Annotated in this window: 109 protein-coding genes and 1 riboswitch (1 of these 110 running past the window's edge); of the genes, 40 read left to right on the top strand and 69 right to left on the bottom strand. The window is 41.8% G+C overall.

Translation table 11 applies throughout. From position 1 onward, the window contains the following. The 6 genes from lepB to rpoE form a co-directional block, all read right to left on the bottom strand. Positions 1-548: the 5' portion of a signal peptidase I gene (lepB, locus tag AN213_RS05865; protein ID WP_054562250.1), read on the bottom strand. The gene continues 388 nt to the left of window position 1, outside the view; the window shows 548 of its 936 coding nt (coding positions 1-548); it begins with the start codon at positions 546-548; its stop codon lies beyond the left edge, outside the window. A 26-nt stretch (positions 549-574) separates the two neighbouring features. Continuing rightward, a complete protein-coding gene (gene lepA, locus AN213_RS05860; protein ID WP_054562251.1) occupies positions 575-2,362 on the bottom strand; it encodes a translation elongation factor 4 in 1,788 nt (595 codons plus the stop codon). A 70-nt stretch (positions 2,363-2,432) separates the two neighbouring features. Continuing rightward, positions 2,433-2,882 (bottom strand): SoxR reducing system RseC family protein, encoded by a 450-nt coding sequence (locus tag AN213_RS05855; protein ID WP_054562252.1) that lies wholly within the window; start codon positions 2,880-2,882, stop codon positions 2,433-2,435. 3 nt (positions 2,883-2,885) lie between these two features. Beyond that, complete coding sequence (locus AN213_RS05850) at positions 2,886-3,839, bottom strand: MucB/RseB C-terminal domain-containing protein (protein WP_054562253.1); 954 nt, start codon at positions 3,837-3,839, stop codon at positions 2,886-2,888. Between the two features lie 4 nt (positions 3,840-3,843). After that, positions 3,844-4,470, bottom strand: a complete 627-nt coding sequence (locus AN213_RS05845; RefSeq protein ID WP_054562254.1) for a sigma-E factor negative regulatory protein — start codon at positions 4,468-4,470, stop codon at positions 3,844-3,846. A 1-nt stretch (position 4,471) separates the two neighbouring features. Beyond that, positions 4,472-5,053 (bottom strand): RNA polymerase sigma factor RpoE, encoded by a 582-nt coding sequence (gene rpoE, locus AN213_RS05840; protein WP_036969086.1) that lies wholly within the window; start codon positions 5,051-5,053, stop codon positions 4,472-4,474. Between the two features lie 393 nt (positions 5,054-5,446). Between rpoE and nadB the strand changes: the two genes are divergently transcribed. After that, positions 5,447-7,069, top strand: a complete 1,623-nt coding sequence (gene nadB, locus AN213_RS05835; RefSeq protein ID WP_054562255.1) for an L-aspartate oxidase — start codon at positions 5,447-5,449, stop codon at positions 7,067-7,069. Here the strand turns inward: nadB and AN213_RS20555 are convergent. Together AN213_RS20555 and AN213_RS05825 are read right to left on the bottom strand one after the other, a co-directional pair. Then, complete coding sequence (locus AN213_RS20555) at positions 7,044-7,403, bottom strand: protein YgfX (RefSeq protein ID WP_408002927.1); 360 nt, start codon at positions 7,401-7,403, stop codon at positions 7,044-7,046. The two genes, nadB and AN213_RS20555, sit on opposite strands and share 26 nt — an antisense overlap. Positions 7,404-7,443: 40 nt before the next feature. Further along, positions 7,444-7,695, bottom strand: a complete 252-nt coding sequence (locus tag AN213_RS05825) for a succinate dehydrogenase assembly factor 2 (RefSeq protein WP_054562257.1) — start codon at positions 7,693-7,695, stop codon at positions 7,444-7,446. A 120-nt stretch (positions 7,696-7,815) separates the two neighbouring features. Between AN213_RS05825 and ygfZ the strand changes: the two genes are divergently transcribed. Both ygfZ and AN213_RS05815 read left to right on the top strand, forming a co-directional pair. Beyond that, on the top strand, positions 7,816-8,727 hold the full coding sequence (gene ygfZ / locus AN213_RS05820) for a tRNA-modifying protein YgfZ (protein WP_054562258.1): 912 nt from the start codon (positions 7,816-7,818) through the stop codon (positions 8,725-8,727). 12 nt (positions 8,728-8,739) lie between these two features. Then, entirely contained in the window at positions 8,740-9,225 is a 486-nt protein-coding gene (locus AN213_RS05815) for a peptidylprolyl isomerase (RefSeq protein ID WP_054554327.1), read from the top strand. A 53-nt stretch (positions 9,226-9,278) separates the two neighbouring features. Here AN213_RS05815 and AN213_RS05810 read toward each other — a convergent pair whose 3' ends face one another. The 5 genes from AN213_RS05810 to AN213_RS05790 form a co-directional block, all read right to left on the bottom strand. Next, entirely contained in the window at positions 9,279-9,749 is a 471-nt protein-coding gene (locus AN213_RS05810) for a hypothetical protein (protein WP_054562259.1), read from the bottom strand. 14 nt (positions 9,750-9,763) lie between these two features. Further along, entirely contained in the window at positions 9,764-10,558 is a 795-nt protein-coding gene (locus AN213_RS05805) for a YdiY family protein (RefSeq protein WP_370316364.1), read from the bottom strand. A gap of 59 nt (positions 10,559-10,617) precedes the next feature. Next, positions 10,618-10,938 (bottom strand): HI1450 family dsDNA-mimic protein, encoded by a 321-nt coding sequence (locus AN213_RS05800; RefSeq protein ID WP_054554325.1) that lies wholly within the window; start codon positions 10,936-10,938, stop codon positions 10,618-10,620. 118 nt (positions 10,939-11,056) lie between these two features. Continuing rightward, positions 11,057-14,170, bottom strand: a complete 3,114-nt coding sequence (locus tag AN213_RS05795) for an efflux RND transporter permease subunit (protein ID WP_055197904.1) — start codon at positions 14,168-14,170, stop codon at positions 11,057-11,059. A 9-nt stretch (positions 14,171-14,179) separates the two neighbouring features. After that, complete coding sequence (locus tag AN213_RS05790; protein WP_236702890.1) at positions 14,180-15,382, bottom strand: efflux RND transporter periplasmic adaptor subunit; 1,203 nt, start codon at positions 15,380-15,382, stop codon at positions 14,180-14,182. Positions 15,383-15,640: 258 nt separating this feature from the next. Here AN213_RS05790 and AN213_RS05785 point away from each other — a divergent pair, with 258 nt between their 5' ends. From AN213_RS05785 to AN213_RS20500, 7 genes are all read left to right on the top strand, one after another. Continuing rightward, the gene (locus tag AN213_RS05785; RefSeq protein WP_055020673.1) at positions 15,641-16,432 is read left to right on the top strand and encodes a crotonase/enoyl-CoA hydratase family protein; all 792 of its coding nucleotides are present in this window, start codon (positions 15,641-15,643) and stop codon (positions 16,430-16,432) included. Between the two features lie 69 nt (positions 16,433-16,501). Next, positions 16,502-16,855, top strand: coding sequence for a CidA/LrgA family protein (locus AN213_RS05780; protein ID WP_055020672.1), 354 nt, complete (start codon positions 16,502-16,504; stop codon positions 16,853-16,855). Beyond that, positions 16,845-17,555 (top strand): LrgB family protein, encoded by a 711-nt coding sequence (locus AN213_RS05775; RefSeq protein ID WP_054562264.1) that lies wholly within the window; start codon positions 16,845-16,847, stop codon positions 17,553-17,555. Before AN213_RS05780 ends, AN213_RS05775 begins: the two co-directional genes overlap by 11 nt. 33 nt (positions 17,556-17,588) lie before the next feature. Then, entirely contained in the window at positions 17,589-18,428 is an 840-nt protein-coding gene (locus tag AN213_RS05770; protein ID WP_054562265.1) for a mechanosensitive ion channel family protein, read from the top strand. Positions 18,429-18,528: 100 nt separating this feature from the next. Beyond that, positions 18,529-19,680: a PepSY domain-containing protein gene (locus tag AN213_RS05765; protein ID WP_095209713.1), complete on the top strand. Its 1,152-nt coding sequence runs from the start codon at positions 18,529-18,531 to the stop codon at positions 19,678-19,680. After that, a complete protein-coding gene (locus AN213_RS05760) occupies positions 19,680-20,150 on the top strand; it encodes a hypothetical protein (protein ID WP_054562267.1) in 471 nt (156 codons plus the stop codon). The genes AN213_RS05765 and AN213_RS05760 overlap by 1 nt, the downstream gene beginning before the upstream one ends. A gap of 255 nt (positions 20,151-20,405) precedes the next feature. After that, a complete protein-coding gene (locus tag AN213_RS20500; RefSeq protein WP_054562268.1) occupies positions 20,406-21,818 on the top strand; it encodes a family 43 glycosylhydrolase in 1,413 nt (470 codons plus the stop codon). A gap of 32 nt (positions 21,819-21,850) precedes the next feature. Here AN213_RS20500 and AN213_RS05750 read toward each other — a convergent pair whose 3' ends face one another. After that, positions 21,851-22,600 carry an RIO1 family regulatory kinase/ATPase gene (locus tag AN213_RS05750; RefSeq protein ID WP_055197901.1) on the bottom strand — a complete coding sequence of 250 codons (750 nt, stop codon included), beginning with the start codon at positions 22,598-22,600 and terminating at the stop codon, positions 21,851-21,853. Positions 22,601-22,686: 86 nt separating this feature from the next. Next, positions 22,687-23,151: a MarR family winged helix-turn-helix transcriptional regulator gene (locus AN213_RS05745; protein WP_054562270.1), complete on the bottom strand. Its 465-nt coding sequence runs from the start codon at positions 23,149-23,151 to the stop codon at positions 22,687-22,689. Positions 23,152-23,278: 127 nt separating this feature from the next. Between AN213_RS05745 and AN213_RS20350 the strand changes: the two genes are divergently transcribed. From AN213_RS20350 to AN213_RS05730, 4 genes are read left to right on the top strand one after another with little or no spacing between them, the layout of a single operon-like run. Next, positions 23,279-23,818 carry a hypothetical protein gene (locus AN213_RS20350; protein WP_236702889.1) on the top strand — a complete coding sequence of 180 codons (540 nt, stop codon included), beginning with the start codon at positions 23,279-23,281 and terminating at the stop codon, positions 23,816-23,818. Between the two features lie 3 nt (positions 23,819-23,821). Further along, positions 23,822-24,430 carry a hypothetical protein gene (locus AN213_RS20345; RefSeq protein ID WP_236702888.1) on the top strand — a complete coding sequence of 203 codons (609 nt, stop codon included), beginning with the start codon at positions 23,822-23,824 and terminating at the stop codon, positions 24,428-24,430. A 48-nt stretch (positions 24,431-24,478) separates the two neighbouring features. Further along, on the top strand, positions 24,479-25,369 hold the full coding sequence (locus tag AN213_RS05735; protein WP_054562272.1) for a dienelactone hydrolase family protein: 891 nt from the start codon (positions 24,479-24,481) through the stop codon (positions 25,367-25,369). Positions 25,370-25,416: 47 nt separating this feature from the next. After that, positions 25,417-25,632 (top strand): hypothetical protein, encoded by a 216-nt coding sequence (locus AN213_RS05730; RefSeq protein ID WP_054562273.1) that lies wholly within the window; start codon positions 25,417-25,419, stop codon positions 25,630-25,632. 77 nt (positions 25,633-25,709) lie between these two features. On the opposite strand, the gene AN213_RS05725 is transcribed toward AN213_RS05730, so the two are convergent. From AN213_RS05725 to AN213_RS05695, 7 genes are all read right to left on the bottom strand, one after another. Continuing rightward, positions 25,710-26,417 (bottom strand): TorF family putative porin, encoded by a 708-nt coding sequence (locus AN213_RS05725; protein ID WP_055197899.1) that lies wholly within the window; start codon positions 26,415-26,417, stop codon positions 25,710-25,712. Positions 26,418-26,428: 11 nt separating this feature from the next. Continuing rightward, on the bottom strand, positions 26,429-27,646 hold the full coding sequence (locus tag AN213_RS05720) for a choline transporter (protein ID WP_054562275.1): 1,218 nt from the start codon (positions 27,644-27,646) through the stop codon (positions 26,429-26,431). Positions 27,647-27,775: 129 nt separating this feature from the next. Continuing rightward, a complete protein-coding gene (betA, locus tag AN213_RS05715) occupies positions 27,776-29,446 on the bottom strand; it encodes a choline dehydrogenase (RefSeq protein WP_055197897.1) in 1,671 nt (556 codons plus the stop codon). Continuing rightward, positions 29,446-30,909, bottom strand: coding sequence for a betaine-aldehyde dehydrogenase (gene betB / locus AN213_RS05710; protein WP_055197895.1), 1,464 nt, complete (start codon positions 30,907-30,909; stop codon positions 29,446-29,448). Before betB ends, betA begins: the two co-directional genes overlap by 1 nt. Position 30,910: 1 nt before the next feature. Further along, positions 30,911-31,501, bottom strand: coding sequence for a transcriptional regulator BetI (gene betI, locus AN213_RS05705; RefSeq protein ID WP_055197893.1), 591 nt, complete (start codon positions 31,499-31,501; stop codon positions 30,911-30,913). 292 nt (positions 31,502-31,793) lie between these two features. After that, positions 31,794-32,261 carry a nuclear transport factor 2 family protein gene (locus tag AN213_RS05700; RefSeq protein WP_055197891.1) on the bottom strand — a complete coding sequence of 156 codons (468 nt, stop codon included), beginning with the start codon at positions 32,259-32,261 and terminating at the stop codon, positions 31,794-31,796. Positions 32,262-32,350: 89 nt separating this feature from the next. Then, positions 32,351-33,532 carry an MFS transporter gene (locus AN213_RS05695; protein WP_054562280.1) on the bottom strand — a complete coding sequence of 394 codons (1,182 nt, stop codon included), beginning with the start codon at positions 33,530-33,532 and terminating at the stop codon, positions 32,351-32,353. A gap of 110 nt (positions 33,533-33,642) precedes the next feature. On the opposite strand from AN213_RS05695, the gene AN213_RS05690 reads away from it, so the two are divergent. Further along, a complete protein-coding gene (locus AN213_RS05690) occupies positions 33,643-34,530 on the top strand; it encodes a LysR substrate-binding domain-containing protein (protein ID WP_055197889.1) in 888 nt (295 codons plus the stop codon). A 98-nt stretch (positions 34,531-34,628) separates the two neighbouring features. Continuing rightward, positions 34,629-35,720, top strand: a complete 1,092-nt coding sequence (locus AN213_RS05685) for an alkene reductase (protein ID WP_055197887.1) — start codon at positions 34,629-34,631, stop codon at positions 35,718-35,720. Between the two features lie 4 nt (positions 35,721-35,724). Here AN213_RS05685 and AN213_RS05680 read toward each other — a convergent pair whose 3' ends face one another. After that, positions 35,725-36,162: an MBOAT family O-acyltransferase gene (locus AN213_RS05680; protein ID WP_054562283.1), complete on the bottom strand. Its 438-nt coding sequence runs from the start codon at positions 36,160-36,162 to the stop codon at positions 35,725-35,727. Positions 36,163-36,313: 151 nt separating this feature from the next. Further along, a complete protein-coding gene (gene hrpB, locus AN213_RS05675; protein WP_055197886.1) occupies positions 36,314-38,734 on the bottom strand; it encodes an ATP-dependent helicase HrpB in 2,421 nt (806 codons plus the stop codon). A 169-nt stretch (positions 38,735-38,903) separates the two neighbouring features. Here hrpB and AN213_RS05670 point away from each other — a divergent pair, with 169 nt between their 5' ends. After that, a complete protein-coding gene (locus AN213_RS05670; protein ID WP_055197885.1) occupies positions 38,904-39,671 on the top strand; it encodes an ABC transporter substrate-binding protein in 768 nt (255 codons plus the stop codon). 196 nt (positions 39,672-39,867) lie between these two features. Further along, positions 39,868-40,065 (top strand): CsbD family protein, encoded by a 198-nt coding sequence (locus AN213_RS05665; RefSeq protein WP_054562286.1) that lies wholly within the window; start codon positions 39,868-39,870, stop codon positions 40,063-40,065. Between the two features lie 40 nt (positions 40,066-40,105). Here the strand turns inward: AN213_RS05665 and AN213_RS05660 are convergent, their stop codons facing one another. From AN213_RS05660 to metA, 4 genes are all read right to left on the bottom strand, one after another. After that, positions 40,106-41,146 carry a GGDEF domain-containing protein gene (locus AN213_RS05660; RefSeq protein WP_055020659.1) on the bottom strand — a complete coding sequence of 347 codons (1,041 nt, stop codon included), beginning with the start codon at positions 41,144-41,146 and terminating at the stop codon, positions 40,106-40,108. A gap of 337 nt (positions 41,147-41,483) precedes the next feature. After that, positions 41,484-44,114 carry a methionine synthase gene (metH, locus tag AN213_RS05655; protein WP_055197883.1) on the bottom strand — a complete coding sequence of 877 codons (2,631 nt, stop codon included), beginning with the start codon at positions 44,112-44,114 and terminating at the stop codon, positions 41,484-41,486. A 9-nt stretch (positions 44,115-44,123) separates the two neighbouring features. Further along, positions 44,124-45,191, bottom strand: a complete 1,068-nt coding sequence (locus tag AN213_RS05650; RefSeq protein WP_054562289.1) for a homocysteine S-methyltransferase family protein — start codon at positions 45,189-45,191, stop codon at positions 44,124-44,126. Next, positions 45,181-46,128, bottom strand: coding sequence for a homoserine O-succinyltransferase (metA, locus tag AN213_RS05645; protein WP_054562290.1), 948 nt, complete (start codon positions 46,126-46,128; stop codon positions 45,181-45,183). The genes AN213_RS05650 and metA overlap by 11 nt, the downstream gene beginning before the upstream one ends. A 246-nt stretch (positions 46,129-46,374) precedes the next feature. Between metA and ettA the strand changes: the two genes are divergently transcribed. Continuing rightward, positions 46,375-48,048 carry an energy-dependent translational throttle protein EttA gene (ettA, locus tag AN213_RS05640; protein ID WP_054562291.1) on the top strand — a complete coding sequence of 558 codons (1,674 nt, stop codon included), beginning with the start codon at positions 46,375-46,377 and terminating at the stop codon, positions 48,046-48,048. 26 nt (positions 48,049-48,074) lie between these two features. Here ettA and AN213_RS05635 read toward each other — a convergent pair whose 3' ends face one another. Then, the gene (locus AN213_RS05635) at positions 48,075-48,824 is read right to left on the bottom strand and encodes an EAL domain-containing protein (protein ID WP_055020657.1); all 750 of its coding nucleotides are present in this window, start codon (positions 48,822-48,824) and stop codon (positions 48,075-48,077) included. Between the two features lie 163 nt (positions 48,825-48,987). Between AN213_RS05635 and AN213_RS05630 the strand changes: the two genes are divergently transcribed. Together AN213_RS05630 and AN213_RS05625 are read left to right on the top strand one after the other, a co-directional pair. Beyond that, positions 48,988-49,353 (top strand): PilZ domain-containing protein, encoded by a 366-nt coding sequence (locus AN213_RS05630; protein ID WP_055020656.1) that lies wholly within the window; start codon positions 48,988-48,990, stop codon positions 49,351-49,353. A 53-nt stretch (positions 49,354-49,406) separates the two neighbouring features. Next, a complete protein-coding gene (locus AN213_RS05625; RefSeq protein WP_055197881.1) occupies positions 49,407-50,315 on the top strand; it encodes a histone deacetylase in 909 nt (302 codons plus the stop codon). Positions 50,316-50,397: 82 nt separating this feature from the next. Here the strand turns inward: AN213_RS05625 and cyoE are convergent, their stop codons facing one another. From cyoE to AN213_RS05595, 6 genes are all read right to left on the bottom strand, one after another. After that, positions 50,398-51,282, bottom strand: a complete 885-nt coding sequence (gene cyoE, locus AN213_RS05620; protein ID WP_054554292.1) for a heme o synthase — start codon at positions 51,280-51,282, stop codon at positions 50,398-50,400. A gap of 141 nt (positions 51,283-51,423) precedes the next feature. Further along, the gene (gene cyoD, locus AN213_RS05615; RefSeq protein ID WP_054562295.1) at positions 51,424-51,783 is read right to left on the bottom strand and encodes a cytochrome o ubiquinol oxidase subunit IV; all 360 of its coding nucleotides are present in this window, start codon (positions 51,781-51,783) and stop codon (positions 51,424-51,426) included. Continuing rightward, a complete protein-coding gene (gene cyoC, locus AN213_RS05610) occupies positions 51,783-52,418 on the bottom strand; it encodes a cytochrome o ubiquinol oxidase subunit III (protein WP_054562296.1) in 636 nt (211 codons plus the stop codon). The genes cyoD and cyoC overlap by 1 nt, the downstream gene beginning before the upstream one ends. After that, on the bottom strand, positions 52,415-54,403 hold the full coding sequence (gene cyoB, locus AN213_RS05605; RefSeq protein ID WP_055020653.1) for a cytochrome o ubiquinol oxidase subunit I: 1,989 nt from the start codon (positions 54,401-54,403) through the stop codon (positions 52,415-52,417). Before cyoB ends, cyoC begins: the two co-directional genes overlap by 4 nt. A 2-nt stretch (positions 54,404-54,405) precedes the next feature. Next, positions 54,406-55,320, bottom strand: a complete 915-nt coding sequence (gene cyoA / locus AN213_RS05600) for a ubiquinol oxidase subunit II (RefSeq protein ID WP_054562298.1) — start codon at positions 55,318-55,320, stop codon at positions 54,406-54,408. Positions 55,321-55,556: 236 nt separating this feature from the next. Next, positions 55,557-55,976: a hypothetical protein gene (locus AN213_RS05595; protein WP_055197879.1), complete on the bottom strand. Its 420-nt coding sequence runs from the start codon at positions 55,974-55,976 to the stop codon at positions 55,557-55,559. Between the two features lie 414 nt (positions 55,977-56,390). On the opposite strand from AN213_RS05595, the gene AN213_RS05590 reads away from it, so the two are divergent. Continuing rightward, entirely contained in the window at positions 56,391-57,746 is a 1,356-nt protein-coding gene (locus AN213_RS05590) for a M14 metallopeptidase family protein (RefSeq protein ID WP_055197877.1), read from the top strand. A gap of 213 nt (positions 57,747-57,959) precedes the next feature. Here the strand turns inward: AN213_RS05590 and AN213_RS05585 are convergent, their stop codons facing one another. The 12 genes from AN213_RS05585 to AN213_RS05530 form a co-directional block, all read right to left on the bottom strand. Beyond that, positions 57,960-58,937 carry a transposase gene (locus AN213_RS05585; RefSeq protein ID WP_055197875.1) on the bottom strand — a complete coding sequence of 326 codons (978 nt, stop codon included), beginning with the start codon at positions 58,935-58,937 and terminating at the stop codon, positions 57,960-57,962. Positions 58,938-59,114: 177 nt separating this feature from the next. Further along, positions 59,115-59,327, bottom strand: a complete 213-nt coding sequence (gene nqrM, locus AN213_RS05580) for a (Na+)-NQR maturation NqrM (RefSeq protein ID WP_036966498.1) — start codon at positions 59,325-59,327, stop codon at positions 59,115-59,117. Between the two features lie 286 nt (positions 59,328-59,613). Then, positions 59,614-60,645 (bottom strand): FAD:protein FMN transferase, encoded by a 1,032-nt coding sequence (locus AN213_RS05575; protein WP_055197874.1) that lies wholly within the window; start codon positions 60,643-60,645, stop codon positions 59,614-59,616. A gap of 112 nt (positions 60,646-60,757) precedes the next feature. Beyond that, positions 60,758-61,984, bottom strand: coding sequence for an NADH:ubiquinone reductase (Na(+)-transporting) subunit F (nqrF, locus tag AN213_RS05570; protein ID WP_054562303.1), 1,227 nt, complete (start codon positions 61,982-61,984; stop codon positions 60,758-60,760). 19 nt (positions 61,985-62,003) lie between these two features. Next, positions 62,004-62,612, bottom strand: coding sequence for an NADH:ubiquinone reductase (Na(+)-transporting) subunit E (gene nqrE / locus AN213_RS05565; protein WP_016708692.1), 609 nt, complete (start codon positions 62,610-62,612; stop codon positions 62,004-62,006). Positions 62,613-62,622: 10 nt separating this feature from the next. Continuing rightward, a complete protein-coding gene (locus tag AN213_RS05560) occupies positions 62,623-63,255 on the bottom strand; it encodes an NADH:ubiquinone reductase (Na(+)-transporting) subunit D (RefSeq protein WP_054554281.1) in 633 nt (210 codons plus the stop codon). Further along, the gene (locus AN213_RS05555; RefSeq protein ID WP_054562304.1) at positions 63,255-64,007 is read right to left on the bottom strand and encodes a Na(+)-translocating NADH-quinone reductase subunit C; all 753 of its coding nucleotides are present in this window, start codon (positions 64,005-64,007) and stop codon (positions 63,255-63,257) included. Before AN213_RS05555 ends, AN213_RS05560 begins: the two co-directional genes overlap by 1 nt. After that, positions 64,000-65,202 (bottom strand): NADH:ubiquinone reductase (Na(+)-transporting) subunit B, encoded by a 1,203-nt coding sequence (locus tag AN213_RS05550; protein ID WP_054554279.1) that lies wholly within the window; start codon positions 65,200-65,202, stop codon positions 64,000-64,002. The genes AN213_RS05555 and AN213_RS05550 overlap by 8 nt, the downstream gene beginning before the upstream one ends. A gap of 4 nt (positions 65,203-65,206) precedes the next feature. Next, complete coding sequence (locus AN213_RS05545) at positions 65,207-66,550, bottom strand: Na(+)-translocating NADH-quinone reductase subunit A (protein WP_054562348.1); 1,344 nt, start codon at positions 66,548-66,550, stop codon at positions 65,207-65,209. A 348-nt stretch (positions 66,551-66,898) separates the two neighbouring features. Continuing rightward, positions 66,899-68,092, bottom strand: a complete 1,194-nt coding sequence (gene fabV / locus AN213_RS05540) for an enoyl-ACP reductase FabV (protein WP_054562305.1) — start codon at positions 68,090-68,092, stop codon at positions 66,899-66,901. 221 nt (positions 68,093-68,313) lie between these two features. After that, positions 68,314-68,625, bottom strand: a complete 312-nt coding sequence (locus AN213_RS05535) for a BolA family transcriptional regulator (RefSeq protein WP_054554277.1) — start codon at positions 68,623-68,625, stop codon at positions 68,314-68,316. 73 nt (positions 68,626-68,698) lie between these two features. Then, positions 68,699-69,286, bottom strand: a complete 588-nt coding sequence (locus AN213_RS05530) for an alpha-ketoglutarate-dependent dioxygenase AlkB (protein WP_054562306.1) — start codon at positions 69,284-69,286, stop codon at positions 68,699-68,701. Positions 69,287-69,327: 41 nt separating this feature from the next. On the opposite strand from AN213_RS05530, the gene AN213_RS05525 reads away from it, so the two are divergent. From AN213_RS05525 to AN213_RS05510, 4 genes are read left to right on the top strand one after another with little or no spacing between them, the layout of a single operon-like run. Continuing rightward, positions 69,328-70,461: a methyltransferase gene (locus AN213_RS05525; protein ID WP_054562349.1), complete on the top strand. Its 1,134-nt coding sequence runs from the start codon at positions 69,328-69,330 to the stop codon at positions 70,459-70,461. 13 nt (positions 70,462-70,474) lie between these two features. Then, complete coding sequence (locus AN213_RS05520) at positions 70,475-71,026, top strand: YajG family lipoprotein (protein WP_054562307.1); 552 nt, start codon at positions 70,475-70,477, stop codon at positions 71,024-71,026. Positions 71,027-71,028: 2 nt separating this feature from the next. Continuing rightward, the gene (locus AN213_RS05515; protein ID WP_054562308.1) at positions 71,029-71,646 is read left to right on the top strand and encodes a peptidylprolyl isomerase; all 618 of its coding nucleotides are present in this window, start codon (positions 71,029-71,031) and stop codon (positions 71,644-71,646) included. A 36-nt stretch (positions 71,647-71,682) separates the two neighbouring features. Beyond that, positions 71,683-73,062, top strand: a complete 1,380-nt coding sequence (locus tag AN213_RS05510) for an AmpG family muropeptide MFS transporter (protein ID WP_054562309.1) — start codon at positions 71,683-71,685, stop codon at positions 73,060-73,062. A gap of 118 nt (positions 73,063-73,180) precedes the next feature. Here the strand turns inward: AN213_RS05510 and AN213_RS05505 are convergent, their stop codons facing one another. The 4 genes from AN213_RS05505 to erpA form a co-directional block, all read right to left on the bottom strand. Then, positions 73,181-73,420 carry a helix-turn-helix transcriptional regulator gene (locus tag AN213_RS05505; RefSeq protein ID WP_054562310.1) on the bottom strand — a complete coding sequence of 80 codons (240 nt, stop codon included), beginning with the start codon at positions 73,418-73,420 and terminating at the stop codon, positions 73,181-73,183. Between the two features lie 524 nt (positions 73,421-73,944). Then, positions 73,945-77,019, bottom strand: a complete 3,075-nt coding sequence (locus tag AN213_RS05500) for an efflux RND transporter permease subunit (protein WP_055197872.1) — start codon at positions 77,017-77,019, stop codon at positions 73,945-73,947. Between the two features lie 2 nt (positions 77,020-77,021). Then, a complete protein-coding gene (locus AN213_RS05495) occupies positions 77,022-78,113 on the bottom strand; it encodes an efflux RND transporter periplasmic adaptor subunit (protein ID WP_055197870.1) in 1,092 nt (363 codons plus the stop codon). Positions 78,114-78,217: 104 nt separating this feature from the next. Then, on the bottom strand, positions 78,218-78,556 hold the full coding sequence (gene erpA, locus AN213_RS05490) for an iron-sulfur cluster insertion protein ErpA (RefSeq protein WP_054562313.1): 339 nt from the start codon (positions 78,554-78,556) through the stop codon (positions 78,218-78,220). 180 nt (positions 78,557-78,736) lie between these two features. Here erpA and AN213_RS05485 point away from each other — a divergent pair, with 180 nt between their 5' ends. From AN213_RS05485 to AN213_RS05455, 7 genes are all read left to right on the top strand, one after another. Further along, positions 78,737-81,112 carry a diguanylate cyclase domain-containing protein gene (locus tag AN213_RS05485; protein WP_055197868.1) on the top strand — a complete coding sequence of 792 codons (2,376 nt, stop codon included), beginning with the start codon at positions 78,737-78,739 and terminating at the stop codon, positions 81,110-81,112. A 71-nt stretch (positions 81,113-81,183) separates the two neighbouring features. Beyond that, the gene (locus AN213_RS05480; RefSeq protein WP_055197866.1) at positions 81,184-82,515 is read left to right on the top strand and encodes a transporter substrate-binding domain-containing protein; all 1,332 of its coding nucleotides are present in this window, start codon (positions 81,184-81,186) and stop codon (positions 82,513-82,515) included. A 99-nt stretch (positions 82,516-82,614) separates the two neighbouring features. Further along, the gene (locus tag AN213_RS05475) at positions 82,615-84,297 is read left to right on the top strand and encodes a chloride channel protein (protein ID WP_054562317.1); all 1,683 of its coding nucleotides are present in this window, start codon (positions 82,615-82,617) and stop codon (positions 84,295-84,297) included. 20 nt (positions 84,298-84,317) lie between these two features. Further along, positions 84,318-84,752, top strand: coding sequence for a CopD family protein (locus tag AN213_RS05470; RefSeq protein ID WP_054562318.1), 435 nt, complete (start codon positions 84,318-84,320; stop codon positions 84,750-84,752). Positions 84,753-84,856: 104 nt separating this feature from the next. Beyond that, on the top strand, positions 84,857-85,873 hold the full coding sequence (locus AN213_RS05465) for an aspartate carbamoyltransferase (protein WP_055197864.1): 1,017 nt from the start codon (positions 84,857-84,859) through the stop codon (positions 85,871-85,873). A 72-nt stretch (positions 85,874-85,945) separates the two neighbouring features. Then, on the top strand, positions 85,946-87,226 hold the full coding sequence (gene hemL / locus AN213_RS05460) for a glutamate-1-semialdehyde 2,1-aminomutase (RefSeq protein ID WP_055197862.1): 1,281 nt from the start codon (positions 85,946-85,948) through the stop codon (positions 87,224-87,226). A gap of 489 nt (positions 87,227-87,715) precedes the next feature. Continuing rightward, positions 87,716-90,643: a TonB-dependent receptor gene (locus AN213_RS05455; RefSeq protein ID WP_055197860.1), complete on the top strand. Its 2,928-nt coding sequence runs from the start codon at positions 87,716-87,718 to the stop codon at positions 90,641-90,643. A gap of 404 nt (positions 90,644-91,047) precedes the next feature. Here AN213_RS05455 and mrcB read toward each other — a convergent pair whose 3' ends face one another. The 5 genes from mrcB to AN213_RS05435 all read right to left on the bottom strand — a co-directional run bounded on the left by mrcB (position 91,048) and on the right by AN213_RS05435 (position 96,775). Continuing rightward, positions 91,048-93,372 (bottom strand): penicillin-binding protein 1B, encoded by a 2,325-nt coding sequence (gene mrcB, locus AN213_RS05450; protein ID WP_055197858.1) that lies wholly within the window; start codon positions 93,370-93,372, stop codon positions 91,048-91,050. A gap of 91 nt (positions 93,373-93,463) precedes the next feature. Beyond that, positions 93,464-93,625, bottom strand: a complete 162-nt coding sequence (locus AN213_RS20025; RefSeq protein ID WP_082401591.1) for a YqaE/Pmp3 family membrane protein — start codon at positions 93,623-93,625, stop codon at positions 93,464-93,466. A gap of 161 nt (positions 93,626-93,786) precedes the next feature. Beyond that, positions 93,787-95,016, bottom strand: a complete 1,230-nt coding sequence (locus AN213_RS05445; protein ID WP_054562321.1) for an ammonium transporter — start codon at positions 95,014-95,016, stop codon at positions 93,787-93,789. A 9-nt stretch (positions 95,017-95,025) separates the two neighbouring features. Beyond that, on the bottom strand, positions 95,026-95,364 hold the full coding sequence (locus tag AN213_RS05440; protein WP_054554260.1) for a P-II family nitrogen regulator: 339 nt from the start codon (positions 95,362-95,364) through the stop codon (positions 95,026-95,028). 181 nt (positions 95,365-95,545) lie between these two features. Beyond that, positions 95,546-96,775 (bottom strand): diguanylate cyclase, encoded by a 1,230-nt coding sequence (locus tag AN213_RS05435; protein WP_054562322.1) that lies wholly within the window; start codon positions 96,773-96,775, stop codon positions 95,546-95,548. A 244-nt stretch (positions 96,776-97,019) separates the two neighbouring features. Here AN213_RS05435 and AN213_RS05430 point away from each other — a divergent pair, with 244 nt between their 5' ends. The 5 genes from AN213_RS05430 to serA all read left to right on the top strand — a co-directional run bounded on the left by AN213_RS05430 (position 97,020) and on the right by serA (position 101,784). After that, positions 97,020-98,537: a S10 family peptidase gene (locus AN213_RS05430; RefSeq protein WP_054562323.1), complete on the top strand. Its 1,518-nt coding sequence runs from the start codon at positions 97,020-97,022 to the stop codon at positions 98,535-98,537. A gap of 118 nt (positions 98,538-98,655) precedes the next feature. Further along, the gene (locus AN213_RS05425) at positions 98,656-99,222 is read left to right on the top strand and encodes a hypothetical protein (RefSeq protein ID WP_055197856.1); all 567 of its coding nucleotides are present in this window, start codon (positions 98,656-98,658) and stop codon (positions 99,220-99,222) included. A 13-nt stretch (positions 99,223-99,235) separates the two neighbouring features. Continuing rightward, the gene (locus AN213_RS05420) at positions 99,236-99,832 is read left to right on the top strand and encodes a 5-formyltetrahydrofolate cyclo-ligase (RefSeq protein WP_054562325.1); all 597 of its coding nucleotides are present in this window, start codon (positions 99,236-99,238) and stop codon (positions 99,830-99,832) included. A gap of 54 nt (positions 99,833-99,886) precedes the next feature. Beyond that, positions 99,887-100,540 carry a ribose-5-phosphate isomerase RpiA gene (rpiA, locus tag AN213_RS05415; RefSeq protein ID WP_054554255.1) on the top strand — a complete coding sequence of 218 codons (654 nt, stop codon included), beginning with the start codon at positions 99,887-99,889 and terminating at the stop codon, positions 100,538-100,540. A gap of 14 nt (positions 100,541-100,554) precedes the next feature. Further along, positions 100,555-101,784, top strand: coding sequence for a phosphoglycerate dehydrogenase (gene serA / locus AN213_RS05410; RefSeq protein WP_055020642.1), 1,230 nt, complete (start codon positions 100,555-100,557; stop codon positions 101,782-101,784). Between the two features lie 375 nt (positions 101,785-102,159). Here serA and AN213_RS05405 read toward each other — a convergent pair whose 3' ends face one another. Both AN213_RS05405 and yaaA read right to left on the bottom strand, forming a co-directional pair. Continuing rightward, positions 102,160-103,095 carry a mechanosensitive ion channel family protein gene (locus tag AN213_RS05405; protein WP_054562327.1) on the bottom strand — a complete coding sequence of 312 codons (936 nt, stop codon included), beginning with the start codon at positions 103,093-103,095 and terminating at the stop codon, positions 102,160-102,162. A 129-nt stretch (positions 103,096-103,224) separates the two neighbouring features. Then, complete coding sequence (yaaA, locus tag AN213_RS05400) at positions 103,225-104,004, bottom strand: peroxide stress protein YaaA (RefSeq protein WP_054562328.1); 780 nt, start codon at positions 104,002-104,004, stop codon at positions 103,225-103,227. A gap of 222 nt (positions 104,005-104,226) precedes the next feature. Here yaaA and tal point away from each other — a divergent pair, with 222 nt between their 5' ends. Next, positions 104,227-105,177, top strand: coding sequence for a transaldolase (gene tal / locus AN213_RS05395; protein ID WP_054562329.1), 951 nt, complete (start codon positions 104,227-104,229; stop codon positions 105,175-105,177). Between the two features lie 185 nt (positions 105,178-105,362). Further along, entirely contained in the window at positions 105,363-105,551 is a 189-nt protein-coding gene (locus AN213_RS05390; RefSeq protein WP_054562330.1) for a DUF3545 family protein, read from the top strand. Here the strand turns inward: AN213_RS05390 and ung are convergent, their stop codons facing one another. The 11 genes from ung to AN213_RS05335 form a co-directional block, all read right to left on the bottom strand. Then, positions 105,552-106,244 (bottom strand): uracil-DNA glycosylase, encoded by a 693-nt coding sequence (ung, locus tag AN213_RS05385; protein WP_055197854.1) that lies wholly within the window; start codon positions 106,242-106,244, stop codon positions 105,552-105,554. Beyond that, complete coding sequence (locus AN213_RS05380) at positions 106,241-107,098, bottom strand: cobalamin-binding protein (RefSeq protein ID WP_055197852.1); 858 nt, start codon at positions 107,096-107,098, stop codon at positions 106,241-106,243. Before AN213_RS05380 ends, ung begins: the two co-directional genes overlap by 4 nt. Before the next feature lies 1 nt (position 107,099). Beyond that, positions 107,100-107,699, bottom strand: a complete 600-nt coding sequence (cobO, locus tag AN213_RS05375; protein ID WP_054562333.1) for a cob(I)yrinic acid a,c-diamide adenosyltransferase — start codon at positions 107,697-107,699, stop codon at positions 107,100-107,102. A 9-nt stretch (positions 107,700-107,708) separates the two neighbouring features. After that, positions 107,709-109,193: a cobyric acid synthase gene (locus AN213_RS05370; protein ID WP_055197851.1), complete on the bottom strand. Its 1,485-nt coding sequence runs from the start codon at positions 109,191-109,193 to the stop codon at positions 107,709-107,711. Continuing rightward, positions 109,193-109,720 (bottom strand): bifunctional adenosylcobinamide kinase/adenosylcobinamide-phosphate guanylyltransferase, encoded by a 528-nt coding sequence (gene cobU, locus AN213_RS05365; protein WP_055198052.1) that lies wholly within the window; start codon positions 109,718-109,720, stop codon positions 109,193-109,195. Before cobU ends, AN213_RS05370 begins: the two co-directional genes overlap by 1 nt. Beyond that, positions 109,717-110,523, bottom strand: a complete 807-nt coding sequence (locus AN213_RS05360; RefSeq protein ID WP_055197849.1) for an adenosylcobinamide-GDP ribazoletransferase — start codon at positions 110,521-110,523, stop codon at positions 109,717-109,719. Before AN213_RS05360 ends, cobU begins: the two co-directional genes overlap by 4 nt. Position 110,524: 1 nt before the next feature. Then, positions 110,525-111,586: a nicotinate-nucleotide--dimethylbenzimidazole phosphoribosyltransferase gene (gene cobT, locus AN213_RS05355; RefSeq protein WP_054562336.1), complete on the bottom strand. Its 1,062-nt coding sequence runs from the start codon at positions 111,584-111,586 to the stop codon at positions 110,525-110,527. A 3-nt stretch (positions 111,587-111,589) separates the two neighbouring features. Then, a complete protein-coding gene (locus AN213_RS05350) occupies positions 111,590-112,579 on the bottom strand; it encodes an iron ABC transporter permease (RefSeq protein WP_055197847.1) in 990 nt (329 codons plus the stop codon). Continuing rightward, on the bottom strand, positions 112,572-113,402 hold the full coding sequence (locus AN213_RS05345) for an ABC transporter ATP-binding protein (RefSeq protein ID WP_095209711.1): 831 nt from the start codon (positions 113,400-113,402) through the stop codon (positions 112,572-112,574). The genes AN213_RS05350 and AN213_RS05345 overlap by 8 nt, the downstream gene beginning before the upstream one ends. Positions 113,403-113,482: 80 nt before the next feature. Next, a riboswitch (cobalamin riboswitch) is annotated at positions 113,483-113,621 on the bottom strand. Positions 113,622-113,633: 12 nt separating this feature from the next. After that, positions 113,634-114,251, bottom strand: coding sequence for a histidine phosphatase family protein (locus AN213_RS05340; RefSeq protein WP_055197846.1), 618 nt, complete (start codon positions 114,249-114,251; stop codon positions 113,634-113,636). A gap of 84 nt (positions 114,252-114,335) precedes the next feature. Beyond that, positions 114,336-114,764 carry an FKBP-type peptidyl-prolyl cis-trans isomerase gene (locus tag AN213_RS05335; protein WP_054562340.1) on the bottom strand — a complete coding sequence of 143 codons (429 nt, stop codon included), beginning with the start codon at positions 114,762-114,764 and terminating at the stop codon, positions 114,336-114,338. Between the last annotated feature and the right edge of the window lie 579 nt (positions 114,765-115,343).

Here is a 115,343-nt window from a genome sequence, read left to right as displayed (position 1 = left end):
TCATTACACAGCAAATCACCTTGCTGCGTTACACCTTCGGCACATTTTGGCTGAATATAAAGGTGCTTATTGCGATATACAATTTTATCGCCCGGTAAACCAATCGTACGTTTAATGTAATCTACGCGCTCGTCTAATGGGTATTTAAATACCACAATATCACCACGTTCAGGTTCATCAACATCAACTAACTGGCTACGCCAAATAGGATCTTTAACGCCATATGAGTACTTCTGCACTAAAATGAAGTCGCCCACTAATAGGGTTGGCATCATTGAACCAGATGGAATTTGAAACGGTTCAAAAATGAAAGAGCGAAAAATAGTGATCGCTGCAATCATCGGAAAAATTGACTTTGCCGTTTCAGTGATACTTGGCTCAGGCGCAATTAATGCAGCGGTTTCTTCGTCTAATTCGCCACCTGCTGCGTTTTGAGCAAGGGCAATGCGTTGCTGACGCTTTGGCGCAAACATAAAGTGGTCAATTAACCAAATTAATCCTGAGCCTAGCGTTAACAACACTAAGAAAATAGAAAAGTAACCCGCCATGCATTAATTCCTTTATTTACTTCTAATTATTTACCAACTTTAAGGATAGCTAAGAATGCATCTTGAGGTACTTCAACGTTACCTAGTTGCTTCATTCGCTTTTTACCTTCTTTTTGTTTTTGTAGTAGTTTCTTCTTACGGCTCACGTCACCACCGTAACATTTCGCGATTACGTTTTTACGTAATTGCTTAACTGTTGTACGGGCAATAACATGCTGACCAATCGCTGCTTGAATCGCAATATCAAACTGCTGACGTGGAATTAAGTCTTTCAGTGCTTCGGCTAACTGACGACCACGTGATTGTGCAATATCGCGGTGTACAATAATCGCTAACGCATCAACACGCTCACCATTAATTAATACGTCAACACGTACCATGTCTGAAGCTTGGAAATGCTTAAAGTTATAATCAAGCGATGCAAAACCACGGCTTGTTGATTTTAACTTATCAAAGAAGTCCATGACTACTTCAGCCATCGGTAATTCGTACGTCACCGCAACTTGCTTACCATGGTAGCTCATTTTAGTTTGCATACCACGCTTTTCAACACAAAGCGTAATGACGTTACCTAAAAACTCTTGCGGAACTAATATGTTAGCTTCAACAATTGGTTCACGGATTTCAAGAATATTATTCACCGGCGGTAAGTCAGACGGGTTATCTATCTGTTTAGTTCCGTCTTTAGTCTCTACTTCGTAGATTACTGTTGGCGCAGTGGTAATAAGGTCAATGTCGTATTCACGCTCAAGACGCTCTTGAATGATTTCCATGTGTAGCATACCTAAGAAGCCACAACGGAAACCAAAGCCTAGTGCTGTTGAGTTTTCTGGCTCGAAGAATAACGACGCATCGTTCAAGCTTAATTTATCAAGCGCATCACGGAATGACTCATAGTCATCTGATGAAATTGGGAACATACCAGCATAAACCTGCGGTTTAATGCGTTGGAAGCCTGGTAAACGCTCTGGAGCAGAATTACGTTGTAAAGTGATGGTATCACCTACAGGTGCACCATGGATTTCTTTAATACCCGCAATAACAAAGCCTACTTCACCGGTTTTTAAGATACCCGTGTTGGTTTGTTTTGGTGTGAAAATACCCACTTTATCTGCGATGTGAACTTGATCATTCGACATGATCTTAATTTTATCGCCCGCGCGCAATTCACCGTGCTTAATACGTACTAATGATACAACGCCTTGGTATGGGTCAAACCATGAGTCAATGATAAGCGCCTGTAGTGGCTCATCTTTGTCACCTTCTGGCGGCGGAATATCTTTAACAATGATTTCGAGTACTTCTTCAATACCAATACCGGTTTTAGCACTACATTGCACAGCATCAAGGGCATCGATACCAATGATGTCTTCAATTTCTTCTGCTACACGAAGTGGATCGGCTTGTGGTAAGTCGATTTTATTTAGAACTGGAATAACTTCTAAGTCCATTTCGATTGCTGTGTAGCAGTTAGCTAAAGTTTGAGCTTCAACACCTTGACCCGCATCAACAACTAAAAGTGCACCTTCACAGGCTGCAAGTGAACGTGATACTTCGTATGTGAAGTCAACGTGTCCTGGCGTGTCGATAAAGTTTAACTGATATGTTTCGCCGTCTTTAGCTTTATAATTTAGCGTTACACTTTGCGCTTTGATGGTAATACCACGCTCACGCTCAATGTCCATTGAGTCTAACACCTGCTGCTGCATTTCACGGTCTGTTAAACCACCACAAACTTGGATAAGACGGTCAGAGAGAGTCGATTTACCATGGTCAATATGGGCGATGATCGAAAAATTACGGATATGCTTCATAAACTGGATTCTAAACTTCTATATAAAATGGACTAAGTGTATAAAGCGACAATTTTACATTTAATTGGCTTTAATCACCATCTATTTGAGTGAAAGGAATAGTAATTGGGTGAATTTTTATTACTTTAATATCATGCTTAAGGCTCTTAACCCTTGATTTTGCTATCGCATAGCCCGTTATGCCACCAATCACGGCGGCTAAAATTTGCCAGCCTTCTGTAAGCGAAAAAGCCGAAAATGCGATCAAAGCAAACCCTAAACTAAACAAAAGGGGTAGCATGTAAACAGCCATAGCGTGTTTAACTAAGTGACTATCATCGAGTGCTAATGTTACTTTTTGCCCTACTTGAAGCTCTTTTTCGAAGGTATAAGGAAAGGTTTTTTTAGCTGTTCCAAACAGCTTTGCAAAAACTTGCGAACCACAACGACCATTACAGCCGGCACAGGCTTGCTTTTGCTCTGCTTCTAAATTCGCTGTCGTGCCTTTAACCGACACGACAGTGAGTGTTTGTTCAATCATGATTTAAAGAGGTCGCGCTACCGACTCAGCTATAGCTTTGGCTGTCATAGCAGGGATATTACCAACAACCGATACATCAAAGCTACCACCATTGTGCACATACACAGTCGTTGCGCCTGAGGTTAAAGCACCGCTTGCACGCTTACCCGGTAAAGGTCTTTGAATAAAAACAGACACTTCAACAAACCCATCTGAATATAAATAATAGTCAGCAAGTTCATTGTTTAAGTCAAGTTTATGACGATCTGACTTTAATAATTTAAAGCCATCTGGCAACCAACCAATTTTCCAATCATTCGCTGCGCTGTCTTCATTATTGGCTAAATCGTTAGTCGCCAACACCGCAGGAAAGTCACGATTTTGCATTTCAACTAACATAGGAGCAGGCTGCTCTGTTACGCTGATATGAGTTAACTGTAACTGCTCAAGCATCTCACCTTTATGATTCACATAGGCAGATTTAAGTAACAACGATGACTCAGTATCTAACCAAATCCAATAGTTATATTTGTATTCATCTTTTGATTCAATACGCACTAACTGTGCTGAGCGCCCTGCAATACGGCCTTTTCCGCCAAGCACAAAATCATAATGAGCGCTTAGTCGGTTAATATCTTTAAAAAGTACTTCAGGAATTGGCCCAGCGATAGAGTCTGTTTTAACTGAATAAGGCTCTGAATGAGGCTCAAAATAGGTAACTTGATCGTCAACGCGCACCATTTCTAGGCCAGCGCCGTTGAGTAAACTTAGATGCTCAAGTTCAATATCACCTTGTTTTGCATGTAACCAGCGATAGGGTTCCATAGCTTGGCCTTTTACAACCACAAATGATGCGTCAAAGTTGCGAGTATGAACGGCCGTAGCCATATCATTTAATAAAGTCTTGGCGGGATTTTCGTCGCTGGCAATGGCTGGAGCCGTTAATACCAGCGACAAAATAAAAGTAAAAACTTTCATTTAATTAGTTTTTTTCCTCGTCTGCATTTTCTGCAGTTTGCGATTTTTCTAGCGAATATGCAACACGTGCTTGACGTTGGTGCTCAAGAACTAATGCGCCAATACGCTGCTGTTGTAACTCACGTAAACCTTGCTCTGCATTTTCTAATGCAGGCTGCTCAGATGAGTAACTTACAGGAGAAGCCATACCCGTTAACGGTACTGTTTGTAATGTAGGAATGTCACTTTGCGGTGACTCGGTGTTTTGTGGCAATGTTTGTACGCCCACAATCGCAAACATAGCAACACTAGCAGCAATAGCCACTTGGGCAAATGGGCGACGCCAATTAAATGCTACCACGTTATCTGTGCCTGTTGCCGCCACGATTTCTTCGCTTTTTGGTGCCGTTGTTTTATTCGCGAAATCTGCGTAAACAGGTTCTTGCTCAAGTGATTCTGCCACTGCATCTGCAATGTCAAAATTAAAAGCGTTGTTATTTGCCTCAGCACGCATTACATCACCAATCATTGCGTAACGACCAAATGTAGATACATCGTCGTTTGTGATCGCTTGATCAGTTAACTGCTGCTCGCCGTCAAGTAACGCGGACAACTGCTCATTATCCAACTTGTTAACGTCTGCTTTTGTCATACTAAGACTCACCTATTAATGGATTCAATTTATTATCAATCGCCTCACGGGCACGGAAAATACGTGAACGCACCGTTCCCACTGGGCAATCCATAACCACGGCTATTTCTTCATAGCTCATACCTTCAATTTCACGAAGGGTAATCGCGGTTTTAAGATCTTCAGGCAAACTATCAATCGTATTAAAAATTACAGCACGTACTTCGTCACTTAATAACAGGTTTTCTGGCGATGCGTTTGAACGCATTGCATCTGCACTGTCATAAAATTCTGCTTCTTCGGCATCAACATCGTTAGCTGGGGGCTTACGGCCCTGCGCAACTAAGTAATTTTTAGCACAATTTACGGCGATACGGTACAACCAAGTATAAAAGGCGCTATCACCTCTAAAGTTAGGTAAAGCACGATAGGCTTTAATAAAAGCTTCTTGTGCGACATCAGCAACATCACCTTGGTTCGATACATAACGTGAAATCAAACCTGCAATTTTATTCTGATATTTTCTAACTAATAGGTTGAAGGCGTTTTTATCTCCTTGCTGGACCCTTTTAACTAGCGCTAAATCCAAATCCTGCTCGCTCATTCGAGCCGGTACTCCTCTGTTTGATTCTTGCTTGCTATTCATATACTCGCCATTGTTTACACAAACTCTGACTGCACCATGAATATAAAAGTTCAGTTTAAAATGATTTTTTTATAAAATAGCACGCAAATAAATTGAGTCATACCAATCTTATTACACGACAACCTCAATAACTGCTTAAAAATCAACGGTTATCTAAATTGAATTCACAATTAAAAACAGCTAACAATAAACTGTTTATGTGACGATAAAACTAATAAGATTGGTATAACGTATTAAAATGACTAATAGTGTTAAAGCAAATATGGTACATATACGTATACCACATAAAAATTTATTTGCTCAAACTTTTGGCACTACTAGCCGAGCATTGTAACCGCAAAGACCACAGACATGAACCAAAATAAACATCACATTACTGATGTCGCTATCATTGGCAGCGGCGCCGCTGGCCTTTCTCTTGCTTTATCGCTTGCTAATTACTGTAAGGTAACGGTACTTAGTAAAGGCGCATTAACTGAAGGTTCTACCTTATATGCTCAAGGTGGTATTGCAGCAGTATTTGATAAAAAGAATGACAGCATTGAATCTCATGTTGAAGATACACTCGATGCAGGTGGCGGATTATGTGACCGTGATGCGGTTCACTACACAGCGAGCAATGCTAAAAAATGTTTAAAGTGGCTTATTGAGCAAGGCGTACCTTTTGATATGGAATTCGATTCAAAAGGTAAAGAGCGTTTTCATTTAACTCGCGAAGGTGGTCATAGTCATCGTCGTATTTTACATGCTGCCGATGCAACTGGCCGAGCAGTGCAAACCACCTTAATTAGCCAAGTACAAGCACACCCTAACATCACCCTGTTAGAAAATTACAATGCCATCGATTTAATCACAGATAAAAGCTTAGCCAAAAAAGGCAAGCATGTTCACGGCTTGTATGTGTGGAACTGTGTTGATAAAAAAGTTGAAACTATAGCTGCTAAGTTCGTGTCACTGGCAACAGGTGGCGCAAGTAAAGTGTATTTATATACTTCTAACCCTGATGTATCGAGTGGTGATGGTATCGCAATGGCATGGCGTGCAGGGTGCCGTGTTGCCAATATGGAATTTAACCAATTCCACCCAACAAGTTTGTATCATCCAGAGCTGCAAAACTTTTTGATCACCGAAGCAATGCGCGGTGAAGGTGCGTATTTAAAACGCCCTGATGGCACTCGCTTTATGAAAGACTTTGATGAGCGCGAAGAACTTGCCCCTCGCGATATTGTTGCTCGTGCTATCGATTTTGAAATGAAACGCCTTGGTGCGAACTGTGTGTACCTTGATATTAGTCACAAAGACAAAGACTTTATCATTGAACACTTCCCAACTATCTACGCAAAATGCTTAAGTGTTGGCCTCGACATTACCAAAGAAGCCATTCCAGTGGTGCCTGCTGCACACTATACCTGCGGCGGTGTTATGACCGACTTTAATGGCCGTACAGATTTAGATAACTTATACGCGGTTGGCGAAGTGGCTTATACAGGTTTACATGGTGCTAATCGTATGGCGAGTAATTCGTTACTTGAATGTATCGTGTTTGCTCATGCTGCCGCGAAAGATATTCTGAGCAAAATCGATGCAAGCCCTGCCCTTGAAGCCTTACCACTTTGGGATGAAAGTCGCGTAACTAACTCAGACGAAGAAATCGTTATTACCCACAACTGGCATGAACTAAGGTTATTTATGTGGGATTACGTGGGTATTGTACGCTCAACAAAACGTTTAGAACGTGCGCTTCACCGCGTTGAATTACTGCAGCAAGAGATTCACGACTATTACGCGAACTTTAGAGTTACAAATAACTTATTAGAACTTCGAAACCTAGTACAGGTTGCAGAGCTTATTATTCGCAGCGCCCTTGAGCGTAAAGAAAGTCGTGGTCTTCATTACACGATTGATTACCCAGAGCAAAACGAAAATCCAACACCAACAATTTTAACGCCTAAGTCGGTTGCTGCACTGCAATAATCGCACGCTTTAAACGCGAGAAACTTTCTTCATCAACACTGGCTGAGCTTATAATCAGCCAGTGTGATTGATAAAACCCAGCCAACCTCAGCACTACAAAATTAGCAAACACATAACTTTTAGCTGTTATCTGGCCTTGAATTTTAAGTTTGTCGTTAACAAACCTGAGCTCTGCTTGCTCTAAAATTATAAAACCCTTTTCAGGCTGTGCTTGCTGGACTTTTTTAAAACTAAGAATGGCTAAGAAAAAGCACGCTAAACAAGCCAAAAGTTGAGCGAAAACATGCTGGTAAACAAAGCATAATATGATGGCTGTTAAGCAAAAAAAGACCACAAAGGGTTTGTGGTCTGGGGTGTTATTTGTAACGGTAAATCTATACACGAACTCGGTCTAAAATTAACGCGACCATACCGTTAAGCTCTGGGTCTTTACACTCTTCATGACCCATGAACCAGGCGAATAAATCAGGATCATCGCACTCAAGTAAGCGTTGAAAAACGGCTTGCTGTTCTTTTGATAGTGAGTCAAACGCTTCTTCAACGAATGGCATAAATAAAACATCTAGTTCTAACATACCGCGACGGCATGCCCAACGAATACGTTCTTTACTGTGAATTTCAGTCATTTTAAACCTCGTACTTATTTGTCTGCAGTTTACCAAATTGCTATCGAATAAACAGCTATTTAAATTGCTACCCTAACTAAGTTATCATTAGCGCTCATTCATATCGTAAAGAAGGTTTTTATGTCGACTGTTTACGCATGTCCTTTATCTTATTCACTTATCAGCCTAACTGGCAAAGATAAGTTGTCTTACCTTCACGGACAAATTACGCAAGATATCAACAAATTAACTGATGATAACTTCCTTTGGGCTGGCCACTGTAATGCAAAAGGCAAGCTTTGGGGTGTGTTTAGGTTGTTTTCACACCTTGATAGCTATTACCTTGCGGGCTCAAAACCTGAGGTAGAGCAATCGCTAGTCGAGTTAAAAAAATATGCGGTATTTTCGCAAGTAGAAATTCAGCAATCTGAAAAACCGCTAATTGGCTTACTAGGTGATGACCTAACAGCGACTCTAGAAACCTTAGCAATTAATTTTGACGACGAGCACAGCGCAGTCGACTTTGCTGGCGGTAAAGCGTTAAAGCTTGCAGATAACCGTGTCTTGCTTATGGTCAACGAAGAATTTAGCTTACCTGATAACGTCACAGCTCTTGATGATGACGCGTTATGGCAACAGGCAGCTATTGCCGCAGGCGAGCCGTCATTAAACAGCGACGCTATTGGCGAATACGTACCGCAAATGGTTAACTTGCAAGCGCTTGGTGGTATCAGTTTCAGAAAAGGCTGCTACACAGGGCAAGAAACCGTCGCTCGTATGAAATACCTAGGCAAAAATAAACGTGCTATGTATATAGTTTCGGGCAAAGCTGAAGGCTTACTTGACGAGCTTGAACTCGAAACACAAATGGGCGAAAACTGGCGCCGTGCTGGCAAGCTTATTAGCCAAAGTTTTAATCAACAAACGCAAACCTTAATGGGTCTGGTTGTGCTTCCTAACGACAATGAAGCAGGCCAAATTTTGCGAGCAAAACACCTCCCTCAGGTAGAGTTATCTATTCAAGCTCTGCCTTACTCTCTCGAAGATGAATAAATAGGAATGACTATGATCGTAGCAGCAAACAAAGTGGTAAAAATGCATTATTCAGTATTGGATAATAACAAAAACACCATCGACAACTCTTTCGATGGCGAGCCACTAGTGTTTATCGTTGGCACGGGTTTCTTAATTCCAGGCCTCGAAAATGCGCTATTAGGTAAAGAAGCGGGCGACACATTCAGCGTAACAGTTGAGCCAGAGCAAGGCTATGGTGAGCGTCACGATGACCTAATGCAAGCAGTGCCAAAATCAATGTTTGAAGGTATGGAAATTGAAGTTGGTATGCAGTTCCGCGCTACGACAGACGCTGGCGACCAATCAGTAATGATCATTGAAATTCAAGACGAAGACGTTATTGTAGATGGTAACCACCCTCTTTCAGGTATTACCCTTCATTTTGATGTTGAAGTACTTGAAGTACGCGATGCAACTGAAGAAGAATTAGCACATGGTCATGTGCACGGTGAAGGTGGTTGTGGTCACAGCCACTAAACCATTACTATAAAAAAAGCGCCATTGGCGCTTTTCTTATATCTGCTGTGTTCTTATTCGACTACTTCTTCTGTATCCACAGAAGCGTCTGTCACAGGTTCTGCAATATGCTCTCTAAGCGCAGCAAGTAAGCCTTCTTGGTCATTTGTCCCTAAGCGATAGTGCGTGCCATCTTTCATTGCCAATTCAACAGCACTAAATCCAGATACACTGTAAACCCAGCCATCATGCGTGATACGCAGACCAATACCATGGCGAAATGAATTACTTACCGCTCGAACTGATTCAATCTCATCAAAAGTCACTGTTTTACCAAATACACCCGGACCGAATGCCCAGCTTACTGTTTTATCGCTCACCTTAATCGTTAAGCCATGAAACAAAAAGGCCACCAGCACTAAGATAGCGCTAAACACCATAAGAGGAATATCTGCACCAATTAAGTTCCAAGCTAAGGCAATGAAGGCGCCAATCCAGCCTAAGATAACAAAAATAAAAATAGCGTACTGTTTATGTTGATACATTCTGAAGTATTCTCTTAAAAGCTATAAACAAAGGTTGCACTCAGCTCAGAATCGTACTTGAGCTTATCTTCCTCTGGTTTTGAGTTATAGCGATACATGTAAGTAAATTTGAGTGATACATCACCCATAATTTTGCTGATCAGGGATGTTTCTGACTTTAAACGCGAGTTTAACCCTGACAATGATTGTTCATAACTGACATCTTGATTAAAGCGAGTACGAGCAGAGACCGTACGCTCCCACTGCAGCGCTAAACGAAGCAGATAACCTGTTTTTGTTTCATCTTCTTCTGTTGCAGTCTCTTGATCAGCCACCGAGCGGTATAAACCAGGGCCCACATCGATATCGACTTTATTCTTGCTGCCTTGGTAAATGCGGTTACCGTAACCAGTCGCTATGGTGCTCTTAAACTCAAGACCACTAAACTTATCTCGCTCATAGTCACCATATATGAAAAATGACTCATTTTTCACATTTAGCTTATAGTTACCTTGGCCCGATACAAAAATACGGTCAGCAGAGACTTCTTCATCACCAGTTTCTTCATTACGGTCACGTTTGTATAAAGTATCGAGCTTAAATTGGTTACGCCACTTTTCGAAATCTTGGTATAGGTTACCTTTAAGTTTGAAGCTGGTTGAGTTGGTATTGCCACGGCTTACCATAAAACCAAACTCCATATCTCCGTACAGCAACTCGCCTTTATGAATTTTATGGATTTCTTCTTCTGATAATTGGCCGTACTCATGGAAGTCTTCAAACGGATCAACAGCAAAAGCCTGCCAACTGCAAACTAGCAGGGCGGGCAAAATAATTCGTTTTATTGAATTAAAACAACTAAAAGTAGAGTCAAACATCGGCTGGAGAGTTATTCGCTATCTTTCCAAAGAATGTGGCAAAACGGTGCATCTTTGTCTCGGCTAATTAAAATTTTCGCAAACAAGATATCTTGATTGTCGAATTCTAGTCCTACTAAGACTTGTACAAATAGCTCAGGTTCAATTTCGAGTGCAACAAAATCTTGCCACTGCTCGTCAGGCTCACCTTCTTCAATAAAGCCAAGCTCTTCTCTGTGCTCGTTAAAATCAGCAATATCTTGCTCGCTTAAATTATCAGGCGCTAATTCTAAAAAGATATCATAAGCCTGATGAGTTACTTCTTCTTCACTGTATAAGCGTGGACCAGCCATTCCTTAAACCTCTGCACATGTGTGTCGCTTTGAATCTGGTTATGATAACAAACCTCTTTTGAGTTTTACCAAAAAAAAAGCCAGGTTGCCCTGACTTTTTTGTAATTAATAACAGATTTTACTCAGCACTTGCTGTGCCTTTTATTTTTTCGCGCATTGATTGCACGAGCGTATAAAATAGAGGAACAAGCAAGGTACCAAAAATGGTTGCAGCTAACATCCCGAATAACACGGTAATACCGAGCGATATTCGGCTACCTGCCCCTGCGCCACTTGCAAACACCAACGGCAATACGCCAAGTACAAACGACAATGCCGTCATCAACACCGCTCTAAAGCGTAATCTTGCCGCGTTAAGAGCCGCTTCAAAAATACTTTTGCCTGCCGCGCGCTCTTCCATAGCAAACTCAACAATCAAAATGGCGGTTTTGGTGGACAAGCCAATCAGTAGCACTAAACCAACCTGTGCATAGATGTTGTTTTCCATACCAATTACATACAGCGCAAGCATGGCACCAAATAACGCCAGCGGTACCGCTGCAATGACCGAAAACGGAATTGTCCAACTTTCGTATTGCGCTACTAAGAATAGATACACAAATACTACCGCTAAGCCAAACAAAATTGGCGCCATGTTACCCGCTTCAATCTCTTGTTTAGACTGCCCAGCCCACTCGTACACATAGCCTGTTGGTAATTGCTCAGCCAACTCTTGCATTGCTTTAATAGCATCACCACTGGCATAACCCGCCGCAGGTTGTCCGCTAATGCTTGCACTTCGGTATAAGTTAAAGTGCGTTAAACTTGTAGGGCCAAGAATTGGCTCAAGTTTAGCCAATGTAGTGAGCGGCACCATTGCTCCTTCATCATTACGCACGTAGTAGTGCTGTAAGTCTGCGGGGTTTTGACGAAAACGGCTCTCCGCCTGCATGATGACACGGTAAGTACGACTGAATTGGTTAAAGTCATTAATGTATAATGAGCCCAGTTGCGCCTGTAAAGTTAAGAAAATATCGCTAAGCGCGACCCCTTGAGCTTTTGCCTTATTACGGTCAATTTCAAGGAAATACTGCGGCACATTGGCTCTAAATGTACTGTAAACATTTGATAGCTCTGGGCGCTGGTTCGCTTCATAAATTAAGCCATTTAATACTTGAGCAAGCTCTGCAGGCTCGCGCCCTTCACTATCTTGTAACCTAAACTCAAAGCCAGCACTGTTACCAAGCCCCGGAATTGCAGGCGGGTTAAAGGCCATGATTTGCGCATCAGGCATCGCCCAGAACTGCCCCATTAAGCGCGTTAGTACCGCTCGTAAACCAAGATCAGGGCTAGTTCGCTCTTCCCAATCTTTGAGTACCACAATACCAAGCGCATTATTAGAACCCGCACCGCCAAGTAATGAGAAACCAGACACCGCAATAAAATCGGTTGCCGCTGGTTCATTTTTTACAATGTCGCCCAGCTTATGCATTACATCTTGGGTACGACCGCTTGCTGCCGCATCTGGTAATTGCACATCAACAAACAGGAAGCCTTGGTCTTCTGCTGGTACAAAGCCTGTAGGCACTGTTTTTACTAGCCACCCTGCGGCAGCAAAGATTACCAGAGCAAATAATGCCATTCTGGCGGTACGTTTGAGGATAAAGTTAATAACTTTACTGTAACCATTGGTTGAGCGAGTAATAATGTTTTCGAACGGTGCTAACCATTTAATCGGCTTCATGGCTTTTTCGCTTAACAATAAAGCACACAATGCAGGGCTTAATGTCAGTGCATTTAATGATGAAATGAGTACCGCAAAAGAAATCGTCACCGAGAATTGCTTATAAAGCTCACCGGTTATTCCCGGCATAAAGCCTACTGGCACAAACACCGCAAGCAAAACTAAGGTCGTTGCCACGATTGGCCCCGATACCTGCTCCATCGCTTTGGTAACCGCTTCTTTAATCGGCAGCTTTTCTTCTTTTAGTATTCGCTCAACGTTTTCAATAACGATAATGGCATCATCTACCACGATACCTATTGCAAGCACTAAACCAAACAAGGTGATTAAGTTGATGGAGTAATCCATCATCATCATAAACGCGAAAGTCCCCACTAAGGATACCGGAATAGCCACCGTTGGAATGAGCGTAGCGCGCCAATTTTGTAAGAATAAAAACACCACTAAAATAACTAAGCCAACCGCTTGAACAAGGGTTACAACTACTTCGTCAATCGAGCGATTGATGAACTCTGTAGTGTCATAAGGAATTGAGTACTCAACGCCATCAGGTAGCTGCTTAGCAAGCTCTGCCATACGGGCTTTTACATCAGTAGCCACTTGTGTCGCATTCGCTTCTGTTAGCTGATAAATAACTAAGAATGCAGTGTCTTGCTGGTTTAACTTTGCTGTTGTGCTGTAGCTTGCCGCACCTAATTCAATACGGGCAATATCGTTTAACCGCACGAAGTTACCATCTTTACTCGAGCGAATGATGGTTTGCCCAAACTCTTCAGGGGTTTTTAAACGCCCTTTTGCCTGAATCGAATATTCAAATTGCTGGCTCGGTGCAGAGGGGGCAGCCCCCAGTTTACCTGCTGCTACGATAGTATTTTGCTCTTGCAGCGCAGCTTGAACTTCTGACACAGTTAAACCCAGTGACGCCATTCGATCTGGGCGTAACCACAAACGCATTGAATAGGTTTGTTCACCCATTACCTCAGCAGATGCAACTCCATTTATTCTGCCAAGTGGCTCGGTTAAATAGTTAGTTGCATAGTTACTTAAGAAAATAGCGTCGATATTTTCTTGGTTAGAGTACAAGTTGATACCAAGTAGCATCGAGCTCGATTTTTTCTTAACCGACACACCTTGGCGCTTAACCTCTTCAGGTAAGCCTGCTTCTGCAAGTGCCACACGGTTTTGTACGTTAACTTGGGCAATATCTGTATCTGTGCCGACCTTAAAATACACAGTTATGTTGGCCGTGCCGTTATTCGACGATGTTGATTCGATATACATCATATCTTCAACACCATTAACCTGCTCTTCTATGGGCCGGATCACCGACTCTTCGACAATTTGCGCACTTGCACCTGGGTAACTAGCACTAATTTGTACCTGCGGAGGGGTTATTTGCGGATACATATTCACAGGCAGCAAAGCCATTGAAATTAAACCCGCAATGGTAATAACAATCGAAATTACCAAGGCAAATTTTGGGCGAGATATAAAAGTTTTACTGATCATATCTCACTCCTAAGAGTTAGCTTTGCTAGAAATAGTGCCGGTTGTTTCATCGACATTTTTTTCAACAGCTTTCACTTCAGCGCCTTGGCGAACTTTTTGTAAACCTTCAATAATGACTTTTTCACCAGCCTCTAAGCCTGACTCAACAACCCACATTGCATTAATACGACGACCAAGTTTAACAATCCGCATAGCCACTTTGTTTTCGTCATCAACAACGAGCACAAACTTACCTTGCTGGTTTTCTTGTACCGCTACTTGAGGAATGAGTGCCAAGTCTTGTTTATTGGTGCTTTCAACGATCAAGGTGACAAATAAGCCCGGCATGACAATGCCATCTGGGTTATCAAAAGCGGCTCTTAGCTCAACCGTGCCTGTGTTGCGGTTAATTTTGGTATCAGCAAAATCAAGTTCGCCTTTATCAGGGAAGGTCGAATTATTCGGTAAGCGTAAAGTTAAATCGATTGGCACATCGCGAGGGTCTTTATCTGACGGTGCTTGATGATTTTGGCGATAAGAGATGTAGTCTGCTTCTTCAACCTGAAAACTTACATAAATTGGGTCTACATCGGTCAGCTCCGCAAGCTCATTGGATGATGGCCCAACAATATTCCCCACATCATAGTTCACTTTACCAATACGCCCTGCAAACGGCGCACGAATTTCGGTATAACTTAGATTAAGTTTTGCTTTTTCAAGTTCAGCTTCTGCGGCTTTAACAGCTGCGGTGGTTTGCTCAAAATTAGTGGTTAGTTTATCGAGATCTGATTGTGAAATAAAACCTTGCGCAGCCACATCTTTGCCGCGTTTTAAATCACGTTCAGCGGCGCCTGCTGCGGCAACTTTACTTTTTAAGTCAGCTTCAACTTCTGCCACAGTAGAACGGTACTCTGATGGGTCAATACGCAGTAAAAGCTGATCTTTTTCGACCGATGAACCTTCATTAAAGTGACGTTCAATTAGTTCACCCTCAACTCGGGCTCTAATAGCAACCTCTTGGAATGCTTCAGTACGCGCGACAAACTCTCGGTAATTACCAACTTCTTGTGTGACGACATTAAATACTGATACGGCCGGTGGCGGCGTAGCTTGTTGTTGTGCTTTATCATCTGAGCAGCCAACCAATGTAGTTGTTAATGCTACAGAAATTGCAGCAAAAGCCAAAGAACGAGATGATTGTTTAGTTATGCGAGCTGTTTTGCGCATCAGCATATATTTACTCCTTGTTGCGCGACTTAAAACTAAGTCTAGTCGTGTCATGGGATTTTGCGAAAGTATCTAACTAATCACAAAATCAAACTAGCGATGAACTAGCATCTTTGTTTTAAAAATATACACCAATTTGTAACTAAATATATGACAAGGTTACCCATTTTTGGAAAATATAATGATTACTTGCGACACATCAGCAATTCTTTACTTAGTTGTAATTAACTCGTAAGCTCTAGCAAACAGGTCAGAGGAGTTACCATGATAAAACTAGAAATAAAACAACAAGTCGCATGGGTTAGCCTTGCTCGTCCCGAGAAACAAAATGCACTCAGTTTTGCCATGTTTGTCGAGCTTTCAAACGTAATCAAAAAAATTAAACGTGATCGCAGTTTACGTGCGGTGGTTATTTCTGGTGAAGGCGAACACTTTTGCTCTGGATTGGATGTTGCTGCGGTGATGAAGAAGCCAAGCAATATCATCAAGCTTTTATTCAAGTGGTTACCAGGAAACCAAAACTTAGCGCAAAAAGTTGTACTAGGTTGGCAAGACTTAAGTATTCCGGTGATTGCGAAAGTAACCGGACACTGCTTTGGTGGCGGTATGCAAATCGCACTCGGTGCTGATTACCGCATCGTCGATAAAAACGCTAAATTAGCGATCATGGAAGCTCGTTGGGGCTTATGCCCTGATATGGGAGCTAACGTGGTGCTTGCAGGTTTAATGAAGCGTGACCAAGCACTTTGGTTAGCAAGTCATGCAGGGCCAGTCTCTGCTGAAGACGCTAAAGAATATGGCTTAGTTACACAGCTCACTGATGACGTTGATAAACAAACCGATGCCGTACTAGAAACGCTACTAGCGCGCTCGCCAGATACTCTGGCAGCAATTAAACGAATTACTCAGCAAAGCTACCGTTCACAGCAGCGTAAAATTCTCGCTAAAGAAACCTGGAGTCAAATTCGCTTACTGATGAACCCTAATACTAAAAAGGCGATTGCAAAGGCGAAAGGTGCAGAGGATATTCAATTTAATAATGCCAAATCATGGTAAGCTAAAGTCGCATAGTACAACTGACAAGGGTATGATGTAGTTGTACTTTATTCGCAATTATCCTGACTTATGAAATACCTTATCAGTAGTGTCATTATTCTTACCTGCTTAGCCGTTGCAAAGTTTTTAACGGCTTTGCTTGAAAGCTCTTTCCCTGCCCCATTACTCGGTATGGTGTTACTTCTCGTGCTACTGTTAACGGGCCTCGTTAAAGAACAACATTTAAAACCAACAGCCAGCCCTTTACTTAATTATATGCCGTTGTTCTTCATCCCTGCAGGGGTTGGCATTATTGAGCACCTAGGTTTAATTTCGCAGAACTGGCCTTTATTACTAACTATTTTTATTGTCGTGCCACTGACCAGTGTTTTACTCATAGGCGCTGTTATCGCTTATTTTAAGGGCCGCGAAAATGACAGTTAGTTTATGGTGGCTCTGCGTTCCGTGCATTATTGCGCTTTTCTTAGTACTGCGGTTTTTAAACGCGAAAACCCAGCATGCCACTGCCAAAGCGCTTAGTAATCCTGTGTGCTGGGCAATTGTGTTAACTGCAGCGTTGTTAGTGGCATTTAAGCTCCCTTATGAGCCTTTTGCCGAGCACAGTAAAGTTTTAAGCTGGTTGCTTGAGCCTGCCATTGTGGCATTGGCTTTACCGCTTTATCAGCAATTTATCCACGTAAAAAAGAACCTACTGCTAATCCTCATAAGTTGTAGCTTAGGGGTGATCAATGCCACCTTGGTCGCCTCGCTAATATGTTATTTTTTTGCTGCCCCTGCTCAGCTAAGCGCATCCCTAGCAAGTTTATCTGTAACAACACCCATCACTTTATTAGTAACTGAGTCACTGGGGGGGATTCCTTCTTTGGCGGCAGCCATGGTGATTTTTATTGGCGTACTTGGGGCTATATTTGGTAATTTGATTTTCTCACTTATAAATATCCGCAACGCCCAAGCAAAAGGTGTTGCCATTGGCACCGCTTGCCATGCCATTGGCACAGCATCACTGATTAGTGATCAGCCAAAAGCAGGTGCCTTTGCCTCTGTGGCGATGGCATTAAGTGCGCTTCTCAGCGCTATAATAGTGCCGATACTTTATCCTGTTATTCAGCATGTTCTGGTATAGTCAGAATTCGCAGTAACCTTGTTAGGAAAACACATGATTGACTCAGAAATACAGCAAGTCGAAAAATACTACAATCTGATCATGGAATATTTGGTCACCTACAGTATGCAAATTTTAGGTGCCATCTTAATTCTATTTATTGGTTTATGGATTGCGCAAAAAGTATCGAATATGGTTGCTGGACTCATGCAGCGTCACAATATCGATATTACCCTCACCAACTTTGTCAGTAATGTCATCAAAGTATTGCTGATCATTATGTTCTTGGTTATTGCCCTTGGCAAAATTGGCATTAGCGTGACCCCATTTGTCGCTGCCATTGGTGCTGCATCTTTAGGTGCTGGTTTAGCAATGCAAGGCATGCTTTCAAACTATGGTGCGGGCCTGGCTATCATTGCAACAAGGCCATTTGTTGTTGGCGATACTATTGAAGTAAAAGGCGTGAGTGGGCAAGTTAAAACCATTGAGCTTGGTCACACAATTTTGATTAACGAAGAAAAAGTCGAAATCACCATTCCTAACAAACATATTGTTGGTGAGATTTTACATAATTCGTTTAGCTATTCATTAGTTAAAGGTGAAATAGACATCGCTTATGATGCCAATGCAGACCTCGCTATTGAGCTTATCGAAAAAGTGTTAGACGAGCATGAGCTAGTTAGTGACTCTCCTCATGCACAAGTCGGTATTGAGCGCTTTGCTGAGAGCGGTGTTACCTTGAGCTATCGCTTTTGGGTGCCAACCACCAAAATTATTGAGACCAAATTAGCGGTGAACCGCAATGTATTTAAAGCAATTCAAGGAGCGGATATCGAAATTCCTTTCCCACAACGAATTGTTACCCTCAATCAAACTAATGATAAAGGCGCTTAAAGCGCCTTTTTTGCAGCTCGTCGACAGAGATTGTGTTTGTTCAAAAGATTGTAGTACAATTTAAATGATAACAATTACTATCATCAATTAACGTCGGGCTATTTTTACCATGAGTAAACGTCTTTGGTTCCAACTACATGGTTGGTTTTCGCTCCCAGTATGGGTGCTATTTTGCTTTATTTGCGTCACAGGTACTGTATCTGTGATAAGCCATGAGCTTACTTGGCTGACCAACAGTGAAGCACGTGCAAACAACCCAAATGATTTACCAGCACTTGGTGTTGATCAAGTTATTAATAGCGTTGAAAAATCCTACCCGACTGCCGATGTAATGAGTGTACTCACTTATGAACCTTACTTGGTAAATGCGGTTATTTTCACTGATACCGACAAACCTTATGCTGTGGCTTACGTCAATCAATACACCGGCGAAGTGCAAGCGGTTAATGACACTATCTCATTCATTGAATTTATGCGTACCCTACACGGCTGGCTATTCTTCCCTTGGCAAGAAGGTTACAGCGTAGGTTACTACCTCGTCAGCGCCATGGCTTTTGTTATTTTAGGTGCACTAGTAACAGGCTTAGTGATTTATAAAAACTTTTGGCGCGCATTTAGTCAGCCAAAACTACGTTTTAATCAAGGTAAAAAAACCTTTCTAAAAGATTTACATACCCTAAGTGGCGTTTGGTCAATTTGGTTTATGGCAGTAATGGCACTAACAGGCCTGTGGTATTTAGTGCAAGCCATCATGTGGCATAATGAAATAGACATTGAAGAGCACGCACCGCTCGTGGCAGTGTCAACTTTACCTGCGGATAAACAAACACCGCCAACCGACTTAAAAGCGGCACTGGCTATTACCAAAGAGAAATTCCCAGATTTCAAACCTAGTTATGTGATGCTGCCAGAGCATAACCGCGGCATGTTTAATATCATGGGCAGTGGCGATACTATTTTCTACGATAACTACGCTTACTCAACTTCAATCAATCCTTGGACAGGCGAAATTGCAGCAAGTAAAAGCCCAGAAACCATGTCGGGATTACTCACCCTTTCACATATCGCCGATCCGCTGCATTACGGTAACATTGGCGGTCTGTGGACAAAGGTTATCTGGTTTATCTTTGGTTTAATTTTAAGTGGTATATCGATCACTGGTTTTATGATGTATGCCGCAAAATTAGTAAATAACAAACCTGTAAAAGCGCGCCAATCAGCGCCAGTGAATAACGTTCAGGAGGCAAACTAATGGCTCGTTTACAAGCAACTTGGTGGCAACGTAAAAAGTATGTTTTACATGCTGTGGTACTGGCTTTACCTGTATGGTTTATTTATCAGTCATTAAACCCTCAGTTTCCTGCACTTTGGCAAGAGCAACAAGCGGGCGAATTTAAAATCGCCCCGATGCCGCTAAATGAAGATGCCCCGTACTCACACCACAATGAGTATGTGAAAGATTTCTTTATCGCCTTTAATCAAGGTGACATAAGCAATGTTCGTCAGGCGTATTTAAATATTGGCCAAGCGCCTTTAGCACTAACGGAGTTTGCTAAAGATGAAGAAGGCATAATGCATGGCACCAATCATGGTCAGCACGCCCATGCGATAGCTCCTAAATCCATCTCAGCAGATGATAAACTGTGGATCACCATCCAAACTTGGCAAGGCCAACTGCATACCCTCAAATGGGATATTCCCAGCCAGTTTATTACTCAATAACATCCGAAAAGCCACTCACTGAGTGGCTTTTTTGTATCTCAGCTAAACACTAAAGTCCCTTCCAAAATAGTTAAAGGTAAAATTTTTGTTAATTATTTTTACCATTCACCTTTACAAAAGTAATAACATAATAAAGTATTATAAATAGTTTTCATTTACACCAATACTCTTAACTGAGTTAGTAGCTGTAGATCAAAACTCATCCAAGGAGCAGAACACACAAGGAAAGCTCAATAACAATGATTTGGAGACACAATGATACTTTCAAAAAAAGCCCTAGCTGCACTCAGCTTGGCAACAACCCTCATTCTGCCCAGTGCTTATGCGATTGATAATGGCGTATACACCATTAAATCAAAGTACAGTGCTAAGTTTGTTGAAGTAGCCAGCGCGCAAACCAACGACGGTGCAAATGTTAGTCAGTGGGCTGACACTAATCACGACACCCAGCGCTGGTTAATCACCAACATAGGTGGCAGCAACTATTCGGTTATTAACTTAAATAGTGGTAAAGCCCTAGAGGTGTTTGACTTCTCGACCGCCGATGGCGGCAATGTGGTGCAATATGAGTACGCTAATCTTGCCAGCCAACACTGGCAAATTAATGAGGAAGGTAGCGGTTATTACAGCTTTATTAACGATCACAGTGGTAAGGCTCTTGACCTATATGCTTTTGATGGCAACGATGGCGCAAATATTAGCCAGTGGAGCTATAACGGCAGCGATGCACAGCAGTGGCAGCTAACCAAGCTTGCTAATGTTGAATCAACCCCTTGGGATCCATCCACAACTAATGGCGCTGCAGACCACTGGCCACTTACAGGTAATTTAGTCACCCACGATCCAACACTTGGCTATGAAAATGGCACTTGGTGGGTTTTTCAAACAGGCCCTGGTATTTACGGTAAATATTCAAGCAACGGTGTAGATTGGAATGATGCGCAACCAATTTTCTCAAATGGTTTAAGCTGGTGGAGTAACTATGTGCCAGATCATGATGGAATTGATGTCTGGGCGCCTGAATTAAAAAGCTACAATGGTCGTAGCTGGCTTTATTATTCGATTTCGACCTTTGGTTCACGTGTTAGCGCTATTGGCCTTACCTCAGCAAGTAGTGTGGCAGCCGGTGATTGGCGTGATGATGGTTTAGTAATTAACACGACCAATAGCAATAATTATAACGCCATTGACCCCGATCTCGTGGTAGCAAAAGATGGAGCACCTTGGCTTGCCTTTGGCTCATGGAATTCGGGTATTAAACTAACGCGTATTAACCCAATGACCATGAAACCATTTGGTCAAATCTACTCTTTAGCAAGTCGCTCTGGTGGCATCGAAGCACCTACCATTGTGTATCGCCAAGGCTATTACTATTTGTTTGTTTCAGTTGGCAAATGCTGTGATGGCACGAATAGTACTTACCGTATTGCGTATGGTCGCTCTAGTGACATCCGCGGCCCATACCTAGATAAAAATGGTACCGACATGTTAGCCAGCGGCGGGAGCATTCTTGATGCGGGTAATAGCCAATGGGTAGGTCCAGGTGGACAAGACATTTTAAATACCGATGTGATTGTTCGACATGCCTATGATGCAGGTGATAATGGTACCCCTAAATTGCTCATCAGCACCCTGAATTGGGATGCGAATGGTTGGCCTAAATACTAGTTCTCCCCACTAAGCGCGTGCAAGCGCGCTTTTTACAATCTATCTAATATACTGCGAACAAATTCAGAATTAAGAATCTGAGTTACAGCCCCGCTACACCATAAATAGGCACGTTGAATCGGATAACCTTTAAAAATCCAACGCTTACGCACATGATTAAAGTCGTGCAAATAATCAGCCTTTGCTTGCGGTAACGAGTCTTTGGCTAACTTATGCCATGCTTTATAAACCCCACTCATATCGGCACCACGCATAAAACGCTGTAACCAGCGAGGAAAGCGTGCAAAGCGAATCGCTGACTGAAAATCAATAATGTAAGGCTTGCCGTCTTTTGAACAAATAACATTACCTAAATTACGTAAGTCGAGGTGCACCACGCCGCGGCGATGCATTTTTGCTACCAAACGCTCAAATTCTTTAAAGAACTCACTCGGTAAATGCTGCTGTTGCAAGGCAAGCTGGCGAAGTGGCGTGCCTTCAATAAAATCATAAGCAATAGCAATTGATGACAAACGACAAAAGTTATCGACCACTCCGTCTACATCTTGCAGACGTGCCAGCCCCTTGTACTCTTGATTGATAAAAAGCGACGCGATGGTTTTTCTCACCCACCATGGGCTGTGCTGAAAATCTTTAATAATTAAATCAAATTTCGCGTCTTTATAACGATAAACAATGGCATTGGCAAAGCGGCCTGTGTGAACAACCGACAAACCTTCGGGGCTAAATTGATGAGCTGGAAATTGAGCGTGAAGCTGCGCAAGCAAAGATGATTCAAACATAACAACCCGGACTTGTTAAAATTAAATGCCTAGGCAACTATATTATCAAAATGCGTCTACAGCGACAATGTACCGCTTAGAGAAATTTATGCTTTTAAATTATGAATTGCTCTAAACAATAAGCTTGCGAGTTGCTCTTGCTCATCATCAGAGAAGCCTGTGAGTGCTTTGCGATAGATATCATTTACAGTGGGTAAAATTTCTGGGTAAAGCTGTTGGCCTTTTTCAGTCAGGCATAAAAGAGTTGAACGGCGATCTTCAACTGACTGCTTTTTAGCAACTAAGCCCTTGTCTTCTAAACGAGATAGTAATCGACTCATGGCACCACGGTCATACACCATGTGCTCACAAAGCTCAGCTAAGGTATTTACTTTACCGCGCGCAAGTAGCACAACCACAATGTACTGAGCCGACGTTAGCTCTTTATCCTCTAAAGCATCATCAAGATGAGTCACTAGGTTTGAACGTAAGTAAGAGACTAAGCGACCTAAGTCTTGCACGGGATCTAAATCTTCAATACAGCACTGGCCAATTGATGCAGGTTCTTTCATATTTCCTCTAAAGCGGTTAATAGCAATTCATAGACAGTTAATCGGAAAAATAATTCAATCCTATTAGATTGCTTCAACGGCTATGAATAGTGTAGCGTGAAGAAGCGTACTAACTGTCGGGGGCGTTATGCTAACTAAACAACATATTATCAAGTATTTATCTCTTACAATACTGCTACTTCTTTGTTGGCTAGAGCATTATAACCATTTCATTATGCGCTTTATCGACAGCGCCCTAGTACAATCAACCCTAGTGTACGCTTCATCACGTACAGTTAACGCTGCTATTTCGCTATTGCAATCAGCCGAAGTGGGCATTGGTATTGCGAGTATTCAACCTGCACAACTACTCGACCCAGTAAATGACCTAGCTGAATACATGTCGGATGCTATGCGCTTAGCTATAGGCTCGTTATTTTTACAACGCATTTTATACACCATTTCTTCTGGGGTTATTTTTAGCAGTCTCTTTACAGTTTCGGTTGTCGCATACTTTATTTGTGAATGGCGTAACTTCTTACCCAACTTACGTCATAAAATTATGGCGAGTCTTATTTTAATTCGCTTTTTAGTGCCTGCTGTGGTGCTTACAACAGGCCTCGTGAGCCAAGTATTCTTAGATGAGCAAATAAACCAGCAAAGTGAAATCGTAAGCGAAAAAGTCTAGACGGTGAATAGTAGTGCAAATAACACCTCTGCCCTATCAGCCAAGCTAAAAGCCGAGGTCGATAGTGAAAAACAAACCATCTTCGACAAGCTCTCGCTATTAAATGAGCAGCAGATTAAGAACCACCAGCGAGCCACTGAGCTCAAAGGTGATTTAGCAGAGGTCGAAGCCCAAATAGAAGCGATTCAAGCAACCCGCAGCTTGTCTGAGCGACTGACCTTTACTGAGCTTGAACAAGCCAAGCCATTACTTGATAAAAAGCAGCAATTAACAGCGCAGTTTAATGCGGTACTAAACCAGCAAAGACAGCTGAACCTAGACAAAGACGCCTTAAACAAGCAACTAGAAAACCTTAACGCATCACTCAATCAAGACCAATCGTCGCAGGTGAGTAAAATTATCGATACCGTCACCTCTGGTATTAGCAACATGGTGGCTGCCGTCGAAGACTTATTTATCGACTTTTTGAATATCTTGTCACTGCTGATTTTAAAGCTGTTATTAATGCCGCTAATATTTTTATACCTATTTAACAAAGCCTTTAAGGCTATTTGGCAACGCCGCTTTATGGACGTAGTAATGCAAACAAAACAACTGGCTGTTAATCGCTGATATTTCAGCTAAAGTTATAAACCTAACTCGTTTTTAAAGGATATAAGTATGACTGAGCAACGCCATAACCACATTCCCCAAGAAGCTTTCGATTGGTACGATGAATACGCACATGGCTTAATGGACCGTCGCACCTTTATGAAAAAGCTGGGTGGCTTAGCTGCCCTTGGCTATTCAATGGCAATGCTAAGTAGCGCTTTACTACCTAACTACGCATTAGCTGAGCAAGTATCCTTTAATGACCCTGATATTAAAGCCAGTTATAAAACCTTTGATTCGTTTAAAGGTCACGGCGAAGGTAAAGGCTATTTAGTCGAACCCGCTAATTTAACGGGCAAGCTCCCAATAGTATTAGTGATCCACGAAAACAGAGGCTTAAACCCTTATATTAAAGATGTTGCTCGCCGCCTTGCCAAAGCCGGTTTTATTGCCTTTGCGCCAGATGCATTGCACCCTCTTGGTGGCTACCCTGGTAATGATGATGAAGGCCGCGCAATGCAGCGCTCTATGGATAAAGAAAAAATCCAACAAGACTTTATCGCCGCAGCTGAATACATAAAAAGACACCCAAATAGTAACGGTAAACTCGGTGCGGTAGGCTTTTGCTTTGGTGGTTATATGGTTAACTACCTAGCTGCAGTTGATAGCAAACTAATTAATGCGGGCGTACCCTATTACGGCACTCCGGCTGTTAAAGAGCTGAGACAAAATATCAAAGCCCCACTGCTAGTACACTTAGCTGAGTTTGATAACCGCGTTAATGCAACTTGGCCAGAATATGAGAGCGACTTAAAAGCGCATCAAGTGCCTTACACGATGCACATGTATGAACAAGCAAATCATGGTTTTCATAACGACTCTACATCTCGTTATGATGAAAAACAGGCGGAGCTTTCATGGCAACGCACATTGGCGTTTTTCAATGAGCAATTGATTTAAACAGAGCAATTTCATACACTCTCGAAAAAATTTAGGCTAGAAAAGAGATGGAATCGCAAGTCAGTTATCGCTTTGACTCACAGCAAACCGCTAATAGGTTTTTAAACAAGCTTAAACATTGGTCAGTGGCTAAAGTCACTGCGAGTCTTTGCCAAGGTGGTTATGGCGTGAAAATACGCTACGAAGTCGATACCAGTGGCTTTGATTACACCCTTGCTGAGCTTGATGATTTAGCGATGCAGCACGAAGGCGAAGAGATTTAATACCCATATTCTAAGCATAAAAATACGGCTAACAAAGGTTAGCCGTTTTTATTAAAGCTGCGCTAACAAAACGCTACTTATAAATCAAAGCTACGTGAAATAGACGCGACAATGCGCTCATCTGCGGTATCCCAGTCAAGGCTGGTATTTTCTCCTGCAAGCTCAAAATCAAAACCTGCAAAGCTTGTTTGATAGGCTAAACGATAATGGTTGTATGACTTATCATTACCATCCCAAGCAAACTTATTGCCATCTAATGAGTTAGATACATCAAAACTGGCACGAATTGCATGATTTGGGGCAATTTCAAAGGTATGGGCAAGCATAGAAATCACATGCCCAGCATCGGTACCGAAGTAATCCCAAGCGTACCAGAAGTTAAATTCTGTAAAACCTAGGCTATTGGTATAGCCAAACTTTGCATAAGTCTCAAAATAATTACCATCGCTTGAGTAATCTTCACCGTGGTATGAGTAGTAAGCAATACCATAATCAATACTAAGAGCGTCAGTTAACTCAGCATAGTTACCAAAATACGCATCCCACTCGATGTCTGTGTCATCGCCAAAATCTACATTTGAAGCCCAAGTACCTACATACATACCTGAATCTGCAAAGGCATAATCTAAGCTCCCCTGAATCGCGGGGTCATTCATGGTTTGGCTTACACCATTAAAGGTGTAATCTGAAGCCAATGTAACCGTAGTCGATAAGTCAGCCATAGCTGATGTCGATAGTAATGCCAATGGCAACGCTGCTGCTAATACTGTTTGTCTTGTTGTCATGTTGGTTTCCCTTAGCTAACTGTTTCTATTTTTGTGTAATCTAATTTGTTGTCTTTTGGTGAGCCTTCGATATTTTTCACTGTTTTTAACTTGCTGTAGCCAATAAACACAGCACAGCCGAAAAATAACGCGATAACGAGCGCACCAACCCATTGGATCTGTAAAAAGTCGAACTTAAACAGCAGGGTTAATAATGAAAGCGCCACAACATTTAAGGCAATGTAATTAAATTTACCTAAACGCTTCACCGTTAAGTTTAGGTTATCTGTGTATAAACGGATCAAAGAATCAAGTGAGTTGATCACAAACACCACACCAACAAACACCATAGCGATGTTTTTCAGGCCTGCTGTTGCAATACCCGCTTCATGATATTGATACAAAACACTAAACCAGATAGCGATTGGAATAGACGGGAAAATCAACATAGCCGCCAGCACTTGGTAAGTTTTTAAGCCACCCACAAAGCGCGAAGTAAATTGACCAATCATGATGCTCCAAGCAAACCACCAAAACAGGTAGAAGGCATGGTAATCATTCAGTGGTAATACAAACTCATTGATGTTGCCAAAGTAGCTGCCAATTAACGCAAGGTTATCAACAAATGCTGATGTTTGTGCATCAGAACCCACAAAGGCACCGAACCACATAAATGCGATTAAAGCGATAAATAACCAAGTAGTAGAAATACTTAAAAAGCGTACATACTTAATGTCTGTGCTCGAATACACAGCAAAACAAATCGCTGCAAACACCATTAAGTAGAATGTCGGAATAATTGACTCACCATCACCAAGCGACGGTAAATACCAAGGTAAATTCGACAGCAGTAAAAATGCAGTAAATGCGCATGTGCCAATAATAACGATGTTATTAATTAGTTTTACCCAAGCAATTTCAAAGAATTTTACTTTAGGTTCTATTACGCAGAAATAAAAGCACGTAAGGAAATAAAATCCCCAGATCAAGAAGCCCCAAAAACCAAACTCGATGGCTAATGGATTGGCAAACGCATACTCTGGGCTTGCTTTTATGTCTGCATAACCTGCAAACTCTGTCAGTGGAAACATAATCAAGCCAACATCTAGGCCCGATGTAAATAAAATTGCAATGAACGTAAACGTTCTAACCGGTGTGACGCCAACACACCTTACCGTACCCCATTTAAATAAAATAACCGCAATTGCTAACAGGGTAAAAATGATGCCAGCACTAAGCCAAAAGGTCATAGTTCCCCCCCCAAAATAAGTAATAATACTTCATTGTTTCTCCAGTTTTATTCCTCGCATTAACGCACCACAAACAACTCGTGATGCGCGCCACTGCAAGCCCCACAGCCGAAACTGCGGGTGGCCTTATTAGATCTCCGAACTACGCTGCGTTGATTGCCATTGTTTTTCCATGGCAACATCTGCAGTTGATGCCGATAACACAGGCTTACCTAAAATGTGGTCCGCCGCTTTTTCTGCCACCATAATGGTTGGTGCATTTAAATTACCGTTAGGAACGGTTGGGAAAATAGATGAATCTACAACCCGTAAACCTTCGATACCGTGCACTTGAGTTTGCGAGTTAACCACGGCCATCTCATCTTCACCCATCTTGCACGAACATGACGGATGGTAAGCACTCTCAACCGCTTGACGAACAAACGCATCGATTTCTTCATCGCTTTGAATATCTTTACCGGGTTGAATTTCACCATCGCGATACTCATCAAACGCATTTTGTTCGATAATCTCACGAGTTAAACGTACACAAGCTCTAAAGCCTTCAATGTCATCTTGGTGCTGTAAGTAGTTAAATTGGATCTTAGGTGCAACCTGTGGATCCGCCGACTTAATCGTTACTGCACCACGGCTTTTTGGTTTGTTATGCCCAACATGAACTTGGAAGCCATGACCATCAAAGGCACTTTTACCGTCATAACGAATGGCAGCTGGTAAAAAGTGATACTGAATATCTGGCCATTCAACACCCGGTTTTGAGCGAATAAATGCACATGATTCAAAATGGTTCGTCGCCCCTAAACCTGAGCGGTTTAATAGCCAACGAGCGCCAATTAGCCCTTTTGAAACAAGGCCTAATTTGCCGTTTAAAGTAATTGGTTGCTTACACTTATATTGGAAGTAAAACTCCAAGTGATCTTGTAAGTTTTGACCAACACCTGGTAAGTGATGTTTAACCTCAACCCCCGCTTCGCTCAGGATATCTTTATCACCAATACCTGATAATTGCAGAATATGCGGTGAGCCAATTGGGCCCGCACTTAAAATAACGTCTTTTGCTGCAAATGCTTGCTGCTTAGAGCCAGACACTGAAAACTCAACACCAACGGCTTTTTTGCCTTCTAGCAGAACTTTTTCAGCTAAGGCACCGGTGATTAGCGTTAGGTTTTTACGTGACTTAACAGGGTCTAAATACTCACGGCTAGCAGAGCTTCTTACGCCGTCTTTTACCGTCATATGCATTGGCCCAAAACCTTCTTGCTGGGCTGCATTGTAGTCATCAGTTTGCGCATAACCTGCTTGTTGGCCCGCTTTGATAAAGGCTTTATAAAGCGGGTTAGCCATTTCATTACCGTTATTAACCCCTAATGGGCCGTTATCGCCACGGTAACTGTTACCACCTAAGTAGAATGATTCCGCACGTTTAAAGTACGGTAAACATGCTTGATAATCCCAACCATTAGCGCCGTGTTGCTGCCACTCATCAAAATCTTTGGCATGACCACGTACATAGACCATGCCGTTAATCGATGATGAGCCACCTAACACCTTACCTCGTGGGCAATGCATTTGACGGTTATCTAAATATGGCTCTGGCTCGGTATGAAATTGCCATGCATATTTGTCAGTATTCATTGGGATTGATAGCGCGGTAGGCATCTTTATAAAAATGCTTTTATCACTACCACCCGTTTCAAGTAATAACACCTTATTCGAAGGGTCTGCTGATAGTCGGTTTGCCAACACGCAGCCTGCAGAGCCAGCACCGACTATGATGTAATCATAGTTCTGTGTACTCATTAAAATGGACTCTCTATATTGCTCATACCCACATAAATCGATTTAGTTTGGGTATAGTGATCTAAAGTTTCGATACCGTTTTCACGGCCGATACCTGATTGCTTGTAACCACCTACTGGCATTTCTGCAGGTGAATTACCATAGCTGTTTATCCAACAAATACCGGCTTGTAACTGGTGGATAACGCGGTGTGCACGCTGAATATCTTTAGTGAACACACCTGCGGCTAAGCCTAGGTGCGTATCGTTTGCACGCTGAATAACGTCATCTTCATCATCAAACACCAACACGCTCATTACCGGGCCAAAGATCTCTTCTTTAACTATGGTCATGTCATCTTTACAGTCGACAAAAACGGTCGGTTCCACAAAGTAGCCGTTTGGCGCAGATACTGGTGATAGTGCCTTACCGCCGGTTAATAAGGTTGCGCCTTCTTGAATACCTTTATCGATATAGCCAAGTACTAGCTCTTGGTGTTTTTTAGAGATAAGCGCCCCTAAATTCACCTCAGGATCCATTGGGTCGCCAGCAATAATATTTTGCTCAGTGCGTGTTTTCAGCTCATCAATAAACTGCTGATAAACATTTTTATGTACATAAATGCGTGTACAGTTAGTGCAGATTTCGCCTTGCGTATAAAAATTACCTAACATTGCCGCACTAACAGCTTGTGATACATCGGCATCATCAAATACTAATAACGGTGACTTACCACCAAGCTCCATGGTCACATCTTTAAGTGAACCAGCAGCGCTTGCCATTACTTTTTTGCCTGTGCCTACTTCACCAGTGAAAGACACTTTTTCAATATTTGGGTTTGCTGTTAACCATTGCCCTACTTCAGAAGCGCCTTGCACAACGTTGAATACGCCAGCAGGTACACCCGCTTCGATGAAAATCTCTGCAAGTTTAATTGCACCAAGTGGTGTTTCTTCAGAAGGTTTGAAAATAACCGCATTACCTGCAGCCAGTGCTGGGCCTGATTTCCAACAAGCAATTTGTAGTGGGTAGTTCCATGCACCAATACCGGCACAGATACCTAAAGGCTCTTTACGTGTGTAGTAAAAATCATTGCCAACCATTTGTTGCTGACCCACTTGCGCAGGAGCAAGACCAGCAAAATATTCAATAACATCGGCGCCAGTTTCAACATCGACACACTCGGCTTCTTGCCAAGGCTTACCCGTATCAAGTACTTCTACTTTTGCCAGTTCATCGTTACGATCGCGTAAGATTGCCACGGCTTTTAATAAAATACGGCTACGCTCAATTGGCGTCATTGCAGACCATGCTGCAAACCCTTGTTTTGCGCTTTCGATTGCCGCGTTTTGAATAAACTCATCAGCAATTTCAACGTGATAAATCACTTCATCCGTTGCAGGATTCTTAACTGCAAAGGTATCGCCAGTTTGATTCTTTAAAAAATGGCCATTAATAAAATTTTCGTAAACAGGTGTGGTCATTTTAGGCTCCATACTGTTTTATCAGTGAACGAATGTAGTCTTTGGCTAATCGCTCACAATTTTCGAATTGATCTTGGTCTGACTTACTTAATACGGCTCTTAGCCATAAACCATCGATCATGGCTGCACTTAGCTCAGCAGCTAAATTGGCATCGCTATCGCTCATTAACTGTTTGAATGAGCTTAATAAGTTACTAAATAAACGTTTACTATTTACGTTTTGTAAGCGATGCAACTGGGCGTCGTGCATTGAATGCGCCCAAAAGCTCAACCAAGTTTTGGTGTTGTTGCTTTGCTGCTGAATACGCGAAAAGTTTGCTTCAACGATAAACATTAATCGTTGCTCTGGACTAGTTTGTGGCGTTACTTGACTCAAAAGTGCTTGCTTTAAGCTGGTCAATAAATAACGCACAGTGGCTTCAATTAAGCCCTGCTTACCACCAAAATAATGACTGATAATGCCAGACGATAAGCCTGCCTTTTTACTAATGCTATTTATGGTGGTGCCTTGCAAACCAAGCTCTGCAACCGACTCTATTGTGGCGTCAATTAACTGCTGACGACGAACAGGTTCCATTCCAACTTTCGGCATAATTTTTTATTGATTGAACGTTCAATTAAAATAAAGGTTAAGGTAATGAGCATGGCAATTCAAGGTTGACAAATTGTAAACAACCGCAAAGCTACACTCGTAAGTTAAGCTAACCCACTGTTCTTACGTTTATTATCCGAAATATAAAAAAGTTTTAAATTTATTCAAAATAAAGCCTAAAAAGTATGAATTTAAGCTGAAATGCGGAAAAAAGAGAAAATTTATTGCAGGCGTATTTTAATAAAAAAGCGCTTATGAAAACGCTCATGTTAGGCTAAAAGTTAAGCTAAGCTCATTCATGGTATTTACGAATAACCGCTATCTTGCCATCTTCTATTTCGAGCACATCCATAATGGTCTGCGTGTATTCAATTTCTTGCTGGTTTTGTGGGTGTATACCTTTAGCATGATGGGTATAACGTAAAGCAATGGCAGAATCATTAAAAATAAAGGTATCGAGTAAGTTTGCTTGATATTCAGTGTGCGCCCCAAGGTAAAAAGTCATGCCTTTACGCATCATCGCTTTGCCATCTGGCTCCCTTGAATCATCTGTTTGATAAGGTAAGTGTTGGTTTGCTACATCGTCAGTTAATAAAGCTAAAAAGGCTTCTAACTCTTTGTTGGTGGCATTGGGTGCTTGTGTTGCAACCATGGTATTAAAGTACTGCTGTGCTAATGCTGTGAGCTCTAGGTTAACTTGCTTTGCTTGGCTGCTAAATGTGCTGAACAGGCAAATAGCTAGAAAATAAAGGTGCTTCATCGTTATTCCTTGTGGTTTTAGTTATTGACTAATAATCAAACTACGCACCTAAAATAACGACAAAGCATCGAACTATCAACAATTTAGTTTTAAGCTGTTTGTGGCTTTGGGATCTCGCGTTTATCTAAATAGCCGCTGTATCGTGTTGCAATTAACGCCGCTAAACTGATGATAGCGCCAATCCAAGCAGTGTCTTGCAATGAGTAGTTTTCAACGACAACACCACCTAACACTGAACCTAGCGCAATCCCGATATTAAACGCTGCAATGTTCAACCCTGAGGCCACATCGACGGCATTGGGTGTGAACTTTTCGGCAAGTTTAACCACATAAACTTGCAGCCCAGGCACATTACCAAACGCAAATGCCCCCCATACAAGTATGGTCAGTACCGCAGCGACTTTAGATTGCATGGTAAAGGTCAGCACTAACAGCACAATACTCAAAGCACTAAAGATAATGGTCAGCGCACTAATGGGGCCTTTTTTATCAGCTAATTTACCGCCGTAGATATTGCCAACAGCAACCGATACCCCATATACCAGCATAATTAAGCTAATGGTGGCTGATGCAAAACCAGTTTGCTGCTCTAAAATGGGCGCTAAATATGTAAAGGCAGTAAATGTGCCGCCATAACCAAGTATGGTCATCAAGTACACCAGTAAAAGCCTAGGTTGCACCATTACTTTTAGCTGCTCACCCAAAGTCGCCGGTTTACTTTGCTTTAAGTTGCTAGGAATTAAAAATGCGCTACCAACAAGTGCAATTAAGCCCAGTAAAGACACTACTAAAAAGGTCGCTCGCCAACCAAAGTGCTGACCAATCCAAGTCCCTAATGGCACACCGGTTACTAATGCAACCGTTAACCCCGTAAACATAATCGCAATGGCACTGGCTTCTTTATCTTTACTGACAAGCCCAGTAGCGATCGTTGAACCAATTGAGAAAAACACCCCATGGGCAAGGCCTGTTAGAATCCTTGCGGTGATCAAGCTACCATAACTAGGTGCTTGCCAAGCCAGTAAATTACCAATTACAAATAGGCTCATTAAGCTAAGTAATACATGTTTTCGATTCCAGCGTCCGGTTAGCGCGGTTAATACTGGCGCCCCCACCGCAACCCCTAATGCGTACAAGCTAACAAGTAGTCCGGCACTCGGTAACGAAACCGCTAAATCATCAGCGATGGTTGGCACTAAGCCGACAATCACAAACTCAGTGGTGCCTATGGCAAACGCACTGAGAGTTAACGCAAGTAATGCTATTGGCATCACATATCCTCTGTTTAATTTTGAAAGTGCGGCTATTGTGGCTAAAATTAAATTTGCAAAAAATAGCAGTAGTGACAAAATACTTTTGTCAAAAATGAAAAGGTAAAACCATGAGCGTGATCTCCAACACCCAAGATTTAGAAGCATTTATTAGCGTGGTTGATACCGGCGGGTTCTCAAGTGCAGCCAATGCATTAGATGAGCAAGTAGCAAAAATATCACGGGCGGTAACTCGGCTCGAAAAATCCTTAAACGTTACCTTATTCAACCGCACTACAAGGCGCATTGAGCTGACCGAAGAAGGTCAGTTATTTTTAGGCTATGCTAGAGAAGCACTGAGTCAGCTTGCACAAGGCGAAGAGGCCTTAAAGCTTTTGCACTGCGCCCCATCAGGAAAATTAAGAGTCGATGCTGCAAGCCCCTTTGTGTTTCACCAATTAGCACCACATTTAAAAGCCTTTAACCAAGCTTACCCTGATATAAAACTCGAAATCACCAGCCACGACAACATTATCGATTTACTTGAGCATAAAACCGATATTGCTATTCGTATTGGCGAACTCGCTGACTCAAACTTGCATGCGCGCACTTTGGGAGTTAGCAAACTACACCTCGTTGCCAGCCCTGATTATTTAAAAGCGGCACCGCCATTAAACGAGCTAACCGACTTAGCCTCGCACCAGCTTATTGGTTTTACCGATGCGCCGCATTTAAATCACTGGCCGCTAACCACACCTTTAGATCTTAAATTTTCAATCAGTGCATCAAGTGGTGAAACTGTGCGCCAGCTTTGTATTCAAGGTCACGGCATTACCTTGTTGTCGGAATTTATGATCAACGAAGATTTAAAAGCAGGCCGTTTAGTAAAAGTGCTCGAAGGCGAGGTACTGAGCCCTAATCGCCGCGAAAAAGTGCATGCGGTGTATTATCAAAACAGCGGTGTGTCATCACGAGTATTAGCGTTTTTAGACTTTATAGCACCTAGGTTAACGCTTTAGTTTTTGCACTTTTAACAAAAGTGTTTTGTGATTAGTGGCATTAATTTCATAAATAATTTTCGTTATGCTGAAAGCATATTCGCTTTCAAGGAGCCGTAATGAACAAATTATTCGATACTGTACAACTTGCCGGTCATACATTAAAAAACCGCATTGTTATGCCACCGATGACCCGCTCTCGCTCATCACAACCGGGTGATATCGCCAATGAGTTAATGGCCGACTACTATGCACAACGTGCGAGCGCTGGCTTAATTATCAGCGAAGGCACACAAATATCAGCCCTAGGTAAGGGTTATGCTTGGACACCGGGTATTTACACTGCCGAGCAAATTGCCGGTTGGAAGAAAGTAACCGACAAAGTTCATCAAGCTGGTGGCATTATGTTCGCTCAGCTTTGGCATGTTGGCCGAGTATCTCACCCAAGTAACACAGGTGGCGAGCAACCAATCGCGCCATCTGCTATTGCAGCTAAAGACGTAAAAGTTTTTATTGATGAAGATGACAAACCTGACTTTGTTGCCACAGCACAGCCACGCGCAATGAGCCATGACGACATCAAACAGGTTATAAACGAATACCGCCAAGCAGCCCGTAATGCAGTTGATGCAGGGTTTGATGGTATTGAACTTCACGCTGCTAATGGTTACTTAATTAATCAATTTATTGATTCAGAGTCAAACCAACGCACTGATGAATACGGCGGCAGTTTAGAAAACCGCTTACGCTTTTTACAACAAGTGACACAAGCGGTTTGTGATGAAATTGGCGCTGAGCGTGTTGGCGTGCGCCTTGCTCCACTCACAACCCTCAATGGGACGGTCGATGATAACCCATTTGAAACCTATATTGGCGCAGCAAAAGTACTCAGTGATCTCAACGTTGCTTATATGCACATTGCCGAAGCTGATTGGGATGATGCGCCTTTAATGGAGCAAAGTTTTAAGCAAGCACTGCGTGAAAACTATGCTGGGTTAATGATTTATGCAGGTAAATACACTGGCGAGAAAGCAGAGCAAGCATTAGCCGCAGGCTGGGCTGATTTAATTGGCTTTGGTCGCCCGTTTGTTGCAAACCCTGATCTGCCAGCACGTATTGAGCAAGGTATTGAACTTGCGCAGCATGATCCAGATACCTTGTTTGGAGGCGGTGCTAAAGGTTACACTGACTACCCTTTAGCAACGCAGTAACGTGCTAAAAAAGGTGGCTCGTCAACCAATAGCTCAATACAATAAAGCTGATGTTGGCGAGCGCTCTTAACCACCAAGGAGCAGAGCTAAACTGGAGTTGGCTGTACTTGCTTACTAATACCAACACGCCCATCACAGTAAACCAAGGAGTAAAAAAGAATAGTGGCTTTAACTTCACTAAACTCACCGCTAAATCGTGCAGCGCCCCACTGACAGCAAAAGTCAAAACAAGGGCACACCAAGCCGGCATAATGTCATTGCAAGGCTTCATTACATACCGAGATAAGTAATAGCTCCACACCGGATTCCAATATCGCCAAAATAAATAAAACGAGCTAGCACCCAGCGAGCGTATCAGCATATTGCGCAACGAATCTTTATGGCCAAGAGGCACACCTGTACGTTTTTTAACGTATTGAGCAAGGGTAATAGCTGCAGACACAGGATTTCTCTTTTTTACTAATGACTCAATTAGACTACTAAACAACCAACAAAAGAGAAACCAAAACAAGGCTTGAAATTGTAACGGTTTATGAAGCGTGCAGATCTAAGGCAAGTGATGAAGCTGAGCTAAGCACTCAGCTTCATTAAAATCACATCTTACTTTTTACTTTATTAGTCGCTTGGCTGGTGGCTGGGTCGTCTGGCCAAAAATGTTTTGGATAACGCCCTTTCATTTCTTTTTGCACATCGCGGTAACTCGTTTGCCAAAAGTTAGCTAAGTCTTGAGTTAACTGCAGCGGCCGCCTCGCTGGTGATAATAGCTCCATTAATAATGGCAGTTTACCTTGGGCTAGCAAAGGCGTGCTGGTCATGCCATACACTTCTTGCATGCGTACACTGAGCTTCGCAGGGCCATCGAGCTGATAGGTCACTTTTACATTTGAACCACTTGGCACCGTTAATCGCAAGGGCAGGTGTTCATTCAATAAGCTTTGCTGCTGCCAATCAAAACAGCTTTTAATCGCTTCGCTGTAATTGAACTTTTTTAATTGTTCAAGGTTTTTAATATCATCCAAATAAGGTGCAAGCCATTGGCTATCGGCAATTAAATCATCATGATTTAAACGCGGAAATGACTCTGGTAACAGCTTACTTGCCAAGCTCATTCGAATAAGTAACTGCTCACTATCGGGCTGTTCATTAAATATCGAAAAGCCCCGCTTACTAAATAAATTTAACCAAGCTTTGGTGCGCTCGTTTTTATCTAGTGGCTGTTTACTTGGTTGACTCGCTATGGTGATGGCACCCAGCTTGAGCTCATCTTGATGGATAAAACGCCCTGCTTTTTCATCGTATTCGCAGCGAGTTTGCTCAGTAAATAAATGCGAAAGCTCATCTTCAAGCTCACTTGGCAAAAAGGCAACAGCGGCAAAAACACGGTTTCCCTTATGACCGCCCATATGCGCAATGGCAATATAGTCATCGTTATGCCAAAACTCCTCACTTAAATCGGCGCCTGCACCATTGGCAAGTAAATAACCATTACCGCGCTTTTTGGCTAGGCGGTCTGGAAAAGCAAGCGCCACCAGCAGCGACAAGTACTCTGTTTTAAGCTCATTAACCGGCTTGAGTTGCAAGCGCGATAGCCAATAATTTAATTGCTGCTTAAATACTGGGTGCGGTTTGCTGTGCTGACTATGTAATGCCAAATTAAGATCAGCTGGCATACTGATGCGGCTTTCAAGCAGTGCAGTTAAATACCCTGCTAATACATAAATACCAGACATGCGCTGCTCTAGTAGCTTTGCCTTAATGAGCATATGCGAGAGGCGAATATCGGCTCCATAGCTCAGCATTTGGCTGCCAAGGGGTGTTAGCTTTTCATTTTCATCAATGGCTTCGAGCATTTTCAAAAGTGCCGTTGCCTGTTTAATCTGCTGGCGACTAGGTGGGTCGAGTAAGCTAAGCTCAGCAAGTGATGCCCCCCACTGCTTTGCCTCTAATAACAACTGACTAATATCACTGGTCAGAATTTCTGGCGCATCATGGCTGTTACGGCGCTCAAAGGTTTGCTTAGAGCCTAATCGATACACAACCCCCGGCTCAATTCGCCCAGCACGACCAGCGCGCTGTATGGCAGAAGAACGAGAAATACTTTGCGTAACAAGCTCTGTAACACCGGTTTTTAAATTGAAATTGGCAGCACGGCGTTTGCCGCTATCAACCACAATACGTATTCCTTCAATGGTCAAACTGGTTTCAGCGACATTGGTGGTTAATACCACTTTGCGTTTGCCATTTTTAGCAGGCGCGATAGCAGCTTGTTGCTCGTTTTTATTTTGCTCACCATACAAGCTAAATACTTCGACGCTATCACCTAAATCATTTAAAGACTGCTGAACGCGCATGATTTCACGCTGCCCTGGTAAAAATACTAAAGCACTGCCAGTTTGCTCACTAAGCGCCTGTTTTATTAGTGCAGGTATGTCATCGAGCCAACGGCTTTCGTCTTTAAGTGGAATATACACTTCATCAATCGGGTAGCTTCGACCTTGTGATGAGATAATAGGACAGCTGAAAAACTCACTGTAACGATCGCCATCTAGGGTTGCCGACATCAGTAAGATTTTTAAATCATCGCGAAGTGCCGCCTGTGTTTCGAGGGCAAATGCCAAAGCCGTATCTGCGGCAATTGAGCGCTCGTGAAACTCATCAAAAATAAGTAAGTCTACACCACTAAGCTCTGGGTCATTTTGCAACATACGCGTCAACATGCCTTCGGTGACAATTTCGAGTTTAGTTGTAGAACTTACTTTTGATTCACCACGAATGCGTAAGCCGACACTGTCACCGACTTTTTCATTCTGCTGACTTGCCAAATACTGGGCAATATTGCGTGCAGCCAGTCGTCTTGGCTCTAACATAACAATGCGTTTAAAGTGCCCTTCGCGCATTAAGGTAAGAGGCAGCCATGTCGATTTACCCGCTCCCGGTGGCGCTTGCAATAAGGCCATTGGGTTACTCTGTAATGTGGTTAACAAGGATTGATAAATATCTTGAACTGGCAGCACGTTAGGTATCTCTTACTTTCTTTTCACGCATTGTATCAAAAAACTAAAAATTGCGATGGCTATAGGCTTATTTTCTATCTCGGGCTTTAGAAGTGAAAACATTGCATTCTGCCAGTTTAGACTTATTCTTGATTAAACGACCAAACAAAAATCAGAATAAGGAATTAACTTGTTCAGGATTTACACCCGTATTTTAATCACCTTGCTACTTTTAGTTTTCCCGTTTCAAAAAGCGTTTAGTCAGCAAAAAATTACGGTTGCACTTGGCAATACACTACCACCTTGGGTCATGGTTGAAGACAACACAGGCATAATTCCTGACTTACTTCGTGCGACACTCGGTGTTCACGGTTATCAAATACACTATGTCTACGTTCCCTATGCAAGGCGGATCCCTTTGTATACTGAGAACTTAGTTGATGTTGTGTCTGATATTAATGAAAAAGTTATCGAAACCCATCAAATGAGCGGTTACTTTTCAGATATTGCTTACAGCTACGAGAACTTCGCTTTTAGTCTGGCCAAGCAAAACCTGCAGCTTAGCTCTATTGCACAATTAAAACACTTTAGTGTTCTTTCATGGCAAGGTGCAAAAGAATTACTCACACCAGAATATCAAGCAATGGCCAGAGAAAACCCACAATACGCAGAAACCTATGATCAACTTGCACAAGTACAGCTTTTGTATCGAGAGCGCTACGAGGTGATCCAGATGGACGGTAAAATTTTTGATTATTATCGAGCATTAATTAATATCAATGACGAAATTGATGTCTCTAAACCTGTGCAACGATTTGCGTTGTTTGGCAAAAATCCCAGTGGCTTTTTATTTCGAGACGAAGCCTTAAGAGACCTGTTTAACGAGAACTTGCGTAAACTAAAATCAACTGAAGAATACACGCGGATAATCAATCGCTATACCTCTAAGAGCCACTAAGTATCTAAAAACTAGCGCAACAGAAAATATTACAGGCTGATTCTAAAAACTACGTAGTAATTGCAAACTTATAAATTCCACTCATTATATGTAAAAGCATAAAACAACTATAAATCAATAAGTTAGTAAATTTCACCAAATTGGTACAGCGATTGCTCTTACTAAGATGAATGTTTAACAAAGTAAGGAGATTATGATGAACAGCGATCGTTTAGAAGGCAATTGGAAAGAGCTTAAAGGTAAAGCACAACGTAAATGGGGTGACCTTACCGATGATGATTTAGATAAAATTGAAGGTAGCCGTAAAGAGCTGGTTGGTAAACTTCAGCAAAAATACGGTAAATCTAAGGAAGAAGCTGAGCGTGAAGTCAGCGACTTTGAAAAAAGCCATTAATTTGAGCAATCAATAAAGCCGCTAATTGCGGCTTTATTTATCAAGCAGGCTCATGCTTTGCTAAATCGACTTCAGCAACCGTTTGATTTTTACCTTGCGATTTAGCGCGGTAAAGCCGTTTATCGGCAATGTTCAAACAGTGATCCACGCTCTCATCAGCAACGCGCACGTACAAGCCAATACTTAAGGTGACATTAAAACGATGCTGGCCGCTCGTAAATGGCTTTTCAGCAAGCTTCTTATGGATTTTTTCAGCTACTTTTCTGGCTCTGAGCTCATACCCTGTTGGGATCACTATTAAAAACTCTTCGCCGCCCCAACGGGAAATAACATCTTCTTCTGTGCACACTTCTTTAAAGACATCAGCGAAAAATATTAGCACCTCATCGCCCACTTGATGACCGTAGGTATCGTTGATTTGTTTAAAGTTATCAACATCCATCAGCAAGAACACAGCCCCTTCGCCAAAGCGCTTATCTTGCAAGCATTCAGTTGCGTAGCGACGGTTAGCGAGTTCAGTCATCGCATCAGTACGTGCAAGCTTTTGATTAAGCTTAAGTTGTTCCATTAACTGCAAACTGTATTTGTTACGGTAATATTCGTAGAAGCCAGCCAAAATACATAAAATCGAGAAACACAGCATGACCCGTGTCGGAAAGTAGTGACTCGGATAACTGTAATAACCAAATTGATCGGTAAAATAGAAAAGCACCGAGATAATACTGGCAAGCAAGATAAGATCGAACGCTCCGCGCTTTAAGCCACGAATAAAAAATGTCACAGGAGATACAATAAACAGCCATAACGGCCCAGTGCCATTGCTCCCCCCAGAGACAATTAAAAAACACATCATCGAATAGAGGGCGTACAGCATAAGTACTGCGATGGTTTCGTCACGATTTTTAATGACGAAAGGTGAGGCAAACACAAAGCCGCCAATAATCAATAAATAGCTAAGGGCATGGTAACCATCTTGATAGCTGGTGATCGCCATTAAAAACGAGGTAATCGAACCAATAAATGCAAAAACACGTAAAAATCGTGCTTTATCTTTGTCACTTGCATTCACTGTATCAATCACAATTTCACCTTAGATTTCTTGATCAATCTCAATAATACCAATCCGCAATAATACTTAATCATTTTGAGGGATTAAACCTGNCTGCGTTAAAAATTTCTGATTTAGAACAACTAAATAACGAAATTTTTGCCTTGTTATCAACGAGGTTTTATTGCCTCAAAATAGACCACTTTATTAAGCGAATTGGTATAACTTTAACACAAATATATAAATTAGAAGGAATTTGCCAGTATTAAAACAATTAAAAAGAAAAAAGTATGATAAAAAATGAGCATAAAAAAACGAGCCATTTGTGGGCTCGTTTTTAATTTAAACAAAAGCTAATAACTAAAGGTTATTATTCTGGTTCATAGCCCAAATTAGGCGACAACCAACGCTCAGCTTCTGCAAGAGTCATGTTGGTACGCTTAGCGTAATCTTCAACCTGATCTTTTTGAATTTGCGCTACAGCGTAGTACTTAGCTTCAGGGTGAGAGAAATACCAACCAGAAACCGCCGCACCCGGCCACATTGCATATGAACTGGTTAGCTTCATGCCAATACGCTGCTCGGTATCAAGTAACTGCCAGATTTTCTTCTTCTCTGTATGTTCAGGACAAGCAGGATAACCTGGCGCAGGGCGAATACCTTGGTAGTTTTCACGAATAAGTTCATCGTTCGATAGATTTTCATCTACCGCATAGCCCCAATACTCTTTACGTACTTGCTCATGCAAGTACTCAGCAAATGCCTCAGCCAAGCGATCTGCTACGGCTTTAACCATGATTTTATTATAATCATCTTGCTTAGCATCGAAGGCATCGGCAAGGTCGTCTTCTTCAAGACCACCAGTAACCGCAAAAGCACCAAAGTAATCAGGGGTGCCTTTTGGCGCAATATAATCAGCTAAACAATAATTAGCAAAGTCGGTTTTTTCTGTTTGCTGACGTAAATGACACGCTGTAGTTAAAAGCGTTGTACGCGACTCATCGGTGTAAATCTCAATGTCATCCCCTACTCGGTTTGCAGGGAATAAACCAATGACACCTAGAGGTTGTAGCGCACCTGATTGCTCAAGCTCATCAAGCATTGCGTTGGCATCAGCATATAAGCTTTTAGCCTGTTCACCTACAATTTCATCTTCAAGAATACGTGGGTACTTACCAGCGATTGACCACGTCATGAAATAAGGTGTCCAGTCGATGTACTGTCTTAACGCCGCAATCGAAACATCTTTAAACTCAGTCACACCCAGCTTTTTCGGTACAGGCGGCGTGTAGTTGTCCCAATCGAGTTTTACAGCGTTGTCGCGAGCACGCTGTAAAGTAACTGGTTTTGAGCGCGGCTTTTTACGTGCTTGTTGTTCACGTACTTTTTCATACTCAGCCTTGGTTTTCTCTAAAAATGCTGGTTTTAATTCTTTCGACAATAAATTAGAAACTACACCTACAGCGCGGCTGGCGTTATTTACATAAACCACACCTTTATCATACTGTGGTTCAATTTTAACCGCGGTATGCGCTTTAGAGGTTGTTGCACCACCAATCAGTAGCGGTAATTCAAAACCACGGCGGGTCATTTCTTTCGCAACATGCACCATTTCATCAAGCGAAGGGGTAATAAGCCCTGATAAACCAATAATATCGGCTTTCTCGTCAATGGCGGTTTGCAAGATTTTCTCTGCCGGCACCATCACACCAAGGTCGATAACCTCGTAGTTATTACATTGCAGTACAACGCCTACAATGTTCTTACCAATGTCGTGTACGTCACCCTTAACGGTTGCCATAACCACTTTGCCATTGGTTGCGCCCTCTTCTTTTTCAGCTTCAATGAAAGGATCAAGATAGGCTACGGCGCGCTTCATCACACGAGCAGATTTAACAACCTGAGGTAAGAACATTTTACCTGAGCCAAATAAGTCACCTACTACGTTCATGCCGTCCATAAGCGGGCCTTCGATCACTTCGATAGGCTTAGCTTTGCTCTTGCGGCACTCTTCGGTATCTTCATCGATGTATTCGGTAATGCCTTTTACTAGTGCATGTTCAAGGCGCTTTTCAACAGGCCAAGTACGCCACTCTAAATCTTCAACTTTCTCTGCTTGCGCCATACCAGAGTATTTGGGTGCAAGTTCAACAAGTCGCTCACCGGCACCTGGGTCGGTATTGAGGATCACATCTTCTACAGCTTTGCGCAGCTCTTCGGGAATATCATCGTAAACCGCTAATTGGCCCGCATTTACAATGCCCATGTCCATACCCGCTTTAATCGCGTGGTATAAAAACACTGAGTGAATAGCTTCACGTACTGGGTTATTACCACGGAACGAGAACGACACATTCGATACACCACCCGACACTTTACAGTGCGGTAAGCCTTGCTTAATTCGGCGCGTACCTTCAATAAACTCAACAGCGTAGTTATCGTGCTCTTCAATGCCCGTTGCGACGGCAAAAATGTTTGGGTCAAAAATAATGTCTTCTGGCGGAAAGCCAATATCATCAACGAGTATTTTGTAACTACGCTGACAAATCTCGAACTTACGATCAGCAGTTTCTGCTTGCCCGGTTTCATCAAACGCCATAACCACCGCAGCAGCACCAAAGCGTTTAATTAGCTTAGCTTGGCGGATGAATGGCTCTTCACCTTCTTTAAGTGAAATTGAGTTAACAATGGCCTTACCTTGAATACACTTTAAGCCTGCTTCAATCACTTCCCATTTAGATGAGTCGACCATGATAGGTACTTTTGAGATATCAGGCTCTGAGGCAATTAAGTTTAAAAACTTTACCATCGCCGCTTTTGAGTCCAACATAGCTTCATCCATGTTGATATCAATCACTTGCGCGCCATTTTCTACTTGTTCACGGGCAACATCGAGAGCGGTCTCGTAATCTTCTTCCATGATCAAGCGCTTAAACTTAGCCGAGCCTGTTACATTGGTACGCTCACCGACGTTAGTAAATACAGCAATTTGGTCAGTCATGTCGGTTTCCTAGTTTAAGTTACACGCTTCAAGGCCCGATAAGCGCATACGCACTTCAAGCTCAGGTAATTGGCGAGGTTTTACACCTTCAAGGCCTTTCGCAAACGCCTTAATATGAGCCGGTGTCGTGCCACAACAACCACCTACAATATTGATAAAGCCAGACTTGCCCCAATCAATAATTTCTTTTGCCATTTCAGGAGCTTCTAAATCATATTCGCCAAACTCGTTCGGTAAACCTGCATTTGGATGCACCGAGGTAAAGGTTTCACAAACGCGCGATAACTCTTCAACATACTGGCGCAGTAAGTCAGGGCCTAGGGCGCAGTTAAGGCCGATTGATAGCGGTTTAATATGACGAATTGAGTTATAAAATGCTTCTGTGGTTTGCCCTGATAAAGTACGGCCAGAGGCATCGGTAATGGTGCCCGAAATCATCACAGGTAAACTACGACCAGCTTGCTCGAATGCTTCTTCTACAGCGAACGAAGCCGCTTTAGCATTAAGGGTATCAAAGATGGTTTCTATTAAAATAAGGTCAGCACCACCTTCCATTAATGCCAGTGTTGACTCAACATACGCAGCCACCAGCTTATCAAAGTTGATATTACGATAACCTGGGTCATTTACATCTGGTGAAATAGAACAGGTTTTTGACGTTGGCCCAAGTACACCGGCTACATAACGCGGTTTGCTAGGATCTTTTGCTTCAAGTTCATCACACACGCCGCGTGCAAGCTTCGCTGACTCGAGGTTGATTTCGCGGCTAAGGCTCGCCATGTCGTAATCTTCCATAGAAATAGTCGTGGCATTAAAGGTATTCGTTTCGATGATATCGGCACCGGCTTCTAAATAAGCACGGTGAATATCAGCAATGATTTTTGGCTGAGTCAGGCTTAATAAATCGTTATTGCCTTTAATAAGTACGTGCCAGTCTTTAAAGCGCTCACCGCGATAATCCTGTTCTTCTAATTTATATTCTTGGATCATGGTGCCCATCGCGCCATCGAGGATTAAAATTCGCTGTTTTAGCGCCTCGGTTAATTGTTCGCGTTTATTCACTGCATTACTCGGCATAGTTGTTAGTCCTTACATCTTGGCTAACTAAGTTAATATCATACGGTGTAGTTTGGTACACATAATAGTTTAACCAATTCGAAAACAATAAAAAGGCATGGCTTTGCCACGTTTTCGACGGTTCGTTGTCTGGGTTATCGTCAGGGAAGTAATTTTCTGGCTTAGGTGCATCCGCTGATTTTTCTTGGTCGCGTAAATACTCCCCTTTTAAGGTATGAGCATCGTACTCTGGATGGCCAGTAATATACACTTGGCTACCTGATTTATTTTTAATTAAGTAGGCACCTACTCGCTCTGATCCGGCTAACACCACTAGCTCCTCGCAGGCATTGATCTTATCGATATCAATATGACCATAACGAGAATGTGGCACTAAAAAGGTATCATCAAAGCCACGCGTTAGCGCTGCGTGGTCAAAATAGCTTTTATGGGTGAAAACACCGCTTAATTTGTTTGGTTTCAGATCACGTTTAAGACCATAGTGATGATAAAGCCCCGCATGGGCCGCCCAACACGAAAACAGCGTAGACGTCACATGCTGCTCTGCCCAATCTAAAATAATTTTTAGTTCATCCCAGTAGGCTACTTCGTCATACTCTAAATGAGCAAGCGGTGCGCCCGTTATGATCATGGCATCGTAGTTATTATCTTTCACTTCTGAAAAATAACGATAAAACGTATCCATGTGCTGTTCAGAGTTACTGCTGGTGCGATGGGTATCTAAGCGCAACAGCTCAACATTAACTTGCAGCGGTGAGTTTGCTAGCAAGCGAATAAACTGCACTTCGGTTTCAACTTTGTTTGGCATTAAGTTTAAGATGGCCAAACGCATTGGGCGGATTTCTTGCGTTTTAGCACGACTTTTTGGCATTACAAACACGTTTTCTTGACGTAACTTTGCAATGGCAGGCAATTCATCTTTTACTGTAATGGGCATAGCTGGCTCCGAGCATACTTATCTGACTGCTAATTATGAACGGATAGTTAGAAATTTCAACCTCTAGATGTTTAGATGTCTAAATGAAATAGTATTTCTGAGCGGTCATTAATTAAAATGTATGACTCTTTGAGTAAATAACACCTTGATATTAAGCCTATCATAAACGCTGAATTCTGTATTTTGAGGTAGTTTGGGTATACAATACTTGCTGTTAATTTTTATTATAAATTGAAGGCTTCTTTCATGGTGTTACCAGACAAGTTTATATTCTCGATGAGTCGAGTATCTAAGGTTGTGCCACCTAAGCGCACTATCTTAAAAGATATTTCTTTACACTTTTTCCCAGGCGCAAAAATTGGTGTGCTAGGTCTAAACGGTGCAGGTAAATCAACGTTACTTCGCATTATGGCTGGTGTTGACCAAGACTTTGAAGGTGAAGCTCGCCCTCAACCAGGCACTAAAATCGGTTACTTACCGCAAGAACCCGTGCTAGACGAAAGCAAAACAGTTCGCGAAACAGTAGAAGAAGCTGTAAGCGAAGTTAAAAATGCACTAAATCGCCTTGATGAAGTATACAACGAGTATGCAATGGACGGTGCTGACTTCGATGCACTTGCTAAAGAGCAAGGCGAACTAGAAGCTATCATCCAAGCGCACGACGGTCACAATATCGACAACGTGTTAGAGCGTGCAGCTGATGCATTACGCCTTCCACCTTGGGATGCAAAAATTGAACACCTTTCGGGTGGTGAGCGTCGCCGTGTTGCGATCTGTCGTTTACTACTTGAAAAACCAGATATGCTTATTCTTGACGAACCGACCAACCACTTAGACGCTGAGTCAGTTGCTTGGTTAGAGCGCTTCTTACACGACTACGAAGGTACCGTGGTTGCTGTAACCCACGACCGTTATTTCTTAGATAACGTAGCAGGTTGGATTTTAGAGCTTGACCGTGGTGAAGGTATTCCTTGGGAAGGTAACTACTCATCGTGGCTTGAGCAAAAAGATTTACGTTTACAACAAGAACAGAAATCTGAAAAAGCACGTCAAAAATCAATCGCGCAAGAACTTGAATGGGTTCGTTCAAACCCGAAAGGCCGTCAAGCTAAGTCTAAAGCACGTATGGCACAGTTCTCTGAGCTTCAACAAAACGATTACCAAAAGCGTAACGAAACGAATGAACTATTCATTCCACCGGGTCCACGCTTAGGTGACCAAGTTATCGAAGTGAAAGGCCTGAAGAAGAGCTTTGGCGACCGTGTATTAATCGATGACTTAAACTTTGCAATGCCGAAAGGCGCTATCGTAGGTATTATCGGTGCCAATGGTGCGGGTAAATCAACGCTATTCAAAATGCTAAGTGGTGAAGAAACGCCTGATAGCGGTGAGATTATTGTTGGTGACACAGTTGAGCTTGCAACGGTTGATCAGTTCCGTGGCGACATGGACGAAAGCAACACTGTTTTCCAAGAAATCTCTAACGGCCAAGACGTATTAAAAATTGGTAACTTTGAATTCCCAAGCCGTGCCTATGTTGGCCGCTTTAACTTCAAAGGTAACGACCAACAAAAATTCGTTAAAGACCTATCAGGTGGTGAGCGCAACCGTTTACACCTAGCTAAGCTATTAAAAGCAGGTGGCAACGTATTACTACTGGATGAGCCAACCAATGACCTAGACGTTGAAACACTACGTGCACTTGAGAACGCTATTTTAGAGTTCCCTGGCTGTGTAATGTGTATCTCGCATGACCGTTGGTTCCTTGACCGTATTGCTACACATATTCTTGATTACCGTGACGAAGGCCAAATTAACTTCTTCGATGGTAACTACACAGAATACGAAGAGTGGTTGAAGAAAACCTTAGGCGCAGAAGCGGCACAACCTAAGCGTATTAAATACAAAAAAATTGGCTAATTAGCTGATACTCAAAAAGCCCCTATTTAGGGGCTTTTTTGTGCAAAGTATGCAAGGAATTCATCAACTTTCAATGATCTCGAAAAATACCAACCTTGTGCAAATTGTATCCCCGCTTTAGCGACTACTTGGGCTTGTTTTTTGGTTTCGACTCCCTCAGCAATATAGGCATGATTACTGTCATAACCACAATTTGCGAGTTGTTTCTTTTGTAATGAAGTAGCCCAGTCATCTTGTAAAATCAGATCGATTACCGACTTATCTATTTTTATATAATCAACATTTAACTGCGCAAGCGCTAAGATATTCGCTTCACCTAATTGCATATCATCTAACGCCATTTTTGCCTTAGAGATATTTTCTAGAATAGTTTGAACACCCATTCTATCGGGGATCCCTCGCTCAGATAATTCAAATATCACTTTGCTGGCATTACTATTCAAAGCTGACTTTTTCAGGGTATAGAATACTCCGCCTCGCCCCCAAAGCTCTGGTGGAACATTAATACCTACATGTACGTTGTCATGCTTATTCAGCCACTCAGCAAGCTCTTCGGCTACTTTATCTATGACCCAGTATGTGATCATGCCACTTAATACAGAACCTTCAATTAACGGTATAAACTCGAGAGGTGGGACGACTTTATCATTTCGCTGCCAACGAATAAGCGCTTCTGCTCCAACACACCGATTATCACTTAAACGTATTGTGGGTAAGTATTCTAAAAAGAATTCATTGTTATCAAGTGCCGCTTCAATTTCTGCAAGTGTAATCACATCATACTCCTATCAATGCCTATTAAAGATAGACCGAGGAGATTAATTTGCAAATAATGGCAACCCACCGGATTTTGAATTTCAATACTCAGCTGCCATTTAATCAGGCGACAACCGCTGACTCGACTATACTCATTAGGTCACTAAAGTAGGAGATACAGCTATGAATGAACGCAGAGAGTTTTCGCGGGTATTATTTTCTTGCCCTGCGATCCTTCGTATCGAAGATAACGACTATCACTGTCAGTTACTTGATCTATCTTTGCAAGGTGCGCTCATTACTAAAAGTGATTCATTTTTAGTGCCTATTCATAGTAAAGCTGACTTAATCTTCACCCTGCCAGAATCAACTATCGAGATTAAAATGCAAGTGGAGCTGTGCCATGTTGAGCATCAGCATGCAGGCCTTCGCTGCGAACATATCGATATTGATAGTATTACTCACTTAAAACGATTGATTGAGCTCAATCTGGGTGATGAAGCATTATTACATCGCGAATTAGCTCATTTAATTCACGCACCAGAGTAAACTTTTGTCGGTAGATTCGTTATGCTGTAGCAAATTCAGCTATTCAATGAGCTATGCAGTTAAATCCCCACTTACCCTTGGTGTATCATCCAAATTACTCGTTTAGTTTCGATCCTAACCATCGCTTTGTGATGAGTAAGTTTGCTTATTTATATGAGCATGTACAAAGCCTTGGATTAATAAATGACAACCTAACTCAACCGATGCTTGGCAGCCCTGAGCCCCTTGAATTAGTGCACTGCGAAAACTATATCCACGACCTTTGGCACAACCGCTTAGATGAAAAAGCGATGCGCCGTATTGGCTTACCTTGGTCAAAAGAGCTGATGGCACGTACCTTTACTGCGCCTCTGGGCACCTTACAAACAGCACGTTTAGCCCTTAAACATGGCATAGCTTGTCACTTAGCGGGGGGCACTCATCATGCCCATACTGATTTTGGCTCAGGCTATTGCATGGTAAACGACCTCGCTTTCACCAGCGAAACTCTGATAAAAAGTGGTGAAGTAACCAATATACTTATTTTTGATTTAGATGTTCATCAAGGTGATGGTACCGCAGCAATGCTGGCGCATCAGCCCTATGCTTATACCTGCTCTATTCACTGTGAAAAGAATTTTCCATTTCGAAAGTCAGCCAGCGATTTAGACATAGGTTTAGCGCCGAATGTCGCTGATAGTGAATACCTAGGCGTTGTTGACGATACTCTGAGTTATTTATTAAACACCCTAAACCCAGATTTAGTGCTTTATGATGCAGGTGTAGATGTATGGCAGCAAGATGGTTTAGGGAAACTCGATATAAGCTGGCAAGGGATAGAGCAACGCGACCATTTAGTCTTCAAGCGTTGCCTTGAGCACAATGTACCTGTCGCAACAGTTATTGGTGGTGGTTATGATAAAGACCATCGCCGTTTAGCGGCTCGCCATGGTATTGTGGTAGAGCAAGCTGCTCGTTTTTAAAAAATAACAAAGAAAAAAGGCCCGGTGGAGAAAAAACCGGGCCTTTGCTACTGTAACATTGGGATATGTTAGCAACTTTTTTCTAAGTTAAAACAAGTAGCTGTGGAGCTACCGAATGGTAATCTAAAGCCATCGCTATGCTCAAAACCGTGATGTTTACAATTGAAAAAGCAAACACTTGGCGCGCCCAGCCGCTTACATCAATATTGCGACGATAGCCACGAAGCGCCATTAGCAACCACCAAAAACTCGTTGTACAGGCTACAGCCATAAAGGCTAAACCTGTATAACCACTAATGGTTAATAACATCACAACCAACGCATACACGGCGATATATAAAACAATGTGATGCTTTGCCTTCTCGATCCCCTGCGCTACTGGTAACACAGGAATTCTGGCCGCTTGGTAGTCGTTATAACGAAAGATTGCAATTGCATATGAATGAGGCATTTGCCATAGACTAAACATAACCAATAAAATCACAGCACCAGCATCAAACTGCCCAGTTACGGCACAATACCCCACTACAGGTGGTACTGCGCCAGATAAACTTCCTACAAAGGTGCCGTACACAGAACGACGTTTCATGTATAAGCTGTACACACCGACGTAAATGACGTAACCAAAAGTAGCAAATAAGAGTGCCACTACGTTGGTATACACTGCTAATAATCCGAAACCAATAACACCAAGCACGATGCCATGTGCCATAGCCGCCTTTGCTGACATTTCGCCAGTCACTGTGACGCGTTTGCGAGTGCGCGCCATAGCAACATCAATATCACGATCAATTACGTTATTGATCGCGCATCCTGATGCCACTACTAAAGATAACCCTAGTAAGGTTGCGATCATTAACCATGGGTCAATATCACCACGAGAGGCCAGCAAGAATCCCCCCGCGACAGAGATCAAATTGCCCATGATAATGCCAGGTTTAGTGACATTTAAATAACGTCGAAACACTTCCTCGACTCCTCTAATTTTCAGCACAAACGCAATATTACGAAAGAAACTAGTTAGTAACAGACTGTGAGAACTGGAGACACAACCTCAGACTAACCAGCTCCTTTCGTAAATCTTTTACCAATTACCAAGTAATTGTTATTAGTACATCATCATGGCGTTCGATTCGTAGATGATCCACACCGACAAACCAACCACCATTACAATGATTAAAGCACTAAAGATAAACGACAATGAACTTGCCTTGCCGTCTTCAGTTTTGAAGTTTAGGTGTAAGAAATATTTCAAATGCACCCAAATTTGCACAATCGCCATGCTCACGATGCACCATGCAGTGGTCGTTTTCGAAAACGAACCACTCATCACAGCCCAAAATGGAATAGCCGTTAAAACAACAGATAGTAGAAAACCAATTAAATAATCTTTAACGCTGCCATGTGATTGTTCATTATGCGCATGAACTTCTAAGTTATTAATTACATGTGATTCACTGTGGCTCATTACATTGCTCCCATTAAATAAACAACGGTAAATACACAGATCCACACCACATCTAAGAAGTGCCAGAATAGGCTTAAACAACTTAGGCGTGTCACTGTTTGTGGGTTTAAACCACGGCGCACAACTTCAATCATCAGGACAGTCATCCAAATAAGACCAGCTGTTACGTGAAGACCATGTAAGCCCACTAGAGAGAAGAACGATGTTAAAAAGGCACTTTGCTGAGGGCCATTACCATGCGCAATTAGGTGATGAAATTCGTACACTTCCATACCAATAAACACTGCACCAAAGGCAAAGGTAACTAGCAACCAAGTTAACGTAGCCGCTTTTTTCTGCCCGTGAGCAGAAATCATCGCAAAACCAAAAGTGATACTACTAAGTAGTAGAGCTGCGGTTTCAACCGCTACAAAATCAAGTTCAAAAATGTCTTTACCCGACACACCGCCAGCAGTGTTCATAAACAATACTGCGTAGGTTGCAAAGAATGATGCAAACAACAGGCAGTCAGTCATAAGGTAAAGCCAGAAACCAAATACGGTGTTACCACCTGTATCGTGGTGCTCATGGTCATGTGCATCGACATGACCGTGTGCGCCGTTTAAGGTGTCGAGCCCTGCAGAAATGGTACTCATGCATTCACCTCCTTCGTAGCGGCTGTATTGTGAGCCGTTTCTAGTTCAACAATTTCATCTGGTTGCACGTAGTAATCAATATCGCTGGTGTAACAACGCTTGATGAACACCACGATAGCACCCAGTAAACCAAAGGCTGCAAGCCACCAAATGTGCCAGATCATGGCAAAACAGAAGGTTGTTAAAGCCGCGCTCATTAATACACCTGCCGATGTATTTTTTGGCATATGAATTGGGCTATAAGAGTCTTCTTGCTTGTAAGCTAAGCCTTTTTCTTTCATGTCTGTCCACGCATCGATGTCATCAACATGAGGGATTTTCGCAAAGTTGTAGTACTGCGGAGGTGAAGCCGATGCCCACTCAAGAGTATGACCATTCCACGGATCGCCCGTTGTATCATCAAGTTGCTCGCGGTTTTTGAAGCTCACTACAAGTTGCACAACTTGGAACAAGATACCGAACATAATGATCACCGCACCGCCAGCTGCAATGTATAACCAAATGTTCCAATCAGGGTTGTTCGTGTGGTTTAAGCGACGTGTCATACCTAAGAAACCAAGTACGTATAACGGCATAAATGCCACGAAGAAACCAATTAACCAGCACCAGAAAGATCGTCTGCCCCAGCTCTCGTCAAGTTTGAAGCCCATTGCTTTAGGGAACCAAAACGCAAAACCAGCTAAATAACCAAATACCGCACCACCAATAATGGTGTTATGGAAGTGAGCGATTAAGAATAAGCTGTTATGTAATACGTAGTCAGCACCAGGAATAGCAAGTAGAACACCCGTCATACCACCGATAGTGAACGTCACCATAAAGCCTAAAGTCCAAAGGACAGGCACAGTAATACGTAAACGACCACGATACATAGTGAATAACCAGTTAAACAACTTAACCCCGGTCGGTACCGCAATAACCATGGTCATAACACCAAAGAAGGCATTAACGTTAGCGCTTGAGCCCATCGTAAAGAAGTGGTGAAGCCAAACGATGAAACCTAAAATCGAAATTGCACCACTTGCGTAAACCATCGACTTGTAACCAAACAGGCGTTTACCAGCAAACGTAGAGATAACTTCTGAGAAAATACCAAACGCAGGTAAGATCAGAATGTAAACCTCAGGGTGACCCCATGCCCAGAATAAGTTGATGTACATCATCGCGTTACCACCTAGTTCATTTGTGAAGAAGTGGAAATCGAGATAACGGTCAAGCGTTAGCATTGCCAGTACAGCCGTTAAAATTGGGAACGATGCTGCAATTAAGATATTCGCCCACGTACATGCCCAAGTAAAAATAGGCATTTTCATTAATGTCATGCCTGGTGCACGCATTTTAAATACAGTCGCTAAGAAGTTTACCGATGTTAATAAGGTACCCAAGCCGGATATTTGCAAGGCCCATATATAATAATCGACCCCGACACCTGGACTGAATGACAACTCTGACAACGGTGGATATGCCACCCAACCCGTTTTCGCAAACTCTCCAAAGAATAATGAGATATTGATTAGGATTGCACCGCCAGCAGTTAACCAAAAGCTAAGGTTATTTAAGAATGGGAATGCAACATCACGGGCACCAATTTGCAGCGGTAAAATGATGTTCATTAAACCAATCATAAACGGCATCGCCATAAAGATGATCATAATCACCCCGTGTGCCGTAAATATTTGGTCATAGTGCTCTGGTGGTAAGTAACCACTTGCACCGCCGGTAGCCATTGCTAATTGCAGTCGCATCATAATGGCATCCGCGAAACCACGGAAAAGCATGATAAGCGCAAGAATGATGTACATGACACCTAAACGCTTATGGTCAATTGAGGTGATCCAGTCGTGCCAAATCACGCCCCACTTTTTATATTTTGTTACTAAGCCTGCCACTAACAGACCTAAGACAGCAACAACCGTCATGGTAACCATGATAATTGGTTCATGAAACGGGATTGCGTCTAATGTTAATTTACCTAACAACGACATGATTATTCCTCGTCCTCGCTGTGCTTCTTATGAGCTGAGTGCTCTGGCATAGCGTGTTGCATTGCACCGTGAGAGCCATGCGCTTGCATATATTTCATTACGATTGAATGGAACATATCTTTATCTACGCTGGCATAGTATTTAACTGGGTCGTATTCACTTGGTTTTGCAAGTTCAACATAGCTTTGCTTAGTCAATGCAGAACCGGTATTTTTTACTTTGTTTACCCAAGCATCGAAATCAGCTTCTGTGGCTGTTGCAATGGCATCGAACTTCATACCAGTGAAACCTGCACCACTGTAGTTAGCAGAAAAGCCTTTAAAAGTACCCGGCTCATCAGCGATTAAGTGAAGCTTTGTTTCCATACCGGCCATTGAGTAAATTTGGCTACCAAGCTGTGGAATGAAAAACGAGTTCATGGTGCTTTCTGAGGTGATCTTGTACTGCACTGGCACATTGGCAGGAAAAACAAGCTCATTCACTGTGGCGATGCCTTGCTCTGGATAAATGAATAGCCATTTCCAGTTCAAAGAAACAACCTCAACAGTAAGGTGCTTACCTTTACCCTCAAGTGGTTTATATGGGTCAAGTTGTTGCGTTGACTGCCACGTGATCACACCTAAAATCGCAACGATGATGATAGGAATGGTCCAAACTACAGCTTCAATCTTATTAGAGTGCGCCCACTTTGGAGCGTAAATTTCTTGATCTCGTCCATCACGGTATTTCCATGCAAAATAAATTGTCATGGCAATAACTGGAATTACAACAATCAGCATTAACACCGTAGCTACGATAATTAAATACTTCTCGTCGACACCAATTTGACCTTTTGGATCGAGTACCCCGCCTTTACAGCCAGACAAAGCCAGCACTAAAGACGCTAGAGCAATATTACAAAGGTTTCGAATTGACAAAGGAATATCCTACAACCTAAAAGTTAACACTTGTCGAAATAAGAACACGACGCTTTTCTGCAACAGATGCTACAGATATCCCTCGGCTGAATAACGGGCACGACAAATAGGCACGCTAAAAAGTGAGGGATTTTAGGTTGGCTGACTGAAATTTGGGCGTAAAAAACCCACTAGGTGCTTAGTAAAGACAACTTAGAAAATGACTAAAATGGCTGAACTTAAGCAACAAAGCTTATTTACAGACAACCACTTACACGAGGAGGAGCACGACAGCCATGAGCGCTGTGTACTACTAAAGACTTTATCGTTTCACGCGCAGCGAAGGCCGCTTTACGTAAAATGACACCTGCACGACGCGCAGGGAAGAAATGGAAGACCAACCAGCATAAACCAATCAGTAATTGGCAAGACACCACTGGGTAAGCTAAAAAACTCAACACGTTAAGCAACGGTGTTTCGTATAAAGCACCTTCGCTTAATAAGCTTCTTAGCCCTTGAGCATCTTCTAATGTACCGTTGATTAGCATCGCTGAATTAATCAGCAACAAGGCTAAAACTGACATTAACTCTTTACCAGCAAAAAACGCACGCGCAGCCAATTGCAATCTAGCTAAGCTAGACTGTTTGACACCTTGTGACTGATTAATTGCTCGCAAAACTCACGCCTTTTATCGCTTTTACTGCATTTTAGGTAAATGGCTTACCCTATTTTTTAATGCGGTAACATGATCTTCATCAATAAAGTTTCAGTAATTACTGAAATTTCGATGTGGAGTATAACAAAGTCAACAGACGGTACAAGTAGAATTTAACAGCACATGGTTAAGTATTGTTTAGCTACTTGCTAACAAACTGTAAAAAACCAAGCTTATTACAGCTAAGTATTTAAAAGTAATACTGTATTTTATATAGCGAAAAGCAATGAAGAAAAAGAAAATAACATAAAAATAGCGTTTTAAAGCATACTTAGTCAGTAGCAATCAAAGCTTTAATACTGAACAAGGATTAGCCAACCCACTAAAAATATAATATTCTTAACAACACTAAAATAAAGAATAAAAGAGATAGTTATGCGCCAATATGCACTCGCCACAGCCTTTTTAGCACTAAGTACCAGTACACTTGCAAATACGATTGAAGACACCGCTGTAGCTGGCTTAGATAAACCTGCGATTTACTACGCCGATATAGAACCCCACTTAAAAAGCGCAGCAAAACACCCCAGCGTCACATTAAAACAAATCGGCACCTCATTCCAAGGACAGGCACTTAATTCTATCAAAATTGGTACCGGCCCAATCAAAGTGATGATGTGGAGCCAAATGCACGGCGATGAAAACACGGCTACTGCCGCATTAATGGATTTTTTAAGCTTTATAACCACATATGAAAACGCACAATGGCTAGAAAGCTGGCAACAAAAAATAACTCTTCTCATTATCCCTATGGTGAACCCAGACGGCGCCGCAGCTCAGACCCGTCATAATGCACAAGGTATTGATTTAAATCGTGATGCTAAAGCCCTTCGCACAAAAGAAGGGCAAATACTCATGGCTGCAGCAGATGAATTCAAACCTGACTTTGGTTTTAATTTACATGATCAGAATGCATATTACGGTGCAGGTAAAATGGGAAAACAAGCCACTATTTCAGTGCTAGCACCCGCCTATAATGAAGCAAGAGAAGTAAATAAAAGTCGTGGTGAGGCTATGCAGTTTATTGCCCACTTAGCCAAAACGGTTGAATCAATGATCCCAGGGCACTTAGGCAAGTACAACGACAGTTACTCGTATCGCAGTTTTGGAGATACTTTTTCCGAAAAAGGTATCCGAACTATATTAATTGAATCAGGCGCTTACCCAAACGACCCAAATCGCCAAATAGCACGTAAAGTTAACCGTGTTTTATATAAAAAGGCTATTGATTCAATAACTTCACAGAAATGGAAAAGCGCTAAAATGGCCCAGTACCACGCTATTCCATTTAATGCTAAAGACAATTGGGTAGACTTACTAATAGACGATGTAACAGTAAAGAGTGAACTTGGTGATTACCAGATAGATATTGCTATAAACAACAAAGGACAGTCACCCATAATTAAAGAATTGGGTGATATAAGCAGTATCCGCCAAGGTTACACCAGTTTAGATGCAAGCAGCCTGAACTTTAAGGTAGGTAACAGCTTTGTATTAAATGAGCCGTTAACGCTTACCGAAAATAAATATAAAGAGCTTTTAATACAAGGGTATAGTTGCTTTTCTAGCGATATTAATATGCTAGAAAACGCCACAAATTGGCCAGTTTACGCATGCAAAAGTGTATTTACATCAATACCTTCACTTAATGCACCTGCCGCCTTTTTCTTACAGGCAAATGGCAAAAATAAGTACGCAGTTTTAGGGGCTGAGCTAATTAATTTAGATTAAACACGATTTAAAAGGACAGGCACTCTTAAAAATGCCTGTTAAATCTCCAAATACCTTAAATTTGTAACCTAAAATAATAGTTGTGTAGTCGAGCTAGCCTATTAGCTTAATCTAATAATAAAAACCAAGATAAAAGATTTAGCTTTATGAGAATTAAAAGCACAAGTTAGCTGCAAGAGTTTGCAAAAAATAAAAGTCGAGAGAAATTTAAGGTTAACTAGAAAGTAATAACTTACAACTTGTTAGGTTACTTCGTCGCTTACGAGCAGTTTTACTGCAATAACTTTCAATAGCACCCACTCGACCTGCAGCTCCACGAAATAAATTTTCAAATTGAGTTGTTAGTGTTAACCATTTTTCCGGTTCGAAATTCAGCCTTTCAAGAATAGGAGGTAAATGATGCTCTATATATCCAGGCTTATCCGCGCTGATACAACGCCCAGTTTTCTCTACCAGTAACAAGTATGACTTTAACTCAAAAGGTATACCCTTTGATTTATACTTACTCATGCCACCAATAAAACGAGCTAGTAATTTAGGTTGCTTTGACTCCTTCGCGCTCTGGCATCGCTTTTTAAAGCTGGTATAGTCCGATTGCTCCGGCGTGCTCTCAGCTTTAGCACGAACAGGGTTTAAATCAACATAGGTCATACATGCTAAAAGTGCTGACTCATCAAGCAATGCTTGGCTCTTAAATCGCCCTTCCCAAAAGTGACCTGTACACTCGTCTTCTTTATTTGCACGTCTAGCTATATATTCATTAAGCATTCGCATAAACCAACTAATGCTCGAAAGACGCGCTCTGTATTCTGCAACCTCTTTCTTTAAGAAGACTTGTTGGCCGTCACTTAAAGGCTGACCATGAAGGAACTTTTGACCTAAAGGCGTCATTTTACTTAGCTTAAACCAGCGTAAAAGAATGGCTTTATCCGATAACCTATTTGCTTTTTTATCATCAACATAAAGAACAAGATGCGTATGATTGCTCATCACTGCGTAAGCACACACATCAATACAAAATACCTTTGCAAGAAAAAGCAGGCGCTCTTCAACCCATCCTCTGCGGTGTTCATATGATTTACCAGTGAGTGCGTCTTCTCCACAAAGGTAAGCGCGTCTAACGCAACGGGATACGCAGTGATAATACTTAGTGTTCGACAAACAGATTTGCCGCTTCCTTGCTAAAGCCATCGTTCACTCCTTGAACTGATAATTTGAAATGCATTAGCTGTAACTAAAGTTTAGACAAAATCTTCTTTGCTGCAAGAGTAAGTTAACAGATAAAAGTGACTGTCTATATAAAAATACAGTGACTGTCCTTGTAAAATTTAAGTATTAAAAAAGCGCCTTTGGGCGCTTTTTCTGTGGTTAAAGAATTTGATTCTCTTTCCAAGCTTGTTCTTTTGCCATGCGCTTTTTACGCTTGTCACATGGGTCGTCGCAGTCGCAGGCTTTGTCGATACCAACGGCGCCTAGGCCACCACAACTACTGGCCATAGATTTCTTTTGCACAATCATGCCGACAGCCATCGCTGCCACAATTAAAATGAGTAGACCAAATGTAAGAAGAAAAAGTGACATTGCTTTGCCCCTATCGTCAGCAATTAAATCAAGCCCAACTAATTAGGCTGCACGTATTATATACCCAAACCACCTCAAGGTGCGAGTTTTATTGTTAAAATCAATAACGCAGTATAAATCGCTTTTAAACCAACCCTTTGGGCGCTTCACAGGCGCTTAGTCTCATCGTTATTACTTCTTAAAAGGGACTGCCATTGTTGCAAAGTAACGCCTTGATATTAAACACCTGTGAAACGCTGAATTCTGCATCTTGAGATGGCTTGGGTATGCACTGCTTCTTGCCCTGCTACAAATATGGTTTAAATGCAGGGCTTGAATAAGTTACTAAGCCATTGTCTGACTTACCAATTAAGTACACCGGCAAATCGTGCTCTTCGGCGTATTTCTGCGCCTTTTCCATGCCCATCACTGTGATTGCCGTCGCTAAGCCATCTGCAGTCATCGCTGATGGGTGTAAAACAGTCACTGATACCAAATCATGACGGCTCGGCATGCCTGTTACAGGGTCAATTAAGTGGCTATAGGTTACACCATCCATTTCGTAAAAAATTCGGTAATCACCTGATGTCGCAATACCATTAGTACCCGGCTCAATTACTTTATGTACTTTACGCACGCCAGGTTCAGCATCAGGCTGCTCAATAGCTATTTTCCAAGTGATGTTGTTTGGCTTAATACCCGACACACGAAGCTCACCACCAATCTCAACCATATAATTAGTGAAACCATGGCTTTCAATCACTTCTGCGACTTTATCAATACCATAGCCTTTTGCTGTAGCAGAAAACGACAGCTCTAAACCATCAATTGTTTTCATCAGGCCAGCATCTGTAAGTTCAAGCTTATCAACACCAATTTTGGCAACCATTGCAGCCAAAGCTTCATCGCTTGGGCGTTTAGTCGGCTTTTTATCTGGACCAAAGCCCCACAAGTCAATAAGTGGCCCCATAGTCACATCTAACGTTTTTGTTGATTCGCCAAGGCGAATTGATTCAGCTACCACGTTTCTAAAATCAGCGCTTATTGACATTACCTGCCCTGCTGGTAACTGGTTGAACTGGTTAATTTCTGAATCGGGAATGTAAGTTGACATAGATTGATTTACATCTTTAAGCACTTGCTTAATCTCAGGATGTAAATCAACACCTGCAATCTTTGAAGACTCTGCAAACACCTTAATATGATAAGTGGTGCCCATTGTCTTACCTTCAAAATAAAGCTCTTCAGCCTTATCAGCTTGGCTGCAGCCAGCCATGAGTAAAGTCATAGTTAATAGAAAAAAGGCCATCAAGCCTTGGCGATAAAACACTCTATTCATAGCATTCACCTTGTAGATACCACGGAGTTCGGTATAGAAATAAAAAAGCCTCGTAACACTGAGTGCTACGAGGCCTGTATTCTAACCAAAACTTATTGTTTTGTGTATGGTGTTAGCCACCGAAGTCATCTAATAAGATGTTTTCGTCTTCTACACCAAGATCTTTTAGCATGTTGATAACAGCCGCGTTCATCATTGGAGGACCACACATGTAGAACTCACAATCCTCAGGCGCTTCATGATCTTTCAAGTAGTTTTCATAAAGTACGTTATGGATGAAGCCTGTGTAACCTTCCCAGTTATCTTCTGGTTGTGGATCAGACAGTGCTGTGTGCCATACGAAGTTATCGTTTTCTGCAGCTAAGCCATCAAAATCTTCTACGTAGAACATTTCACGCTTAGAACGTGCACCATACCAGAAACTCATCTTACGCTTAGATTTTAAACGCTTAAGTTGGTCAAAGATATGTGAACGCATTGGTGCCATACCTGCACCACCACCTACGAATACCATTTCTGCATCAGTGTCTTTTGCGAAGAACTCACCGAATGGACCAGAAATAGTCACTTTATCACCTTCTTTTAATGACCAAATGTACGAAGACATTTTACCACATGGAAGGCTTAGGTCTCTTGGCGGCGGCGTAGCGATACGCACGTTAAGCATGATGATGCCTTCTTCTTCTGGGTAGTTAGCCATTGAGTATGCACGAATTGTTTCGTCGTCTACTTTAGACTCCAGATCGAAGAAACCGAAGTGGTTCCAGTCGCCACGATACTCTTCTGGAATATCGAAATCAGCGTACTTAACGTGGTGAGCTGGTGCTTCAATTTGAATATAACCACCGGCACGGAAAGGCACTGACTCGCCATCAGGAATTTGTAACTTAAGTTCCTTGATGAACGTTGCCTTGTTATCGTTAGAGATAACAGTACAGTCCCACTTCTTAACACCGAAAATTGACTCTTCAAGTTCAATTTCCATGTCGTTCTTAACATTTACCTGACACGCTAAACGGCAGCCTTCACGAGCTTCACCTTTAGAGATGTGATCAAGTTCTGTTGGTAAGATATCGCCGCCACCTTCTTTGATGTGAACACGACACTGACCACAAGAGCCACCGCCACCACATGCAGATGAAACGAAGATACCTGAATCAGCTAGCGCGCCTAATAGCTTGCTACCTGCAGATGTTTTAATAGCTTTTTCTGGGTCGCCATTAATTCCGATGATGATATCGCCGCTTGCTACTAATTTAGATTTAGCACCAATGATAACTAAAACTAAAATAACAACGATAGCGATGAAAACACCAACGCCTAAGAAAATCTCATTCATGATTTATCCTCGCTACCTATTAAAGTGAAATACCAGAGAATGACATAAAGCCAAGACCCATAAGACCAACAGTGATGAAAGTAATACCTAAACCACGTAAGCCATCAGGAACGTCTGAGTACTTCATTTTTTCACGGATACCAGCAAGTAAAGTAATTGCTAGTGCCCAGCCCACACCTGAACCGATACCATAAACAACAGACTCGCCGAAGTTATAGTTACGCTCAACCATGAAAGATACCGCACCGAAGATCGCACAGTTAACTGTGATCAGTGGTAAGAAGATACCTAACGCGTTGTAAAGTGCAGGGAAGAACTTATCTAATGCCATTTCAAGAATTTGTACAAGTGCTGCAATAACACCGATGAAAGTCAAGAAACGTAAGAAGCTAAGGTCTGCTTCTGGGTAGCCAAGCCACTCTAATGCACCAGGTGCAAGAACAGCGTGATAAACCAAGTTATTTACAGGTACTGAGATACCTAGTACCACGATAACTGCCACACCTAGGCCGATTGACGTTGTTACTTTCTTTGATACAGCAAGGAAAGTACACATACCTAGGAAGAAGGCTAAAGCTAAGTTTTCAATGAAAACCGCTTTTACAAATAAACTAATATAATGTTCCACTGCTCGCCCCTTACGCTTTTGCTTCTACTTGGTCTTTCTTGAAGGTACGAAGTACCCAGATGAATAAACCAATAATGAAGAATGCACTCGGTGGTAAAATCAATAGACCCATTGGTTGATACCAGCCACCATTTTGAACTAATGGAATAATATCAACACCGAATAGTGAACCTTTACCGAATAACTCACGGATGAAACCAACAGTTAGTAGTACTACTGAGTAGCCTAAACCGTTACCGATACCATCTAAGAAAGACATTAACGGTGGTGACTTCATTGCGTATGCTTCAGCACGACCCATTACGATACAGTTTGTAATGATTAGACCAACGAATACTGAAAGCTCTTTAGCAGTTGCATAAGAGAATGCTTGCAGTACTTGGTCAACAACGATTACAAGTGATGCGATGATCGTCATTTGCACGATGATACGTACAGATGATGGGATGTGGTTACGAATTGACGAAATAAACAAGCTAGAAAACGCAGTTACTAGTGTCAATGCGATTGACATGATTAGTGCATTTTTTAAGCTTGATGTTACCGCTAGCGCAGAACAAATACCTAGTACTTGTAATGCGATCGGGTTATTTGCGAATACCGGGCCAAATAGGACCGACTTCATTTCTTTAGTATCAGCCATTATTTCAACGCTCCTTCACGTACTTTCGCAAGGAATGGACCAAAGCCATGCTCGCCAGTCCAGAAGTCAACTGTGTGATCAACACCGTTTGAAGTTAATGTTGCACCAGAAAGACCATCGATTTGATGTTCGTTCTTCGCACCGCTCTTCATGATATTGATTGGTAACTCTTTACCTTGCCATTTAGCAGTCCATTGTGGATTTTGGATTTCACCACCTAGACCTGGCGTTTCGTTGTGCTTGAAGAAGTTGATGTTTTTAACTGTTTCACCATCGCTTTCAAGCGCTAAGAAGCCGTACATTACACCCCAAAGGCCATAACCTTGGATTGGTAGAATGATTGCGTCTGTAGAACCATCAGGTTTCTTCGAAATATATACAGGTGAGTTTTTTGTCATTCGCTGAATACCAGCGATGTCTTTAATTCCTTCTGCTTTCAACGCAAAGCTACGAGCCTGGTCGAATTTTGTTTTCTCGAAGTCAAATGAGTTAGGATCAGCACCTTCAACAAACTCACCTGTGTTCATGTCTACAACACGTGCTTCAATTTTTGAGTTAAAGGTATCTGACACAGTACCTGATACTTCAATGCCTGCAGCCGCTAAGATATTGCGTTGAATATCTTGTGTTTTGTTAGCTTGCTGTAAAGGACGAAGCTGAACTGAAGCAAACGATACGATGATTGCACACACTAAACATAGTGCAACAACAACGGTTAGCGTTTTGCCGATTGATTCGTTATTACTAGACATTACGTGCCAACCTCCGCTTGATATTAGCTTGCACTACAAAGTGATCGAATAATGGTGCAAATAAGTTAGCAAATAAGATTGCTAGCATCATACCTTCTGGGAATGCCGGGTTAACAACACGGATCATTACAACCATAAAGCCGATTAACGCACCGTAAGCGAACTTACCTTTGTCTGTGAATGATGCAGATACTGGGTCTGTTGCCATGAAGAACATACCAAATGCAAAACCACCAAGAACTAAGTGCCAGTGCCAAGGCATAGCAAATACAGCGTTGGTTTCTGAACCAATTGTATTCAGTAAGAATGCCGTTGCAACCATACCTAGGAATACACCTAGTACGATACGCCATGAAGCGATACGCACGTAAATTAGGAATAAACCACCGATTAATAGTGCTAGTGTTGACGTCTCACCCATAGAACCTTGAATGAAACCGTAGAACGCATTCCACCATAGCTCCATGTTGCTGTAATCAAGTGAACCAACAACAGCTTGGCCAAGCATAGTTGCACCAGAGAATGAATCTACTGCTGTCCATACTGTGTCACCTGAAATTTGCGCTGGGTATGCGAAGAATAAGAACGCACGACCGGCAAGAGCAGGGTTAAGGAAGTTACGACCTGTACCACCAAAGATTTCTTTAGCGATTACAACACCAAACGTAATACCTAGTGCAACTTGCCATAAAGGAATCGTCGCAGGCAGGATTAGTGCGAATAATACAGATGTTACGAAGAAACCTTCATTTACTTCGTGCTTACGCACTGAAGCAAATAGTACTTCCCAGAAACCACCCACAGCAAATGTTACTGCGTATATTGGTAGGAAGAAGCAGGCACCGTAAAACATTTTCGCGCCCCAACCAGAGTCAGCAGTTAATTCACCACCGAATAATTGGAACAGACCAACTTGCCATGTGTTTGCTAGTTCAAAACCTTGCGCTAAAGCACCAGCGGCCTGATGACCGATGTTGAACATACCAAAGAACATTGCAGGGAACGTCGCCATCCACACTAAAATCATCATACGTTTTAGGTCGATGTTATCGCGAACGTGTGTTTTGCCTTTATTTACATAACCTGGCGTGTAGAAAATAGTCGCTGCAGCTTCGTAAAGCGCATACCATTTTTCGTGTTTACCACCCGGTTCAAAATGCGGCTCAATATCTTCTAGAAATTTCTTTAAACCCATCTCTCTAGCCTTCCTTCTCGATCGTAGTCAAGCAATCGCGTAGGATTGAACCGTACTCGTATTTACCTGGACAAACGAAGGTACATAATGCTAAATCTTCTTCATCAAGCTCTAGCGCACCTAACGAAATAGCACCATCAAGATCACGTGCGATTAAGTCACGTAATAATAGTGTAGGTAGGATGTCTAAAGGCATAACACGCTCATAGCTACCAATTGGAACCATGGCACGCTTCGAACCACCTGTTGAAGTCGTCATGTTAAATAGACGGCTAGGAGCAAGGTGAGATAAGAAGGTACGTGTTACTGAGAACTTGTTAGCACCTGGTGCGATCCAACCGAATAGCTCTTTTTCGCGACCTTCAAGTAATACAGATACTTGAACATGGTAACGACCTAAGAACGCGTGTGGACCTTGAGAGATAGCGCCTGATAATACAGAGCCAGAAATTACACGGTTATCACCGTCTTCTAATTCACCAGCAACTAAATCATCTAAAGATGCACCTAGCTGAGTTTTCACTAAGCGTGGGTTTTTAACACGTGGACCAGCAAGAGAAACAACACGGTCTGTGAAGATTTCACCTGTTAGGAATAAATTACCAAACGCGATTACGTCTTGGTAACCTAAGTGCCAAACCTGCTTGCTTGCAGAAACTGGGTCTAAGTTATGAATGTGTGTACCAACAAGACCTGCCGGATGCTTGCCACCAAACTCATGTACTTCTACTTGAGGGATTGATGAACTAGGCACTTGGCTACCAGCTTGTTTACAAACAAATACTTTGCCGTCAGTTAAACGAGATACCACAGCTAAACCAGCTTCAAATGCTTGAGTGTTCTCAGCAATGATTACTGCAGGATCTGCAGCTAGCGGGTTAGTGTCGATAGCCGTTACAAAGATAGAGCTAGGATTTGCATCCAAAGCAGCTACTCTGCTGAATGGGCGAGCACGTAGTGCTGTCCATTGACCTGACTGAACTAGTACTTCTTTAACTTTTTCACGGTCTAAGCCCGAAAGCTCGTCGGCCTTGAAAGAGTCAAAGGTGATTTGCTCACTGCCATTAACTTCAATAACAACAGATTGCAGCACACGTTTAGCACCACGATTGATTTCTTTAACTACCCCAGAAGCTGGTGCAGTAAATAAGACGCCTGGGTTCTTTTTGTCTTCAAAAAGTACCTGGCCTTTTTTGACTTGGTCATCCACGCGAACATGCATGGTTGGACGCATACCAATATATTCTTCACCTAGCACAGCTACACGTTTGACGGCAGAACCATCGTGAATAACTTGCTGAGGTGCGCCCTCTATCGGTAAATCCAGACCTTTTTTTATGTTGATCATACGCACTTGCATTACATTAACGGAAAGAAACTGAAAAATCGTACCAACCACGTCGCCATTTGATATGCTCAAGTTAAACTCTAAGTATCAAAGAATAGCCTGTTTAACACCCCAAACAAGCAACGCAGTAAACTCCTCACATATATTGCCCGAATTTTAACATCAATCAGGGTGACTATGCGAGAGCAAATATGAAATTTATACGACAGATACGGTTATTTAGACTACAAAAACCTTTTGAATAAAATTCAATATAGACCAAAGTGCTATTGATGATGTTTTATTTTCATCCAGAAACAAAAAAGTCGCTTAAAAAAGCGACTTTACAAAATCAAGTTTGTTTAGCAATTAATCGATTAATTGTGAAATCGCAACATCAGGATTCACATCTTGCTCGTAATCTACGCTGTCGATACCAAAGCCGAATAAACGTAAAAATTCATTGTGGTAACCCACGTAGTCCGTTAATTCGTCAATTGTATCTGTATCCACTGTATCCCAAACATGTTGTACACGAGCTTGAACATCATCTTCTAACTCTTTGTAGTTTTGGAATAAATGACCACCTTCGTCAAAACGTGGTGTTTCACCGTAAAGGTTTTCAGTAAATAGTGAATGAATTTGCTCAATGGTACCTTCGTAAGTACCGTCTGCTTTCATTACTTTGAATAAAGCAGAGATATATAAAGGCATAATTGGAATTGCCGAGCTTGCTTGTGTCACAACCGCATTTAATGAAGAAACATACGCTTCGCCATTTAAGCCTTTTGTAGACTCTTTGATTGCTTGTGTTGCACGGTCAAGATCTTCTTTCGCTTTACCAATTGTCGCATGACCGTAAATTGGCCACGTTAACTCTTTACCGATATAGGTGTAAGCGGTTGTTTTGAAGTTATCAGCGAGCACATCCGCTTCTTTTAATGCGTCAATCCACATTTCCCAATCTTCACCGCCCATTACTTTAATTGTATTGTCGATGTCTTCTTGGCTTGCTGCTTCAACGGTTACTTCATCAATCACACGCTTTGAAGTGTTTAGGTTCTTCGTAGTGATATCTGAGCCAATAGGCTTAAGTGTTGATGAGTAAGTCTCACCTGTATTTGGATCAGTACGACGAGGTGACGCAAGGCTATAGATAACTAAATCAATTTTACCTAGATCAGCTTTGATAGTATCAATTGCTTTTTGCTTGATTTCGTTAGAAAACGCATCACCATTGATATTTTTAGACCATAAACCTGCTTCTTCAGCAGCTGTTTGGAATGCTGCTGTGTTGTACCAACCTGCAGAACCCGTTTTGCGTTCGCTACCTTCTTTTTCAAAGAAAATACCTAACGTTTTAGCACCGCCACCAAATGCAGCCGTGATACGTGATGCTAGGCCGTAACCTGTAGACGCACCAATCACTAATACATTCTTAGGTGCATTGCTCAGTGGTCCTTGCGCTTTCACATAATTAATTTGTTCTTGTACGTGCTCAGCACACCCTACTGGATGCGCGTTAGTGCAGATAAATCCACGAATTTTCGGCTTAATGACCATTGATCATCCTATATCTATCACAATAAAAATTAGCGCTAGTTTAAAGGCTAATAGTTAAAATACAGGTCTGATCAGTAAAACTTTTCAGACCCACTTAAATCTTTCGAGCTTAAAACCCCAATTGACAAGCAGTTTAGAGTGACTGTCCTTCTAACTTAGAATGACTGTCCTTCTAACTTTGAGTGACTGTCCTTCTAACTTTAGGTGGCTGTCCTGCTAATTTAGTCGAACTTTGAGCCACCTAAGCATTTTGGTGATTCAGGTGCCTGTCCATGTTGTTCACTGAACTCTTCTGGAGTAAATGTGTGAATCGCTAATGCATGAATATGGTTTGCTAATTCATCTTTTAATAGCTCATTAATTTGACGGTGACGGGCAAGTAAACGTTTACCCGCAAATTCTTCACTCACAACCACCACTTTGAAATGCGATTCAGTTCCACGGCTATGCATATGGCTTTCATTGACAACATTCAGGTGTTTACATTCGATACCCGCAGCAAGCTTTTGCTCTATTTGTTGTTGCATTGACATGTGTCATAGACCTTTAATAAGAAAATAATTGGCAGCTACTATATCAAGGGCATGAGTCATTTTGCCAATGATTTTATATGATTGAACGAAAGGTAAGGTTAATTCGAGGGTGTTTGAGTCTTTGCTGCTTTGGCAAACTATGCTGGTAATCGCGCTGGCTAAAACCATTCATGATTAAACAGCTACCACTTTGCAGCACAATGCTATGTTGTTCATTATTATGTTTGTGCTTTATTTTAAATATCCGTTCGGCCCCTAGTGATACAGAAGCGATTGTCGGTTGCTCCCCAAGTTCTTTCTCATCGTCACTATGCCAGCCCATACAATCATGACCATCTCGATACAAATTAACTAAAAGCGCATTGAATGGTATCTGCAAAGTTCTTGTTAAGCGTACACGCATAGCATCAAGCACCTCCGGCCATGGCTCAACGATTAACTGTGAACCCGAGTAGCCATAACTTACATTTTGATCAGCAATAAAGCATTGCAAACGTGGGATCACATGGCTTTTTCCGTACACTTTTATAGTTGGTTGTTGCCAATTTAGCTGCTGCTGAAGAAAGTAAAATAATTCGAGGCTTTTTTGTGCACTCAATGCATTAGCTTGGTAAGAAAACCCATCAGGTAAATGATTAGGGTTGGCGTTTGGCTGTTGCATGTTAGAATTTACCTATACATTAATACATTCGTAAAATCATGATGACCACCCAAGCACAGCTCGGTGATAACACCTATACCCTAGAACGCTTTCCGTTAGATCAAAAGAATCGCAGTCTTCAAGCGTGGGACTCAGGCGATGAGTACCTTGTCAATTATGTACAAGAGCACTATCCAGATGCAAATTCAATCCTGATACTCAATGACAGTTTTGGCGCTTTAGCCTGTGCCTTTAATACGTTAACAGTTTATTCAGTTAACGACTCGTATATTGGTCATCAAGCTACCCGCTATAATTTACAAGCTAATGAGTTATCAACAGATTCTTTAACGCAACTGGACTCATTAGCAGCATTACCTAATCAGGTTGATTTAGTGATATTAAAAGTGCCACGCAATTTAGGCTATCTTCAGCATCAACTTGCCGCAATCAGTGCAGCTTTACCTGCCGACATTGATGTTATTGCAGCTGGAAAAACGAAAGACATTCACAACTCAACTATAAAGGCTTTTAGTCAGTATATCGGTGAAACATCAACCAGCTTAGCGGTTAAAAAGTCCCGCTTAATTATCAGTAAAACCAGTGGTCTTAATAAAGTTGCCCCCTTCCCTGTTAACTGGCCACTTGAAGGAAGTGAGTTTGAAATTCAAAATCATGCCAATGTATTTTCTCGAGACTCATTAGACATTGGCGCGCGCTTTTTCTTTAACTATTTGCCACAAACAAGTAAAGCTCGCAGCATCATTGATTTAGGCTGTGGTAATGGTGTTGTTGGCTTAATGACCTTAAAGCGTTGCCCTAAAGCCCATGTGACCTTCGTTGATGAGTCGTTTATGGCCGTTGAATCAGCTAAATTAAACGTCGCTCACAATCTACCAGAGCAATTAGAGCAGTGTGAGTTTGTCCAAAACGATTGCTTAACCGATTTTCAACCTAACAGTGTTGACCTCGTTTTATGTAATCCGCCATTCCACCAAGCGCAAGCGGTTACTGATCATATTGCTTGGCAAATGTTCAAACAGGCAAAACACACATTAAAGCACGGTGGTGAATTAAGAATTATTGGTAATCGTCATCTAGACTATCATGAAAAGTTAAAACGCATGTTCGGCAATTGTAAGTTGTTAGGGTCTAACAAAAAGTTTGTCGTACTAAGTGCAACAAAGAATAATTAATGGAGCTAACTAAATGAAAAAAATACTTCCTTTATGTGCGGTACTTGCGCTTGCAGCATGTAGCAACCAACCCAATCAATTAATTTTAAACCCCGTTTATCAAGGCGGCAAAATTTCAAACCTTAGTACTAGCGTTAGTACTAGCGTAATTGATTTACGCGGCGACAACGTGACCCTAAAAATTATTGAATCAGATAAAACTAAAACCCTTGCCAGCCCAGGTATTACTGATTCAGTGAAAAGCGCTCTAGACAGTGCGTTAAGCCGTAATGGGGCGAGTATCTCAAACTTGGCAACAACACGCTTTGAATTAGATATTCATAAGCTACAAGCAGTTGTTACTGAAAAGATGATGACTCACACAAGTGACGCAACTATTGAATTAGGCTTAAGAGTAATCAGAAACTCAAGCACTTTCAGCAAGATATACCGTGGTAATGCAAACCTAGAAGGGCCACTCAGCCATGACCGTGCAAAAGTAGAAGGTCAGCTTAATAAGTTGACTGAGCAAATAATTACCCGCATTGTATCTGACCCAGAATTAATCGCCTATTTAGAAGGTTAACTATGAAGCGTATTTTATTACTTAGTTTTATATTGTTTTTTGCTCACAGTTCATTCGCAGCGACTGAGGGTAAATTTATTCAAAAAGATAATATGTTTCCACGCGTAGAAATTGTCACTACGCTTGGCAGTATTGTGGTCGAAATGGATCGTTCACGCGCACCAATAACCGTAAATAACTTTCTAACTTACGTTGCCGACGGTAGCTATCAAGGTAGTGTGTTTCACCGTGTAGAACGTGATGAAGACAACGAACGTGATTTTGTTATTCAAGGCGGTGGTTACGATAAAGACTATGATGGTCTGTACGAAGGTGACCCTATTTTTAATGAAAGTGGCAACGGGTTAAAAAACGATATGTATAGCATCGCAATGGCATATCAAGACCGTAAACCTCACTCAGGTACTCGTCAGTTTTTCTTTAATATGGACGATAACGATCATCTTAATCCTGGTCGCGACTGGGGCTTTGCCGTATTCGGTATGGTCATGGATGGCTATGACACACTAGACAAAATCATGCGTGTCGAAACCGCTTTTAACGAAAAAATCGGTTACAGCTTTGTACCCAAAGATCCTGTTGTTATCTTAAACGTAAAAGTGCTTGACGCTAATCAATAATAAATAGGGGCGCACGCCCCTTAAACTGGCAACACTATGACAAAACCCCTTTCTATTTCAGAGTATTTCTCGTACTTCAAAGATAAACGTTTAATCAATATATTCATCTTTGGTATCAGCAGTGGCTTTCCTTGGGTATTGATTGGCTCTGTCATGTCGGCTTGGCTAAAAGACGAAGGCTTAAGCCGCAGTATGATCGGGTTATTTGGCATAGTGTTTGGTGCGTATAGCATTAACTTTTTATGGTCACCGCTCGTTGACCGTGTAAAGTTACCTGTTTTATTTAACTGGCTAGGCCAGCGCCGTAGCTGGATTTTACTTTGCCAGTCAGTGATTTTTATTGGCACCTTTTCACTTGCTGGGCTCGATATCAAGGCCAACCTCTGGTTTGCTGCCGCGCTGTGTTTAGTTATTGCTATCGCTTCTGCGACTCAAGATATTGCTATTGATGCATTTCGTATCGACACTTTAGCCGAAAACGAAAGCCACAAAGCCACCGCAGCAGCTGCAATGGCCACTTCAGGTTGGTGGAGCGGTTACGCCCTATTAGGCGCCCTGCCATTTTATATGGCCGACATCCCTTCAATTGATTGGCCACAAGTTTACTTTTTCTTATCTGTGGTAATGCTGCTATTAATGAGCAGCGTATTGTGGGCAAAAGAACCCGAATCAAACCGTGATGCTGTTCAAGCTGAGCTTGAACAAACCTATCAACAAAAGCTAGCTGGTAGTACGCAGACTCGCTTTGCTAAAGTGATTGCATGGCTTGCTGTAACCGTTTTTGATCCTTTCAGAACCTTCTTTGCCCGTAATGGCGTAAAAACAGCATTGGCATTATTGGCCTTTATTTTCTTATTTAAAATCGGTGAAGCCTTTTTAGGGCGAATGTCTATCGTGTTTTATAAAGAAGTCGGCTTTTCAAATAGTGACATAGCGACCTTCTCAAAAGTGGGCACTGCAGTGCTCACCATCGCTTTTACTTTTTTAGGAAGCTTATTCAATCAACGCTATGGCATTGTAAAAGGCTTGTTTATTAGCGGTATTGCGATGGCAGCTTCAAACTTAGCTTTTGCCTGGATCGCTATTGCAGGCCCCAAACTGAGTCTGTATGCATTTGCTATTATTATTGATGGTTTTACCCAAGCTTGGTCACTGGTAGCCATGGTGGCGTTTATATCCATGTTATGTGATAGAGCATTTAGCGCGACCCACTATGCACTACTTGCTTCATTGGGTAATTTAGGCAGAACCTTACTGTCGAGCTACAGCGGCGTGGTTATTGATGACTGGTTAGGTGGAAACTGGGCGATGTTCTTTGTGCTAACTGCATTGATGGTGATCCCATCACTGGTATTTTTATTCTTAATTCGTCATAAGCTTTATGCGTTAGAAAACAACTATCACCAAAACAATTAACAAATCTGATACGTATGTGATTAAAGAGAGGATGATGCAAGGGAGAGACTTTAAATAGCGCTTCCTTGCACTATTTATATTACTTTAAAAGCGGCGTTTCGCTTTTAGTAATGAATAATTAAGCGTCTTTAAGTAAATTAAGGCCTTCGTACGGGTCAACTTCTAAAGCATCACAATAACGCATGAATTCAATTACATCTAAACGACGTTCTTGGTTTTCAATTTTACCAATGAAAGAATGCGGCGTACCTAAAACCTGTGCAAGGCTACGCATTGTGTGACCTTTCTCATGACGCTTAGTTTTAAGCCATTTCGTTAATTTCGAGTTTTCTTCAGAAGAAACTGTTTTACCCATCATAAAATACATCTCCTACTAGATGATTCAAGTTAATAATTTAAGAGTGAAATTTGCCCGTCTCACTCTTGGACACATTATATACTAATAATTTTCAGTTTGAATGATTAATTATACAAATGTCCACCTTTTAGGTATGGACCGTTTTAGTATACAAGTCTAAGTGTAGTTAAAATTAAAGCATGTGCTCTATAGTTAACTGGTTAACTGTACCAAAAAATTGATCAATTGGAAGTGTAACAAGATGAAAGTATCACTTTAAAATCTGCATATTTATGCTTAAAGTGTATGTAAATACTGAAAAAGGTTAAGAAATGTTTCGTATATTATTTTTGTTGCCAATTGTACTGTGTGTCGCGTGGTACCTATTTTTAAAACAGAATCGTGTACCAATTAAGCAAGGTAAGAAGGGATTTGTGTATATTTTGATCGCCTCTGCGTTAGTTTTAGGCTTCTTTTTACTGATGATTAAAGTGACCCAACACTAGGGTCACTCATTTTTAATTAATCAGTAACGAAATTACCGATTACCGACGACGATCTCGCAGCATTAACAAGCAAGGCGTAAGTACCAGTGTTAATACAGTAGCAAATGTTAATCCACCCGCAACAGCCGTGGCCAATTGCACCCACCACTGAGTAGATGGCGCACCAAAATCAATATGACGGTTAAATAAGTCAATATTCACTTGCAGTACCATCGGCATTAATCCCAATATGGTGGTTACGGTAGTTAATAGTACAGGACGTAAACGCTGAGCACCGGTTCGTAAAATCGCATCTTTTGCAGCAAGACCTTGGCTACGTAAAACATTATAGGTATCAATCAATACAATATTGTTATTAACCACAATACCTGCAAGCGAGATAACCCCGATTCCTGACATCACGATACCAAACGGTTGCTGTAATACGATTAAGCCTAAGAACACACCCACAGTTGAAAACAGCACGGCACTTAAAATCAAAAATGCCTGATAAAAGCTATTAAATTGCGTTACCAGAATGATACCCATCACAAACAGGGCAACCACAAAAGCCTGCTCAAGGAAGGCTTCTGATTCATCTTGATCTTCAGTTTCACCGCGCACTTTAATTTTCACACGCGGATCTAGCCCTTGCTCCTCTAGTTGCGCTTGTAAACGAGGCAACGCTTTGGCAAGTTGTTCACTCGGTTTCATGTCTGCATTAACGGTAACAACGCGCTGAGAATCAACACGGCGGATAGTATCAACTTTAGGAGCTGCTTGGCGCTCAACAAAGTGACTAATTGGCACTTGCCCATGCATAGTTTTTACACGCAACGTTTCAAGACGTCCTAAATCTCGCTTGTCATGAGGAAAGCGTACGCGTATATCAATCTCATCATCAACATCATCTGGGCGGTATTCCCCTAGTTTTAAACCATTAGTAATAAGCTGAACATTCGCCCCTAGCATACTGGCATCCGCACCAAAACGAGCCGCATCCGAACGATTCAATTTAAGTTGCCACTCAATGCCCGGTTTTGAAGCACTGTCATCAACATTTCGAAACGCGCCATCATTTTCGATAGCTTGTCTTACTCGTTTTGCTTCACTGTTAAGCACATCAACAAATCGAGAGCTGAGTTCAATACTCAGCGCTTTGCCACCACCGGGGCCGTTTTCATCTTTACGAAGTTCAATTTCGACACCAGCATAACTTGCCGTGATTTCGTTAACTTGACTGATTATATCTTCTGCAGGTGGGCGCTCATCCCAGTCTTTTAGATTCATTCTAAACGTGCCTACCTGATCTTTACCGCCAGTACGGGCATACAAGGTTTTAATACCTTCCACTTTTAAGATGCGTGACTCAATGTCTTTCATGATCACGTCTTTTTCAAAAATAGATAAGTCACTGTAAGAGCGTACTTTAATATTGACGCCATTTGGCTCAACATCAGGAAAGAACTCAACCCCTAACTTAGAAACAGCAAATGCAAAGAACACCAAAATAGAAAACACGATTGCAGCAGCAAGGCTCCACCAAGGACGCTCTGTTGCATAATCAAGCACTCGAATATAACGCCCAAGCATCCCTTTAATTTGTGTTAAGTCACCAGACTCAGCTAACTCTAAATCATGTTTTTGCTGCTCAGAAAGCGGCCTTGATTTTCCTATTAATCCACCAATGGTTGGCACAAAAACCAATGCCATAAGTAATGACGCAGTCAAGGTGGCAATAAGCGTAATCGGCAAGTATTTCATAAACTCGCCCATCATTCCCGGCCAAAATATTAGCGGTGCAAAGGCAGCTAATGTCGTTGCCGTAGAAGCGATGATTGGCCACGCCATTCGCTCAGCAGCTAGTTTATAAGCAGCCTTGCGTGGTTTGCCTTCACTCATCGCTCTGTCAGCAAACTCACTGACAACGATTGCACCGTCCACCAGCATACCGACAGCCATGATGAGTGCAAAAAGCACCACGATATTCACCGTTAAACCAAATACAGAGATCACTAAAATCCCGGTTAAGAATGAACCAGGAATGGCAATACCTACTAAGAAGGCGGTGCGCGCGCCAAGTACCGCCACAATCACAATAACTACCAACAATACAGCAGACAGCACATTATTTTGCAGATCAGAGAGCATCATTTTCACGTCTTTTGACATGTCGCCGGTGTAATCCACTCGTATATGCTCAGGCCAAATTTCCTTGGCCTCATTCACCACTTTTTTAACTTGATCGACCGTATCAATAATATTTTCGCCAGCACGTTTTTTTACTTCCAGCGAAACCGCGTGGCGGCCATTAATACGTGCGATTGAGGTTGGATCTTTATATGCTCGGCGAATTTTTGCTACGTCCATAAAACGCACCACCCTATCGCCAACAACTTTCACAGGTTGCTCCATCACATCCTGAATCGTCTCAAATACCGATGGGATTTTTACAGCAAAGCGGCCTTTACCAGTATCAAGGGTGCCAGCAGCAACTAAGCGGTTGTTATTTGATAGCAGTTGAATAATGTCATTCGGTTCAAGGCCATAAGAAATCATCGCCAATGGATCGACCTCAATTTCGACCATATCCTCGCGGTCACCACCTACATCAACTTCTAATACACTAGAAATGCTTTCTAGTTCATCTTTTAGATTACGGGCCAGGGTTAGTAAACCTCGCTCTGGCGCATCGCCTGACAAGGTTAATGTAATGGTTGGCTGCTGATCTTCCATCAAGATTTCATGAACTTCTGGTTCTTCTGATTCAGAAGGCAGTTTTGCCTTAGCTAAACTAACTTTATCTCGTACATCAGCTAAGGCTTCTTTGGGATCCATACCCGCAATAAACTCAAGGGTCACAGAGGCATGTCCTTCACTTGCCACCGCTGACATTTCTTTTACGCCTTCAATCGAGCGTAGCTCAATCTCCATTGGCCTAACTAATAGCCGCTCAGCATCTTCAGGGGAAATACCGTCATGAATAATCGACACATAAATAAAAGGAATAGTGACATCAGGATTCGCTTCTTTAGGGATGGTTTGATATGTCACCCACCCCGAGATCAGCAACAAGATGAAAATAGATAAAACTGTACGCGTGTGAGTCAACGACGCTTCAATTAAGTTTTTCATACTTAGTTGCTCGTTGCTTCAGTAAACACAGGCTCAACTTTGTCACCGGCACGCACAAAACCTTGACCAAGGGTAATAACATTCGCTTGCTCACCTAAACCCCAAAGCCAAACGCCCTGCTCGGTGCTTTTAGCTAGATTTACTGACTTAAACTCTACAATATTGTCGTCATTCAGGACTTTTACGCCGATATTACCTTGTTCATCTAGGGCCATAAAAGCCGGGCTTAATAACATGGCAGGCTCAGTTGGCAACTCAATATTAAGCTGAGTCGAAAAACCTGCTTTATATTTCATACCCGGGTTTTCAAACGCCGCTTCGATGCGAAATGTATTAGTGCTGTCATCAGCAACAGAGGCAATATAACGAATTCGACCCGGATAGGTTTTGTCATTTAACACATGAGCAAAGGTAGCTTGCCCAACTTCTAAGCCTTGCACTTCTTTTTGAGTCGCATCGGCTCTGACAATTAACGGGTCTAAATCAGCAAGCTGCAAAATAGGGTCGCCTATGCCAACATAATCACCAATTTCGACTAAACGTTTGTTGATAACGCCATCAAAAGCAGCACGTACTTCAGTGCGCTCTAGCTTTAATTCAAGGCTTACCAAAGTTGCTTTTGCTTGTTGCAACATAGCTTGTGCTTGCATGGTCAATACTTTGTTTTGTAAACCTTGCTGATTAAGTTTAAGCGCGCCTTCGTATTCAGTTTGATACTGGGCAACTAAGGCTTCTGCTGATGTGATTTGGGCGGCTAAATCAGATTTATCGAGACGTAAAATAACCTGATCTTGTTTTACAAACTGACCTTCTTCAACCAAAATTTCGAGTACTTGCCCTGCTTGCCTAGCGCTAATGTTCGCGATTTTGTCAGGCTCTGACTTTCCATAAAAAGTTAGGTTTTTATTAATATTCTTAGCGACCAACGGCATCACTTGCACTTTAGGCAAGCGCTCTTGAACTTGCTGATCACTTTGCTGTGCTTTTTGATCTGCTTTGCTATCCCCAGACAGCATCCACAGTACAATCACCAAAACAATGGCGATAGCTAAAATATAGGGTTTCTTTTCTATAATTGTAGTTATATTTGGCAACGCAAAATTCCTTCTAATAATGCGTAAAATTTAGCAGAGGCGGGATATTATGAGAAGTTAAAGCAATAAAAAAGCCACATAAAGTGGCTTTTTTAAATAATTCATTAAACGCTGAAGCTGGCTCCGCAACCACAGGTTGTTGTTGCATTCGGGTTATTAACAAAAAAGCGTGCGCCTTCAAGCCCTTCAGTGTAATCCACGGTACCATCAACTAAATATTGAATACTCATAGGGTCAATTACTAGCGTTACACCATTTTTAACAATTTCTAAATCGCCAGGGTTAGCTTTTTCATCAAAAGTAAAACCATATTGGAAACCTGAGCAACCACCACCTGTTACATAAACACGTAGTTTAAGATCTGGATTCTCTTCTTCTTCGATTAACTGTTTAACACGAACAGCTGCTGCATCGCTGAACTTGATTGGCAACTCATCTGACATACCAAAACCCTCAAAACCTATATTGGCCGCAATTATCTAATACCCGAGTGTTTTAATCAAGTATCACCAGAAGAGCATCTCAATTATGGTGAGGGCAACTGGCTAAGCCATTCGACTTGGACTAAAGTTAATTTGTACTACATTTGGGCTGGCATGAGTTTGCACTGAGGGAAGATAATTGTGATAGAGCATTTCAAGCTGCATTTTATAACTGATAATTTAAGCAGTGCGCAGGTCATTCCAGCTGAATACGATTTACTCCTTGTTTTTGCTTCAATCCTCACAGCCGTATTTGCTTCGTATATCTCATTTTTATTATCTGCTCGTATCAAACACTCTTATCTAAAAAATGAAAGTCAGATCTGGACCATCATGGCATCGTGTTTTTTAGGTATAGGTATTTGGGGTATGCATTTTGTAGGTATGCTTGCCTATACCTTACCCATCCCTATTGAATACAACATTAGCATTACCTTGATATCAATTTTGCCAAGTGTGTTTGCCAGTTACATCGTACTCTCACCAGCACTACAAACCGACAAAGGGCTACTATTTAGAAGTGTGCTAATGGGTGCTGGGATTGGCTCGATGCATTTTGTTGGCATGATGGCGATGGTGATGCCTGCAAAAATGGCTTATGAGCCTTGGTTGTTCTCTTTATCTATTATCGTCGCTATTGTACTGTCAGGTATCGCATTAAAAATTAATGATTTTCGACTTGCTAAAGGGGTTCATCAAACACGGATGAACTTGGTGGTGGCTTTGATAATGGGCAGTGCAATTTCGGGAATGCATTACATCGGCATGATTTCGATGTCTGTTTTTGAAACTGAATACACCACCTATGTTACAACCCACGACTACTCGACGTTAGCACAACTTATTATTTTTATTCTGGTGGCATTAAGTCTGTTTGTATTGGGTGCTGTTGAGCTCAGAGCAAGGAGCTTATTATCAGCAAAACTAAAAGCAGTACTTAATACCGTACAAGATGTGGTAATTAGCTTTAATAATGAAGGAAAAATTGAATTTGCAAACCCGGCTGTTAACCAAGTTTTTGGCTATCAGCCACATGATTTAATAGGCAAACATATTCGTACCCTGATCCCCGAAAGATCGTTAGAACTTGATGAAATCCTCAGAGATTCACAGCTCAGTAAAAAAACGGCGGGTAAAAGTAGCAGTCGGCTCTTAAAAGGACAACGAGCCAATAAAAAACGATTTCCCATTACATTAACAATCAGCTCAATTGGTAAAAAAGAGTCAGGTCCTTATGTGGCGACAATAAAAGATCTCTCTGATATTCGAAACCAAGAAGCCTTTACACAAACTATTTTCGATAATTTACCCATCATGTTGTTTGTAAAAGAAGCTGAGCATCTTACATTTAGCCATGTAAATAAAGCGGGTGAGCAACTCCTCGGTAAAAATAAAGACCAACTAATCGGTTTAAATGACTTTGATATTTTCAGTAATGAACAAGCAGTCAGTTTCGTGCAAACCGATCGGGATGTATTGAAAAGTGATGACACTCTAACTATAGAGGAAAAGCCGGTTACTATTGATGACAATACTCATTACTTAAGAACACGGAAACTCACAATTAAAGACAGTAATGGTAAAGCGCAATATTTATTGGACGTTTCTGAAGATGTTACTGAATTAAAACAAGCAAAAACCGAGCTTGAAAGCTTACACCAACGCATGTCTATGGCTGCAGATGCTGCTCATATTGGTATATGGGAGTGGAATTTTGACACTAATGAACTGATTTGGGATGACTGGATGCATACCTTATTTGAAATTCCAAAATCAGAATTCAAAGGGGACTATTCAGCATGGGCAAATAGCTTGCATCCAGATGAATATGAAGACGTGACTAACAAGCTAAAACTCGCAATTTTAAATGGCGAAGAGTTTCACGCAGAGTTTCAGATTGTTCTACCCTCTGGCAAAACACGCTATATCAATGCAGATGGAAGAATATACGGCAACCGCATGATTGGCGTTAACTTCGATATCACGAAACGCGTCATGGCAGAGAAGAAAATTAGGCAATTAGCACAAACAGACTACCTTACTGGTTTAGCAAATCGTAGTGCGCTTGAGCGATTCATCAAGCAAGAATTTGCCCGTGTTGAGCGCACAGGCTCTAAGGTAGGTTGTCTGTATTTTGATCTTGATAAGTTTAAGCCGATTAACGACACCCATGGCCATGCAGTGGGAGATAAAGTACTGGTAGAAGTTGCTAAACGCTTACAAGATACTGCTCGCAAAACCGATTGTGCTGCACGCATTGGTGGTGATGAGTTTGTAGTTATTGTTACCGACATAGAAAACCAAGTACAAATAAACCGTGCACTATCACGATTGATCTGTGCGATTAAGGCGCCGATAAAATCAGAGTATGGTGACTTGCTCGTTGAGGCGAGTGTTGGCTTTGCATTATATCCTGACGATGCGCAATCATTTGACGAATTACTTAGCATGGCCGATAAGCGTATGTATGACCAAAAACATCACTGCTTTAGTTGTAATGTTATGAACTGCAAATAAGCAAATTAATAATGCTAAAAAATCTAATTTAGACGTATACTTATTAAACAATTAATAATGATTCTTTTTCCATGCTTTCTCGCTTTTATTATTTTATGGTACTTGTTTTTAGCTCGCTTGCAGCTGCTGATAGCACGTACCAAGAAACATGGGAAATCACCTCTTTAGAAGCCCCGCCGTATGCAAGTAGTACAATGGAAAATGGCGGTGATGCTATTGCACTACTAAGAGACAGGCTTGCCAAAAAATCGATAAACCTCGAAGTTGAATATTTACCTTGGCAAGATGCAATAAAAAAAGCCCAGTTAACCGGCTACCTGGGTTATTACCCTGCTTGGCCATCTGAAATGATGCCCGGCTTTGTTGCTTCACCCACTATTTTAAATTCTCAACTAGCTGTCATTACCACTCAGTCTAATCCACAAGATTTTGAAAACCTTGAACAGCTTTTTAATGAGCACAAAGTTGGCGTTGTTGAGCCTTATATTTACCCGGGTGTGGTCGAAAAAGTAATTCAATCCTATGCTGACAGCATAGTGCAAACAGCAAACGATGAAGAACTATTTCACTTATTTCAAACTAAGCAGATTAATTTTGCGATTACTGCACCAAAAGTGCTTAACTATTTTGCTGAGCAACAAAACCTATCTGAGCCAAAAATAGTAACTCAGTTTACCGACTCCCCATTAGTGATTGGCATACGCAATGACGCTGAAAACAAAGCTAAAATAGCCTTACTCAATGATTTATTTACTGACGCAAAGCCATCTGCAACAAATTACTCTCGGCCAAAAAAGCTGTTGTTAACCTATATAGATATTCCGCGTGTAGCACCATTTAAAGCGTTAATGAGTGATGTTTATAATGATTTAAATATCAAAGTCCAGATGCAAGCAACACCATCTCGAAGAGGCGTATTGTTATTAAATGCAGGCATCGTTGACGGCGATATTGTGCGCTCACAAAGTAATATGCGTAAATTCGAGAATATTATTGTCGTAGAACCTAGCCTTGGCGTTATTAACTTAGTGCTTCTATGTCGAAAAGCGCTGCCATGCGATAGAGATAATTTATACAACCCAAACAACCGAATTATGAGCTCGATTGGTGATATCGAAATTCTTAATGAGTTTGATATTAAAGCCGAGATCATTCATAACGAAGACTTGAGCCATACGCTTACTATGCTAAAAAAAGGTCGTGTCGATTATGCACTTTATCCTGCGCTCAATAACGATATAACTACCTTTAAAAAAGATTTTTCTGTAATTGTACTAAGGCAAATGGCTATCAACACGGTTATTCATAAAAAACATGCCCCGTTGGTAGATGAAATATCAAAAGCCATTACAGCTCGCTTACCTGAATTAACGCAGCGAATTAATAACGACAGCAAAGATTAGCTAGATTTACCCAAAATGCAGATAAAATTATAAAATCCCAACGACTTAGTTAATTTGATTTGCTAAACTGCGGCTCAAAAGTGCTGTGAGGAAATATGCATGTGGCTTGAGAGACTAAGACGTCGCCTAGCAAAGCCTAAAACATCTGTGCAATTGTGCTTACTTGGTGTAAGTGCAGGGTTAATTGCGGCAGTGTTGATCATACTTTTTCGCCTCACAATCATGTTTTTTCAAAGCTTATTTTTAGATAAGCCTGATGACTTCACCACTTTACCAACCTATGAGCGGATGATACTGCCAGTTGGTGCAGCCTTACTAATTGCCTTATTCGCCGCCCTAACAGGCTTTAAGCATTATCGTCTTGGCATTCCATTTGTAATTCACCGTATTAAAAAACATTATGGCCATATGCCGCTTTACAACACGGTAAACCAATTTGTCGGCGGTGCATTAGCCCTTATTAGTGGCTTTTCGGTCGGTCGAGAAGGCCCCTCAGTACATATGGGTGCAACGGGTGCCAGTTTACTGGCCGATAAACTACACCTTCCGCACAATGCAATGCGTACCCTCACCGGTTGTGGTGTTGCAGCTGGTATTGCTGCTTCATTTAACACCCCACTTGCAGCCGTTATCTTTGTCATGGAGGTGGTACTGAGGGAGTATAAGGTGCATATTTTCGTGCCCATTATGCTCGCAGCGGTTACCGGCGCATTAGCCACTCAATTTGTCTTTGGTGACGCTTCAGAGCTTGCACTTATCACCATGAACCCATTGAGTGGTTGGCATTACCCATTTTTAATCATTTTTGGTATGGCACTTGGCGCTGTTGCTTATGCATTTAACCAAAACTTGATGCTTATAATCCGTACCTTCAAACCACTAAGTATGTTCCCTCGTCTATTACTAGCAGGATTAATAGCTGGTTTAATTGCTTATATGGTTCCTCATGCAATGGGCTCTGGTATGAGTGCTATCACTATTGCTATTGAATCACCAGATGATGTGCAGTTTTTAACTACCATCTTGATTGCTAAATTACTCGCCACCTTATTTGCCATTGGTTTAGGTATTCCAGGTGGGATCATCGGCCCTGTTATTGGGCTTGGGGTATTAATGGGCACCTTAATGGCCTTTTTCGCGCAGTTTATTAGTCCGGGTGTTGATATCACAGGTACCTATAGCATGCTTGGCATGGCAGGATTATTGGCAGCAACATTACACGCACCACTGGCAGCTCTCACTACGGTTATGGAATTGACCTCAAGCCCCGAGATCATTGTGCCAGCCATGTTGGTGATCTCAACGGCTTATGTCACGGCGTTGCAGTTTTTTGGTAACCGCTCTATTTTCATGCAGCAACTTGATTTCCAAGGGCTTGAATATCAAATATCGCCAGCTACCGAAGCATTACAAAAAGTAGGTGTGATGGATGAAATGGATGAGCAATTCAAGCTGCTTTACAGTGACGACAAACAACAAATTAAAGAGTCGCTCGATGCCCTTGATAGCCAAACCCCGCTGATTGTTCATGATGAAGAGAATGGCTATCGTCTTGCAGAATATGATTTAAGCCTGATGTCTGACCAAGAAAGTAATATCAAATATGTCAGCCTTGCCGGCCTTAGTAGCCAAGCAACATTAGCCGATGCTTTTGACTTATTAAAAGATAAACGCAGCGGTGCGGTATATATTTACAACCTGCTTGATAACCAACAGATTATGGGCCTTTTGCGTTGGGACCAAATCAGACATATCCTTACCATTCGCAACAGTTTGTTATAACAATTAAAATGGATGCTTAAATGACTGCGCTATTAGTTTATAAAACCTTCCACGTATTCTTTATGATTGCTTGGTTTGCCGGTATTTTTTACCTGCCACGTCTTTTTGTTTACCACGCAATGAGTGAAGAAAAAGCCTGTAACTCAATGCTGAAAGTAATGGAACGCCGCTTACTGTTTTTTGTGACACCGTTTGCTGTTTTAACATTGGTGTTTGGCGTACTGACCATTTTTGAATATGGTCGAGATTGGTTTAGATACAGCATGTGGCTGCACTACAAACTGGTGTTAGTGATTATTCTCTATATCTACCACGGCTATTGCTTTAAATTACTGGCTGACTTTAAGCATGATCGCAATACACGTAGCGATCGCTTTTACCGTATTTTTAATGAAGTTCCGGTACTCATCCTTTTAGCTATAGTGGCACTGGCAATTATTAAACCTAACTTATAATTTGCTGCTGTGTACGCTAAAAATTTGCTATAGTACTGCGCAAATTTATGCGGCCTCCCATACCGAGTGCCAGCGCCCTATAAATGTGATTAGGAACAAACCCCATGCTAAGTTTCCAAGGTGAAAATATCCTGTCGGTCAATCAGCTTGATCGAGATTGTATTGAACGTATTTTTGCAGTTGCTAAGAAAATGGAGCCTTATGCTAAAAAGCAAAAGCGCACCAATGTTTTAGAGGGCGCAATTTTAGCGAACTTGTTCTTTGAACCAAGCACGCGTACTCGTGTAAGTTTTGGTACTGCATTTAACTTACTAGGTGGTTTGGTTCGTGAAACAACGGGCATGCAAAGCTCAGCGCTAGCAAAAGGTGAATCTTTGTATGATACCGCTCGCGTGATCTCAGCGTATGCAGATGCAGTCGCAATGCGCCACCCTGACGCAGGCTCTGTTGCTGAATTTGCCACTGGGTGTGATGTTCCAGTAATCAATGGCGGTGATGGCTCAAATGAGCACCCAACACAAGCCCTACTTGACTTACTAACGATTGAACGTGAGCTAGGTCGTTTCAACCAAAGTATCGACGGTATGCATATTGCCCTAGTAGGTGATTTAAAATACGGCCGTACTGTGCACTCTTTATCTAAATTACTTTGCCATTATAAAGACGTTAAGTTCTCAATGGTGGCACCTGATGGCTTACAAATGCCAGACTACATTTTAGATGCTGTTGATAACGCAGGTCATAAAATTCAAGTAGTAGATAAAATGGAAGGCAACTTGGCCGCCGATATTGTTTATCAAACCCGTATCCAAGAAGAGCGCTTCCCTTCTCAAGAAGAAGCTAACAAATACCGTGGTGGTTTCCGTATCAGTCAGGCTATTTACAACGCACACTGTAAGCCTAACTCAGTACTGATGCACCCACTTCCTCGTGATAGCCGTTTAGAAGCAAACGAGCTAGATAACGATTTAAATAGCAACGACAACCTAGCAATTTTCCGCCAGGTGCAAAATGGCGTGTTAATTCGCATGGCGTTGTTTGCTCTAACCTTAGATGTTGCCGACAAAGTTGAGCAATATGAAGTCGACGTGCCTTGGTTTAGCCGTAAACGTAATAGCTAACTTGCTTCGTTTTGGGCTCTTTGAGCCCTTGCAAACCAACTCATTTAACGTGACAACCCAATAGGACTATTCATGACAATTAGCCAAGATCTTTTTAATCGCGCGCAAGAATCAATCCCAGGCGGTGTTAACTCACCAGTTCGTGCCTTCAATGGCGTTGGCGGTACTCCTTTATTCATCACTAAAGCTGAAGGCCCTTTTACCTTTGATGCTGATGGTAACCGTTATATCGATTACGTTGGTTCATGGGGACCAATGATCATGGGTCATAACCACCCAGCTATTAAGCAAGCGGTATTAGAAGCCGTAGAAAATGGCTTAAGTTATGGTGCACCAACCGAAACTGAAACCTTAATGGCCGAAAAAGTAAAAGAGCTAGTACCATCAATCGAAAAAGTACGTATGGTAAGCTCAGGTACTGAAGCAACAATGAGTGCAATTCGCTTAGCACGTGGTTTCACTGGCCGTGACAAAATCTTAAAGTTTGAAGGCTGTTACCACGGTCATGCTGACTCACTACTAGTAAAAGCAGGCTCAGGCGCACTGACTATGGGTGTACCAAACTCACCGGGTATTCCTGAAGACTTTGCTAAGCACACATTAACTGTGTCGTTTAACAACCTTGATGAAGTAAAAGCAATTTTCGCAAAATACGCTGACGAAATCGCTTGTATCATCGTTGAACCAGTTGCTGGCAACATGAACTGTATTCCACCTGTACCTGGCTTCTTAGAAGGTTTACGTGAGGTGTGTGATGAATACAAATCTGTGCTTATTTTTGATGAAGTAATGACAGGTTTCCGTGTTGCTTTAGGCGGCGCACAAGCTTACTACAACATCAAGCCAGACCTAACGTGTTTAGGTAAAGTGATCGGTGGCGGTATGCCAGTGGGTGCTTTTGGTGGTAAGAAAGAAATCATGGATTACATCGCACCTGTTGGCCCAGTTTATCAAGCAGGTACATTATCAGGTAACCCAATTGCCATGGCTGCTGGCTTAAAGTCTTTAGAGCTATTAAGTGCTGAAGGCCTGCACGATGAACTTGAAGCAAAGAGCAAAGCAATTTGTGAAGGCTTTGAAGCTGCTGCGAAAAAAGCAGGCATTGCACTTACAACAAACTACGCAGGTGGTATGTACGGCTTCTTCTTTACTGATAAAGAAAAAGTAACTAGCTACCAACAAGCGACTGAGTGTGATTTAGAGCGCTTCAAGAAGTTCTTCCACTTAATGCTAGAAGAAGGTGTTTACCTGGCTCCTTCGGCGTTTGAAGCAGGCTTTGTGTGCGCTGAGCACTCTGAAAAAGAGATCAACGACACCATTGCTGCCGCAGAGCGCGCATTCGCGAAGCTTTAAATTGAAATTTGAATAGGTCACTTTAATCGGTGACCTATACTTCGACGCCCCAAAATATAATATAAATACATCCCCACCAGAAAATAAAAACCAATAAAATATTACAATTAAAACATCATTTATACAAAGCAAGTATTCCATTAGTGCATTTTTATTTTCACTGTAACTAAAACACACATAAAACCATCCCAACCCACTGTTTTAAAATAAATAAACATAGGATTTAGATACACTTAATCAAATTACATATAGTTACATTTGTTTTATTTTTGTATATAAAACAGATTAAAACACAAATTTAGATCGTTCCAAGCCGTTTTTATGTTATTTTATCGTATTTATAATATAAATAATTGATTAGTATGTTCCTAATGTGTTACCAATTTGTTTCACCCTTTATTTGAAGGTAAAAACCTTAGAAAAATAAATGCAAGGTGTGAAGGTTATTAACAAATAACAACAAATCTAAAATTTCACAGGGAAAGCTCAATGAAAAACAACTTTTCAAAAACATTTAAGCGTTCGTTTACAGCCGCAGCTGTTGCTATGACCTTAAGTGCAGCTATGCCAGCCATGGCTGACAATGTTAATGGGGCAATCAAAGGTAATCTCATAACTCAGTCTGGCGTTTCTTTAGCAGGCGCAACAATCACCATTACCGATAAAACTAAAGGTTATGAAAAAACTCTCATTGCAGATGCAAATGGTCAGTTCAACCTTAACCAAGTGCCTGTAGGTAAGTACAACGTAACAGTGTCACAGGCTGGTTTTGAAAAAGCGCAGATCAACGATGTAATTATCGGTGTCGGTAAAACTGCACTTCTCGAAATACCATTAGTTGAAGGTAATATTGAACGTATTGCAGTTGTTGGTGGCGCAGTTCGAGCTGTTGATGTTTCTGTTACTGAATCATCATTAAACATTAGTTCAGAAGAGCTTGAATTATTACCAGTTGCTCGCTCATTAACATCGGTTGCTTTACTAGCACCGGGTGCAACTGAAGGTGATAGCCGATTTGGCGATCAAGCATCTTTTGGTGGCTCATCTGTTGCTGAAAATGCTTATTACGTAAATGGTCTGAATATGACTAACTTCCGTAATGGCTTGGGTGGCGCGACCATTCCATTCTCTGCATATGATAGTTTTCAAGTAAAAACGGGTGGATATTCATCTGAATTTGGTCGAACTACAGGTGGCCTTATTTCTGCAGTTACAAAATCAGGTACTAATGACTTCCACTTTGGTATTGAATCAATTTATTCGCCTGACTCATTGAGAGAACAGTCTCCAAATTCAGTTTATTTACAAAATGATCGTTGCGAAGATGCTGATGGGCACTGTATTGGTGATTTATATGCAAACAACCAAGATGACTATGTAAACTCATTTGAGACAAATATTTATGCATCTGGTGCGTTAATTGAAGATACGCTTTTCTTCTATGGTATTTATACATTCCGTGATAATGAAGAAGAATACGGTAACGCTTCTCAAACCTCTCTAACAAAAGAAAAAGATGACGACCCTTATTATCTAGCACGTATTGACTGGAACATTAATGAGGATCATCAATTAATGCTTTGGGGTTTTAGTGATGAGCGTACCTATTCTGAAAGTACAATCGAAGACCCGAATGGCACTGGTAATTACACATTAGATGGTGGTACAGCTTATCACAAGCGCGGCGGTGAAAGTTTTGCAGTTCGTTATACAGGTAATCTTACTGATGACTTAAGCGTATCTGCTATGTATGGCGAAGTGAAATTCTCAGAAACAGATTACTCTGACTTTGATGACTGCCCTACCGGCTATGACGCAGACTTAGGTGTTGATACTACTTGTTATGTAAATTTCACAGTAGGCTCTAACGAAGATAAACGTGAGCAATTACGAGTTGACTTTGACTGGTACTTAAATGATGAGCATACATTAAGATTTGGTTATGACTCTGAAACCAATACATCAGACGCAACGACAATCAACTCGGGTGGTGTTTATTACTACTACAGAACATACGAAGAAGGTGCTCGCCTTTCAAACGGCTATGTTCTTCCAGAAGAGATGAAGACTACTCGTGTTCGTGACTATAAGAATGGCGGTGAATTCGAAGTTGAAAACTGGGCTATTTATATTGAAGACCAATGGGCTGTTACTGATACCCTAACACTAACTTTAGGCCTACGTAATGACAGCTTCACAAACTACAACGCGGATGGCGATGAGTTTGTTTCTATAGACAACCAGATTGCTCCAAGGTTAGGTGCATCTTGGGATATTAACGGTGATGGCGATAGTAAATTATTCGTTACCGCAGGTCGCTATTATTTACCAGTTGCTGCAAATACAAACATCCGACTTGCTGGTGCTGAAACATATATTCAAACTTGGTACGAGTATGAAGGTCTTAATGCTGACGGTACTCCTGTAGGTTTGAGTAATCAATTAGGTGATATCGCTATTTCAAATGGTGGTGACGGTACTGCAAAAGCATCAAACACTCTTGCAGATAAAGATCTTGAGCCAATGTACAATGATGAAATTATTGTTGGTTATCAGGCGGCTATAAATGATGATTGGTCTTGGAGCATCAAAGGTACATACCGCACACTGGGCAATCAAATTGATGATGGCTCATATATCTTTACTGATGAAGATGGAGAGTACCTTGGTGAAAACTGGTTCTTATTTAACCCGGGTAATGGTGCAACATTTAACTTCGACCTAGATGGTGACGGTGTAACAGAAGAGTATAGCTTCACTGCTGAAGAGCTAGGTTATCCAGATGCGAAGCGTCGTTACGCTGCTGTTGACCTTTCAATTGAGAAGAGCTGGGATAAAGTTTGGTCATTAAAAGCCCTTTACACTTGGTCTCATAACTACGGTAACACAGAAGGATTTGTTAAATCTGATAATGGTCAAGATGATGCAGGTTTAACACAAGACTGGGATTACCCTTATCTAATGGATGGTGCTAACGGTAACTTACCAGCAGACCGTCGTCACAATATTAAAGTTTACGGTGCATATGCAGTTACTGAAGACTTCTTAATAGGTGCAAACTTAAATGTTGCTTCAGGTCGTCCTTGGACAGCGTTAGGTGCAGGGTATACACCAGACCCAGACAAATATTCTTATGGCGACACCTATTATGTAGGTGATCAACGCTACCCTCGCGGCAGCATGGGAACAACTCCCTGGACAGCTCGATTAGATCTTAACTTTACGTACAACTTGCATTTCAATGATCAAAAAGTACGCTTCGCATTAGATATTTTCAATGTATTTGATGCATCTACAGCAACTCGTTATGACGAAGTTGCTGAAGTAGCGGCTGGTGATGATAGTGCAACATTTGGCTTAGCGCAAAGTTATCAATCTCCTCGTCGAGTCCAACTATCTGCTTCTTACGACTTTTAATTTCGATTAAATTAGTAAGAAAAGCAATGACTCTAAAAGCCTCTTTATGAGGCTTTTATTTTTTACATTTAAACCTAATTAGTACTGCAATAGTTCTTCAATCTTTACCTTCAATTAATCAAGTTACAACCCAGTTAAGCCAAAATAATTCATGTGAGAGCATTACTTTGAAATAAAGCTCTCGAAGTAAAATCATATAAATAGCAGTTAAAAAGCTTTGTCAGCATTATCGCTTAATTTAGGAATACCAGGGAAATGAAGTGCGGTACAAGCAGCCACAAAGCACTGTAATTCATGCCATATTGAAGATGCCAGAGTCACTGAGAAAAGTGCACTTATGGCAATGAATAGCGTACAAAATTTAGCTCAACTCTGTGTTGAGCTAAATGATTCAATGGCCAAGTTTAGCGCTGACAATTAGGTCTAGGCTCAAACTCACTGGCACGTATAGGTAGCTGCACTACTTTGCCGCAACCCGGAGGCGCTTGCAGACCGGTTTCTTCATTAATAAATGCCCAACGAATAGAAGCAGGGCGAGTATCCGCTATGGCTTCAGGGTTGAGTGGTTTAAGATAGCGAATGTAAGCTTCTAATGCGCCAACACTGCCCGTTAAACCTGTGCTCTTGTTATCGTCGCGACCAATCCATGCAACAGTCACCGTGTTCTGGTCAAAACCTGCAAACCAGCTATCGCGTAAATCATTACTAGTGCCTGTTTTACCTGCAAGTTGAATTGATGGGAAGTGGGCGTTTAAACGCTTTGCTGTACCATCTTTTGTCACGCGCTTCATTGCGTACTTAGTCATGTAAATTGATGCATCATCAAAACGTTTTTGTGAGCTAACATCATGTTTATAAAGCACCTTACCTACTGAGTCAGTCAGTGCTGAAATAGACGTTAATTCGCGGTACTGACCATCAGCAGCCAGCGTTGTATAAAGCTGCGCTACCTCAAAGCTTGAAAGCTCAAGTGCACCTAAAAGTAATGACGGGTATCGATCAATACGCCCTTCTACACCTAAACGCTTTAAGGTATCAGCTACTTTATCAACTCCAACATCAAGGCCCGTGTTAACCGCAGGAATATTAATACTGTTACTAAATGCTTTGTATAGTGGCATAGGGCCGCGGAACTGCTTGTCGAAGTTCTCTGGTTGCCAAACTTTCCCCTGCTCATTAGTCACTTGCAGCGGTGAGTCATCCACCAAGGTGGCAACATTAAACTGACCACTTTCAAATGCCGTTAAATAAACGGCAGGCTTAACGAGTGAACCAATATTACGTTTGGTATCAAGTACACGGTTAAAACCAAAATAACGTACGTCACGGCCCGCAACTAATGCCGACACCCCACCTTTTTCAACGTTGACAGAGATCATCGCCGCTTCAAGCTCTTCTGTTTTAGGGCGTCTTTCTAGATAAGGTAAACTTGCCTCAACCGACTCTTCCATGGCCGTCTGCTTTTGTAAGTCAAAATAGGTGAATACACGCACTCCGGCATCTAACACTTGCTGATCAGGTAGTAGGCGCTTTAATTCTCGATTAACTAATTCTAAGTAACCCGGATACGACTTTTGCAGACTGTCTTTCATTGGTGCAATATCAATTGGACGCTTTAATGCCGCACGGTATTCACGGGTATCAATCAATTTATTTTCAACCATTAAGCGCAGTACTAGATCGCGGCGCTCCATTGCACGCTCACTATAACGACGTGGGTTGTAATATGAAGGACCTTTAACCATAGCCACTAATAGCGCAATTTGGTCGTATTCAAGCTCATCCACAGGCTTTGAAAAATAAAACTCAGCGGCAAGACCCATACCGTGAACGCCTTGATTGTAAGACTGACCTAAATACACTTCATTGAGGTAAGCTTCTAAAATGTCATCTTTGCTGTAGCGGTAATCTAATATCAAGGCGATAAGCGCTTCATTAAACTTACGCACCAGAGAACGCTCACGGGTAAGGTATATATTCTTTGCTAATTGCTGGGTTAAGGTACTGCCCCCTTGCACTGTACGCCCGGCTTTAATATTACTGTATAAAGCACGCATGATTGACCACACAGATACGCCATGGTGTTGATAGAAATTACGATCTTCAACCACCAGTAAAGTGTCTTTTAGCATCGGCGGAAATTTATCTAGCGGCACAAACTCGCGGTCTTGTTTTGAATCATTACCAATGCGAGCTATTTGAACTGGCTCTAATCGGGCGCTATTTAAACGACGACCAAATTTATCTTTGATAGTTGCTAATTTCTGCCCCGAAAAACGCAGCTCAATCACTTGTGAATCTTCAAGGCCGTCATAAAATTCAAATTCACGGCGGTACACTTTAATACTGTTAGCTGATTTAACATACTGGCCTGTACGGCTTAGCTTATTTACAGATGAATAATTTAAACGGTTTAACTCCCAAATAACCTCTTGCTGAGACAAATACTGCCCAGGATAAAAGCTCATTGCACGAGCATACACTTGTGCAGGTAACTGCCATTTATTGCCTTCAAATTGGCGAGTAATTTTTGCATCTAAATAAATTAGATACAGCACCATGGCAACAATCACAGCAAGTGAAAGCTTCCAAAAAATTGACCAAAGTTTTCTTAATACACTAGCTTTAGCTGGCCCTTGAGGTGCGCGTGAGCGCTTAGCGGTAGTTTTTTTTGATGTCGCCTTCGGTTTACTAGACGATTTTTTTGCAGGAGTTTTTTTATCAGCCATTGAGTTCGCTATTGGTCAGTTAATTTTACAGGATTACGCCTTGAACAGCGCAATATTAACACCTGTAAAATTAACAGTCACTTAAACTTGTTTAGCGTGTACACAACCAGAGTGAGTGGATCACAGCAGGTATAAAGAAGATAAAGCATAGAATAATGTTAATCACTAAGTCTTTACCTGCGCCCGCTTTTAAAAATACCGCAACAGGCGGTAAAAACAGCGAAATAATTATAAGCAAGAGTTTGTTATCCATCATTTTTCCTTGTTAGAAATGAACATTAAGCATAGTCAAAAAATAGCGATTTCGCCTATCAGAAAAGACTTATTTAAACGCAAAAAAGCCCTACCTAAGTAGAGCTTTGTTTTGAACACACAATGATATTGTTATGGGCGTGCTATTTGCACGCACCAAGATTAGTTACTGCGAACTGATACAAACTCAGGGTAAGCATCAATACCACAATCATGTTGATCCATACCGTTTAGTTCTTCTTCTTCGGTAACACGGATACCCATGGTATTTTTCAGGATTGCCCATACGATTGATGACGCGATGAACACAAATCCTAAGATACATACTAAGCCAATTAATTGATTAACAAAGGTTGCATCAGAGTTTGAAAGTGGTACTAACATGATACCTAATGCACCACACACACCATGTACAGAGATAGCACCTACAGGGTCATCGATTTTCGCTTTATCAAGAGCAACGATGCTAAATACAACCAGTGAACCACCTAATAGACCAAGTAAACAAGCAAGTAATGGCGTTGGAGATGCAGGCTCTGCAGTAATCGTTACTAAACCTGCTAGTGCACCATTAAGAACCATAGTTAAATCAGCTTTACCCCATAACACTTTACATACGAATAGTGCTGCAATTGCGCCACACGCTGCTGCTGCGTTAGTGTTTAAGAAGATTTTACCAACCGCTGTTGCATTTTCAGCGTCAGAAACAAGTAGCTGTGAACCACCGTTAAAGCCGAACCAACCCATCCAAAGGATTAATGTACCTAGAGTTGCTAACGGTAAGTTAGAACCAGGAATTGGGTAGATTTCACCGTTTTTACCGTATTTCCCCTTACGAGCACCTAGGAAAAGTACACCAGCCAGCGCTGCCGCAGCACCTGCACCGTGAACGATTGCAGAACCAGCGAAGTCAACAAAGCCCATTTCAGATAAGAAACCTGCGCCCCAAGTCCAGTAACCTTCGATTGGGTAGATGAAACCAGTTAAAACAACAGTGAAAATTAAGAATGCCCATAACTTCATACGCTCAGCAACCGCACCAGATACGATTGACATAGCTGTTGCTACGAACACAACTTGGAAGAAGAAATCAGACTCTAAAGAGTGATCCGCATCAGCAGCTTGAGTGCCGATTAATGCGCCAAATGAAGGGATGAAACCACCTTCTGCGTTATCAACATACATGATGTTGTAACCCACTAATAAGAACATAGTGCAGGCAATAGAAAATAGTGCAACGTTTTTAGTTAGGATTTCTGTTGTATTTTTTGCACGAACTAAACCTGCTTCAAGCATAGCGAAACCAGCCGCCATCCACATTACTAAAACACCCGACATTAAAAAGTAAAAAGTGTCGAGTGAGAACTTCAACTCTACGATAGTGTTTTCCATAATTCCCCCTTAAATTGCTTCTTCATCAAGTTCGCCCGTACGGATACGAACGATTTGGTCTAAGTCGTAAACAAAAATTTTGCCGTCACCAATTTTGCCTGTTGAAGCAATTTTTGTGATGGTTTCAACAACGCGTTGACAATTTTCGCTACGAGTTGCAATTTCAAGTTTGATTTTTGGAATAAAATCGACTTGGTATTCAGCTCCACGATATAGCTCAGTATGACCACGTTGACGGCCAAAGCCTTTAACGTCGACAACTGTCATCCCCTCAATGCCTAAATCAGCCAATGCTTCACGTACATCATCAAGTTTGAATGGCTTTATTATTGCACTAATCATTTTCATAGTGGCCCCCTTCGGACGCTTATTGTTATCCTGTTGGCTTATACAATCCAACCTTTGTGCCACTATTTTTTATTACTTATTTTCAATAACTTAAAAATAAAAATTGGTTTTTGCACAAAAAAAATGCACCCTATTGGTGCATTTTTTTAACAATTAACCAGCGCTGGTGCAATTAGCACAACTATAGTTTAACTAAGCAGTTCCGATCTTGCTGTTTGGCTTGATATAAGGCCTTGTCAGCAATGCGCATCGCAGCTGTAAGCGATACTTTTTGGAATTGAGTCATACCAATACTCATGGTTAATGAGTAAGGCTCACCGTTAATTGAAAAGGCATGGCTTGCTAACTGCTCTCTGAAGGTATTGAGCCTTGATTCGGCCTTAGCTAAGTCCATATTATGCAGTACCACGGCAAATTCTTCGCCGCCGATTCTCGCGATAGTGAAGTCATCAAACTTAGTCTTTAAAAATGAAGACACTTGTTTTAGCGCCTGATCACCCGCCTCGTGACCAAACTGGTCGTTCACATTTTTAAAAAAGTCGATATCAAGCAAAGCCAATACGTTTTCTTGCTCAACATTTTTAAGCAGTTTTTCTGCGTATTGATAAAAATAACGACGATTATACAAGCCAGTTAAATGGTCGCGGTATGCGCTTTCTTTTATATCGGCTATTAAAGCAAGCTGCTCCATGGTTTGCATAACACGGCAATGAAACTCTTCATTCATAAACGGCTTAGTTAAAAAGTCGTTAGCGCCGTATTTAATAAAACGCGCCGATAAACCATGCTTACCGGCACCTGATAAACCGATAATAGCTAAATCATCACGGCCGCGGAAATTACGCACCGCTTTAACGAGCTCAAAACCATCCATTGTTGGCATTGCATAGTCCGTAAGAAGCAGCTTGATTTCAGGATCGTCTTTAAGCATTTGTAGTGCTTGTTCACCATCTTGAGCATCGCGTACATCAAACAACTGCTTTTCGAGCATTTGCTTCATCAAAGTGCGACTTAGTACTGAGTCATCAGCCACCAGCGCTTTGCTACCATCGTTTCTAAGTAATTGTGCAACAAGTTTGATCGCATAATGGTATGAGTCGCGGTTATCTTTAACCACGTAATCAACCACACCAAGCTCTAACATTTGCTGGCGAATGTATTCATCAATTTTTGATGTTAGAACAACGGTCGGGATGTTTTTTGATAAGGTGTATTTAGCTACTTCGCCATTCATCGCATCAGGTAGCGTTAAATCGACTAAAGCCAAGGTGTAATCGTGCTCGGAAATTAAAGAGACGCCCTCTTTTAAAGACCACGCAAAGTCGACAGCCACATCTAAATAGTGAGCAGCGAGGTGACGTAACACTTGCTGTACTACTTTACTGTCTTCAACTACTAATACTCTTTGCATTGCAACTTCTCTTTCTTAAGCACGTGTACACAGATTATAAAAACGCTAAATATACGCCATTTTTTAATCTAGCTAAATAATTAAGCAAAATATCTTTGCTAAAAAAATGCACTTTTTTGTAACCAGCTCAGCATTTTCAGTTATTTTTCTGTTTAACAGCTAATATTGGTCACTAGTCTCATTAGTTTGTCATCGAGTTTGCTTTACTTTTTAATAGCTGCAATTCGAATAATAAGGAATCAACATGAAACTAGTTAGTTTTATTGGCTTGTCAGTGACAGCACTAACACTGACCTTCAGTACTCCAAGCTTTGCTGATAACGGACGTCGTATTGACGTTGACAGCAAAGTGGTAACAGAGCACAAAGCCCGCATTAATGGTGAGCGTTTTTCATATACCGCAACCACAGGTACACAACCGGTTTGGAATGAGCAAGGCGATGCCGTTGCAACGCTGCAATATACTTATTATACCCGCGATAAAGTAGACGATAGAACAAAACGTCCTTTAGTCTTTTCGTTTAATGGTGGCCCAGGTTCTGCGTCAGTATGGATGCACCTTGCCTATACTGGACCACGTGTATTAAAAATTGATGACGAAGGTTACCCTGTTCAACCTTATGGCGTAAAAGATAACCCTTACTCAATTTTAGACGTGGCTGATATTGTTTATATCAACCCAGTTAACACCGGTTACTCGCGCGTTCTTGAAAACGAAAAAGGTGAGTTGCCAAGTAAGTCAGACCAACAAAAAATGTTCTTTGGTGTTAACGCTGACATCAAATACTTAGCTGAATGGTTAAACACCTTTGTTTCTCGCAACGAGCGCTGGCGTTCACCTAAGTTCTTAATTGGTGAGAGCTATGGTACGACTCGTGTTTCTGGTCTTGCTCACGAATTACAAAATCGCCAATGGATGTATATCAACGGCGTTATTCTAGTATCACCAACTGAAATTGGTATTAAACGTGAAGGCCCTGTAGAAGCTGCTAACCGCCTACCTTACTTTGCAGCAACCGCTTGGTACCACAAAGCCCTTAGCGCAGACTTACAAGCAAAAGACTTAGACGAGTTATTACCTGAAGTTGAACAGTTCACCGTTAATAAGTTCTTACCTGCAATTGCTAAAGGTGGTTTCTTACCTGCTGATGAAAAACGTGCAATCATTAAGCAAGCAGCAAAATACGCAGGTTTATCTGAAAAGTTTGTTGAGCAAAATAACCTTGATATTCCAAATAACTTCTTCTGGAAAGAGCTATTACGCGAGCGCGGCCAAACTGTGGGCCGTTTAGATTCTCGTTACCTAGGTATCGACAAACGTGATGCAGGTGAGTCACCTGATTACTGGGCTGAGCTTACTTCATGGTTACACTCATTCACGCCAGCGATTAACTATTACCTACGTGAAGAGCTTAACTACAAAACCGATATCAAATATAACCTATTTGGTAATGTTCACCCTTGGGATCGCTCAGGCAACAACACAGGTGAAAACTTACGTTTAGCAATGGCACAAAACCCATACTTAAACGTGATGATTCAATCTGGCTACTACGACGGTGCAACAAACTACTTTGATGCTAAATACACAATGTGGCAGTTAGATCCAAGTGGCAAAATGAAAGATCGTTTAAGCTTTAAAGGCTATCGCAGTGGTCACATGATGTATTTACGTCATGCAGATTTAGAGTCATCAAATAATGACTTACGTGATTTCATCCTTAAATCACTACCAGCCGAAGGCAAAGCAGCAAAATACTAAACAGCGTATTTGCAAAACCATAATAGAAAAAGCCCGTTTTATACGGGCTTTTGTTTTTCCACTAATCTTTTTGGGTATATACTCAAGTCATTGATTTAAGGATTTGGATAATCAGCAAATGGCAGAAAAATTTCGCGTAATGTTTGCAGGGCTTGAAGCCGGTGTCGACCAAGTACAAGCAACAGAACAACTAGCTGCAAAACTAAAAACAACAAAAGACAAAGTTGCGACCCTGTTTGAGCATAAGCCATTATTTGCACCAAGCGAGCAAGATAAAGCACTAAAACAAGCAAAGTTACTCGCCAGTGTTGGCATTAAAGCCAAGCTCCAACCGATTAACCAAGCAGCCACCAGCAGCCAATCAGACAATACAGCTGCACAGGCCAAAGAGCGTGAAGAACGTATTTTTGATGCCCTCGATTACATCACCAGTAGTCTTATTCGGCTAGAAGAAAAACTTGATGACTTAGAGCAGCGTTTACCTGAGCTTGAAAATAACAGCGCTGCTGATAGCGACGATAGCTGGCAAGAAGATGACTTGCTACTTGAAGACGAATTAACAGAGCCTGTTAAAAAACGCTCAAATACCCTACTCTATTCGCTTATTGCAATGGTCATTGTGTTATTGATCATTTTGGGTGTAGTGGAGCTTTTCCCTGAACTTTTCTCCTTTTTAGAAAGTTAACACTAATATTGACATGAGCAACACACGAGCAGAAATCAGACAATCTATTCGAAAAAAGCGCAATTCACTGACTGTTGAACAACAAAAAAATGCAGCAATTGCGCTAAAAGTGAATTTTACTCAACACTTAAAATCGCTAAAAACACCTAAAAACGCCCATATTGGCATTTATTTCAGCAATGATGGCGAATTAGACACTTCATTGTTAATTAAAGAATTATGGATGCAAGAGCAGCATTTATATCTGCCTATTATCCACCCCTTCAATGGCACAACTTTATACTTTCAGAGGTATGAAGAAAATTCACCCATGACTGCAAACCGCTATGGTATCTTGGAGCCCAAGTTAAATTGCAGTCAAATATGCCCTTTAGACAAGCTTGATATTTTACTTATGCCATTAGTGGCATTTGATGATCAAGGTAACCGTTTAGGAATGGGCGGTGGGTTTTATGACAAAACGTTGGCTCGGTATTACCAAGAAAACTGGCAAAAACCGATTTTGATAGGCCTTGCCCATCAATGTCAGCATGTTTCAGCATTGCCAATTGAATCGTGGGATGTACCGTTAAAACACATTATAACCCCAGAGAAAATCTACCAATGGTAAGCAAACTGTTTGTATACTATAGGCCCTCTCTGACAGCTAACTGAGCACATAATTATGACGCAAGATGAATTAAAAAAAGCCGCTGCCTGGGCAGCCCTAGAGTTTGTAAACGAAAATACCATTGTTGGTGTAGGTACAGGCTCTACAGTGAATCACTTTATTGATGCACTTGATACAGTAAAAGACACCATTACTGGTGCGGTTTCAAGCTCTGAGGCTTCAACTGAAAAGTTAAAAGCACTGGGTATTGAAGTATTCGAACTAAACGATGTATCAAGCCTAGATGTGTATGTTGATGGCGCAGACGAAATCAACCCACACAATGAGATGATCAAAGGCGGTGGTGCAGCGCTGACACGCGAGAAAATCGTTTCAGCGGTAGCAAAACAATTTGTTTGTATTGTTGATGAATCTAAAGAAGTTACAACATTAGGCGCATTTCCACTGCCGGTTGAAGTGATCCCAATGGCACGCAGCTATGTAGCTCGTGAACTAGTAAAACTAGGCGGTGACCCTGTTTACCGCGAAGGTGTTGTAACAGATAACGGAAACGTCATTTTAGACGTGCACAATTTAGATATCAGCAACGCCAAAGAATTAGAACTAACAATCAACCAGATTGTTGGTGTAGTAACAAACGGCTTATTTGCCCATCGCGGCGCAGATAAAGTCATCATCGGCACCAAAAATGGGCCGCAAATAAAGTAAATAGGAATGAGGATATGAGTAAGGTATCGTTAGCAAAAGACAAAATTAAAATTCTCTTGCTGGAAGGCGTGCACCAAAGTGCTGTAGAAACGCTTAAGCGTAATGGCTACAGCAATATTGATTACGTAAAAACATCCTTACCTGAAGACGAGCTCATTGAGCGCATTAAAGATGTGCACTTTGTAGGCCTTCGTTCTCGCACTCATATTAATGAAGCGGTATTAGAATCAGCTGAAAAGCTAGTCGCAATCGGCTGCTTCTGTATCGGTACTAACCAAGTCGATCTACAAGGTGCGCGTGAACGTGGTATTGCGGTATTTAACGCACCATTCTCAAACACACGCTCTGTAGCAGAATTAGTACTTGGTGAAATCTTATTATTACTTCGTGGTATTCCAGAGCGTAATGCCCTAGCACACCGCGGTGGTTGGTTAAAATCTGCCAACGGCTCATTTGAAGCACGTGGTAAAACGTTAGGTATTATTGGTTACGGCCACATTGGTACACAGCTAGGTATCATGGCTGAAAATATCGGTATGAACGTTGAGTTTTACGATATCGAAGACAAGCTAACGCTGGGTAATGCAACACAAGTTCATAACCTAACTCAGTTACTACAACGTGCTGACGTTATTAGCTTACACGTACCAGAAACACCGCAAACGAAGAACCTAATTGGTATGGCTGAGCTTGAAGTAATGAAGCAAGGCGCCATCTTGATCAATGCTTCTCGCGGCACTGTTGTTGATATCGATGCATTAGCAGAATCACTTCGAGATAAAAAGCTGAGCGGCGCTGCAATCGACGTGTTCCCTGTAGAACCAAAATCAAATGATGAAGAGTTCGTATCACCGCTGCGCGAGTTCGATAACGTAATTCTGACTCCACATATTGGTGGTTCAACACAAGAAGCACAAGAAAATATCGGTATTGAAGTAGCAGGCAAACTTGCTAAGTACTCAGATAATGGTTCAACCATTACAGCAGTTAACTTCCCTGAAGTATCACTGCCTGAGCTTGCAAACCGCAGCCGCTTATTACACGTGCACCACAACCGCCCAGGTGTTCTAACGCAAATTAACCAAGCGTTTGCACAGCACGGCATTAATATCGCAGCCCAGTACTTACAAACTGACGAATCAATTGGTTACGTAGTAATTGATGTAGATACAGACCAATCTGAAGTCGCTCTTAAAGAACTAAGTGCTGTTGAAGGTACAATCAGAGCACGTATCCTTCACTAATCTTTGATATAACAAATAAATAAAAAGCGCAAACAGTTAAACTGCTTGCGCTTTTTTGTAGGACAAAAACTTTAAGCCCGTAGGTTGGTTTGAGTGTAGCGAAACCCAACACGGGAACCCAGCTTTAAACCGTAAATTTTAAGCTCTAAGTCAAAAATAGCTCACCGTAGGCGTGAAATTTATTTCGCGCGAGGGTTAATTTCTAACAAATAAAACGCCAATCATTTCTAATAAACAGTAAAAGTGAGAGCAAGCTTGTATTTGGACAAAAAGTTTTTAGAGGCAAAAACCATTCACTTTATCTAGTCAAAAATAAACTCTCCCCCACCCCTCAAACACTTCCCTGTGTAAATCACGCCGATGAGTCAGTAAATTTTACTCATCGGTTTGCGGTGCCTCAGCGTCTTTATCTTGCTGTTTTTCGCTTATCATGGCATTTAATTTCTCGCCGCCTTTGATGCCAAAATCTAACGTGCGGATTGGGAATGGGATGGTCATGTCAGCTTCGCTTAGAGCGTTTCTAACTGCCACAACAGCCTTGTGGCGAACGGTCATGAAATCTGCTTCGCCGGGGTATTTAATCCAAAACCAAACTAGTAAGTTAACGCTGCTATCACCAAAGCTTTCGGCGTAAACGGCGGTTTCTTCTTGTTTAATCACAAAATCAAACTCATTGATTTTTTTAACAATCACCTCAGCGGCTTGTTCTGGATCGTCAGCATACGAAATACCTACAGGCACTTCGATACGACGCACACCTAAGGTACTGTAGTTACTGAGTATATTTCTAAATAGAATCTTATTAGGCACTAAGATAAGTTGCCCATAAAAGTTCTCAATGAGGGTATTTCTAAGGTTAATCGCCTTAACGGTACCAAACACGCTTTCGGTGCGGATTACATCACCTGTTTTAAATGGTTTGCGAATACCCATGGCAATACCCGCTATAAGGTTCTCTGTCATGTCCTGAAAGGCAAAACCAATTGCAAGACCTACGATACCAGCACCAGCAAGTAATGAGGTGACAGTGCCTCTAAGACCCAAGAAATCAAGGGCTACAAATAAGCCTACACATAACACGATGACTTTTACTATCGATGACATTAAGTCTGCTATTTGCGATGACTCTAACGAGCGGCGTAATAGCTTTCTGAGCATTGACCCAACGATACGCGCCAGCAATGAAAACACGATAGTAATAATTACTGCGACAATAAAGTTTGGAATATGGCTTATGATGATATCAACCCAGCCACCGAGTTTTTCTTCTATCAGCTTTTCGGCTTCACTTACTGTCGGAATTTTTAACATTTTTGTACCTTGTTGAATTAATTGCTCAACAAAGTACTTAGCAAGATGAACGCCATTTCTAATTTAGAGTATTAAAACCATAAAAAAGCCGTGCTAAGCACGGCTCTTCTAATTCATTTTACTAAAAAATTAGTTCTGCTCTTCTCGTAAGAAAACAGGCTCTAATTCTTTTGTTGTTGCATCGCTACTAAAGTAATAACCCGCCACAGTGAAATCTTTTAAATCACTTAATTGGGTGATTTTATTTTCAATGATGTAACGTGCCATCATGCCGCGAGCTTTTTTCGCATAAAAGCTAATCACTTTATATTGACCGTTTTTACAGTCTTTAAAATGTGGAGTGATGATTTGTGCGTTTAATGCTTTTTTATCAACCGCTTTAAAATACTCATTCGAAGCAAGGTTTACCAAGTATTTGCTATCTTGCTCAGCAAGCACTGTATTTAGCTTTTCGGCGATAACACTGCCCCAAAACTCATATAAGTTTTTACCACGTGGGTTTTCTAACTTAGTGCCCATTTCAAGGCGGTAAGCTTGCATTAAATCTAATGGTTTAAGCACACCATAAAGGCCAGACAAAATACGTAAGTGCGACTGTGCATAATCAAGATCAGCACCGCTTAGAGTTTGCGCATCTAAGCCACCGTATACATCACCATTAAAGGCTAGCACGGCTTGTTTTGCATTGTCTTGGGTAAATGGCTGTGACCACTCGGCGAAGCGTGCCGCATTCAAACCAGCTAGTTTATCGCTGATTTTCATTAGGCTACCAATTTGCGCTGGTGTTAAATCACGGCAAACTGACATTAACTCTTCGCTGTGCTCGAGTAATTCAGGTTGAGTGAATTTATCGGTCGTGGCTGGTGTTTCGTAATCTAAATTTTTTGCAGGTGAAATAACAGTGATCATACTTAGCTATTGACTTGTAATTTGTTTGATGTCAATTTCAACATTAATTGAATCAAAATGCACGTTTTGTTTCGTCCTGCCTTTATCCGCTGTTCTTTTCATACATAATGTTCTAGTTTTCTGTATTAAGGACATTTGACCTATTAAACACTGTCATAGTGTTGCAGCATAAAGGCCGCTATAATGGATTTTCTTTTAACTTGCTTGGAATGAGGAAAGCAAATGACTTCAGCACTACAAAGGCTTAAACAGCATTCATCTATTGTTGCAGATACAGGTGATATCGAAGCTATCAAAAAGCACCAACCAGAAGATGCAACAACAAACCCATCTCTACTTTTAAAAGCCAGTGAAATTGAAGCGTATAAGCCTTATTTAGATAAAGCGTGGCAATATGCCAAAGAAACCGAGCAAGATGCAGCTAAACAACTTGAGTTAGCATGTGATTACTTTGCTGTATTAATTGGTAAAGAAATTAGCGAAATCGTACCGGGCTATATCTCAACAGAAGTAGACGCACGTTTATCATTTGATACCCAAGCGACTATCGATAAAGCCCACACTTTACTAAGCCTTTACGAAAAAGAAGGTGTTAGCAAAGATAAAATCCTAATCAAAGTTGCATCAACGTGGGAAGGTATCAAAGCCGCTGAGCAGCTTGAAAAAGAAGGCACTAAGTGTAACTTAACGCTGTTATTCTCTGAAGCACAAGCACGCGCATGTGCCGATGCAAATGTATTTTTAATTTCACCATTCGTTGGCCGTATCTTAGACTGGCACGTTGCTAACGGTATGGAAAAACCAACTGATCCGCTAAACGATCCTGGTGTGCAATCTGTACGTAGCATTTACGAATTCTACAAACGCCACGATTACAAAACAGTTGTTATGGGCGCAAGCTTCCGTAACACAGGCGAGATCATCGCACTTACTGGCTGTGATAAGTTAACGATTAGCCCAGGTCTTTTAGAGGAGTTAGGCCAATTAACGGATGCACAAGAGTACCTACTAGAGAGCGACTTTACTGTTGAAGAAAAACCAGCACCACTAACTGAAAGCCAGTTCCGTTGGTTACATAACCAAGATGCTATGGCAACAGAAAAACTTGCTGAGGGTATTCGCTCTTTTGCACAAGCACAGCTTGAATTAGAAGCACGCTTTAAAGCAATGTAATTCAAATTACAGCATTTTTTAAACGCCACCGCTAGGTGGCGTTTTTGTTTCTAAAATAACTAATCCTTTGATCTATTCATCTATCAATCACACTTCTGTAACAGTATTGTCACTTTTTTATTCTATTTTTGAGCAGCCTGTGGTATAGGTATTTCCGAGGTTCAAAAAATCAATAGGAGAAGTTCATGGATAGCCTAGACGATATTTTAGAAATATTAGAAGGTCCTAGTAAAACAAAAAAGACCTCTACAAAAAATAAAAAGAGAAAATGGCGCGAAATCGAAGCGTTGAAAGACAAGCATAGACTTCGCAAAGAACTACAGGAGCTAGACTATTTCACAGACAGCATTGAGCTTGATGAATTAGACTTTTAATTAAAGGCCCGCAAGGGCCTTTTGCATTTGCGGCAACGACCAATTTACTGGCGCTTTATTTTGATCAGTAAGTAGCTGGTTTGTCTTTGAAAAATGCTGGCAACCAAAAAAGCCACGATGTGCAGAAAGCGGTGATGGATGCGGGCCTTGGATCACATGATGACGCGAGGTATCAATGTGTTTACCTTTTTTCTGAGCATGTGCGCCCCATAACACAAACACCACACCGTCACAGTGCTGATTAATAAGCGCAATTACTGTATCAGTAAATTTTTCCCAACCAAGGTGCTTATGAGAATGAGCTTGCCCTTGCTCAACAGTTAATACCGTGTTTAGTAAGAACACGCCTTGCTCAGCCCAGCTTTGCAAATAGCCATGATGAGGGATCTCAAAACCATCGATATCAGTTGCCAGCTCTTTGTACATATTCTTCAAAGACGGTGGTAATTTTTTAACCTCTGGTAATACCGAAAAGCACAAACCATGGGCTTGGCCTTCTCCGTGGTAAGGATCTTGCCCTAAAATAACCACCTTAACTTCATTTAAAGGTGTGGCATCAAAAGCTGAGAATACCTGTTCGTCTTTAGGATAAACGGTAACGCCTGCTGCGCGTCTATCGGCCACATATTGCAAGGTTTCTTGCATGTAGGGCTTAGCAAGCTCAGTATCTAGAAATGTTTGCCAATCGTTCATTTTGAAGCCTGTATTTGCTGACGAGAAACGTCTATTTTACCACACATGTCGGTCAAACCATCAAGCATACGAGTTGTAAAACGGTGCAATAAGTCTGCGTTTACACTAATAAACTGGTTATGTTGCACCGCTGGCAATTCAGGCCATTGTCGCCAATCAATTTTAGGCTGAGGCTTTTTCGATTTTTCATCTGGAATAATCACTACCTCTGGGTTGGCAACCAATACATTTTCAATACTAATGCGCGGGTAGTCGGTATCGCTATTAGCAAACACATTATCTGCATGACAAATAGTTAATAGCTGGTTGATCCAAGTGTTGCCGCCAACTGTCATCATTGGCTCAGGCCATAATTGATAAAACACCGACACTTTCGGTTTGCCTTCTTGCGCTGTACGAATAGCATCGAGTTTAGTTTCAAACTCTTTGGCTACTTTGTTTGCCTTGGTTTGCAAATGCGTAAGCGTGCCTAGTTTACGTAGTTCATCAGCCACATTATCAACTTGATTTGGGTTACTGTACGCTACCGGAATACCTAATTTTTCAATGTAAGCGAGATCTTCGGCTTTGTTTCCCGTTTTCCAAGCCAGAACTAGGTCTGGTTTTAACGACAACAGCTTTTCCATGTTAATGCCGTAATAGCCGCCTACTCGTTCGATATCATTCGCTTGCTGAGGAAAGTCTGCATAGTCAACGGTACCGACAATGCGCTCTCCTGCTCCAATCGCAAATAGGTTTTCAACGATGTGCGGTGCTAAGGCAACGATACGCTGCGGCTCTTTAATTTCATGAGCCTGAGCCAATGCAGGTAAATAAAATAAAAAACCTAAAAGTGCTAACTTGATGGCCTTCATATTAAAAATCGAACCCTTTTTGCGCTTTTATTCCTGCATCAAAAGCGTGTTTTACGTTTCTGACTTCACTGACTGTATCAGCTAAGTCGGTCAGTTTACGGTGCGCACCACGACCTGTAATAATCACCGATTGCATAGCAGGACGAGAGCTAACTGCTTCTAGCACTTCGTCTAAATCAATATAGCCGTAGGTGATCATATAGGTTATTTCGTCTAGCATAACGAGGTTAATCGACTCATCCTTCAGCATTCTTTTCGCTTCTTGCCATGTCACTTGCGCAGCAGCAGTATCTGACTCTTTATTTTGTGTTTCCCAAGTAAAACCGGTGTTCATAATAACAAATTCAACCCCTGCTTTTTCAAGTAGGTTGCGCTCACCACACTCCCATGTGCCTTTAATAAACTGGCACACAGCTGCTTTCATTCCGTGACCCACCGCACGTGCGACAGTACCAAACCCAGAAGTCGATTTTCCCTTACCGTTGCCAGTTATAACCTGAAAAATACCCTGCTCTTTTTGTGCAGCAGCAATCCGTTCGTCGACTTTTTCTTTTACTTTTTGCTGGCGTTGTTGGTGCTTATCTTGATTCTGTTCGCTCATTGTTGTTCCTTATTTCTCTAAATTGAAGTTCTCATAAATATTGATGATTTGTTCAATATCGAGATTCTCTGCTACTACACTAGCTAAACGGCTTAACTGCTGTTCACGGTTTAAGTTAATATCAATTGGCTTAATTTGGCTATTTGCTGCAAGCCAAGTTATTAGCTCAGATACGCCCTCAGGGGTATCGAACAAGCCATGTAAGTAAGTACCTGCTATTTGGTTATCATCACTAATAAAACCATCTACTTTGAATCCACTTGGGTGATCATTAAAGCTCAAAAATGGCTTTTCAAGTGCTGGCCCTAGACTGATTCCGGCGTGAATTTCATAACCAGATATTGCTTTATCGCTATTGTTTAAATGAAGTATGCCAGAGACTTGGCTTAGTACTTTTTGTTGCCCTAATTGCGTTTCAAAGTCAGCAAGCCCAAGCCCTACTGCGCTGCCTAAATTAGACTCCACTGCATGTGGATCCGCAAGGTAGTTACCTAACATCTGCAGCCCACCGCATACTCCAAGCACTTTACCGCCATAACGCAGGTGACGTGTTATTTGTTTATGCCAACCTTCATTTTTTAAAAACGCTAAATCGCTGAGTACATTTTTACTGCCCGGTATAATAATCAGATCAACACTTGGAATAGTCTGAGTATGACGTACATACTGTAAATCGATTTCTGGTTGTAATCGCAGTGCATCAAAGTCTGTGTGATTACTAATATGAGGAAGTAGCAGCACTGCTATGCGTAATTGCGGTTTATCGACCTGATTAGTTATAGCAACGGCATCTTCAGCATCTAGTGCTAAGTCATGTAAATAAGGTAATACCCCAAGCACTGGCTTATTGGTGTATTGCTCTAACCAATCAAGGCCACCTTGCAATAACGCAATATCGCCCCGAAAACGATTAATCACAAAGCCTTTAACGCGCGCTTGCTCCGACTCAGACAACAAGGCTAACGTTCCAACTAAATGGGCAAACACACCGCCTTTGTCGATATCTGCAATAATGATCACCGGGCAATCTACCGCCTCAGCGTAACCCATATTGGCAATGTCGTTTTCGCGCAGGTTAATTTCTGCAGGGCTCCCTGCACCTTCAACAACCAGTAATTCAAAACGCTCACTTAAGCGCTGCTGCGAAGTAAGAACTGCATCCATCGCCACTTTTTTGTAGTCGTGATAACTGCCCGCTTCCATATTCGACAGCGCTTTACCATGAACGATTACCTGCGCTCCGGTATCGCTGTTAGGTTTTAATAAGATAGGGTTAAAATCGACTTCTGCGGGGACTTTTGCCGCTACAGCTTGCAAAGCTTGTGCGCGACCTATCTCGCCACCATCTGCGGTTACAGCGCTATTTAACGCCATATTTTGTGGCTTAAAGGGCGCAACCTTTATGCCTCGCTCAGCAAAGATCCGGCAAAGTGCTGCTACAAGAGTACTTTTACCTGCATCTGAGGTCGTGCCTTGCACCATTATTGTTTTCATCATTGTTCTCTTTTTAAGGTTTGTGCAAGACCTGCAATCACAAACTCAACACGTGCAACTTGCTGTGCTAAGGCTTGATGCAACCAACCTGAATGATCAACAAACTGACGGCTTAATTCACCGAGCGGCACAATGCCATGACCCACTTCATTGCTGACAAAAATAACCTCACCCGGCAATTGCGATAACACATCGAGTAAGGACGCTTTTTGCTCAAGCCAAAATGCTTCACCCTGCTGGCATAGGCAATTACTCAACCACAGCGTTAAACAGTCCACTAAAATACAGTTTTCAGCTTGGCTATGTTGTTGTAGTGCTTTAGCCAAATACAAAGGCTCTTCAACAAGTTGCCAATGCTTAGCCCGCTCAGCTTGATGCCTATTAATTCGGGCTGTCATTTCTTCATCACCCGCATTGGCTGTGGCGATGTAGATAAGCGGCTTGTTTGAATTTGTTGCCAGCTGCTCAGCAAAACGGCTTTTACCGCTGCGAGCACCACCTAAAATTAAAGTATGTTGCTGGCTCATAATAAACTCACCAAGCAAAGGTAGGTAACAAGCTCAGATACTTGCTGGGCTGCTCCTAAGCAATCGCCGGTGTAGCCAGATAACTGTTTTTCAAACCAGCGCTTTAATAGTAAACGAGTAACAAAAAGCACACTGATGAGGATTAATAATTGCCCTAAAGTAAAGCCAAAAAACAACCATGCAATTGCTAACACCGCACCGCCAGTTGCTAGCAGTATTTGATAACTTTGCGTGCTTAAATGCATCGCAATTGGCTTTACTTTAGATGTGGCGTCCTGACTTACATAGTCCATACCTGCAATTAAACTTGTTGCTACAACCCGACTTAAGCTTTGCCCTAAAACAAGTGCAATAATCACAGTACTGGTTACTTCACTAAGTGCAACGAGTGTTTGGTATTTAATTAATAAGGCCATCACAAGCGCCGCTGCACCATAGGTACCTAAGCGACTATCTTTCATAATGCTCAGCTTATCTGCAACGTGCCAACCACCACCAAAGCCATCCCAGACATCAGCAAGGCCATCTTCATGAAATGCCCCTGTGATTATCAAGCTAAACGCCATAACTAAGGCAACTGAAATGGCTACGGGGAATGACCAACTTAGCAGTAAAAAACTCAGCGCTAAAACTACACCTAAAATCACGCCGACCAATGCAAAATAACGGCTGGCCTGATTGAGTGCCTGACTCGATACTGCAAAGTTTAACTTAACGGGTATACGCGTTAAAAAACTAAGCGCCAGTAAAAATAGTTGAAACTGACTTGGGGTAGAGTCAGAAGTGTGTTGTTCAGCGCTCATATCAGACAACTTGCTCAACATTGGCATCGGCAAAACTTGCCATGTCATTGTAAAACGCCAAAGATGCTTGCAGTAAAGGTAAGGCAAGCGCAGCCCCAGTGCCCTCTCCTAACCTTAAATCAAGCTGCAATAAAGGTGATGCGTGCAAGGCATTGAGCATTGCTTTGTGCCCTTGTTCATCAGAGGCATGAGCAAATAACATGTAATCACGAGCGTTTGCATTAATGTGAGTTACAACAAGCGCTGCAGCAGTACAAATAAAGCCATCCACGATCACTGCCATGCCAAGCTCCGCAGCAGCTAAAATAGCACCGGTGATCTGTACAATTTCAAAACCACCTAATGCCGCAAGCGTCATTAGCGGATCGCTAAAATGAGCTTGGTGTAATTGAAGGGCTTGCTCAACAACTTTAATTTTTTTAGCAACAACCTCGTCGCTCACACCTGTGCCTTTACCAACACATTGGCTAGCAGGTAACGACAACAAGGCAGCCATTAATGCCGCAGCACTTGTGGTATTGCCAATACCCATCTCACCAAAGGCGATGGTATTACAACCTTGCTCATAGAGTGAATGAACTCGCTGTTTGGCTAATGCAAACCCTTTTTCAACCTGGCTAAGTGACATGGCCATTTCAGTATTCAGTGGTGCAGTGATTTCACCTAAACGCTGGTTATGCACACTTTTATTGTGTGAAGTACTGAGTGTTCCAGCGTCTACAACTTCTAGCTGCCAGCCAAGCTGGCGACAAAATACATTAATCGCTGCACTTCCTGCTGCAAAGTTTGCCACCATTTGAGATGTAACGCAGCTAGGAGCAATCGACACACCTTGGCTTGCCACACCATGATCACCCGCAAATACAACTAGAGAAGGGTTTGAAATAACCGGTTTAAAGGCAACTAGCGCCTGCTCACTATCAAGTTGCTTTGAAAAAATAAGCGTTAATTGTTTAGCACAACTTTCAAGCTGACCCAAAGCTCCTAACGGCTTTGTTTTGAGGTCTATTTTTTGTTGAATTACAGCTGAAAATCGCTGATTAATAGGCATGATATTAAACATTAGCTACCTGCTCTGTTTACGAAAATAAAGTAAGAATAAAAAGAACACGCTACCAATAGCGGCTGTGATCACACCTACGGGTAGTTCTTGGTTATTCAATAGGGTTCGGCATAACACATCTACCCACACCATAAAAATACCTCCGACCAAGGAGGTCATAACTAAGTTATGGCTGCTGCCTTGCGGTGAAAAGTAGCGCACAATATGTGGGATCATCAGGCCGACAAAACCAACGCCACCGCACATAGCAACAAGCACAGCTGTAATTAATGAACTTAGCAGCAGCATCATGATCCGAAAGCGTTGCACATGAATCCCCAAGGTTGCAGCACTTTCATCACCAAGCAGCATTGCATTAAGCTGACGACGAAATGCAATCATCAGCGTCATACAGGCAATAATTACTGTAAACGGCAGCCAAAGAGTGTCCCACTGTGCACGAGAAAAACTGCCCATCGTCCAAAACAAAATGGCGGTGATGGCTTGAGGATCGCTAAAATAAAGCAGCAGACTAGTCAGAGCACTAAATAAAAAAGATAAAGCAACACCAGCGAGTAACATGGCTTCAACTTGGCCAACATGGCGACGCCCTGCAAGAGCAATAAGCAACAGCATAGAAAGTAAGCTTCCGACAAATGCTGCAACTGACATACTAAAGCCAAAACTCACACCGGTTAGGGCTATAAAGCACACCACACCAAATGAAGCCCCAGAAGAAATACCAAACAAGTAAGGGTCAGCAAGCGGGTTTCGGGTTACGGTCTGTAAAATTAGTCCTGCCAGAGCAAGCCCTGAGCCTGCTAAAAATGCCAGCACCGTTCTTGGCATACGCAATTGCCAAATAATACGCTGCACAAATTCATCGCTATCTTGGCTAAACAAAGCATTAAAAACATCACTCAGTGGCGTATTTGCAGCACCAAAGCTCAATGCTAAAAAACAACTAATAAGCCCTACGACAACACAGATACTTAAACGCATTGCATCAGTCATTTTGATGCTCCTGTGTCTGATAGCCATAAAAATAAGTGATGTGCGGAATAAACTTATCAGTGCTTGATTGCGGGTGAGCAGATACCGCTGCGCAGACACCAAATACATCACTCAACAGCTGCTCAGTAAGCACCGCTTTTGGTTGCCCCTGACAAACCAAACGCCCTTCATCAATCACCAATAATTCATCACATAAACTCGCTGCGAGATTTAAATCATGGAAAGAGGCAAGCACTGTCACATCGAGGGACTTTGCTAATTCCATTATTTGAATTTGGTATTTAACATCAAGGTGACTGGTAGGCTCATCCATGATGAGCAACTTAGGTTGTTGTACGATAGAGCGTGCAATAAGCGCTCTTTGCTTTTCGCCACCAGAGAGCGAATCAAATGCTTGCTCACTATGATGAGACAAACCTACCTGCTCTATCGCTTGATATATTCGCTGCTTATCATTGGCAGACGTGGCGCTGAAAAGCCGCTTATGAGGTGTTAAGCCTAAACTCACTACATCGAACAAAGACAAATTAAACTGCGATGGAGACTCTTGTAAAACAACTGCAACCTGCTTTGCATATTTATCAGCACTGATTTGCCAAATATCTTGACCGCTCAGCAGCACAACCCCTTGCTGAGGTTTCAAGTAACGATAAAGACAACGCAGTAGGCTTGATTTACCTGCCCCATTGGGGCCGAGTAGACCGATAAACTGCCCTGCTTTTAACTCAAGGTTAATTGATTTAAGTATCGTTTTATTCGCAGTACCCCAACTTAAATCAGACACTGATATTAATGGCGCAGCGCTAAGGCTATTTTGTTGCAAGCTTATTCTCTCTTGGCGAGTAATCGCAACGCACAAGAAAGCACTGGTAAGTACCAGAAAATGATGTGAGTTGACCCGCTCGATGATTAATTGTTAGTGCTAAGTATCTGGCTGACCATTATTTAGATGGATTACAGTTGCGGGAACAGCTGGAGAATTTCACTCCATTCCATAGCATATGAGTATTATGGCGGGCTAAGTAAATAATTCAATGAATATCGCTCTAGATGGCTAAAAAACAATTTTAGGCCAAGCTTGTCCTTGTTCATCTATATATACATCGAGTGTAATAAGCCCCGCATAAGGAAGGTGAAAAACATTTAAATGCGTGGCTGATTGTTTTGGCATCTGACATACAATAGCGAGAATTTGTTTAATCACACCTGCATGACTTATTACCAATGACTGTTCATGCTTAGATTCACACAATGATTGCAAAAACGTGTGCCACCATGCCTCTACCCGAGCGTAAAAATCAGCCATAGATTCACCATTGGGCACTTTTACTTGCCAAGGGTGTTGCCAAAAATCACCAATATGAGGCTTACTCGTTTGCTGCCAAAGCTGTTGGTAATCTTGGCCATCCCAATCACCAAAATTAAACTCTTTAAGAGCGTTATAATAGTGTACATGCAGTGAGTGTTGATTTGCTAAATAATCAGCGTGGACTGAGCAACGCTTTAGCGGTGAACTATATATGGCATTTAAATTTATGATCTCAGCAGAGGCTTGGCGCATTTGTTCAAGGCCTTGCTCAGATAAACCAACATCGATTTGCCCAGAAAGAATTCCAGGCGTAGCGATTTCACCATGGCGAAGAAAGTAAACTCGTGAAGTAAATGCGTCCATAATGTTCCTCAGTAAACCAATAGTGAACGTTAACGCGTTTTAAGTCCTCTGTCGACTTATGCTAAGGGACTCATCCGAAGAGAGTTAAGCTAAACGCATTAAACGAACGTCAAAATGTAGCACTGCATTTGCGCCAATCTTGCCACCGTTACCTTTTTTACCCCAAGCAAGCTCTGGAGGGATCACAAATTCATAGCGAGAACCGATATTCATTAATAATAAACCTTCTCTTAACCCTTCTATAGCTTCAGATAAAGCGAACACTTCGGGCATACCGGCTTTATAACTGTCGGCAATCACATTGCCATCAGCAAGCATAATACGTTGGTTAATAACCACTGTATCGAATTCTGATATGCGTTCTCCTTCAACATCATCAATCACTTTATACATTAAGCCCGACGGGCATAGATGTGTATCTGGATGCGAAGAGAACTTAGCAATAAATGCTTCACTATTTTTACGATTTAAACCTGAAGAGCCTTTTGACTTGGTCGTTTTCTTACGAGACACAGCACACCTTAATTGTATTACAAATATAAAACGCTTTATCGCATAACAAGGTTAGGGAAGCAAGTTTGCGAGAGTAAAGTTGTAAGTAAGAAAGGGGAAAGATACGATTTAGAGGGTCTGGCGTAGATTGGGTAGAGTACAGCGAAACCCAAGACAGAGCTATCAGCTATCAGCTTTCAGCCGCGCGGTGTGGGTGTTTGGTTCTGCGTCTTCCTCTGCCGGAGGCTCTAGGTTTTAGGTTTTAGGTTTTAGGTAAAGTGTACTTGTAGGAATGGCTTCAGCCATGAATGTGTTTGTTATAGTTTAAATTCGGCACTGAAGTGCCTCCTACGGGGTTTGTTGCTGAGGGTGACTCTGTACTAAACAACCAAACAGTTCAACTTTACCCTTGCTAACTAGCAACTCGCTAACTCATGTTGGGTTTCGCTCCGCTCTACCCAACCTACCTGGCGAATGAATAGGGCACGTTGTGTGGATAGCTCCCAGACGCAAAAAAGCCCGACTCTTTCGAATCGGGCTTTCTTTAATAGGATCCTGGCGATGACCTACTTTCACATAGCAGCTGCTACACTATCATCG

The sequence above is a fragment of the Pseudoalteromonas sp. P1-8 genome (assembly GCF_001399985.1).
Taxonomy (GTDB): domain Bacteria; phylum Pseudomonadota; class Gammaproteobacteria; order Enterobacterales; family Alteromonadaceae; genus Pseudoalteromonas.
This window is presented reverse-complemented; position numbering and strand designations above follow the sequence as displayed.

What these genes read in the sequence shown, in the direction of transcription:
- fabV (WP_054562305.1), bottom strand. Translation starts at nt 68,092, where the DNA reads ATGGTCATTAAGCCGAAAATTCGTGGATTTATCTGCACTAACGCGCAT.
- AN213_RS05440 (WP_054554260.1), bottom strand. Translation starts at nt 95,364, where the DNA reads ATGAAAATGATTAGTGCAATAATAAAGCCATTCAAACTTGATGATGTA.
- cobU (WP_055198052.1), bottom strand. Translation starts at nt 109,720, where the DNA reads ATGAGCCAGCAACATACTTTAATTTTAGGTGGTGCTCGCAGCGGTAAA.
- AN213_RS05690 (WP_055197889.1), top strand. Translation starts at nt 33,643, where the DNA reads ATGAGCGTGATCTCCAACACCCAAGATTTAGAAGCATTTATTAGCGTG.
- AN213_RS05390 (WP_054562330.1), top strand. Translation starts at nt 105,363, where the DNA reads ATGGATAGCCTAGACGATATTTTAGAAATATTAGAAGGTCCTAGTAAA.
- AN213_RS05625 (WP_055197881.1), top strand. Translation starts at nt 49,407, where the DNA reads ATGCAGTTAAATCCCCACTTACCCTTGGTGTATCATCCAAATTACTCG.
- AN213_RS05630 (WP_055020656.1), top strand. Translation starts at nt 48,988, where the DNA reads ATGAATGAACGCAGAGAGTTTTCGCGGGTATTATTTTCTTGCCCTGCG.
- hemL (WP_055197862.1), top strand. Translation starts at nt 85,946, where the DNA reads ATGACAATTAGCCAAGATCTTTTTAATCGCGCGCAAGAATCAATCCCA.
- betB (WP_055197895.1), bottom strand. Translation starts at nt 30,909, where the DNA reads ATGACCACACCTGTTTACGAAAATTTTATTAATGGCCATTTTTTAAAG.
- AN213_RS05550 (WP_054554279.1), bottom strand. Translation starts at nt 65,202, where the DNA reads ATGGGTTTAAAGAAATTTCTAGAAGATATTGAGCCGCATTTTGAACCG.
- nadB (WP_054562255.1), top strand. Translation starts at nt 5,447, where the DNA reads ATGAACCAAAATAAACATCACATTACTGATGTCGCTATCATTGGCAGC.
- AN213_RS05815 (WP_054554327.1), top strand. Translation starts at nt 8,740, where the DNA reads ATGATCGTAGCAGCAAACAAAGTGGTAAAAATGCATTATTCAGTATTG.
- cobO (WP_054562333.1), bottom strand. Translation starts at nt 107,699, where the DNA reads ATGAGCGAACAGAATCAAGATAAGCACCAACAACGCCAGCAAAAAGTA.
- AN213_RS05515 (WP_054562308.1), top strand. Translation starts at nt 71,029, where the DNA reads ATGAAGCGTATTTTATTACTTAGTTTTATATTGTTTTTTGCTCACAGT.
- AN213_RS20350 (WP_236702889.1), top strand. Translation starts at nt 23,279, where the DNA reads ATGCTAACTAAACAACATATTATCAAGTATTTATCTCTTACAATACTG.
- AN213_RS05520 (WP_054562307.1), top strand. Translation starts at nt 70,475, where the DNA reads ATGAAAAAAATACTTCCTTTATGTGCGGTACTTGCGCTTGCAGCATGT.
- AN213_RS05725 (WP_055197899.1), bottom strand. Translation starts at nt 26,417, where the DNA reads ATGACAACAAGACAAACAGTATTAGCAGCAGCGTTGCCATTGGCATTA.
- AN213_RS05750 (WP_055197901.1), bottom strand. Translation starts at nt 22,600, where the DNA reads ATGTTTGAATCATCTTTGCTTGCGCAGCTTCACGCTCAATTTCCAGCT.
- AN213_RS05420 (WP_054562325.1), top strand. Translation starts at nt 99,236, where the DNA reads ATGAGCAACACACGAGCAGAAATCAGACAATCTATTCGAAAAAAGCGC.
- AN213_RS05760 (WP_054562267.1), top strand. Translation starts at nt 19,680, where the DNA reads ATGGCTCGTTTACAAGCAACTTGGTGGCAACGTAAAAAGTATGTTTTA.
- AN213_RS05370 (WP_055197851.1), bottom strand. Translation starts at nt 109,193, where the DNA reads ATGAAAACAATAATGGTGCAAGGCACGACCTCAGATGCAGGTAAAAGT.
- cyoD (WP_054562295.1), bottom strand. Translation starts at nt 51,783, where the DNA reads ATGAGCCACAGTGAATCACATGTAATTAATAACTTAGAAGTTCATGCG.
- AN213_RS05575 (WP_055197874.1), bottom strand. Translation starts at nt 60,645, where the DNA reads ATGAATAGAGTGTTTTATCGCCAAGGCTTGATGGCCTTTTTTCTATTA.
- AN213_RS05405 (WP_054562327.1), bottom strand. Translation starts at nt 103,095, where the DNA reads ATGTTAAAAATTCCGACAGTAAGTGAAGCCGAAAAGCTGATAGAAGAA.
- betI (WP_055197893.1), bottom strand. Translation starts at nt 31,501, where the DNA reads ATGCCGAAAGTTGGAATGGAACCTGTTCGTCGTCAGCAGTTAATTGAC.
- AN213_RS05735 (WP_054562272.1), top strand. Translation starts at nt 24,479, where the DNA reads ATGACTGAGCAACGCCATAACCACATTCCCCAAGAAGCTTTCGATTGG.
- AN213_RS05380 (WP_055197852.1), bottom strand. Translation starts at nt 107,098, where the DNA reads ATGAAGGCCATCAAGTTAGCACTTTTAGGTTTTTTATTTTATTTACCT.
- AN213_RS05535 (WP_054554277.1), bottom strand. Translation starts at nt 68,625, where the DNA reads ATGTCAATGCAACAACAAATAGAGCAAAAGCTTGCTGCGGGTATCGAA.
- ung (WP_055197854.1), bottom strand. Translation starts at nt 106,244, where the DNA reads ATGAACGATTGGCAAACATTTCTAGATACTGAGCTTGCTAAGCCCTAC.
- AN213_RS05455 (WP_055197860.1), top strand. Translation starts at nt 87,716, where the DNA reads ATGAAAAACAACTTTTCAAAAACATTTAAGCGTTCGTTTACAGCCGCA.
- AN213_RS05785 (WP_055020673.1), top strand. Translation starts at nt 15,641, where the DNA reads ATGATAAAACTAGAAATAAAACAACAAGTCGCATGGGTTAGCCTTGCT.
- AN213_RS20025 (WP_082401591.1), bottom strand. Translation starts at nt 93,625, where the DNA reads ATGGATAACAAACTCTTGCTTATAATTATTTCGCTGTTTTTACCGCCT.
- AN213_RS05350 (WP_055197847.1), bottom strand. Translation starts at nt 112,579, where the DNA reads ATGACTGATGCAATGCGTTTAAGTATCTGTGTTGTCGTAGGGCTTATT.
- AN213_RS05340 (WP_055197846.1), bottom strand. Translation starts at nt 114,251, where the DNA reads ATGGACGCATTTACTTCACGAGTTTACTTTCTTCGCCATGGTGAAATC.
- erpA (WP_054562313.1), bottom strand. Translation starts at nt 78,556, where the DNA reads ATGTCAGATGAGTTGCCAATCAAGTTCAGCGATGCAGCAGCTGTTCGT.
- AN213_RS05810 (WP_054562259.1), bottom strand. Translation starts at nt 9,749, where the DNA reads ATGTATCAACATAAACAGTACGCTATTTTTATTTTTGTTATCTTAGGC.
- AN213_RS05560 (WP_054554281.1), bottom strand. Translation starts at nt 63,255, where the DNA reads ATGGCTGATACTAAAGAAATGAAGTCGGTCCTATTTGGCCCGGTATTC.
- AN213_RS05505 (WP_054562310.1), bottom strand. Translation starts at nt 73,420, where the DNA reads ATGATGGGTAAAACAGTTTCTTCTGAAGAAAACTCGAAATTAACGAAA.
- AN213_RS05780 (WP_055020672.1), top strand. Translation starts at nt 16,502, where the DNA reads ATGAAATACCTTATCAGTAGTGTCATTATTCTTACCTGCTTAGCCGTT.
- serA (WP_055020642.1), top strand. Translation starts at nt 100,555, where the DNA reads ATGAGTAAGGTATCGTTAGCAAAAGACAAAATTAAAATTCTCTTGCTG.
- AN213_RS05790 (WP_236702890.1), bottom strand. Translation starts at nt 15,382, where the DNA reads ATGCTGATGCGCAAAACAGCTCGCATAACTAAACAATCATCTCGTTCT.
- AN213_RS05685 (WP_055197887.1), top strand. Translation starts at nt 34,629, where the DNA reads ATGAACAAATTATTCGATACTGTACAACTTGCCGGTCATACATTAAAA.
- AN213_RS05855 (WP_054562252.1), bottom strand. Translation starts at nt 2,882, where the DNA reads ATGATTGAACAAACACTCACTGTCGTGTCGGTTAAAGGCACGACAGCG.
- AN213_RS05585 (WP_055197875.1), bottom strand. Translation starts at nt 58,937, where the DNA reads ATGGCTTTAGCAAGGAAGCGGCAAATCTGTTTGTCGAACACTAAGTAT.
- AN213_RS05720 (WP_054562275.1), bottom strand. Translation starts at nt 27,646, where the DNA reads ATGACCTTTTGGCTTAGTGCTGGCATCATTTTTACCCTGTTAGCAATT.
- cyoB (WP_055020653.1), bottom strand. Translation starts at nt 54,403, where the DNA reads ATGTCGTTGTTAGGTAAATTAACATTAGACGCAATCCCGTTTCATGAA.
- ygfZ (WP_054562258.1), top strand. Translation starts at nt 7,816, where the DNA reads ATGTCGACTGTTTACGCATGTCCTTTATCTTATTCACTTATCAGCCTA.
- AN213_RS05555 (WP_054562304.1), bottom strand. Translation starts at nt 64,007, where the DNA reads ATGTCTAGTAATAACGAATCAATCGGCAAAACGCTAACCGTTGTTGTT.
- mrcB (WP_055197858.1), bottom strand. Translation starts at nt 93,372, where the DNA reads ATGGCTGATAAAAAAACTCCTGCAAAAAAATCGTCTAGTAAACCGAAG.
- AN213_RS05475 (WP_054562317.1), top strand. Translation starts at nt 82,615, where the DNA reads ATGTGGCTTGAGAGACTAAGACGTCGCCTAGCAAAGCCTAAAACATCT.
- ettA (WP_054562291.1), top strand. Translation starts at nt 46,375, where the DNA reads ATGGTGTTACCAGACAAGTTTATATTCTCGATGAGTCGAGTATCTAAG.
- AN213_RS05745 (WP_054562270.1), bottom strand. Translation starts at nt 23,151, where the DNA reads ATGAAAGAACCTGCATCAATTGGCCAGTGCTGTATTGAAGATTTAGAT.
- AN213_RS05425 (WP_055197856.1), top strand. Translation starts at nt 98,656, where the DNA reads ATGGCAGAAAAATTTCGCGTAATGTTTGCAGGGCTTGAAGCCGGTGTC.
- AN213_RS05795 (WP_055197904.1), bottom strand. Translation starts at nt 14,170, where the DNA reads ATGATCAGTAAAACTTTTATATCTCGCCCAAAATTTGCCTTGGTAATT.
- lepA (WP_054562251.1), bottom strand. Translation starts at nt 2,362, where the DNA reads ATGAAGCATATCCGTAATTTTTCGATCATCGCCCATATTGACCATGGT.
- nqrF (WP_054562303.1), bottom strand. Translation starts at nt 61,984, where the DNA reads ATGAATGAGATTTTCTTAGGCGTTGGTGTTTTCATCGCTATCGTTGTT.
- nqrM (WP_036966498.1), bottom strand. Translation starts at nt 59,327, where the DNA reads ATGTCACTTTTTCTTCTTACATTTGGTCTACTCATTTTAATTGTGGCA.
- yaaA (WP_054562328.1), bottom strand. Translation starts at nt 104,004, where the DNA reads ATGATCACTGTTATTTCACCTGCAAAAAATTTAGATTACGAAACACCA.
- AN213_RS05695 (WP_054562280.1), bottom strand. Translation starts at nt 33,532, where the DNA reads ATGCCAATAGCATTACTTGCGTTAACTCTCAGTGCGTTTGCCATAGGC.
- metA (WP_054562290.1), bottom strand. Translation starts at nt 46,128, where the DNA reads ATGCCCATTACAGTAAAAGATGAATTGCCTGCCATTGCAAAGTTACGT.
- AN213_RS05500 (WP_055197872.1), bottom strand. Translation starts at nt 77,019, where the DNA reads ATGAAAAACTTAATTGAAGCGTCGTTGACTCACACGCGTACAGTTTTA.
- AN213_RS05435 (WP_054562322.1), bottom strand. Translation starts at nt 96,775, where the DNA reads ATGCAAAGAGTATTAGTAGTTGAAGACAGTAAAGTAGTACAGCAAGTG.
- AN213_RS20500 (WP_054562268.1), top strand. Translation starts at nt 20,406, where the DNA reads ATGATACTTTCAAAAAAAGCCCTAGCTGCACTCAGCTTGGCAACAACC.
- AN213_RS05465 (WP_055197864.1), top strand. Translation starts at nt 84,857, where the DNA reads ATGCTAAGTTTCCAAGGTGAAAATATCCTGTCGGTCAATCAGCTTGAT.
- AN213_RS05650 (WP_054562289.1), bottom strand. Translation starts at nt 45,191, where the DNA reads ATGCCGAGTAATGCAGTGAATAAACGCGAACAATTAACCGAGGCGCTA.
- cyoC (WP_054562296.1), bottom strand. Translation starts at nt 52,418, where the DNA reads ATGAGTACCATTTCTGCAGGGCTCGACACCTTAAACGGCGCACACGGT.
- AN213_RS05470 (WP_054562318.1), top strand. Translation starts at nt 84,318, where the DNA reads ATGACTGCGCTATTAGTTTATAAAACCTTCCACGTATTCTTTATGATT.
- tal (WP_054562329.1), top strand. Translation starts at nt 104,227, where the DNA reads ATGACTTCAGCACTACAAAGGCTTAAACAGCATTCATCTATTGTTGCA.
- AN213_RS05360 (WP_055197849.1), bottom strand. Translation starts at nt 110,523, where the DNA reads ATGAGCGCTGAACAACACACTTCTGACTCTACCCCAAGTCAGTTTCAA.
- cobT (WP_054562336.1), bottom strand. Translation starts at nt 111,586, where the DNA reads ATGTTTAATATCATGCCTATTAATCAGCGATTTTCAGCTGTAATTCAA.
- AN213_RS05590 (WP_055197877.1), top strand. Translation starts at nt 56,391, where the DNA reads ATGCGCCAATATGCACTCGCCACAGCCTTTTTAGCACTAAGTACCAGT.
- AN213_RS05510 (WP_054562309.1), top strand. Translation starts at nt 71,683, where the DNA reads ATGACAAAACCCCTTTCTATTTCAGAGTATTTCTCGTACTTCAAAGAT.
- AN213_RS05545 (WP_054562348.1), bottom strand. Translation starts at nt 66,550, where the DNA reads ATGATCAACATAAAAAAAGGTCTGGATTTACCGATAGAGGGCGCACCT.
- AN213_RS05480 (WP_055197866.1), top strand. Translation starts at nt 81,184, where the DNA reads ATGCTTTCTCGCTTTTATTATTTTATGGTACTTGTTTTTAGCTCGCTT.
- AN213_RS05850 (WP_054562253.1), bottom strand. Translation starts at nt 3,839, where the DNA reads ATGAAAGTTTTTACTTTTATTTTGTCGCTGGTATTAACGGCTCCAGCC.
- AN213_RS05800 (WP_054554325.1), bottom strand. Translation starts at nt 10,938, where the DNA reads ATGGCTGGTCCACGCTTATACAGTGAAGAAGAAGTAACTCATCAGGCT.
- AN213_RS05530 (WP_054562306.1), bottom strand. Translation starts at nt 69,286, where the DNA reads ATGCAACAGCCAAACGCCAACCCTAATCATTTACCTGATGGGTTTTCT.
- AN213_RS05700 (WP_055197891.1), bottom strand. Translation starts at nt 32,261, where the DNA reads ATGAAGCACCTTTATTTTCTAGCTATTTGCCTGTTCAGCACATTTAGC.
- rpoE (WP_036969086.1), bottom strand. Translation starts at nt 5,053, where the DNA reads ATGAGCGAGCAGGATTTGGATTTAGCGCTAGTTAAAAGGGTCCAGCAA.
- betA (WP_055197897.1), bottom strand. Translation starts at nt 29,446, where the DNA reads ATGAGTACACAGAACTATGATTACATCATAGTCGGTGCTGGCTCTGCA.
- AN213_RS05770 (WP_054562265.1), top strand. Translation starts at nt 17,589, where the DNA reads ATGATTGACTCAGAAATACAGCAAGTCGAAAAATACTACAATCTGATC.
- AN213_RS05845 (WP_054562254.1), bottom strand. Translation starts at nt 4,470, where the DNA reads ATGACAAAAGCAGACGTTAACAAGTTGGATAATGAGCAGTTGTCCGCG.
- AN213_RS05665 (WP_054562286.1), top strand. Translation starts at nt 39,868, where the DNA reads ATGAACAGCGATCGTTTAGAAGGCAATTGGAAAGAGCTTAAAGGTAAA.
- AN213_RS05525 (WP_054562349.1), top strand. Translation starts at nt 69,328, where the DNA reads ATGACCACCCAAGCACAGCTCGGTGATAACACCTATACCCTAGAACGC.
- metH (WP_055197883.1), bottom strand. Translation starts at nt 44,114, where the DNA reads ATGACTGACCAAATTGCTGTATTTACTAACGTCGGTGAGCGTACCAAT.
- AN213_RS05730 (WP_054562273.1), top strand. Translation starts at nt 25,417, where the DNA reads ATGGAATCGCAAGTCAGTTATCGCTTTGACTCACAGCAAACCGCTAAT.
- AN213_RS05430 (WP_054562323.1), top strand. Translation starts at nt 97,020, where the DNA reads ATGAAACTAGTTAGTTTTATTGGCTTGTCAGTGACAGCACTAACACTG.
- AN213_RS05775 (WP_054562264.1), top strand. Translation starts at nt 16,845, where the DNA reads ATGACAGTTAGTTTATGGTGGCTCTGCGTTCCGTGCATTATTGCGCTT.
- rpiA (WP_054554255.1), top strand. Translation starts at nt 99,887, where the DNA reads ATGACGCAAGATGAATTAAAAAAAGCCGCTGCCTGGGCAGCCCTAGAG.
- AN213_RS05825 (WP_054562257.1), bottom strand. Translation starts at nt 7,695, where the DNA reads ATGACTGAAATTCACAGTAAAGAACGTATTCGTTGGGCATGCCGTCGC.
- AN213_RS05445 (WP_054562321.1), bottom strand. Translation starts at nt 95,016, where the DNA reads ATGGAAAACACTATCGTAGAGTTGAAGTTCTCACTCGACACTTTTTAC.